The sequence below is a fragment of the Roseibium sp. R5 genome (genome assembly GCF_055755305.1).
This window is the reverse complement of the sequence record NZ_CM146910.1, coordinates 113,151-225,533: the sequence shown is the minus strand read 5'-3', so window position 1 is coordinate 225,533 and position 112,383 is coordinate 113,151. Positions and strand designations below refer to the sequence as shown.

The 112,383-nt window shown below is 56.4% G+C and carries 107 protein-coding genes and 1 riboswitch (2 of these 108 running past the window's edge); of the genes, 51 read left to right on the top strand and 56 right to left on the bottom strand.

Annotated features, from left to right (window positions below):
- Positions 1-1,852, bottom strand: partial view of a bifunctional acetate--CoA ligase family protein/GNAT family N-acetyltransferase gene (locus AC0J4F_RS01085; RefSeq protein ID WP_473025160.1) — the 5' portion only. 878 nt of this gene lie to the left of the window's left edge; the window shows 1,852 of its 2,730 coding nt (coding positions 1-1,852); the start codon lies at positions 1,850-1,852; the stop codon falls past the left edge of the window.
- 116 nt (positions 1,853-1,968) lie between these two features.
- Positions 1,969-2,802, bottom strand: a complete 834-nt coding sequence (locus AC0J4F_RS01080) for a universal stress protein (protein WP_473025159.1) — start codon at positions 2,800-2,802, stop codon at positions 1,969-1,971.
- Positions 2,803-2,950: 148 nt separating this feature from the next.
- On the opposite strand from AC0J4F_RS01080, the gene AC0J4F_RS01075 reads away from it, so the two are divergent.
- The 5 genes from AC0J4F_RS01075 to AC0J4F_RS01055 all read left to right on the top strand — a co-directional run bounded on the left by AC0J4F_RS01075 (position 2,951) and on the right by AC0J4F_RS01055 (position 9,480).
- Complete coding sequence (locus AC0J4F_RS01075; RefSeq protein ID WP_209002312.1) at positions 2,951-4,738, top strand: ATP-binding protein; 1,788 nt, start codon at positions 2,951-2,953, stop codon at positions 4,736-4,738.
- Positions 4,735-6,150 (top strand): sigma-54-dependent transcriptional regulator, encoded by a 1,416-nt coding sequence (locus AC0J4F_RS01070; RefSeq protein ID WP_473025158.1) that lies wholly within the window; start codon positions 4,735-4,737, stop codon positions 6,148-6,150. Before AC0J4F_RS01075 ends, AC0J4F_RS01070 begins: the two co-directional genes overlap by 4 nt.
- A 227-nt stretch (positions 6,151-6,377) precedes the next feature.
- Positions 6,378-7,394 carry a C4-dicarboxylate TRAP transporter substrate-binding protein gene (locus AC0J4F_RS01065; RefSeq protein WP_133948512.1) on the top strand — a complete coding sequence of 339 codons (1,017 nt, stop codon included), beginning with the start codon at positions 6,378-6,380 and terminating at the stop codon, positions 7,392-7,394.
- A 74-nt stretch (positions 7,395-7,468) separates the two neighbouring features.
- On the top strand, positions 7,469-8,113 hold the full coding sequence (locus AC0J4F_RS01060) for a TRAP transporter small permease subunit (RefSeq protein WP_473025156.1): 645 nt from the start codon (positions 7,469-7,471) through the stop codon (positions 8,111-8,113).
- Positions 8,110-9,480, top strand: coding sequence for a TRAP transporter large permease (locus AC0J4F_RS01055; protein ID WP_133948508.1), 1,371 nt, complete (start codon positions 8,110-8,112; stop codon positions 9,478-9,480). The genes AC0J4F_RS01060 and AC0J4F_RS01055 overlap by 4 nt, the downstream gene beginning before the upstream one ends.
- Positions 9,481-9,672: 192 nt before the next feature.
- On the opposite strand, the gene AC0J4F_RS01050 is transcribed toward AC0J4F_RS01055, so the two are convergent.
- From AC0J4F_RS01050 to ilvA, 4 genes are all read right to left on the bottom strand, one after another.
- Positions 9,673-9,864, bottom strand: a complete 192-nt coding sequence (locus AC0J4F_RS01050; protein ID WP_473025155.1) for a hypothetical protein — start codon at positions 9,862-9,864, stop codon at positions 9,673-9,675.
- Between the two features lie 387 nt (positions 9,865-10,251).
- The gene (locus tag AC0J4F_RS01045) at positions 10,252-10,782 is read right to left on the bottom strand and encodes a DUF805 domain-containing protein (protein WP_473025154.1); all 531 of its coding nucleotides are present in this window, start codon (positions 10,780-10,782) and stop codon (positions 10,252-10,254) included.
- 218 nt (positions 10,783-11,000) lie between these two features.
- Positions 11,001-12,569 (bottom strand): exodeoxyribonuclease VII large subunit, encoded by a 1,569-nt coding sequence (gene xseA / locus AC0J4F_RS01040; protein WP_473025153.1) that lies wholly within the window; start codon positions 12,567-12,569, stop codon positions 11,001-11,003.
- 69 nt (positions 12,570-12,638) lie between these two features.
- Positions 12,639-13,895 carry a threonine ammonia-lyase IlvA gene (ilvA, locus tag AC0J4F_RS01035; RefSeq protein ID WP_133948500.1) on the bottom strand — a complete coding sequence of 419 codons (1,257 nt, stop codon included), beginning with the start codon at positions 13,893-13,895 and terminating at the stop codon, positions 12,639-12,641.
- A 190-nt stretch (positions 13,896-14,085) separates the two neighbouring features.
- On the opposite strand from ilvA, the gene AC0J4F_RS01030 reads away from it, so the two are divergent.
- From AC0J4F_RS01030 to AC0J4F_RS01015, 4 genes are all read left to right on the top strand, one after another.
- Positions 14,086-14,844, top strand: a complete 759-nt coding sequence (locus AC0J4F_RS01030; protein WP_133949640.1) for a 16S rRNA (uracil(1498)-N(3))-methyltransferase — start codon at positions 14,086-14,088, stop codon at positions 14,842-14,844.
- A gap of 2 nt (positions 14,845-14,846) precedes the next feature.
- On the top strand, positions 14,847-16,604 hold the full coding sequence (locus tag AC0J4F_RS01025; RefSeq protein ID WP_473025152.1) for an adenylate/guanylate cyclase domain-containing protein: 1,758 nt from the start codon (positions 14,847-14,849) through the stop codon (positions 16,602-16,604).
- Between the two features lie 153 nt (positions 16,605-16,757).
- Complete coding sequence (locus AC0J4F_RS01020) at positions 16,758-18,131, top strand: glutamate--cysteine ligase (RefSeq protein ID WP_133948498.1); 1,374 nt, start codon at positions 16,758-16,760, stop codon at positions 18,129-18,131.
- 140 nt (positions 18,132-18,271) lie between these two features.
- Positions 18,272-19,030 carry a hypothetical protein gene (locus tag AC0J4F_RS01015; RefSeq protein WP_133948496.1) on the top strand — a complete coding sequence of 253 codons (759 nt, stop codon included), beginning with the start codon at positions 18,272-18,274 and terminating at the stop codon, positions 19,028-19,030.
- Between the two features lie 84 nt (positions 19,031-19,114).
- Here AC0J4F_RS01015 and AC0J4F_RS01010 read toward each other — a convergent pair whose 3' ends face one another.
- On the bottom strand, positions 19,115-19,441 hold the full coding sequence (locus AC0J4F_RS01010; RefSeq protein ID WP_473025151.1) for a DUF1127 domain-containing protein: 327 nt from the start codon (positions 19,439-19,441) through the stop codon (positions 19,115-19,117).
- A gap of 246 nt (positions 19,442-19,687) precedes the next feature.
- Between AC0J4F_RS01010 and AC0J4F_RS01005 the strand changes: the two genes are divergently transcribed.
- Both AC0J4F_RS01005 and AC0J4F_RS01000 read left to right on the top strand, forming a co-directional pair.
- Positions 19,688-20,563 (top strand): LysR substrate-binding domain-containing protein, encoded by an 876-nt coding sequence (locus tag AC0J4F_RS01005; RefSeq protein ID WP_133948492.1) that lies wholly within the window; start codon positions 19,688-19,690, stop codon positions 20,561-20,563.
- A gap of 101 nt (positions 20,564-20,664) precedes the next feature.
- On the top strand, positions 20,665-21,555 hold the full coding sequence (locus AC0J4F_RS01000) for a LysR substrate-binding domain-containing protein (protein WP_473025150.1): 891 nt from the start codon (positions 20,665-20,667) through the stop codon (positions 21,553-21,555).
- A 35-nt stretch (positions 21,556-21,590) separates the two neighbouring features.
- Here the strand turns inward: AC0J4F_RS01000 and AC0J4F_RS00995 are convergent, their stop codons facing one another.
- The 3 genes from AC0J4F_RS00995 to AC0J4F_RS00985 form a co-directional block, all read right to left on the bottom strand.
- Positions 21,591-22,502 (bottom strand): DMT family transporter, encoded by a 912-nt coding sequence (locus AC0J4F_RS00995; protein ID WP_166672683.1) that lies wholly within the window; start codon positions 22,500-22,502, stop codon positions 21,591-21,593.
- A gap of 182 nt (positions 22,503-22,684) precedes the next feature.
- On the bottom strand, positions 22,685-23,821 hold the full coding sequence (locus AC0J4F_RS00990; RefSeq protein ID WP_133948486.1) for an alpha-hydroxy acid oxidase: 1,137 nt from the start codon (positions 23,819-23,821) through the stop codon (positions 22,685-22,687).
- Positions 23,822-23,837: 16 nt separating this feature from the next.
- The gene (locus AC0J4F_RS00985) at positions 23,838-24,614 is read right to left on the bottom strand and encodes a FadR/GntR family transcriptional regulator (protein ID WP_133948484.1); all 777 of its coding nucleotides are present in this window, start codon (positions 24,612-24,614) and stop codon (positions 23,838-23,840) included.
- A gap of 212 nt (positions 24,615-24,826) precedes the next feature.
- Here AC0J4F_RS00985 and AC0J4F_RS00980 point away from each other — a divergent pair, with 212 nt between their 5' ends.
- Positions 24,827-26,140: a DUF3422 family protein gene (locus tag AC0J4F_RS00980; RefSeq protein WP_473025149.1), complete on the top strand. Its 1,314-nt coding sequence runs from the start codon at positions 24,827-24,829 to the stop codon at positions 26,138-26,140.
- A 60-nt stretch (positions 26,141-26,200) separates the two neighbouring features.
- Here the strand turns inward: AC0J4F_RS00980 and AC0J4F_RS00975 are convergent, their stop codons facing one another.
- The 5 genes from AC0J4F_RS00975 to AC0J4F_RS00955 form a co-directional block, all read right to left on the bottom strand.
- Positions 26,201-26,599, bottom strand: coding sequence for a c-type cytochrome (locus tag AC0J4F_RS00975; RefSeq protein ID WP_133948481.1), 399 nt, complete (start codon positions 26,597-26,599; stop codon positions 26,201-26,203).
- A gap of 136 nt (positions 26,600-26,735) precedes the next feature.
- Positions 26,736-27,680, bottom strand: coding sequence for a LysR family transcriptional regulator (locus tag AC0J4F_RS00970; RefSeq protein ID WP_133948479.1), 945 nt, complete (start codon positions 27,678-27,680; stop codon positions 26,736-26,738).
- Between the two features lie 216 nt (positions 27,681-27,896).
- A complete protein-coding gene (gene clcA, locus AC0J4F_RS00965; RefSeq protein WP_473025148.1) occupies positions 27,897-29,234 on the bottom strand; it encodes a H(+)/Cl(-) exchange transporter ClcA in 1,338 nt (445 codons plus the stop codon).
- A 178-nt stretch (positions 29,235-29,412) separates the two neighbouring features.
- Complete coding sequence (locus AC0J4F_RS00960; RefSeq protein WP_133948475.1) at positions 29,413-30,183, bottom strand: L,D-transpeptidase; 771 nt, start codon at positions 30,181-30,183, stop codon at positions 29,413-29,415.
- A gap of 248 nt (positions 30,184-30,431) precedes the next feature.
- Positions 30,432-31,169: a DUF2927 domain-containing protein gene (locus tag AC0J4F_RS00955; protein WP_209002310.1), complete on the bottom strand. Its 738-nt coding sequence runs from the start codon at positions 31,167-31,169 to the stop codon at positions 30,432-30,434.
- A gap of 256 nt (positions 31,170-31,425) precedes the next feature.
- Between AC0J4F_RS00955 and AC0J4F_RS00950 the strand changes: the two genes are divergently transcribed.
- Together AC0J4F_RS00950 and AC0J4F_RS00945 are read left to right on the top strand one after the other, a co-directional pair.
- The gene (locus tag AC0J4F_RS00950; RefSeq protein WP_133948473.1) at positions 31,426-32,181 is read left to right on the top strand and encodes a protein phosphatase CheZ; all 756 of its coding nucleotides are present in this window, start codon (positions 31,426-31,428) and stop codon (positions 32,179-32,181) included.
- 139 nt (positions 32,182-32,320) lie between these two features.
- Positions 32,321-32,989 (top strand): DNA-3-methyladenine glycosylase I, encoded by a 669-nt coding sequence (locus tag AC0J4F_RS00945; RefSeq protein ID WP_133948471.1) that lies wholly within the window; start codon positions 32,321-32,323, stop codon positions 32,987-32,989.
- A gap of 19 nt (positions 32,990-33,008) precedes the next feature.
- On the opposite strand, the gene hisG is transcribed toward AC0J4F_RS00945, so the two are convergent.
- The 3 genes from hisG to hisS are packed head-to-tail and all read right to left on the bottom strand — an operon-like array spanning position 33,009 to position 36,681.
- Positions 33,009-33,977 carry an ATP phosphoribosyltransferase gene (gene hisG, locus AC0J4F_RS00940; RefSeq protein WP_133948470.1) on the bottom strand — a complete coding sequence of 323 codons (969 nt, stop codon included), beginning with the start codon at positions 33,975-33,977 and terminating at the stop codon, positions 33,009-33,011.
- Positions 33,978-33,980: 3 nt separating this feature from the next.
- Positions 33,981-35,135, bottom strand: coding sequence for an ATP phosphoribosyltransferase regulatory subunit (locus AC0J4F_RS00935; protein WP_473025147.1), 1,155 nt, complete (start codon positions 35,133-35,135; stop codon positions 33,981-33,983).
- A gap of 1 nt (position 35,136) precedes the next feature.
- The gene (gene hisS / locus AC0J4F_RS00930; protein WP_473025146.1) at positions 35,137-36,681 is read right to left on the bottom strand and encodes a histidine--tRNA ligase; all 1,545 of its coding nucleotides are present in this window, start codon (positions 36,679-36,681) and stop codon (positions 35,137-35,139) included.
- A gap of 372 nt (positions 36,682-37,053) precedes the next feature.
- On the opposite strand from hisS, the gene AC0J4F_RS00925 reads away from it, so the two are divergent.
- The 4 genes from AC0J4F_RS00925 to AC0J4F_RS00910 all read left to right on the top strand — a co-directional run bounded on the left by AC0J4F_RS00925 (position 37,054) and on the right by AC0J4F_RS00910 (position 41,517).
- Positions 37,054-38,214 carry a glycosyltransferase gene (locus AC0J4F_RS00925; RefSeq protein ID WP_473025145.1) on the top strand — a complete coding sequence of 387 codons (1,161 nt, stop codon included), beginning with the start codon at positions 37,054-37,056 and terminating at the stop codon, positions 38,212-38,214.
- A gap of 7 nt (positions 38,215-38,221) precedes the next feature.
- Positions 38,222-39,721 carry an ArnT family glycosyltransferase gene (locus AC0J4F_RS00920; RefSeq protein WP_473025144.1) on the top strand — a complete coding sequence of 500 codons (1,500 nt, stop codon included), beginning with the start codon at positions 38,222-38,224 and terminating at the stop codon, positions 39,719-39,721.
- 102 nt (positions 39,722-39,823) lie between these two features.
- On the top strand, positions 39,824-40,621 hold the full coding sequence (locus tag AC0J4F_RS00915) for a ChbG/HpnK family deacetylase (protein ID WP_209179343.1): 798 nt from the start codon (positions 39,824-39,826) through the stop codon (positions 40,619-40,621).
- A gap of 206 nt (positions 40,622-40,827) precedes the next feature.
- Positions 40,828-41,517, top strand: a complete 690-nt coding sequence (locus AC0J4F_RS00910) for a Crp/Fnr family transcriptional regulator (RefSeq protein WP_008195708.1) — start codon at positions 40,828-40,830, stop codon at positions 41,515-41,517.
- A gap of 16 nt (positions 41,518-41,533) precedes the next feature.
- Here AC0J4F_RS00910 and AC0J4F_RS00905 read toward each other — a convergent pair whose 3' ends face one another.
- Positions 41,534-41,968, bottom strand: coding sequence for an RrF2 family transcriptional regulator (locus tag AC0J4F_RS00905; protein WP_209179344.1), 435 nt, complete (start codon positions 41,966-41,968; stop codon positions 41,534-41,536).
- 72 nt (positions 41,969-42,040) lie between these two features.
- Here AC0J4F_RS00905 and AC0J4F_RS00900 point away from each other — a divergent pair, with 72 nt between their 5' ends.
- The 3 genes from AC0J4F_RS00900 to AC0J4F_RS00890 all read left to right on the top strand — a co-directional run bounded on the left by AC0J4F_RS00900 (position 42,041) and on the right by AC0J4F_RS00890 (position 43,332).
- Positions 42,041-42,514, top strand: coding sequence for a group III truncated hemoglobin (locus AC0J4F_RS00900; RefSeq protein WP_473025143.1), 474 nt, complete (start codon positions 42,041-42,043; stop codon positions 42,512-42,514).
- A gap of 12 nt (positions 42,515-42,526) precedes the next feature.
- Complete coding sequence (locus AC0J4F_RS00895) at positions 42,527-42,745, top strand: hypothetical protein (protein ID WP_133948456.1); 219 nt, start codon at positions 42,527-42,529, stop codon at positions 42,743-42,745.
- 230 nt (positions 42,746-42,975) lie between these two features.
- Positions 42,976-43,332, top strand: a complete 357-nt coding sequence (locus AC0J4F_RS00890; protein ID WP_133949632.1) for an acyl-CoA thioesterase — start codon at positions 42,976-42,978, stop codon at positions 43,330-43,332.
- On the opposite strand, the gene AC0J4F_RS00885 is transcribed toward AC0J4F_RS00890, so the two are convergent.
- The 6 genes from AC0J4F_RS00885 to AC0J4F_RS00860 all read right to left on the bottom strand — a co-directional run bounded on the left by AC0J4F_RS00885 (position 43,333) and on the right by AC0J4F_RS00860 (position 48,358).
- Positions 43,333-43,629, bottom strand: a complete 297-nt coding sequence (locus AC0J4F_RS00885) for a hypothetical protein (RefSeq protein ID WP_209172628.1) — start codon at positions 43,627-43,629, stop codon at positions 43,333-43,335.
- A 41-nt stretch (positions 43,630-43,670) separates the two neighbouring features.
- Positions 43,671-43,793, bottom strand: a riboswitch (SAM-I-IV-variant riboswitch).
- A gap of 60 nt (positions 43,794-43,853) precedes the next feature.
- Complete coding sequence (locus tag AC0J4F_RS00880) at positions 43,854-44,567, bottom strand: ABC transporter ATP-binding protein (RefSeq protein WP_473025142.1); 714 nt, start codon at positions 44,565-44,567, stop codon at positions 43,854-43,856.
- Position 44,568: 1 nt separating this feature from the next.
- Complete coding sequence (locus tag AC0J4F_RS00875) at positions 44,569-45,807, bottom strand: ABC transporter permease (protein WP_133948451.1); 1,239 nt, start codon at positions 45,805-45,807, stop codon at positions 44,569-44,571.
- Positions 45,804-46,874, bottom strand: a complete 1,071-nt coding sequence (locus AC0J4F_RS00870; RefSeq protein ID WP_473025141.1) for an efflux RND transporter periplasmic adaptor subunit — start codon at positions 46,872-46,874, stop codon at positions 45,804-45,806. The genes AC0J4F_RS00875 and AC0J4F_RS00870 overlap by 4 nt, the downstream gene beginning before the upstream one ends.
- 111 nt (positions 46,875-46,985) lie before the next feature.
- Positions 46,986-47,987, bottom strand: a complete 1,002-nt coding sequence (locus AC0J4F_RS00865; RefSeq protein WP_133948447.1) for an MDR family NADP-dependent oxidoreductase — start codon at positions 47,985-47,987, stop codon at positions 46,986-46,988.
- 158 nt (positions 47,988-48,145) lie between these two features.
- Positions 48,146-48,358: a SlyX family protein gene (locus tag AC0J4F_RS00860; protein WP_133948445.1), complete on the bottom strand. Its 213-nt coding sequence runs from the start codon at positions 48,356-48,358 to the stop codon at positions 48,146-48,148.
- A 657-nt stretch (positions 48,359-49,015) separates the two neighbouring features.
- On the opposite strand from AC0J4F_RS00860, the gene AC0J4F_RS00855 reads away from it, so the two are divergent.
- Together AC0J4F_RS00855 and AC0J4F_RS00850 are read left to right on the top strand one after the other, a co-directional pair.
- On the top strand, positions 49,016-49,474 hold the full coding sequence (locus AC0J4F_RS00855; protein WP_133948443.1) for a cache domain-containing protein: 459 nt from the start codon (positions 49,016-49,018) through the stop codon (positions 49,472-49,474).
- Between the two features lie 91 nt (positions 49,475-49,565).
- Complete coding sequence (locus tag AC0J4F_RS00850; RefSeq protein ID WP_473025140.1) at positions 49,566-51,266, top strand: methyl-accepting chemotaxis protein; 1,701 nt, start codon at positions 49,566-49,568, stop codon at positions 51,264-51,266.
- An 84-nt stretch (positions 51,267-51,350) separates the two neighbouring features.
- Here AC0J4F_RS00850 and AC0J4F_RS00845 read toward each other — a convergent pair whose 3' ends face one another.
- From AC0J4F_RS00845 to AC0J4F_RS00815, 7 genes are all read right to left on the bottom strand, one after another.
- Positions 51,351-51,812 carry a hypothetical protein gene (locus AC0J4F_RS00845; RefSeq protein WP_473025139.1) on the bottom strand — a complete coding sequence of 154 codons (462 nt, stop codon included), beginning with the start codon at positions 51,810-51,812 and terminating at the stop codon, positions 51,351-51,353.
- Between the two features lie 25 nt (positions 51,813-51,837).
- Positions 51,838-52,353: a hypothetical protein gene (locus tag AC0J4F_RS00840; protein WP_473025138.1), complete on the bottom strand. Its 516-nt coding sequence runs from the start codon at positions 52,351-52,353 to the stop codon at positions 51,838-51,840.
- Between the two features lie 172 nt (positions 52,354-52,525).
- Entirely contained in the window at positions 52,526-54,169 is a 1,644-nt protein-coding gene (groL, locus tag AC0J4F_RS00835) for a chaperonin GroEL (RefSeq protein ID WP_133948437.1), read from the bottom strand.
- Positions 54,170-54,226: 57 nt separating this feature from the next.
- Positions 54,227-54,514, bottom strand: coding sequence for a co-chaperone GroES (groES, locus tag AC0J4F_RS00830; protein ID WP_008195263.1), 288 nt, complete (start codon positions 54,512-54,514; stop codon positions 54,227-54,229).
- 302 nt (positions 54,515-54,816) lie between these two features.
- On the bottom strand, positions 54,817-55,392 hold the full coding sequence (locus AC0J4F_RS00825) for a hypothetical protein (protein ID WP_473025137.1): 576 nt from the start codon (positions 55,390-55,392) through the stop codon (positions 54,817-54,819).
- A gap of 109 nt (positions 55,393-55,501) precedes the next feature.
- A complete protein-coding gene (locus AC0J4F_RS00820; RefSeq protein ID WP_473025136.1) occupies positions 55,502-56,992 on the bottom strand; it encodes a sigma-54 dependent transcriptional regulator in 1,491 nt (496 codons plus the stop codon).
- Positions 56,993-57,138: 146 nt separating this feature from the next.
- Positions 57,139-57,687, bottom strand: coding sequence for a hypothetical protein (locus AC0J4F_RS00815; protein ID WP_473025134.1), 549 nt, complete (start codon positions 57,685-57,687; stop codon positions 57,139-57,141).
- Positions 57,688-58,272: 585 nt separating this feature from the next.
- On the opposite strand from AC0J4F_RS00815, the gene AC0J4F_RS00810 reads away from it, so the two are divergent.
- Positions 58,273-59,781 (top strand): EAL domain-containing protein, encoded by a 1,509-nt coding sequence (locus AC0J4F_RS00810; RefSeq protein WP_473025133.1) that lies wholly within the window; start codon positions 58,273-58,275, stop codon positions 59,779-59,781.
- A 340-nt stretch (positions 59,782-60,121) separates the two neighbouring features.
- On the opposite strand, the gene AC0J4F_RS00805 is transcribed toward AC0J4F_RS00810, so the two are convergent.
- From AC0J4F_RS00805 to ileS, 5 genes are all read right to left on the bottom strand, one after another.
- Positions 60,122-61,459 (bottom strand): M16 family metallopeptidase, encoded by a 1,338-nt coding sequence (locus tag AC0J4F_RS00805; RefSeq protein ID WP_473025132.1) that lies wholly within the window; start codon positions 61,457-61,459, stop codon positions 60,122-60,124.
- 2 nt (positions 61,460-61,461) lie between these two features.
- Positions 61,462-62,922, bottom strand: a complete 1,461-nt coding sequence (locus tag AC0J4F_RS00800) for a M16 family metallopeptidase (RefSeq protein WP_473026392.1) — start codon at positions 62,920-62,922, stop codon at positions 61,462-61,464.
- 113 nt (positions 62,923-63,035) lie between these two features.
- A complete protein-coding gene (locus AC0J4F_RS00795) occupies positions 63,036-63,761 on the bottom strand; it encodes a hypothetical protein (protein ID WP_209172642.1) in 726 nt (241 codons plus the stop codon).
- Positions 63,762-63,847: 86 nt separating this feature from the next.
- Complete coding sequence (lspA, locus tag AC0J4F_RS00790; protein WP_133948424.1) at positions 63,848-64,372, bottom strand: signal peptidase II; 525 nt, start codon at positions 64,370-64,372, stop codon at positions 63,848-63,850.
- Between the two features lie 18 nt (positions 64,373-64,390).
- Complete coding sequence (gene ileS, locus AC0J4F_RS00785; RefSeq protein WP_133948423.1) at positions 64,391-67,351, bottom strand: isoleucine--tRNA ligase; 2,961 nt, start codon at positions 67,349-67,351, stop codon at positions 64,391-64,393.
- A gap of 373 nt (positions 67,352-67,724) precedes the next feature.
- Between ileS and AC0J4F_RS00780 the strand changes: the two genes are divergently transcribed.
- Positions 67,725-68,966, top strand: a complete 1,242-nt coding sequence (locus tag AC0J4F_RS00780; protein WP_133948421.1) for a glycosyltransferase family 87 protein — start codon at positions 67,725-67,727, stop codon at positions 68,964-68,966.
- Here the strand turns inward: AC0J4F_RS00780 and AC0J4F_RS00775 are convergent.
- Together AC0J4F_RS00775 and AC0J4F_RS00770 are read right to left on the bottom strand one after the other, a co-directional pair.
- Positions 68,926-69,849, bottom strand: coding sequence for a DMT family transporter (locus tag AC0J4F_RS00775; protein WP_209002309.1), 924 nt, complete (start codon positions 69,847-69,849; stop codon positions 68,926-68,928). The genes AC0J4F_RS00780 and AC0J4F_RS00775 overlap by 41 nt on opposite strands.
- Positions 69,846-70,844, bottom strand: coding sequence for a bifunctional riboflavin kinase/FAD synthetase (locus tag AC0J4F_RS00770; protein WP_133948419.1), 999 nt, complete (start codon positions 70,842-70,844; stop codon positions 69,846-69,848). Before AC0J4F_RS00770 ends, AC0J4F_RS00775 begins: the two co-directional genes overlap by 4 nt.
- Between AC0J4F_RS00770 and AC0J4F_RS00765 the strand changes: the two genes are divergently transcribed.
- Complete coding sequence (locus tag AC0J4F_RS00765; RefSeq protein WP_473025131.1) at positions 70,843-70,971, top strand: hypothetical protein; 129 nt, start codon at positions 70,843-70,845, stop codon at positions 70,969-70,971. The genes AC0J4F_RS00770 and AC0J4F_RS00765 overlap by 2 nt on opposite strands.
- A gap of 22 nt (positions 70,972-70,993) precedes the next feature.
- Here the strand turns inward: AC0J4F_RS00765 and AC0J4F_RS00760 are convergent, their stop codons facing one another.
- On the bottom strand, positions 70,994-71,440 hold the full coding sequence (locus AC0J4F_RS00760) for a MaoC family dehydratase (protein ID WP_286182821.1): 447 nt from the start codon (positions 71,438-71,440) through the stop codon (positions 70,994-70,996).
- 253 nt (positions 71,441-71,693) lie between these two features.
- Between AC0J4F_RS00760 and AC0J4F_RS00755 the strand changes: the two genes are divergently transcribed.
- Positions 71,694-72,077: a response regulator gene (locus tag AC0J4F_RS00755; protein ID WP_006935666.1), complete on the top strand. Its 384-nt coding sequence runs from the start codon at positions 71,694-71,696 to the stop codon at positions 72,075-72,077.
- Positions 72,078-72,255: 178 nt separating this feature from the next.
- On the top strand, positions 72,256-72,957 hold the full coding sequence (locus tag AC0J4F_RS00750; RefSeq protein WP_209002308.1) for a protein phosphatase CheZ: 702 nt from the start codon (positions 72,256-72,258) through the stop codon (positions 72,955-72,957).
- Between the two features lie 134 nt (positions 72,958-73,091).
- Here the strand turns inward: AC0J4F_RS00750 and AC0J4F_RS00745 are convergent, their stop codons facing one another.
- Positions 73,092-74,105: a zinc-binding alcohol dehydrogenase family protein gene (locus AC0J4F_RS00745; RefSeq protein WP_473025130.1), complete on the bottom strand. Its 1,014-nt coding sequence runs from the start codon at positions 74,103-74,105 to the stop codon at positions 73,092-73,094.
- Between the two features lie 23 nt (positions 74,106-74,128).
- Positions 74,129-74,419, bottom strand: coding sequence for a putative quinol monooxygenase (locus AC0J4F_RS00740; RefSeq protein WP_473025129.1), 291 nt, complete (start codon positions 74,417-74,419; stop codon positions 74,129-74,131).
- 98 nt (positions 74,420-74,517) lie between these two features.
- Here AC0J4F_RS00740 and AC0J4F_RS00735 point away from each other — a divergent pair, with 98 nt between their 5' ends.
- Positions 74,518-75,450, top strand: coding sequence for a LysR family transcriptional regulator (locus AC0J4F_RS00735; protein ID WP_473025128.1), 933 nt, complete (start codon positions 74,518-74,520; stop codon positions 75,448-75,450).
- 114 nt (positions 75,451-75,564) lie between these two features.
- Here AC0J4F_RS00735 and AC0J4F_RS00730 read toward each other — a convergent pair whose 3' ends face one another.
- A complete protein-coding gene (locus AC0J4F_RS00730; protein ID WP_473025127.1) occupies positions 75,565-76,440 on the bottom strand; it encodes a TIGR01459 family HAD-type hydrolase in 876 nt (291 codons plus the stop codon).
- 112 nt (positions 76,441-76,552) lie between these two features.
- Here AC0J4F_RS00730 and mutL point away from each other — a divergent pair, with 112 nt between their 5' ends.
- A complete protein-coding gene (gene mutL, locus AC0J4F_RS00725; protein ID WP_473025126.1) occupies positions 76,553-78,448 on the top strand; it encodes a DNA mismatch repair endonuclease MutL in 1,896 nt (631 codons plus the stop codon).
- Between the two features lie 56 nt (positions 78,449-78,504).
- Positions 78,505-79,389 (top strand): alpha/beta fold hydrolase, encoded by an 885-nt coding sequence (locus tag AC0J4F_RS00720; protein ID WP_133948405.1) that lies wholly within the window; start codon positions 78,505-78,507, stop codon positions 79,387-79,389.
- A 90-nt stretch (positions 79,390-79,479) separates the two neighbouring features.
- Here AC0J4F_RS00720 and AC0J4F_RS00715 read toward each other — a convergent pair whose 3' ends face one another.
- Entirely contained in the window at positions 79,480-80,643 is a 1,164-nt protein-coding gene (locus AC0J4F_RS00715; protein ID WP_473025125.1) for a porin, read from the bottom strand.
- A gap of 130 nt (positions 80,644-80,773) precedes the next feature.
- Positions 80,774-81,241: a nucleoside deaminase gene (locus tag AC0J4F_RS00710; protein ID WP_133948401.1), complete on the bottom strand. Its 468-nt coding sequence runs from the start codon at positions 81,239-81,241 to the stop codon at positions 80,774-80,776.
- A gap of 160 nt (positions 81,242-81,401) precedes the next feature.
- Between AC0J4F_RS00710 and AC0J4F_RS00705 the strand changes: the two genes are divergently transcribed.
- Both AC0J4F_RS00705 and rsmD read left to right on the top strand, forming a co-directional pair.
- Positions 81,402-82,880, top strand: a complete 1,479-nt coding sequence (locus AC0J4F_RS00705; RefSeq protein ID WP_133948399.1) for a pseudouridine synthase — start codon at positions 81,402-81,404, stop codon at positions 82,878-82,880.
- Positions 82,877-83,437: a 16S rRNA (guanine(966)-N(2))-methyltransferase RsmD gene (rsmD, locus tag AC0J4F_RS00700; protein WP_133948397.1), complete on the top strand. Its 561-nt coding sequence runs from the start codon at positions 82,877-82,879 to the stop codon at positions 83,435-83,437. The genes AC0J4F_RS00705 and rsmD overlap by 4 nt, the downstream gene beginning before the upstream one ends.
- Positions 83,438-83,449: 12 nt before the next feature.
- Here the strand turns inward: rsmD and AC0J4F_RS00695 are convergent, their stop codons facing one another.
- The 6 genes from AC0J4F_RS00695 to purD form a co-directional block, all read right to left on the bottom strand.
- Positions 83,450-84,310, bottom strand: a complete 861-nt coding sequence (locus AC0J4F_RS00695) for an MBL fold metallo-hydrolase (RefSeq protein WP_133948395.1) — start codon at positions 84,308-84,310, stop codon at positions 83,450-83,452.
- 192 nt (positions 84,311-84,502) lie between these two features.
- On the bottom strand, positions 84,503-84,844 hold the full coding sequence (locus tag AC0J4F_RS00690) for a hypothetical protein (protein WP_473025124.1): 342 nt from the start codon (positions 84,842-84,844) through the stop codon (positions 84,503-84,505).
- 110 nt (positions 84,845-84,954) lie between these two features.
- Positions 84,955-85,809: a patatin-like phospholipase family protein gene (locus AC0J4F_RS00685; protein WP_133948391.1), complete on the bottom strand. Its 855-nt coding sequence runs from the start codon at positions 85,807-85,809 to the stop codon at positions 84,955-84,957.
- A gap of 123 nt (positions 85,810-85,932) precedes the next feature.
- Entirely contained in the window at positions 85,933-89,046 is a 3,114-nt protein-coding gene (locus AC0J4F_RS00680; RefSeq protein ID WP_133948388.1) for an EAL domain-containing protein, read from the bottom strand.
- A gap of 289 nt (positions 89,047-89,335) precedes the next feature.
- Positions 89,336-90,241 carry an alpha/beta fold hydrolase gene (locus tag AC0J4F_RS00675; protein WP_133948386.1) on the bottom strand — a complete coding sequence of 302 codons (906 nt, stop codon included), beginning with the start codon at positions 90,239-90,241 and terminating at the stop codon, positions 89,336-89,338.
- A gap of 77 nt (positions 90,242-90,318) precedes the next feature.
- Complete coding sequence (purD, locus tag AC0J4F_RS00670; RefSeq protein ID WP_473025122.1) at positions 90,319-91,590, bottom strand: phosphoribosylamine--glycine ligase; 1,272 nt, start codon at positions 91,588-91,590, stop codon at positions 90,319-90,321.
- A gap of 165 nt (positions 91,591-91,755) precedes the next feature.
- Here purD and AC0J4F_RS00665 point away from each other — a divergent pair, with 165 nt between their 5' ends.
- The gene (locus AC0J4F_RS00665) at positions 91,756-92,217 is read left to right on the top strand and encodes a GNAT family N-acetyltransferase (RefSeq protein ID WP_473025121.1); all 462 of its coding nucleotides are present in this window, start codon (positions 91,756-91,758) and stop codon (positions 92,215-92,217) included.
- 191 nt (positions 92,218-92,408) lie between these two features.
- Positions 92,409-93,359: a 4-hydroxybenzoate octaprenyltransferase gene (ubiA, locus tag AC0J4F_RS00660; RefSeq protein WP_473025120.1), complete on the top strand. Its 951-nt coding sequence runs from the start codon at positions 92,409-92,411 to the stop codon at positions 93,357-93,359.
- A 22-nt stretch (positions 93,360-93,381) separates the two neighbouring features.
- On the opposite strand, the gene AC0J4F_RS00655 is transcribed toward ubiA, so the two are convergent.
- Positions 93,382-93,972, bottom strand: coding sequence for a DUF6101 family protein (locus AC0J4F_RS00655; protein ID WP_133948378.1), 591 nt, complete (start codon positions 93,970-93,972; stop codon positions 93,382-93,384).
- Positions 93,973-94,281: 309 nt separating this feature from the next.
- On the opposite strand from AC0J4F_RS00655, the gene AC0J4F_RS00650 reads away from it, so the two are divergent.
- Genes AC0J4F_RS00650 through lpxK form a run of 6 tightly spaced genes read left to right on the top strand, consistent with a single transcriptional unit; the run spans position 94,282 to position 99,734 of the window.
- Complete coding sequence (locus tag AC0J4F_RS00650) at positions 94,282-95,625, top strand: TldD/PmbA family protein (protein WP_473025119.1); 1,344 nt, start codon at positions 94,282-94,284, stop codon at positions 95,623-95,625.
- Entirely contained in the window at positions 95,612-96,412 is an 801-nt protein-coding gene (locus AC0J4F_RS00645) for a 3'(2'),5'-bisphosphate nucleotidase CysQ (protein WP_473025118.1), read from the top strand. Before AC0J4F_RS00650 ends, AC0J4F_RS00645 begins: the two co-directional genes overlap by 14 nt.
- A 33-nt stretch (positions 96,413-96,445) precedes the next feature.
- Positions 96,446-96,685, top strand: a complete 240-nt coding sequence (locus AC0J4F_RS00640) for a DUF4170 domain-containing protein (RefSeq protein WP_008191070.1) — start codon at positions 96,446-96,448, stop codon at positions 96,683-96,685.
- Positions 96,686-96,717: 32 nt separating this feature from the next.
- Positions 96,718-97,416 carry a lysophospholipid acyltransferase family protein gene (locus AC0J4F_RS00635; protein ID WP_209179380.1) on the top strand — a complete coding sequence of 233 codons (699 nt, stop codon included), beginning with the start codon at positions 96,718-96,720 and terminating at the stop codon, positions 97,414-97,416.
- Positions 97,409-98,728: a 3-deoxy-D-manno-octulosonic acid transferase gene (locus AC0J4F_RS00630; protein WP_473025117.1), complete on the top strand. Its 1,320-nt coding sequence runs from the start codon at positions 97,409-97,411 to the stop codon at positions 98,726-98,728. Before AC0J4F_RS00635 ends, AC0J4F_RS00630 begins: the two co-directional genes overlap by 8 nt.
- Positions 98,712-99,734, top strand: a complete 1,023-nt coding sequence (lpxK, locus tag AC0J4F_RS00625) for a tetraacyldisaccharide 4'-kinase (protein WP_473025115.1) — start codon at positions 98,712-98,714, stop codon at positions 99,732-99,734. The genes AC0J4F_RS00630 and lpxK overlap by 17 nt, the downstream gene beginning before the upstream one ends.
- A 13-nt stretch (positions 99,735-99,747) precedes the next feature.
- Here the strand turns inward: lpxK and AC0J4F_RS00620 are convergent, their stop codons facing one another.
- Both AC0J4F_RS00620 and AC0J4F_RS00615 read right to left on the bottom strand, forming a co-directional pair.
- Complete coding sequence (locus tag AC0J4F_RS00620) at positions 99,748-99,969, bottom strand: DUF2093 domain-containing protein (protein ID WP_040452894.1); 222 nt, start codon at positions 99,967-99,969, stop codon at positions 99,748-99,750.
- A gap of 106 nt (positions 99,970-100,075) precedes the next feature.
- Positions 100,076-100,303 (bottom strand): hypothetical protein, encoded by a 228-nt coding sequence (locus tag AC0J4F_RS00615; RefSeq protein WP_473025113.1) that lies wholly within the window; start codon positions 100,301-100,303, stop codon positions 100,076-100,078.
- Between the two features lie 505 nt (positions 100,304-100,808).
- Between AC0J4F_RS00615 and tldD the strand changes: the two genes are divergently transcribed.
- On the top strand, positions 100,809-102,233 hold the full coding sequence (gene tldD / locus AC0J4F_RS00610; RefSeq protein ID WP_473025112.1) for a metalloprotease TldD: 1,425 nt from the start codon (positions 100,809-100,811) through the stop codon (positions 102,231-102,233).
- Positions 102,234-102,343: 110 nt separating this feature from the next.
- Here tldD and AC0J4F_RS00605 read toward each other — a convergent pair whose 3' ends face one another.
- Positions 102,344-102,862 (bottom strand): hypothetical protein, encoded by a 519-nt coding sequence (locus tag AC0J4F_RS00605; protein WP_473025111.1) that lies wholly within the window; start codon positions 102,860-102,862, stop codon positions 102,344-102,346.
- 126 nt (positions 102,863-102,988) lie between these two features.
- On the opposite strand from AC0J4F_RS00605, the gene AC0J4F_RS00600 reads away from it, so the two are divergent.
- Positions 102,989-103,618, top strand: a complete 630-nt coding sequence (locus AC0J4F_RS00600) for a glutathione S-transferase family protein (protein ID WP_473025110.1) — start codon at positions 102,989-102,991, stop codon at positions 103,616-103,618.
- 186 nt (positions 103,619-103,804) lie between these two features.
- On the top strand, positions 103,805-105,595 hold the full coding sequence (locus tag AC0J4F_RS00595; RefSeq protein ID WP_473025109.1) for a monovalent cation:proton antiporter-2 (CPA2) family protein: 1,791 nt from the start codon (positions 103,805-103,807) through the stop codon (positions 105,593-105,595).
- Positions 105,596-105,643: 48 nt separating this feature from the next.
- Here the strand turns inward: AC0J4F_RS00595 and AC0J4F_RS00590 are convergent, their stop codons facing one another.
- The gene (locus tag AC0J4F_RS00590; RefSeq protein WP_473025108.1) at positions 105,644-106,195 is read right to left on the bottom strand and encodes an invasion associated locus B family protein; all 552 of its coding nucleotides are present in this window, start codon (positions 106,193-106,195) and stop codon (positions 105,644-105,646) included.
- A gap of 536 nt (positions 106,196-106,731) precedes the next feature.
- Here AC0J4F_RS00590 and coxB point away from each other — a divergent pair.
- The 7 genes from coxB to AC0J4F_RS00555 all read left to right on the top strand — a co-directional run.
- Positions 106,732-107,634: a cytochrome c oxidase subunit II gene (gene coxB / locus AC0J4F_RS00585; RefSeq protein ID WP_133949623.1), complete on the top strand. Its 903-nt coding sequence runs from the start codon at positions 106,732-106,734 to the stop codon at positions 107,632-107,634.
- A gap of 79 nt (positions 107,635-107,713) precedes the next feature.
- A complete protein-coding gene (gene ctaD / locus AC0J4F_RS00580) occupies positions 107,714-109,309 on the top strand; it encodes a cytochrome c oxidase subunit I (protein WP_133948357.1) in 1,596 nt (531 codons plus the stop codon).
- Positions 109,310-109,459: 150 nt separating this feature from the next.
- Positions 109,460-110,395 carry a heme o synthase gene (locus AC0J4F_RS00575; protein WP_133948355.1) on the top strand — a complete coding sequence of 312 codons (936 nt, stop codon included), beginning with the start codon at positions 109,460-109,462 and terminating at the stop codon, positions 110,393-110,395.
- 5 nt (positions 110,396-110,400) lie between these two features.
- On the top strand, positions 110,401-110,562 hold the full coding sequence (locus AC0J4F_RS00570) for a hypothetical protein (protein ID WP_166672681.1): 162 nt from the start codon (positions 110,401-110,403) through the stop codon (positions 110,560-110,562).
- A gap of 11 nt (positions 110,563-110,573) precedes the next feature.
- Complete coding sequence (locus AC0J4F_RS00565) at positions 110,574-111,179, top strand: cytochrome c oxidase assembly protein (protein ID WP_133948353.1); 606 nt, start codon at positions 110,574-110,576, stop codon at positions 111,177-111,179.
- A 48-nt stretch (positions 111,180-111,227) separates the two neighbouring features.
- Positions 111,228-112,088, top strand: coding sequence for a cytochrome c oxidase subunit 3 (locus AC0J4F_RS00560; protein ID WP_133948349.1), 861 nt, complete (start codon positions 111,228-111,230; stop codon positions 112,086-112,088).
- Positions 112,089-112,181: 93 nt separating this feature from the next.
- Positions 112,182-112,383, top strand: the 5' portion of a protein-coding gene (locus AC0J4F_RS00555; protein ID WP_133948347.1) for a DUF983 domain-containing protein. The gene runs 200 nt beyond the window's last position; 202 of the gene's 402 nt are visible here — the first part of the coding sequence; it begins with the start codon at positions 112,182-112,184; the stop codon falls past the right edge of the window.

The window sequence follows — 112,383 nt, the reverse complement described above, 5'->3', positions numbered from 1 at the left end:
GCACCGGGCCGAATTCAGGGGTTTCAGCAAGACCAAGATAAAGCTCGAGCCCGTGCCGGTCTTCAAGCATCGGATGCACGGAAACACCCGATATGCGCGCGTCTGGGTAGTCTGTCTGCGTCTTGGCAATCAGTTCGCGGGCGGCGTCTTCAACGGCCGCTGGGTTCTCAAGACCAAGCCGGACACCATCGATTTTTGATTTGAAGGGCAGATCAGGTGAAATGAGTTTGGCAACGCAGTGTTTGGCTGTTTTGAAAAACGGCTCCGAGAAAGCGCCGACATCCTCAGGCTTTTCTGCCATGTCGGTCGCCATGATGGGAATGTCATAGGCCGCCAAAATATCGCAAACTTCCTTCGGTGTGAGCCAAATGCGGTCTTCCGCGAGCGCCGCTTCGACGATTGCCCGGGCCTTTGCGCTATCCGGCGTAAAATTGGCCGGCAAACTCGGTGGGGCCGCCATCAGGAATTCGCGAGCCTGAGCATCATGCGCCAGATGCATCAGGCTTCGGGCGGCTTCCGCAGGGCTTGCGTAATTCGGAACCTTGGCTTCCGTCAGAACTTCGCGTGTTGCACTGTCGCCGCCGATCAGCCCGGCAACCAGAGCTTTCCGCCGTCCCGGCCGTTTCCGGTCCAAGGTCGCGGCTTCTGCAACGGCCGTTGCCAGGACGGGGAGGGGCTGGAACGCACTTGCAGCCTGCAGGACGACCGCACCATCGACATTCTTATCTTTCAAGACAGTCGTGATCGTTTCCGTAAGATCTTCGGCGGCTGTCGCTTCGCGTAAGATGACGGACGCTTGCGCGGCGGATGTGTCGTCCAGATCGTTTGAAGGGCCAAGGAACGGCTGCAGGTGTTCAAGCGTCTCCGGGCTCAGCGACGCAAATTGAGCACCGAGGGCGTCTAGCCGGTCATACGCTAGGTTTGCCAGGCTCCGGCCGTTCGCAATTACAGCAAGGTTCCGGCACTGAGGAACGCGGACATGAGACAGCGTTTCAAGGGCCTCGAACATCTCATCAAGGTCGTAAACCCGAAGCAGGCCGGCGCGGCGGAACGCGGTTTCATAGACAAGATCCGACTTTGCGAGACGACCGGCGTGCGTCCTGCCCGTCCCGCCTGTATCACGGCTGCGTCCGGAGCGAAGCACGATGACTGGTTTGCCGCGGGCTGCGGCCCGGGCGGCAGACATGAACTTATGCGGAACCGCGACGCCTTCCAAATGAAGGACAATGGCGCGGGTCCGGTAGTCTTGTGCGAAATAATCGATCAAATCGCTGACATCGACGTCGATGCGCGCGCCGAGTGAGACGATTGATGAAAACCCGGTGTTGTGGGTCTTTGCCCAGGACAGTGTTGCATTCAAAACAGCGCCGGACCGGGAGAAAAAAGCGATGTCGCCTTTGCCCGGCACTTCGGCACTCAACAACGCATTCAGCCCCTTTGCCGGAACGGAAATGCCAAGACTGCCGGGACCGATCAGCCGGAGCGTGGTCTTGCGGGCAGCCTCCCGGCAGGCCTGCATGATTGGCTCCGGCCAGTCTTCATACCCGGGCGAGGGGATTAGAACGGCGCGCGTTCCGCGGTCTCCGAGTTCTTCAATCACCTTGGGCAGATGTTCAGCCTTGGCGAGGTAGATCACCAGATCGGGCGTGTGGTCCAAATCGGCCAGAGATGGGACGCTGGTGCCGTTGAATGGCACCGAATAATCAATCCCGACCAAGGTAACCTTATGTTGGGTTTCGATGGCCTGAAGGCAGTCGATGAGTTTGTCTGTCAAAACGCCCGGATGGCGGCAAGGACCAAGGACAGCGATGGATGTTGGTGCAAAAAAACCATCGAGATTGCGGATGGTCACGTCGGGATCCTTTCCCGGTCAACAGCAGGCAAATCGAACAGTAGCGGAGATTTAAGACAAAAAAATACCCGCACCCAAAAAAGTTGGGTGCGGGATTGCGTCATATCGACAGGCCGTTAGTGGGCCATCAGAACTGGAACTGTCATGGCTTCAAGAATTTCGCGGGTTGCACCGCCGAACAGGAACTCACGCATCCGGCTATGCCCGTATCCACCCATCACGACCAGGTCGTTGTTGTTGTCTGTCACATAATTGAGGACCGTGTCCGCAACGCCTGTCTGAGGGTTGGAGACGACGTCGATCGTTACATTCATGTTGTGGCGGGCGAGATAGTTGGCAACTTCCGCACCGGGCTGACCAGCCTCAGAGTTTGCCTTCTTCTCGATGACCAGGACTGTGACCTTGTCGGCCTTTTCAAGCACCGGGATCGAAGCGTGAATGGCCCGTGTCGCCGTCGAGCTGCCATCCCAGCCGATCAGCACGTTGTTCGGCTCAAACGACTTGCTGCCGATATAAGGCACCAGCAGCACCGGAACGCCGCTTTCGAAAAGGATTGTTTCGATCAGAAGTTCCCGCATCGGCTCCGGTTTGTCCGGATTGCTCTGGCCAATCACCACAAGATCCGTTGGCCGACAATGCGCCAGAACATTATCGAGCGGTCCGCCTGTGAGGATCTCTGCCAAACGGCTTTCGTTTTTGACGCCGGCCAGCCGGGCAAATTCGTCGAATTGATCTTTGGCGTCTTTCGCTGCCGCGATGGCCTGATCATGGGCTGCTTGAAGATAGTCGACGGGCATCGGAGCTGCCGCAAATGCCGGAACAACCGGTTCAAACGAAACCGCGAGACCAGTTACATGTGCATCATGAACCCGGCCGAACTCCAAAGCATATTTTGCTGCCGGCTGATCGCCCGCCAAATCCAGGACCGTCAAAATATCTTTAATTGGCATAATACCCTCCTATGGCTGGCAGTCAGTTTTGCCCCAGCCTTGTGAAAAATCTATATGCCTCCGCAATTTGGCGTCTTTGACCCTTATCAATTCAAGTTTGGAATAGGCGTGTGCTGGCGGCCAGGAAAAAAATCGGTAATAAGAAGCCATGTCGACCCGTTGGCTCATACTCTTGCTGCCGCCTGTTTTCATGGTGGCAGCCGCGGCTGTGCTCGCTTACGTCTTCCAGGAACTGGATGATGATAACGTCGACCGCATAGCTGCAGAACGGTTGACGCTGTACCGGCAAACCATCATCGGGGAATACCAGAAATACCGCTACCTTCCTTACATGATTGCCCGGGATCCGCGCGCTACGGCAGCCATTGGTCTTGGCCAACCGGTGGAAAGCGCCAATCGTTTTCTGGAAGAAATGGCGGAAAATTCAGGTGCAGACCTTCTTTATGTCATGAACGCTGCCGGGACGACGCTGGCGGCCAGCAACTGGCAAAAACCGCTTTCCCTCGTCGGCCGGAACTATGGGTTCCGGCCATACTTTACGGCGGCGATGCGAGGTGAGGAGGGGCAGTTTTTCGCCATTGGTTTGACCACCGGCCGCCCCGGTTTGTTCCTGGCGCGGCCGACGCCGGTCGAAGGAGATCCGGTTGGGGTTGCCGTTGTTAAAGTGGATACCAGCGAGCTTGAAAACGCCTGGGCGGAAGGTGGGGAACTCGTCTTTGCCACCGATGCGGACGGTGTGATTTTTCTGTCCAGCCAGCCGGAGTGGCGCTATCGAACTTTGGCCGAGCTTCCAATGGCTACGCGGGATGCCATTGCCAGCAGTCAGAAATACGCAAATGAACCGCTGACCCCGATCAGTGACGCGCCAGTAACCGGGCCAAACCAGCTGACCATTGACGGGCAAGCCTATCGGCACAACTCGACCGATGTGGATCTGCTCGGCTGGAAACTGCATTTCCTCGTGCCGCAGGCAGAAGCGCACAAGAGCCTGCTGCCGATTTGGGTGATCACCCTGACGCTTTGCCTTCTTTATGCGGTGATTGTGCTTGGCTTGCGCGGGCAAAGGCTGCGCCGGGCGTCCGCCGCGCTCCGCCAGGAATCTGCAGATCTGAAGGAACTGAACCAGCGGCTGGTTGGCGAAATCAAGGAACGCCGGCGCGTGGAACACGCACTTCTGGAAGCGCAACGGGGCCTCGCGCGCTCCAGCCGTCTCGCAGCGGTTGGTGAAATGTCGGCTGCTGTCGTTCATGAGCTGAGCCAGCCCCTGGCGGCGCTCAGAATGTTTGTGGCAGGCACCCGCAAGTTCCTTGAAAAAGGGGATACCCACACGGCTGCAGAAAACCTGCAGGAGATTGAATCCCTTCAGATGCGCATGGCGAGCCTGACCCAAGAGCTCAAGAGGTTTGCGCGTCCGGGCGAGAGCCGGATCGAAACCGTCGACCTTCGAGACAGCATTTTGGCGGCGGAAAAAATTGTCCGTCCCAGGTTTGAAGAAACAGGTGTTACTCTTAAAATCGATATGCCGGACCAGCCCTTGATCGTTGAGACGGCCCCGTTGCGGATCGAGCAAATCCTGGTCAACTTGTTGCGCAACGGAGCCGATGCGGCCGCCGCAGAAGACAGTGGTGAAGTCCGGCTGCATATCGTTGAGACTGGGGACACTGTTGTCGTGCGGGTGCTCGATAACGGGCCAGGGATCCCCATGGATCTACGTGAACGTATTTTCGATCCGTTTTTCTCAACCAAAACAAGTGCGGAAGGGATGGGGCTGGGTCTGGCCATCTCCATGCGAATTGCAGAAGACCTCGGCGGTGATTTGGCGGTCTCCGCCAACGTGCCGCGCGGTGCTGCCTTTGAACTCACGGTGCCGGCTGTCAAATCGGCAGAAATGACGGATGCATCTTTTGTCCGTCTGGAAGCAGAAGTTGCTGAATGACAACGCTTAATTCAAAACCCTCTCAATCCGCGAACACCCCGGTTCTGATTGTTGACGACGATCCGTCCATGCGCGCAGCGCTTCGTCAATGGATCCGACTTGCCGAATTTGAGACGATCGAGGTGGCAACGGCTGACCAGGCCATGGCGGTTCTGAGCCCGGATTTTGGTGGCTGTATCGTCACAGACGTGATGCTGGATGGTGACGACGGCATGACCTTGCTGCGCAGGGTTGGAGAACTGGACGGTGATCTGCCGGTTATCCTCATCACCGGCCATGGCGACGTTCCAATGGCCGTGGAAGCAATGCGCGCCGGTGCATATGACTTTGTCGAAAAGCCTTTCGATCCAGACCTGATCGCGGAAGTGGTTCGCAGGGCGTGCAACCGCCGCGCTCTTGTTTTGGAGAACCGGGCGCTGAAGACCCAGATCGCGGACAGTTCCAGTCTTGAAAGCCGGCTGATCGGCAACAGCCCGGCCGTGCAAGCGCTGCGCCAACAGATCCTGCATTTTGCGCAAACGGATGCTGCGGTTCTGATCACCGGTGAAACCGGGACGGGAAAGGAAGTGATCGCTCAGGCGCTGCATGATTACAGCGCGCGCAAGGACGCTCCGTTCATGGCGATCAACGCGGCCGCGTTGCCGGAGACCATGGTTGAAGCCGAACTCTTTGGCCACGAAGCCGGGGCGTTTACAGGTGCAGACCGCCAACGGATCGGCCGGATCGAGGCCGCGAACACCGGTGTCTTGTTTCTGGATGAAATTGTATCCATGCCGCTGCCGCTCCAGGCAAAACTGCTTCGGGTGCTGCAAGAGCGGAAGGTCGACCGGATTGGTGGCCACCGGCCCGTTGACGTCGATATCCGGTTGGTGAGCGCGGCTAACGTTGATCCGCGGGAAGCGGTGGCTTCCGGCCGGTTGCGAGAAGATCTATTGTTCCGGTTGAATGCAATCGAACTCGTCATTCCGCCTTTGAGGGAACGCGGCCGGGACAGCATCTTGTTGTTTGATACGTTTCTCAACCGGTTTGCAGTTCAATACGGCATGGAGGCGCCAACACCGAGCGCGCTTGATGAAGCGTTTTTGCAAACCTACGGATGGCCGGGCAACGTCCGTGAACTGCGCAATGCGGCCGAGCGGTTCGTTTTAAACGCGCAGGTCAATCCGCAACCGCTGGAAACACTCGTCACTGGTCGGCGCGATGACGCTTCGCCGATGGGAGCAGGCGGATTGAAGGATCTCATGGACGCTTACGAACGGTCTTTGATCGAAGGAGCCTTGAGGCGTCATGGTGGCAAGGTTGCCGATGTTATGCGCGAGCTGAATGTGCCTCGCCGGACGCTGAACGAGAAGATGGCTCGCCTCGGATTGAGCCGGGATCAAGCGAGCGACCCGGAAATGGGAGCCGCCTGAAACTTGGCGATCGGCGAAAAATCGCCGACGCAATATGAGCATCGGCAAGATCTCGCCTAGGTGCACTGCGGTAGTTTTGTGTTGAGCCCGAAAAAGCCGCCAGCTTGCCCAGTTTTCGGTTGTCAATTGAAGCTGGCACGGGTCATGCTTATTAGGCTCTGACTTGGTCAGCCCCTTATTGCTGGCCGGGTGGTCAAGAGATTGAGCCAATAATCTGGGAGGATTTCATGCTCACGTCACTCAAAGCCGCGACCGCGGTATCCGCGGGCGCGCTTGCCCTAATTTTTGCAACTGAAACTTTCGCTGCCGATGTCACCTGGAACGTGTCCCTTTGGGGCAAGCGCCGGGCGTTCACCGAGCATGTCGAGAAGCTTGCTGAGCAGGTCGCTCAAAAGACCGACGGCAAGTTTGAAATCGTCCTGCACTATGGTGGCGCGCTGTCCAAGTCCCGTGAGAACCTCGATGGTATCTCCTTCGGGGCTTTCGAGATGGCTCAGTTCTGCGCATCTTACCACGCCGACAAAAACCCGACATTGACAGTTTTGGAACTGCCGTTCCTGGGCGTTTCTGATCTTGAGACCGAAGTAAAGGTTTCCAAGGCGCTTTATGAGCATCCGGCTGTCCAGCAGGATCTCGGCCGCTGGAACGCCAAGCTGCTGATGCCGTCTCCAATGCCGCAGTACAACTTTGCTGGTAAAGGGGATGCACCGGCTTCTGTTTCCGATTTCGACGGCATGCGTGTGCGCGCCCTCGGTGGTCTTGGCAAACTGATGGAAGCAGCTGGCGCTGTTCCGACATCCGTGACCGCATCTGAAACCTATCAGGCGATTGACTCCGGCACAGTGCAGGCCGCTGGCTTTGCACCACATGCGCACCTGTCTTTCCGGGTCGTTGAAGTTGCCGATTGGTGGACAAAGAACCTGAATCCGGGCACCGTTCATTGCCCGATCGTTGTTAACACCGACGCCTACGCAGCGCTTCCGGATGACTTCAAGGCCGCCCTCGACTCTTCAGTCGATCCGGCCCTCGACCATTACCTGGCTACCTACGCCAAGGTTTACGACAAGTGGTGGCCGGAGCTGGACAAGCTTGGCATTCAGCAGGTTGAATTCTCTGATGAGGAACTGTCGGCATTTGCCGAAAAGGCCGGTCCGATCCACGCTGCTTGGATTGAAGAGCAAACCGCTAACGGTTTGCCGGCTCAAGAGTTGCTCGACATGGTCAAAAAGACCATCGCTGAATAACGTCAGCCTCACTTGAACTCGAAGATGTCTCTCCGGCACCAACTGCCGGGGAGACTTTCCACAGGGCTGATTTCATGAACACTTCTCCTCAATCGGGCGGTTCAGACACCGACCGTCCCACAACATATATCCGGTTCGATGGATGGCTTGGTCACGTTGAAAACGGATTCAACATGATCGCTGCCTTCTCTATTTTGTCACTGATGTTTTTGGCTGTTGCCCAGGTCTTGGGCCGGTTGTTCTTCAACACGCCGATCCCGGGTTTTATCGACATCACCGAACAGGCCATGGCGATTTTTGCCTTTGCCGGTGTGGCATATTGCCAAAGAGTTGGCGGTCACATCCGGATGGAAATCGTACTCGGCAAACTGCGCGGCAGAGCACTATACATCTGCGAAATGATCGGTGTGATCGTGATCGCATTTACGGTCGCCCTGTTGATCTGGGGCTCTTGGTATCACTTCGACCGGTCCTGGTCGATTGGTGACAGCACCATGGATATCAGGTTGCCGACTTGGCCATCGAAACTCGTAATTCCCGTTGCGTTGAGCCTGCTGTTATTGCGCCTCCTCATGCAGATTTACGGATATGCCCGCCTGGTCCGCAATCCGGACCGCGAGCCGATTGCTGTCCCTGTCATCGAGGACGTTGAAAAGGTCGCCCAACATGAAATCGAAGAAGCCTTTGGCGACGACGCTGTTGCAGGAGACACCAAATGACACCGTTTGAAGTAGGTCTCCTGATGACCGGCGTCTTGCTGGTCCTGGTCATCATGGGTGTCCGGGTGGCTTTTGCCGCTGCCTTCGTAGGGCTGGTGGGCCTGATTCTACATTTCTCGCTGAAGATGGGATTTGAGCGCGGCTTCTTTGTTGCACTCAAGATGGCGGGAACAATCCCGCATTCCAAATCCGTCACCTATGCCCTTTCTGTTTTGCCGACCTTCATTTTGATTGGCTTTCTGGCCTTCTATGCAGGTTTCACGAAGCAGCTTTTTGAAGCCGCCAAGCGCTGGCTTGGCTGGATGCCGGGCGGCATGGCCGTTGGCACGGTTTTCTCAACCGCAGGCTTTGCAGCCGTATCCGGTGCATCTGTGGCGACGGCTGCAGTTTTTGCGCGCGTTGCGATTCCAGAGATGCTCAAAGAGGGATACTCGCCAAGACTGTCCGCCGCTGTTGTGGCAGCAGGCGGAACGCTTGCATCTCTGATCCCGCCATCTGCAATCCTGGTCATCTACGCGATCCTGGTCGAGCAGTCGGTCGGCAAACTCTTAATCGCAGGCTTTTTGCCAGGTGTGTTTTCCGCACTGATCTATGTGGCGATCATTGTTGGGGTGTCCGCCTGGCGCGGCGATGCTCCGGCAATCAAGGGGTTCACCTGGAAACAGCGGTTTGAGAGCATCCCGGGCACGCTGCCAATTGTGGCGGTCATCGGAATTATCTTCTGCTCGTTCTTCTTCGGGCTGGCCACGCCAACAGAGGCCGGTTCGCTCGGTGCTTTCGTGGTTCTGATGGTCGCATTTGCAAAGGGGATGAAATTCCAGCAACTCGGTCAGGCGCTTCATGAGACAGCCAAGCTGACGGTCATGATCTTCACCCTGATCTGGGGCGTTCTGGTTTATGTCCGCTTTCTGGGCTTTGCCGGCTTGCCGGAAGCGTTCCGGGATTTCATCGTCGCCCTGGAGTTCTCTCCGTGGCTGATCATGATCTGCATTCTGCTGGCCTATGCCGTGCTGGGCATGTTCATGGATGCGATCGGCATGCTGATCCTGACCCTGCCGGTGGTTTATCCGGCCGTGATGGCGCTGAATGGCGGCGAGGGCGTTTCGGCGGCCGACAGCACATTTGGGATGTCGGGCGAAGCGTGCGCGATCTGGTTCGGTATTCTGGTGGTGAAGATGGCGGAGCTCTGTTTGATCACGCCGCCTATTGGGCTGAACTGTTTCGTGGTGTCCGGCGTGCGCCCGGATATCCCGGTTCAGGAAGTCTTCCGCGGCTGTATCCCGTTCTTCATCGCAGACGTTCTGACGATTGCCGGCTTGCTGGCCTTCCCATCGATTATCACCTGGCTGCCATCGTTGATGGGGTAGGAAGAGCATTAGATCCAAGCAGTTTGGGCGCCAAGTGGCGCCCAAATACTTACTTTTTTCTTCTCCGATCTGGAGCTTGCGTTAAAGCGGATCCTGAAATGCTCTTTTGAGTCTTTGTTGATTTTGTACTTTTCAGAACTTTAGAAGCTTTTGAAGCGACAGACTTTGAAGTTTTTTCGTTCTTTGCCAAAACTACAACCCCATTTCTGGAGGTACTTCAGGAAATCTGTGTCCGTTGATGACCTCGGAGACGCGACCCTGATTAAGGCCGCCAAGTTCAGCAGCGATTTGAGCCTGATTTAAGTCTGTTGATCTCCAAAGTGCCTTGATTTTAGCGGCGACTTCGGCGGTTACCTTAGGAGAAGACTGTTTGCGTTTCGCCATAAAGATGTTTCCTCTTCCTGGCGTTGATGTTTCCCCAAACCGTCGATATTGTTCACTTGCTACGGTGTTGATCAGCAGCTGTGTTTGACACTTGTTGTGACAACACACTAAGGGGTGCCCGGCTCGTCCGGCGCCCCTTTACTTTGTTGGATTGTATGAGGAAAATCAAATCTTTAGACGCATCTTCGATGGTGTCTAAAGATCAATAGACACTAGGAAAAATAAAATCGAAAATCAATTGACAGCCTCTGATATTCCGATTGATTTGGAAATAAATAATTGAAATATCGAAACTAAATATCTGTGGATTGTGAGGTGGTGAGTCGCGTGCTGATTATGATGTCGAACGTGCAGGTAAGGTGCGGCGATTCGGCCAAAAAGACTCATTCATAAATCGTAGCGATTTGCGCCCTTGGTTCCCGGCATCAGGCTGTTGGCCAACAGCAAATAGATGTTCAGAAACGGAACGAGATAACCGAAGTACCAATACCCTGTCACACCACGGTCTTGAAACCGGCGCGCTTCGAGAGAGAAGCGCAGCATCATCATGACGAAACAGAACGTCAGGAACCGGAGCAAAAAACCGATGTCATGGCTGGCAGAGGCAATGTCTCCCCAATTGAAAGAGCCTGCGGCTTGGGCAAAGGCAATGTAGCCAATGATGGATGTGACCGTGTAGGCCGATCCGCTAATCCAGTAGTCGAGACGGGAGACCCGACCGCGGAAGCCGAACAAGGTTCCTCCTACGAAACACATTGCAGACCAAAGGCCAGACGTTTTGCCGGGTTTGGTTTCTCGTGTCGCGGCAGTGTAAGCAGGAGCCGTGAATGTTGTTGAGGCAACCTGCGGCAGCGACAGGCCTCGAGTCGTGTTTTGCTGTTCCAACTGCTTTTGCAAGTCGTTAGACGTTACGCGCATTGCCTAAAACCCGTCATTCACCCGTTGAGTTCGCTATATCCGTACGCCTCGGTGTGTATTCCACCAGAGCGGTCCGTCCATCGAGCTCCTTTCTTGAAGCGGCAGTCTAGGGGCGGCGAATTAAGTGTTCAGAAAAGGAATGGATAAAATAGTTTTCAAATTGAGCGGTTTCGCAATCTGCACGATCCGAGAGTTGCAGCGAGCCGCGCAACAAAGTCCTAAAACAGACTACCTTGGCCGGCGGCGGGCTTTTGTGAAGCTGCTTTTTTGGTTGCGGAGGTTTTGGATTTCTTCGGCGCTGATCCGCCGCTCATGGCAACAACGTCAACCGTGCCGTCAGCCAACTCAACGGAAAGCGCCGCACCGGACGCAACAGAGGAGGCGGAGCGGATCGGTTGGCCATCAGCATCGCGCACCACGGCATAGCCACGGGCGAGCACATCCTTGTAGGAAAGCGACTTTAGGAGTTTCTGCAGCCCGTCCAGCTTGGCCGCACTGTCCTTAAGCCGGGTCAGGTAAGCCCGATCAAGCCGGTCGCCGAGGCCAGTTACGCGTTCCTTGGAAAGGGCGGTTTGCTGAGACAGCCGGGAGGGTGTCAATCGGGCCACAACAGCGTCAAACGCCTGGCGTTTTTGCGCAATCCCGACAGACAACGCCCGTTGCTGCCGGTCGCCAGCAACTGAAAGATCTTGCCGTGCCTTGGTGCTGAGCCGGGTAAGCACGATGGGGGACAACCGGGCCGAAGCGTTCTGATAGTTGGACCGGTGATGCTTGGTGTTCACGATCAAGCCGCGTTCCAGGCTGTTGGCTGCCGTGTCGAACCGTTGCCTGGGCAAAGCCAGCAAATCTCGCGGTGCGGGGAGGGCAGCACTTGCGGCGCGCAGCTCCGTTCGCCGCGACCCGACAAACCTCTGCAAGCCGGTCGACAGTCGTCGCGCCCGGTCATCGACCATGGACATGAGCTCGGCCTTGACCGGAACCGCAATCTCGGCAGCCCCGGTCGGTGTCGGGGCTCTGAGATCTGCTGCAAGATCGATCAATGTCCAGTCGGTCTCGTGGCCAACGGCCGAAATCAGGGGGATCTGGCTTTCCGCCGCTGCCCTGACAACGGCTTCTTCATTAAAACCCCAAAGGTCTTCGATGCTGCCACCACCGCGGGCTACAATGACGAGGTCCGGGCGTGGAATCGCCCCGCCAGGCTGCAAGGCGTTAAAGCCCCGGATGCCGTTGGCAACTTCCGCGCCGCTTGTTTCGCCCTGAACCCGGACGGGCCACACAAGGACATGGACCGGAAACCGGTCGGAGATGCGGTGCAGGATATCGCGGATCACCGCCCCGGTGGGGGATGTCACAACGCCGATTACATTTGGTAATGATGGCAGTGGGCGTTTGCGTTCTTCGGCAAAGAGCCCCTCGGCGGTAAGCTTCTTCTTGCGCTCTTCAAGCAACGCCATCAGCGCGCCGGCGCCTGCCGGTTCCAGTGCGTCGATGACCATCTGGTATTTGGATTGGCCCGGGAATGTTGTGATCTTGCCCGTCGCGATCACCTCCAGACCTTGTTCTGGCTGGATTTTCAGTTTGGACGCAACGCCGCGCCAGATAACACCGGACAGAACTGCACGGTCATCTTTCAGATCCAGGTAAATGTGGCCCGATCCCGGCCGCGAAATCCGTCCCAATTCGCCGCGCACCCGCACATAGCCAAATGCGTCTTCCATCGTGCGTTTGATGGAAAACGAGATTTCCGAAACGGAAAACTCAGCGACGTTGGATGAAGTATCGGCCAATTGCGTGATTCCCTTTTGCCCCGTGAAATTGGCGGCTGGGATGACGCCGGTCAAGGGCAGGTCACTAGGTCAGATCACGAAGTTCGCGATTGCCTCATTGTCGGTGATGTCTTCCCAGCGAATGTCAGACCGGTCGAAGCTGTCGTGCAAGGTTTGGAAGTTTTCCGGCTGTTTTGTCTCAATGCCGATGAGCACCGAGCCAAAGTTGCGGGCAGATTTCTTCAGGTACTCAAACCGGGCAATGTCATCATCCGGGCCCAGCAGAGACAGGAAGTCTTTCAATGCCCCCGGACGCTGTGGCAACTGGATGACATAGTACTTTTTGAGGCCGGAGAACTTTAGCGCCCGCTCTTTCACCTCCGGCAGACGTTCGAAGTCGAAGTTGCCACCCGAAACCACACAGACGATCTTCTTCCCCTTCACCTGCGCCACGGGCAGCCGATTGAGCGCATCAATTGCAAGCGCTCCTGCGGGCTCCAGCACAATCCCTTCAATGTTGAGCATATCGATCATGGTCGCGCACACACCGTCGGTGGGGGCGAGGATTACGTCTTCTGGTGCGAAGGTGGAGAGCTGATTGAAGTTTTCTGCGCCGATTTGGGCAACCGCTGCGCCATCGACGAAGTTATCGACCCAGTCAAGCCGCACCCGCTGATTTGCTTGGAGGCTGTTGTAAAGACTGGGAGCGTTTTCCGGCTCGACCAAACTGAATTTCGCGGTGAGCCCTTTTTCGGAAAAATAGCGGCTCACGCCCGCAGACAGTCCGCCTCCGCCGACCGGAAGGATGAGCCGGTCCCAGTTGGTGCCTTCAGGTGTCTGTTCCACGATTTCCTTGCCGACGGTGGCTTGCCCCAGAATGATTGTTTCGTGATCAAACGGCGGCACCATCAAGCCGTTGTTCTGCGCACAGTATTCCAGAGCGGCCTTGTTCGCGGCGTCAAAGCCGTCACCGATGAGTTTGATGTCTACGAGCGGCGCGCCAAAAGATCGGGTCTTCTGGATTTTTTGTTGAGGTGTTGTGAGCGGCATGAAGACGATGCCCGGCTTGCCGAAATGCCGGCAGGCAAAGGCAAAGCCCTGCGCATGATTGCCTGCGGAAGAGCACACGAAAAGAGCGCAGTCTGGATCTTTGTCCAAGGCCTGATGGATAAAGGCATAGGCGCCGCGCACCTTGTAGCTGCGCACCGGGGTAAGGTCCTCCCGCTTGAGCCAGATGTCGGCCTGATGGAGGTCGGACAGATATTGGCTGTATTGGAGAGGTGTCGGTTCCAGAACTCCGGACAGGAGCTCATGGATCTTGGAGACATCGTCGGCAAACTGTCCCACGTGAATTGCTTTCCCGGTTATCGAAAATTGATGTCCTACTCATCTGAACGGGCCTCAAAAATCAAGGCCCGCAGTTTTCAAAACAGTCCCGAGGATTGAAAATCGCCTGGAAACAGGAATGCTGTGAAGCATCTGACGTTTTGAAAAATCCGCCTTGAATCGAGCACATTCCACCGCCTACCTAAAACGCATGGGGAAATACGAGTTTAATATGCAACGTCTTTTTCTGCGTCACATCCTGGCTGATGGCGCCCGTATCGAAGCGGATCGCGGGCAGGCGAACTACCTATTGAACGTCATGCGTTTAAAGGACGGGGACTACGTTCTGGTCTTTAACGGCAGCGACGGTGAGTGGCTGGCGAAGATCCAGAGCAGCGGCCGGCGTGCCTGTTCGTTGCAACTCATGGAACGGACGCGCGAACAATCCGCGCCAAATGACTTGATCTACATGTTTGCGCCGCTCAAGCACGCACGCCTGGACTACATGGTCCAAAAGGCGGTCGAGATGGGGGCAGGCAGTCTTATGCCGGTCATGACGCAGCACACACAGTCCAGCCGGGTAAATGTCGAGCGCATGGAGGCAAATGTCATTGAAGCGGCCGAGCAATGCGGCGTGCTTTCTGTCCCTAGTGTTTTGTCTCCGATGTCGCTCAAAGATGTTCTAACCGCATGGCCTGAGGCACATGCTGGACGGAAACTGCTTTTCTGCGATGAGGGCGAAGAGACCAACAATCCTCTTTTGACCCTTGTGCAGCTGAAAGAAAATGGACCACCGCCGTTGGCCATTCTCATCGGGCCGGAAGGCGGGTTTTCGGAAGACGAGCGCGCACTTTTGAAAGACCTGGATTTCGTGACCTCAATCCCGTTGGGCCCGAGGATCTTAAGGGCTGACACGGCAGCAGTCGCAGCCCTTGCTGTTGTCCAAGCAACCGTCGGAGACTGGAAGTAGCCATGGACGTGGAGAAGCGCCCAGCAAAAGATGTCTCTGCCACAGGCAACGCTTCTCCAGCCCCTTCCCAGCACGGCGCGCCGATGCATTCGCGACGAGATCGGAAACCTTTCAGAATTCCGGTTGGTGTGGCGCTCGGGTTGGTTTTCTCGCTGCTGCTAGTCGCAATTTGCGGATTGATAATTGCTTACATGGCAGCTGCGGACCGGCGGATTGCGGGCCGCTTGCTGGATCAGCAAGCGGCGGCAATCCTGAATGCCAATCAGGCTGTTTTGGACAAGTTTTTCTCTGAGCAGGATGTTCTGCTTCGCACGATTGCAGTTCATGCAGCGGCGATGCAGCGGCACCTGAACGGCGACGATCTTGAGGCATATAAAAAGCTGCTTCCGGAAAATGCTGAGTTTGAACTTGGCCGATCGGTCATGGACGATGCGCCGGCCGACGAATTGCCGGACGTCGCGTGGTCCGCATTTGAATGGCGCGAGGGGCAGGCGGAAGCCGTGAAAACCGCCGAATTGGACCTTGGAAACGGTCAGAGCTTGTTCGTTCATTATCCGCGTGCCGTGTTTCTTGATGTCGCCAAGGCCATGACCTGGGACAGCCGGCAGCAAGTGTTTTTGCTCTCAGGCCGCAACAACGTGATTGTTGTCCACGGCTTGGAGGGAGCGGATTACTTGGCATCGCCGGAGACGCCATTGCCATCGCTCACAGAAATGACGGAAACACCGTTACACCTGATCTGGGATGCAGGGCATCAGGCGCACATGACTGACGGGCAGATTAGTGGACGTTTGTTTCCAGCTTTTGGCGGCTTCTACACCGCGATTTATATGGAGCTCGACACAGGACCTGCCGACGGTTGGATCATCGGAACGCTTTATCGAGCCGACCAATTCGGAGAAGCATTGGATCAGACCCAGGTGGTACTCTACGCAGCATTGGCGGCGCTGCTCGCTGGAGCTGCCTTGTCTTTCATAGTTGGGCGCAAGTTGGGGCGTCCGCTGGGACGGTTGGCTGAAGCGGCCGCCGATCTCCGCAAGCTGGAATTTCATGAAGAACACCGGCTGTCGTCTTCGCCTTTGGCTGAACTCAACGATGTTAATCAGGCCTTCAACGGGTCGATCGGTGCACTCAATGCCTTTGCCAAATACGTGCCGCGTCAGCTCGTAACCCGGCTGATCGAAGAAGGCATGACCGACAGCCGGAACATTGAACTCCGGGAAATGACGATTGTGTTCACGGACCTTGCAGGCTTCACCAGCTTGGCATCAAATTTGAGCGCAGAAGAAACAGCGGCCTATCTGAACGGCTATTTCGAAACGGTCTCAAAAGTAATCGCCGACAGGGACGGGACCATCGACAAGTTTCTTGGAGACGGTGTCATGGCATTTTGGGGGGCTCCGTCCGACCAACCGGACCATGCCTCCAAGGCAATCGCGGCTGTCACGGCATTGGCCGAGCAGATTGAAAAGGACAGCGCGTTGACCATGCGCCTCAGGATTGGCATTCATACTGGCAAGGTCGTTGTTGGTGATATCGGCTCTGCCTCGCGAATGAATTATACGGTCATCGGTGATGCGGTGAACGTTGCAGCCCGCCTGCAAGAGTATGGCAAGCACGTTGACCCAGGTGCTAAGGTAATCGCGCTTGCAAGCGGAGACACCATGGCGCAATTGCCTGAAGGAGTGAAGGCAACCAGCCTGGGTCCTGTAAAACTCAGGGGCCGTGAGGAGGCTTTGACGGTCTTCAGGATTGCGTGAGGCGCACCTGCATGTCGCATCTGCGCTTGCATTCTACTTTCAAGACTCCTAAATCACCGGAACTCATAAACGCCGGAAAAGGCATCGGATCATCGCGGTTTAAGGGGGCTGGGCTCCTTATGATTTGCACCGCAAACACTGAAGGATGGTTGTATGGCCCGCGATACGGTCGATGCCACACCGATTGAAACGGTCGCTGATCTGGCGGCAACACTGGAAGCGGGTTGCAAACCGACAAGCGATTTCAGGATCGGGACCGAACACGAGAAGTTCGGCTTCAATATAAAAGACAATTCGCCGATCCCCTACGGCGGCGCGAACGGTGTCGAAGCTGTCCTGGAAGGCATGGAGCGCCTACTCGGTTGGGAGCGGATCGAAGACGCTGGAAAGATCATTGGCCTCGCCGATGATCAAGGCGGCGGTGCGATCTCCATCGAACCAGGTGGTCAGTTCGAATTGTCCGGCGCGCCGCTCGACAATCTCCACCAGACCTGCCGCGAAGCCAACCAGCACCTGGCCCATGTCCGTCAGGTGGCAGAGCCGCTGGGGGTCGGTTTCCTGGGTATTGGAATGGCGCCAACCTGGGCCCGGGCAGACATGCCGCGCATGCCGAAGTCGCGCTACGACATCATGACAAATTACATGCCGAAGGTCGGATCCCTTGGCCTCGACATGATGTACCGCACGTCGACGATCCAGGTGAACCTGGATTTTGAAACAGAAGCGGACATGGTCAAAAAGATGCGTGTCGGTCTGGCGCTCCAGCCAATCGCGACGGCAATCTTTGCCAATTCCCCGTTCACTGACGGCAAGCCGAACGGCTTCAAGTCGTTCCGCGCCCAGATCTGGACCGATACGGACATGGACCGCACGGGCGACATGCCCTTTGCCTTTGAGGACGGCTTCGGCTTTGAACGCTATGTCGAATGGGCGCTTGATGTTCCAATGTATTTCGTCAAGCGGGGCGCTGAATATCACGATGTCACCGGCACCACGTTCCGGGCCTTCATGAATGGGGCCCTTGAGGGAAAGATCCCGGATGCCCGTCCGAGCCTTGGTGACTGGAACAACCACCTGTCGACCTTGTTCCCGGATGTGCGGCTGAAGAAATACATCGAGATGCGAGGTGCCGATGGTGGCCCATGGCGCCGGATATGCGCTCTGCCGGCTCTGTGGGTCGGACTGCTCTACGACACCGGTGTTCTGGACCAGGCGTTTGAACTGGTGAAAGACTGGACAGCAGAGGAGCGGGCAGCGTTGCGGGCTGGTGTGCCGGAAACCGCATTGCAGACACCGTTCCGCACTGGAACCGTGCTGGATGTTGCCAAGGACGTCTTGGCGTTGTCTCAAGAAGGCCTCAAACGCCGCGCCCGCATGAGTGATGGCGACCTGGATGAACGGGTCCATCTGGCACCCGTTGAGGAAGGTCTTGCAGCAGGCATGTGCCCGGCCGACATTCTTCTTCAGCGGTACAACGGATCGTGGAACGGAGATCTCTCGCAGATCTTCAGGGATTACGCCTACTGATCCTCTTAAAAGCCTAAGTGGTTTTTCTTATCCCGGCAAAAGCTTTGCCGGGATCAATTGACGTTCTGCCGTGAAGCAGTCACTGTGAGCGAGATAGCCTTGTTTCTCAGGGCCTTGCGCAAGACAGTCGAGGCAGCGTGATGACAGCACATGACAAGGCGGCGCCGCCGTTCGATATCTTCTCCTTGAGCAAAGATATGCAAGAGCGCTTTGGCTGGTCCAATGACGACCTTAATCGTGTCATGGAACATCTGATGACTGCCGCGCTGTCCGGGTTTCAGCATTTCGGTACGCCGAGCAAAAGCATGCCAGACTGGTTTGCTCAGGCAGCGCAACTGTCAGCCGGTTCCAGCAATCCCTTTGCTGACTATGCAAAATTTTTCCAAGCTCCCACACAACAATCCCTGACGCCGTTCTTCGGTCCGGAAGCCGTTCAGCAGGCCGTTGCTGCGCAGATTTCCACGATGACGGGGGTTCAACGAGACGCTGTGCAGGAGTTGATGCCGGTTGCGGCAACACTTGCCTTTGGACAAGTGGCGAGGCCTTTCCTGCAAGGGGAGGCCCAAGTGCTGTTGGATGCCTACCTGCGCGGCTTTGCGCGTGGGCGGCCAAAACGGGCGCCAGCCCCAATCGATTACCTTCAAGGGTACACAGAAGCGATGAATGCCTTCTGGGGCTCGTTCCTGCAACCTGCCGCGGCGCGCCATGCCGAGGATGAAGCTGAGCTGGAGCCGGAGCTCGAAGACGATCTGGTCGATGATGAGGTCGAGGAAGACGAGGCGTCGGAGTTCGACGAAATGGTGTCCGGTTGGATGTCGGCGGGGCGGGACCTGCAGTCCAGCCAGTTCAAGGCGTTTGATGATTTCTTCGCGACAGCAACCAAAAACCTCGGCAAATAAGACGAACAAAAAAAGACCCGCCGAAAAGGCGGGTCAGTTGACGTCAGCAAGGCTTGCCGACAGGGGCTGCTAAACAATTTCCAATCAAGCTGCGATTTCCGGCCGGGGATGTGCCGGGATAACTGTCAGTCTCGGAGCTTTGGGACCCTCGTTGGCGGCACGGGGCATAGGCTGCACTGCGACGATGCTGTGTCCGTTGGCCATCTGCGTCAAAAAAGGTACCGGGTCGGTGTGAACCGGTAGCGCGATAGCTCGTCGAACATCGCTCCGGGTCAGTCCAATGTCCTTCAATGCTGCGTCGCTCAACTCCGAGAGCTTGCCCATTTGGCGGCGGTTCTTGAACACGCGCAGGGCACGGGCAACCAGCTGCCCGGAAAGAGCGAAAATGGGGTGGTGTGCGATATGTGACATGGCGTAATTCTCCTGTGAGCCGCCGGAGGAATTTCCGGCCGCTTGTTCCGCGCCCTTGGGGCAGTCCTTTGTTTGGAACACGCTCTAAATGCGATGGATTAATCCATTATTCCAACGAATGTTTTTGATATGAATAATCAGATATTGTGATATGAAGGCTGTGTCTTAGGAAGAACTCCCGGATTCGAGCCAATTTGGATGGTTTGGTTCCGATTTTTAATCTTCAGAAATTATCGGTGAAGCGGCATGTTAGACTTGGATCAGCTGCGGACATTTGTTGCTATTGCAGAAAGCGGAAGCTTTACTAAAGCTGCTGACAACGTGCACAAGACCCAGTCAGCGGTCTCCATGCAGATGCGCCGGCTTGAAGAGCGGATCGGAAAACCGCTGTTTGTTCGTGTCGGGCGGCAGTCCCGCCTGACCGAACACGGTGAACGGCTCCTGCACTATGCCAGACGGCTTGTGCAGTTGAACGATGAAACACTCGCGGCGTTTGACGATACGGAACTTGCCGGCCTCGTTCGTTTGGGCACACCGGATGACTACGCTGACCGGTTTCTACCGGAGATCCTCGCAAGGTTTTCAAGGTCCAATCCAAAGGCTGAAGTGAGTGTTGTATGTGCGCCGACGCCGAACCTTGCGGACATGATCGGCGAGGGTGAGCTGGATGTGGCGATCATCACGCACGTTCAGAAAAAAGGGCGCAAAAACGTGGAGATCCTGCGCCGGGAACCATTGCTCTGGGTCGCGTCTGCGCGTCATGCAACGGAAAACGAAGCGGTTCTACCAATGGCTTTGGGCCGGGCAACATGTGACTGGCGCAAGGCTGCATTGAGTGCGCTGGAGGACCAGCTGCGCGAGTACCGTCTTTTGTATTCCAGTTGGAACTCAACCGCTGTTGGGGCTGCAGTTTTGGCCGGCTTGGCAATTTCCGTTTTACCTGAATCTGCGTTGCGTTCAGGAATGCGGGTTCTGACAGAAGCGGATGGGTTTCCTCGGCTTCCGGACTGCGAGATTGGCATCATGCGATCCTGGCACAACAATTCCCGCGTAACAGATGCCTTGGTGGAACACATCATGTCGTCCCTCGACAATCTTTCGGTTCCGCAGGCGGCGGAATGATCACAAATTGAATTGCCATAAAATTTGATGTAAGCAAGATCAATCAATCATATTTTATGATGGTCTTGTGACTGCGTTATGTGTCCATTTAGGAGAGCTCCATGAGCCACGCGCTGGATATTGATCAGCTTCGGACCTTTCTTGCAATTGCCGAGCTCGGCAGTTTCACGAAGGCCGGAGAAGCGGTTCACAAGACCCAGTCCGCCGTTTCCATGCAAATGCGCCGCCTGGAAGAACGGGTTGGGCAGCCCATTTTCATCAAGGACGGACGGCAGTCGCGTTTGACTGAACAAGGGCTGCGTCTGGTGGAATACGCCCGTCGAATGATTCAGCTGAATGATGAAACCTTGCTGGCCTTCAACGGCAAAAAGGAGGTCGGTTTCGCCAAGCTTGGCGTCCCTGACGATTATGCCGATCGGCTGCTTCCGCAGGTGCTTGCCGCGTTTAATCGCCTCAACCCTTCTATTGAAGTTCAAGTTGAATGCACCAGCAGTGCAAAGTTGACAAAAGCGGTGCGCGACAATGAGCTCGATGTTGCGATCACGACATCCGGTGATACCAGTGAGTTACGCGGTGAAATCATCCGGCGTGAACCCCTCTACTGGGTTACATCTGAACAGCACAGCGCGCACACACAAGATGTTCTGCGGCTTGCCCTTGGCCCGTCCAGCTGCAGCTGGCGTCGGTTGTCCATGGATGCTTTGGACCGCGCCGGACGCCAGTACCGCGTGTCCTATACGAGCGCGAGCGGCTCGGCCCTGATCGGGGCTGTGCAAGCTGGACTGGCGCTAACCGTGTTTCCCGAAAGCGCTATCCGGGATGGCATGCGGATCCTGGACGAAAGAGACGGCTTCCCGGCCCTACCGCATTGTGACATCGCCATGCTGCGTTCAGATAACGCCCGCCTGCCGATGCATGACCGGCTGTGCAATCACATCATCGCGGCCATTGGCAATGTGGGGACAGTGTCTTCCCGTGAGGCGGCCGAGTAACTCTTCGGACCTCGGATCACTCGTTGAAATCTGACCTATCGAGCGCGCAACATCATTACGTTGCCGCCGATGACACAGGCGAGGCCGCCGATTGCGAGCGGCGTCCACTGGTAGCCTTCAAAGATCGTTGACAGCGCCAGCGCTACAATCGGGAACAGCACTGTGGCGTATCCCGCCCGCGCGGAACCGATCCGTCCAAGGAGCGTCAGATAGGACGCAAATGCAATGACCGAGGCAACCAAGGCCAGGTAGATCAGGCTGCCGATGTATGGCAGCGTCCAGTCAACCGCAAAGCTTTGCCCACGGATTGTAGAAAACAGTCCGAGGAATATCATCCCGTAGACCATTCCCCAGGCGGTTGCGGGCATGACCCCAATCCCGCGGCGCTGCGTATCAGCGGACAACATGTTGCCAAAGCAGAACGACAAGGTCCCACAGATACAAAATCCCAACCCGATCGCGACACTTGTATCGAACTGCGTTCCGGCCATCTCCGGCAAAAACATCAGCGCAATGCCTGCGACGCCGAGAAAGCCAGCAGCCAGAGTGAGTGCGCTCGGGCGTTGACGGAAGAGAACAAGTCCCAGAAAGACGTTAAAGACAGACGCCGTTGAAAACACCACGGCCAAAAGCCCGGAGGGTAGATAGGCAGCGCCATAGTAGAACAGGGTGAAGTTCGTTGAAAACAAAAGCGCGCCAAGTCCGGCGAAGCGAATGTGATCTTTCAGAGGAAAGGTCAGAGGATAACCTCGCATGCGAACCCAGGCCATCATCATCGCTGCGGCAACTACGAAGCGCCAAAAGACAGACACTTCCGGGGCGACACCAGAGATCTGTCCTTTCATCGCAATCCAGCTGAAGCCCCAGGCAAAAACCGTGGCGGCATAGAGACCAAGGTCAGTGGAGTCCATACCGGACCGGTTCAGCGTTGGCTGGGCAATGCTCATGGGAAATACTCGTTTGTGCAGGAACGAGCACAATTTGAGCTTTCGAATACTTCAGCGCAAATGATAGTTTTTGATGAGATGATCAGCTCTGTGAATGGGAACGGGTGTCCTGCGATGCGCCGCCTGACGACACGAACACTTCAGGCGGCACAGATTTTTCAATCAGGAAACGCCCGGATTTCCTAAAGCACGAGATTGTGCCTACCGACCTTCTTGATGTCCGTCTCGCCGCAGAGGCCCATGGTGACATCAAGTTCCTTGTGCATGATCTCAAGGACTTGGCGAACGCCAGGCTTGCCCATAGCGCCAAGACCGTAGATGAAAGCGCGTCCGATGTAGGTGCTGTGGGCCCCCATGGCGACAGCCTTGAAGACATCCTGGCCGGAGCGGATGCCTCCATCGACATGGACCTCGACCTTGTCACCAACGGTGTCGACGATATCCCGCAAGATGTCATAGGAGGCGAGGGCGCCATCCAGCTGCCGGCCGCCGTGGTTCGATACAACGATCGCATCTGCACCGAGATCCGCTGCAATCTTGGCATCTTCAACGTCGTTAATGCCTTTCAGGATCAGTTTCCGGTCCCAGTGTTTTTTGACCCACTCGACTGACGACCAGTCTAGCGTCGGGTCGAACTGGCTGGCCGTCCATTCGGCAAGCGAAGTCATATCTTCAACACCGGAAACATGACCTACGATGTTGCCGAACTCGCGCCGCTTGGTTTGCAGCATGTTCCAGCACCAGCGTGGCTTGAAGGCAAGATCAACGAGCACATGCGGCTTCGGTTTTGGCGGTGTACTGAGACCGTTCTTGATATCGCGGTGCCGTTGACCAAGAACCTGAAGATCCAGCGTCAGGACAAGAGCCGAACAGCCAGCCGTGTGAGCGCGTTTCATCAGGTTCTCAGAAAAGCCGCGATCACGCATGACATAGAGTTGGAACCAGAACGGGTTTTTCGTGTGTTCGGCAACATCCTCGATGGAGCAAACGCTCATTGTTGAAAGCGTAAACGGCACTCCGAATTCTTCGGCGGCTTGTGCGGCCAGGATTTCACCGTCTGCATGTTGCATCCCGGTCAATCCGACCGGTGCGAGTGCTACAGGCATGGCGACATCCTGCCCGATCATGGTTGTTTTGACCGATCGGTTGTCGATGTTGCGCGCAACGCGCTGGCGCAGCTTCTGCCGCTGAAATGCCGCCTCGTTGTCCCAATAGGTGCTTTGGGTCCAGGAGCCCGTGTCGGCATAGTCATAAAACATCTTCGGGACCCGCCGTTTGGCAAGAGCCTGCATATCGGCGACGTCGGTTACAATCGGCATATCGTTTTCCCCTGAGCTATTTTTTTACGGCTCGATCGGAAGCTTGTGTGCGGCGCAGATCGGCCAGTTTCTCGCGCTGATCCAGCTGTTCCTTGGCAGCGAGTGTGGCGCGGACATAATCAATGTGTTCTTCCGCGCAGCGCTGCGCGAGCTTCGGATCTCCAGCGGCAATCGCCTCAAACACCGCCTTGTGCTGTTTCAGCACTTCAGCCCGTGCCGATGTGTGATGGTAGAGACGGCCTCTGTTCAGAAAAACCCCGTTTTCGAAAAGCCGGTAGCAGGAGTGGAGCGTGTGCAGCAGCACCACGTTGTGTGCGGCTTCCCCGACAGCATGATGGAACTCCACATCCAGACGACTTTCAACAAGAGGGTCATCCGCTGCGTACGCGGTGTCCATCTGCTCAACGATGTCACTTAGCCTGCGGATATCCGAAGGAGCTGAGCGCATGGCCGCCATAGCTGAGGCCTGACCCTCAATGCCTCGGCGGAAATCAAAATAGTCGCTCACCGCAGATGGGTGCCGGGAGATCAATTGCACGATTGCCTCGGAAAAGATCGGCCCAATGAGATCACAGACGAATGTTCCACCGCCCTGGCGCGCTTCAATGAGGTCCCGGTCTTCCAGAGTTTTAAGCGCATCCCGCAACACGGGTCGGGATACATGAAGCTGATCTGCCAACACGCGTTCCGCCGGTAGCCGGTCGCCGGATTGAAGGACCCCTTTGAGGATCAGTTCTTCAATTTGATCGACGGCGGCGTCGGCCGTTTTATGAGTGTCTATCGGCTGAAACATCGGTATTTACGCTGTGATTACCGTGCGAAAATAGTCGAGCCGTTAAAATTGGTCAAATAATTTATCCAATTTTGGATTGCAGCTGATGCAAACAAGCCAAAAAGGCCGCACGTGCGCTTATGTCATCTTTCAAGAAATTCAAAATGCCTGTGGTCTTGAGCAATTGAAACCGCCATGCTGTACCGGCTGTTGAGCGCAAGGAGGGGCTGTCGTTGGAAAAAAACCTGGATACCGGTGGGGCACTGCCCACATTCCGCGCGTCGCCTCTAAGGCAAAGGGTTCTCGGTGAAGTTCACGCGCGGCCTTTCCGGCCACTTGCGACCCCGCGAACGGTTCTCCACTACGCATTCCTGACCAATAGTGATGAGGCGGCAGCTGACAAGGAATGGCTGAAAGAGTTCTGTACATCCAGAGGAGTGGCCGGACCGGCCGATGGAGCTCGGTATCACACTCTGGAGTTCGGTGAGGGGCACTTGAGCTGGGAGCAGCACGCCGAATTCACCACCTATACCTGGGATGGCTCAGCTGATCTTGACCACTTGTTTGGTGCGCCTCCGGCGGGCCACCCCTTTGGGGCAGCGTTCCGGGCACCGGGCGAGTTGCTCGTTGCTGTGCGTCTAGAGCTGAGGGAAGAAATTGATGAAAGCCGCTGGCGGCCCACCTTCGAAGAAGGCAGCCTGACGGTCTCATCGCTCGAGCGCGGACAAGCGACCGTCGCAACGGACTTTCGTCAGGATGGAGACGGATTGTCCCGGTTTCTTGTGTTGAACCACTCCATGAGCGACGTGCAGACCGGGGCGATTGTTCAACGGCTTCTGGAACTCGAGACCTATCGAACACTGGCAATGCTGGGCCTGTTCGAGGCGAACACCCTGTCGCCCGATATCCGGAAGTTTGAGATAGAGCTTGCCGCTTTGACCGAACAAATGAAAACAGCAACTGGCCTCGACAGCAATCGAAACCTGCTCAACAAGTTCACGGAATTAGCAGCTTCGCTGGAGGCCGGCGCAACAGCGAGCACCTTCCGGTTTGGTGCGAGCCGCGCCTATTATGAGATCGTGAAAATCCGATTGTCTGCCCTTCAAGAAGAGGCCATGCCGGGCGAGTTGACGATGTCGTCTTTTTTATCCCGCAGGTTGTCGCCTGCGATGCGCACCTGTCAGGCTATTGAAGATCGTCAGGCGATGCTGTCGCGCAAGTTAGCAAGAGCGACAAATTTGCTGCGCACGCGGGTTGATGTGGATCTGGAACAGCAAAACCGCTCACTTCTGGAATCCATGAACAGGCGGGCACGGCTGCAGTTGCGTCTGCAGCAGACGGTTGAAGGTCTGTCGGTCGCAGCTGTCAGCTATTATATCGTGGGTCTGTTTTCCTATTTGGCAAAAGGGGCGAGCGGATCCGGGCTTCCGTTACCGCAGCCTTCAGTCACAACGGCAATCGCCGTACCGGTTGTTGTCTTGTTCATTTGGTGGACGGTGCGCAGAATACGGGCACATCACGTCAAACAGGACAAAGACGACCTGTAATTCTCGCAAAATAAAAGGCCGGGTCTGAAACCCGGCCCTTCTTGAATTTGAGGAACGAATTTAGTTCGTTGTTCCGTCTTCGCTGTATTGTGCCAGATATGCGATCACATCGGCACGATCTTCGTCTTTGCGAAGACCGGCGAAAGCCATGCGACCTTTCGGGATGACGTCACGCGGCTTCAATAGGTATGCGTCAAGGGTCTCTACGTCCCACACGCGGCCTTCACCTGCGCCTTCCATTAGGCTGGGTGAATACTTGTAGCCTTCGATTGTGCCCCAAGCGCGCCCAACGACTCCATTGAGCTGCGGGCCAACTTTGTTTTTCGCGTCTTCGCCTACGGCATGGCAAGCCGCGCATTTTCTAAATACTTTTTCGCCATTGGCCGGGTCGCCCTCAGCGCTGGCTTGTGCCGTGAATGCAATTAGCGCAGTGCCGGCGATCATCAGCAGTCGCTTCATGTGTATCTCCCTCAAATTGGGCAATGACTGCCCCTTCACAAATCAACAGTATGTTGCGTGTCGATGCAAGCGACGCGCCGTCGCAGGCAACACCAAGACACAGTTGCACCAAATTCGACCCGCGAAAGCTTCTCCCTCAGCTCGCTTTCGCAGCTCTCGGCCGGTGCAGCCAATCCTCCAAACCGGCATCCCAATAAGGCGAAGAGCCGTAAAGGGCAGCAAGGAAGTCTATAAACACCCGAACTTTCGCAGGCAGGAACTGCCGACTTGGGTATACCGCATAAAGCCCCACATCTTTGGAGGCCCTATACTCAGGCAAAAGGATTTGCAGCTTTCCCTCGCGCAACTCCGGTCCGATGTCCCAAGTCGATCTCAACGCAATTCCAATGCCTGACAAAAGGCATTCACGGACCACTTCGCTGGAGTTCGTCTTAACCGGTGATTGTGTCCGCACGGTCTCAATGCCGTTTGGCCCCGCCAGCCGCCATGGATCCTGATTGGCAGCTGCCAAAGTCACGTGATTGGCAAGAAGGTCGTCGATGGACTGGGGAGTGCCGTATCTTTCCAGATACTCGGGACTCGCACACAAGATGCGATGAACCGGAGCAAGACGCCGCGCAACGAGGCTTGAATCACTGAGTTCTGCGATCCGAATTGCCAGGTCATAGCCTTCGCCAACGATGTCAACGAACTCGTCCGACAGGTCCAGATTGATGGAAAGATCAGGATTGTTGGTCAAAAACTTGCCGACGTGTGGAGCAATGTGCAGTCGTCCAAAGGAAGTGGGGACAGCAACTTTCAGGTGACCGCGTGCTTTTGCGGATCCGCGGGACACAAATGATTCAGCTTCTTCAACAGAAGCAAGGATCGCGATTACGCGTTCATAAAAGCCCTGGCCGGCTTCTGTCATTGCAATCTGGCGCGTGGTTCGTTGAAGCAGGCGACTGCCGAGTTTTTCTTCAAGTCGGCGGATGCGTTTGGAAACAACGGCCGGTGACAGGTTCATTTCGCGGCCCGCCGCCGACATGCTGCCCGCACTCACGACCCTTGCGAAAATCTCCATATCCGTCAGGTTGCTCATATTTAGACTCTCAGAACACAACAGTTGTGTGTTGGTATCGGTTTAGCCGCGCTCGAAATCGGCCGTATTCAAACTTTTTTGGCCGCTACATGTTGTTACGCGTTTTCAGCTCATCCAGATCAGATAGTGGCCGCAAACTGGAAGGAAACCTCTTAATGTCGGCTGTCCTGTCCCTTGTCCGGACTTCAAAAAGGCCTGCAGGTAGCTGAATAAGGCTTAGCTTTTTCGTGTGCCAAGTTGGACCGGGGTCTTGTCTGGCTCAGCATCGGGGGCCTGTCCGGCAAGTCTCAAGGTCCGTTCCAGCAACTGCTCATAGATAGGCCGTCCGCCCAGATGATGCGCGGTCAATGCTGCAACGGTGCAGGTTACAAGGACTGGCAGGATCAGCGCATATGCACCGGTGAGCTCCATGACCAGGACCACTCCGACCAGTGGCGCGCGAACGGAAGCTGCAAAAAAACCACCCATGGCCGCAATCGCACAGGCAGCTTTGAAGTCGGCATCGCCGACCGGAATGATGTCCGTCGTGATCACTCCGAAGGCCAGACCCGCGCAGGTCGCAATCGAGAGCATCGGTGCGAATATCCCGCCCGGCACGCCCGAGGCATAAGAAAAGAGCACGCCGCCGAACCGGAACAAGGTCAGCAGCAAAAGCGCGAGAATGCCGTAATCCTTGGTCACAAGATCCCGGACGAGATCCTCGCCGCCACCCGTTGCATCGGGAAACGCGACAAGCAGTATGCCGGTCGCAGCGCCAATCATCATGGCAGGGATCCAGCGCGCGCCCTTCGGAATGGCGTGGAAGAGGTCCATGACCTTAAAAAGCGCCCAATTGAAAAACACGCCCAGGAACCCGAGGCACACGCCCAAGAGCCCAAGAAGGGGAAAACTCCAGACCGGGATGTAAGTGACTTCAATGAGAAGTGGCGGGCCAATATGCGTCAATTGTTCGGTGATGGCCGCGCTGAGGATCGACGCGATGATGACGGCCATGTATGTCCGGTAGCCAAAGGGAAACTGCCGGCGGGTTTCTTCGACAATAAAGAGGATCGCCGCGAGCGGTGCATTGAACGCCGCCGCCAGCCCTGCCGCTGCACCTGCCGCGAGCAGCCCCTTGTGGTCTGCCGACTGCAATCCTTGTGATCTGGAAAGCGCTTCTGCGGTCATCGCGCCCATATGAATGGTTGGCCCTTCGCGGCCGAGAACCAAACCGGAGCCGAGCGCGAGCAGGCCGCCAAAAAATTTCACCACGAGAACCCGTGCCCAATGCAGCGGGCGTTTGTCTTCCATCGCCCCTTCAATTTCCTGGATGCCGCTGCCAGCGGCTTCTGGGGCAAAGCGGGCGACGAGAAAAAAGGCTCCGGTAACGCAAACTGCGGAGACGACCGCTGAGACGACGTAAGTCAGCATGCCCGAGCCGATGCTCGTACGCAGGTTGGCATAGGTCGAGATGAGAATTTCCACACCGGAGTGGAAACCTGTGGCCAGACCACCGACCAGAATCCCAACAAGAGCAGCCTTCAGAAAGTACGGAGTGTCTGAGGTTTTCAGCAAAGTTGGGGCTTTCAAGAGTGAGCGAGAGGCCGAAGTCTAATTGCGGCGGAGCGATGAGCATAGTTTCGCACCGATTCCGCTGTTGCAGCAAGAAGTCGATCGCAGGCCGTACCCGCTCAAACGCAAAAACGCGCAGCTGAAGCCGCGCGTTTTGGATGGCTGTTGCGGGTGGCCGTCTTTAGATGACGTGCACCGTTGTGCCAACGCCGACCCGCTCATAAAGATCAATGACATCTTCATTGCGCATGCGGATGCAGCCGGAGGAGACGGCGTGCCCGATCGTCCAAGGCTGGTTGGAGCCGTGGATCCGGTAAAGTGTGGAGCCAAGATAAAGGGCGCGTGCGCCAAGTGGGTTGTCCGGTCCGCCAGCCATGAAGACCGGCAATTCCGGGCGCCGTTTGCGCATGGCTGCCGGTGGGCGCCAATCCGGCCACTCGGCCTTGCGGGTGACCTTGTGCGACCCGGCCCATTCAAAGCCCGGCTTTCCAACACCAACACCATACCTGCGGGCGGTCCCATCGTTCTGGATGAGGTAGAGATACCGGGCATTTGTATCGATCACGATCGTGCCCGGCTTGTACTTGCTGTCATAGCTGACGATTGTCGGCAAAAACTGCGGAGCAACCTGGCGGGTCTGAGCACGCTGTTGTTGCTGCTGCCGAACGGGCTGTTGGCGCGGCGACCACCAATTGGCCCGCTGAACACGGGGCTGTTGGACCTGGCGTTGAACCCGAGGCTGCTGAACTTGCCGCCGCGTGGGGGCAGCGGTGCGCCGCTGCACACGCGGCTGGAGCTGCAGCATCCACGGTTCGGTGAGATTTGGGCTCAAGACGAGCGGCGGTGGTGACACCTGGCCAGCTGCGGCAGGACCGGACGCAAACCCGCTGGCCACAAAGGCGAGACCAACAGCAATCACCGCGACAGGCACGGATTTAGACAATGAGAACATGGCACAACTCGTTACTTATGGATAACCACGTTCAGCGGAACTTTCGCCCCGCCGGTTAACGGATTGGCAACGATGATAGGTGTGCGGGCTGTGCCAAAGATGAATCAACGGCATCTGGGGCCGACATTCGGCATTTATGGTTATTTCTTGGTTGAAGAACGAGATGAATCGAAACTTAAGATGAATGACGTACTGCTCAGAGCCAGTTTATGGCCATTGAGAACATGAAGGTTTTGATGAAAGGTTGGTTAACGCACGCGTCTGCGGGCATCGCGCGCGATTTGAAGCAGAATGTCTTGTGTTTGCTTCACGGACATGCCCGGCTTGATCCGCGGGTCGTAAAGCATGTTCAAAATGATCTGGTCGAAGACCGTAAAACGGTTGTGACGCGAGGAATCGTTAAAGACCGAATGCACCAGTTTGTGATTGTCATTCATGGGACCAAGCCCCTGCAGCACTTCTTCCACAAGGCAGCGCTGAAACAGGAATTCGCCTTCATCAGAAACGATCACCGCTGCTGATCGCTTTATGCCGTTCCGGCCTGAAATGACGCGGACTAGGCATCGACCGGGAACCTTTGCCTTCGGGTTCTTGTAAATATCGGTCCGCACCACCGGTTTGTATTGTTTGCGGTCAACAACATAGATCTCGAAATTTGCGTCTGCTGGCCGCCTGACGACCGTGGCAGACAAACCGCTCACCCGCCGGTCAATCTCCTTTACAAAGCGACGGACTGTGGCCGTTCGGTCCCGGCGTGCAAGGTTATGGATATAAAAGCGGACCGGTGTCGTGAATTTTTTGACCAGGTAAGGCCGCCATCCCCAACTGCGATGTTCAAGGCCGAAGACAGTCTGTTCAAATCCGAACATGATGTCTTCGGTCGTAAAGGCTTCACTCGACGCCCGGGCTGGCATGCTTGCCGACAAAGCCAACATTGCCATTAAAATCAGGATCTTGCGCATCATGTTCGCTGCAATGGACTTCACTCCGATCTATGCCGAATTCAGATCACGCCCCCGGCAACTTGTCCAGCCCAATACCGGGATGCGATCTTCAACCGGCACCAGCTTGTTTCTGTTCTAGGCAGTGTTGGCAGGGTGCGAGTGCGCCGCCTTGTAACCAATGCGGGAAACCATTGGCCGATGTTGTTAGTATCGAAAAAACAATTCCTTAAGCTTCCGTCGGTATAAGGGCCAAAGCGTTATGAGAACAAGCCTGCAGGGGCCAGGGACGGGAGTAGGTATGACCGCTGTGAAACGATCCTTCCGAGCGGAAACCTTAATACGTATGGAATCCGTATCGAACACGGACCCTGCGTTTGCCGAAGAGCGTCGGCATCAGGAAGTTTTAGCTGAACTCTCGACCTTAAAGGCGATGATCCAATCGGGCGAAGGTCAGCAGCAACAAGCTGCGCTCGACCCGGAAGCCATGAGCCAGAAGTTCATGTCCGAGTTCCGCAAGGAGCTTTCGGAAGCGGCAAAGCTCAAGGTGGAACTGGACGCGATCTATGAAGCGATCGCCCAGACCAAGAAGGAAATCGCAACCCTGCACCAGAAGACCGGTTCGGAAGGCGAGGATATGACTCGCGTAACGAATGAGCTTGATGCGGTCGTGGTCGGGACTGAAGGCGCGACAGAAAGCATTCTGTCAGCCGCCGAGTTCATTGATGAAACCGCGAACACTCTGTCCGCCCGTCTGAACGGGCAGGATTCAGAGCTTGCCGGTGACATCCAGGACCGCGTAATCAAGATCTTTGAGGCCTGTAACTTCCAGGATTTGACCGGTCAGCGGATTACAAAAGTGGTCGGTACACTGCGCTTCGTTGAAGATCGCATCATCCAGATGATGGACATCTGGGGCGGCATTGAGAGCTTCAAGGACATTGAAGTTGAAGAAGCCAAAGCCGCGGAAGGCGATGCTGCGCTGCTCAATGGCCCGGCACTGGAATCCGATATCGATGTTGCAACCCAGGACGACATCGACGCGCTCTTCGCGTAAATAATTTCCAGAAGATCTACAAGACCCGGCCACTGAGCCGGGTTTTTTGTTGATTGCACACCGGAGTCACAGATTGCGCCTCTCCGCTATCTCGTGTAGCAAATGACGTGGAACAAAACGTGAATAATTGAGAGGCGCAATGGTCGAGGCAGGACTAACCATCAAGGCAGAGCGGGATCCCGAGACCGGTCTGCTCCTTGGGGCCGATGGCAAGCAGCGCTGCTGGTGGCATGGCAATTTGCCAGACTATTTGCATTACCACGACACGGAGTGGGGCTGGCCGGTGGATGATGACCGGCGTCTTTTTGAAAAAATCTGCCTGGAAGGGTTTCAGTCTGGTTTGTCTTGGCTGACGATCCTTCGAAAACGGGAAGGGTTTCGGGCAGCCTTTGCCAACTTTGAATTTGAGGATGTTGCGAATTTCACGGAAGCGGATGTTGAACGGTGCTTAGGCGATGCAGGGATTGTCCGTCACCGCAAGAAAATCGAGTCCACGATCAACAATGCGAAACGTGCCATTGAGTTGAAAAAAGAGTTTGGATCTCTGGCGGCCTATTTCTGGTCCTATGAGCCGAAGTCTGAAAACCGTCCGTCAGAAATCACCTTCGCGGTCGCCAGAACACTTGGCAAAACAGAAGAAAGCACTGCGCTGTCGAAGGACCTCAAAAAACGGGGCTGGAGCTTCGTTGGTCCAACCACAGTATATGCCTTCATGCAATCCATGGGCATGGTCAACGATCACCTGGAAGGGTGCTGCTGCCGGGAACCCGTTGAAGAGGCACGCAGAACATTCAAGCGGCCACGGTGAAGCGGGTTTGGGTTGGCTGTTAACCGCCAACTTTCTCCTTCAGCGGTGCAAACAGTGGATTGTCTTTCGAAAAGACGTAATCGAGCGTCTCCACCGTCACGGTGTCTGCGCCCTCTGCGATCAGCAACTTGGCGCAGGCAGCGACAGCGTCCTTTGGGCACAACACGCTCAAATAACCGGTCGATCCCGATTCTGAGAACCGCTGCATCGCGCCGACATTGCTAACCGCCCGAAGCGCCTGCGTCCGGTCATCGACCACAGCCTTGACCAGTTTCACATTGCGCGCGGCTTCTTCAGCTGCGACCCGGTCGAGGATTTCCCGCGCCCCGCTGAGGGCCGTTTCCGACCAGTCAGCATTGAGGGAGGCCACCAGATTGGCCTGGCTCATCAGCATCACGCCATCAGACAAAACCTTCAGGTTATTGGCCTGAAGGGTTGAGCCGGTGGAGGTTATGTCGACGATCAGTTCTGCAGAGCCAGCCGCAGGAGCGCCTTCGGTGGCACCGGCGCTTTCCACGATCCGGTAATCGGCGATGCCATGTTTTGCAAAGAAAGCCCGGGTCAGGTTGACGTATTTGGTGGCGACACGCAGACGCCGGCCGTGGCGGTTTCGGAAGTCGGACGCAACATCGCCGAGATCCGCCATGCTTTCCACATCGATCCAGGATTTTGGGACGGCAATCACGACATCGGCGTGGCCGAACCCGAGCGGTGTCACGATGTGGACGGCACTTGCCGGATCGGCAATGTTTTCATCGACCAGATCCAGTCCGGTGATGCCGAAATGGACAGCCCCGTCGGCCAGTGCGCGGGCGATTTCTGAAGCGGACAGGAAGGCGATCTCCACCGACGGCAGGCCTTTGATGGCACCGCGATAATTCCTTGCCCCGCCCGGCTGCGTTACTTTCAAACCGGCACGGCCGAAGAAGGCATGTGTGTTTTCCTGAAGCCGTCCCTTGGATGGAACCGCGATCACAAGTTTGCTCATGGGTTAGCCTCCGATCCGAGCTGCAATCCGGTCCAGCCACATGGAAAATCCGATCGCCGGAACATCCGTTTTAGCTCCAAGCAGGGTGACCAGTTTGTCATAACGGCCACCACCGACGAGAGGGCCATCGTGAGATCCTGTACCGCCATGGATTTCGAAAACAAAACCTGAGTAGTAGTCGAGCCGCCGTCCGAAGTCGGCCGCGAACGCCAGCCGGGCCGGATCAATGCCCTTGTCCTTCAACGCTTCCAAACGCTGCTCAAACGCTGCAATCGGTTGGTTCAAGTCCAGGTCGTACTCTGCCGCAAAAGACTTGAGTGCCGACACCGCGTTGGCGCCATCCGACTTGATCGCGAGATAGCTCTTGAGAGCATCCGCTGCCTCCCCGTGTCCGGCGGTTCCCCGGGTCAAAGCGGCTTGCTCCAGAAAACGGTCGGCGATTTCGGCAGGCGTCCGCCCGCCAACGGCGGAAATTCCGGCAATCGACAAGAGATCCTCGACCACCGCATGTGCTGCTTTCGGATCAGCGCCTTCAAGCGCTGCGAGAAAGCCGAGCCGCACGTCGCGGGTCTCGTCGTCGCTTGTCGTACCACCGGCCATCCGCTCGACGGCTGCTGCCAGCTTGTCGGTTTCGCCAAAAAGGTCACGCAGGCGGCGCTGCCATACGGCTGGGAGACCGAGCCCCGTAAGTACAGCTGCAAAAATCGTCTCATCGCCAATCCGGATGGCGACATCCTGAAGACCGAAGGTGCTCAGGGCTTCAATCGCCAGGGCCAACAAGTCAGCGTCGGCTTCGGCAATATCAGTCCGACCGAGGCTTTCTGCGCCCATTTGCGGGATCTCGCCAAGTCCGTCCGGACGCTGGCGGAACACAGGGCCATGGTAGCAGTAGCCCGTCGGCAGGGCGTTGTCGCCATATGCAACGTGGTGACGGCAAACAGGGATTGTAAAATCTGGCCGCAGGCACAAATCCGCGCCGTCTGCCCCTTGAGTCAGGTAGAGGCGGCGGCGAATGTCCTCACCAATCAGATCAAGCAGAACATTTGCCGGCTGAAGCACGGGCGGCGACACTTGAGCGTGTCCGGCCGCCTGAAACAATTCCAGGACCGCATCAATTTTTGCTGGATCGAGAGCCGTTGTGTCGCCCGCGGTTGCCATATCAGTCCCCGTTTGCCTGTCTGCGGTCTTCGGCCTGCGCATCCAATATTCCACGAACGGTCTCGATTAGATCCGCCTCGTTGGCCGTGACCTGTGCCGGGCGGCTTTCCCGCCACGTGACATTGTCGACGTCTGTGGATTCAGAGGCCAGCCGGGCGCCTTCGATCAGGTCCTTGATCTGGATTTCGCCAGCCTCACGCTCGTCCGAGCCCTGAATGATGGCGATCGGACAACCACGCCGGTCAGCATATTTCAGCTGGTTGCCGAATTTTTTCCAGTTGCCCTGATACATCTCGGCCCGGATACCCGCCTGGCGCAGGTCCTGAACCATTTTCTGATAACGGCCGAGCGCTTCGGTGTCACCGTCCATGACAGTTACCAGCAGGGGTGCCACAACATCGGTAGTCTGCAGCTTGCCAAGGTTTTTCAGCGCGGTCATCAGGCGCGAGACGCCAATGGAAAAGCCGGTTGCAGGCACGTCGCGGCCAGTAAAGCGCTTGACCAGCCCGTCATAACGGCCACCACCGCCGACAGACCCAAACTGAACAACTTCACCTTTTTCGTTGGTGACGTCGAACAGGAGTTCGGCCTCATAGACCGGGCCGGTGTAGTACTCCAGGCCACGGACGACAGACGGATCGACCGAGATACGGTCGGATTGGTACCCGGCGGAAGTCACAAGATCCGAGATCAGTTTCAACTCGCGAAAGCCAGCCTCGAAACTCTCATTGATCGCAAATTTGGACAGCGCGGCGGTCTTGAAAGTCAGATCGTTTGTGTAATCGATCAGATCGTCGATCGCAGAAGCTTCCAGAATTTCGACAATGGCATCGATCGCCGGAGTGGAGAGCTTTGCACCATCGGTGTAGTCGCCGCTTTCGTCTTTGCGTCCGTCGCCCAAGAGGAGACGGACACCCTCGGTACCAAACTTGTCGAATTTGTCCATGGCCCGCAGGACAGTCAGACGGCGTTCCGCATCGTCCTCACCGCCGAGACCAACGGCTTCCAACACACCGTCCAGAACCTTGCGGTTGTTCACGCGGATGACGTACTGGCCGCGTGGAATGCCGAGGGCTTCCATGGCGTCCGCCATCATCATGCACATTTCAGCGTCGGCCTGGACCCCTGGTGCACCAACGGTGTCGGCGTCGAACTGCATGAATTGGCGGAATCGGCCCGGCCCAGGCTTTTCATTCCGGAACACCCAGCCATTGCGATAGGTGCGGTAGGGCAGCTGAATTTCGTTGATGTTTTCCGAGACATGCCGGGCGAGTGGCGCGGTCAGATCATACCGCAGGCTCATCCATTGCTCGTCATCATCCTGTACGGAGAAGACGCCTGCATTCGGCCGGTCTGTATCTGGCAAGAATTTGCCAAGGCAGTCGGTGTATTCGAAGGCCGGTGTTTCAACCGGGTCAAACCCGTAGCTTTCGTATACCTGACGGATCTTGGACAGCATCTCGTCTGTGGCACGAATATCGGCGGCAGAGCGGTCAACGAAGCCACGCGGCAAGCGCGCCTTCAGTTTGTTTGGTTTTTTAGCCATGAGATCTTTGTGTCCTGGCGGGTTTTCCGCGCATGCACCCTTTGGCGAACGCATCTGGAAAAGTCTTGTGATGTTGCCGGTTGTCCTAGACGAAAGCGGTTCTGAGAGCAAGCGCGGGAGCAGATCGCGCTGACAGGCAAAACACAGTCATTTTAACCGAGATGAAAAAAGTCCGCGCCATGCCTTGTTTGCATCACAGTCCGGGCTAAAAGGACGGCAACGGATTGCAGTCCCGATTGCCGCTGTTTGAGACAGGGCGATCGGTGCGTTCTTTCTTGTATTTAATCTGCGCCGGGCTATGGTCCGCGCGAGTGAGACCCGGCGCTCTGAAAGTAAGCGACTGGATCTGTCAGGCCTGGAATTGGAACAACTATGGACGGCGTCGTGAACCTGGTGGGTGATCAGGGCGGAGAGACCAGCGCACCGCGTTCTTTGAAACGCGAAGCGTTGCCCGCTGAGCTGAGCATCATTTTGCCAAGCTTCAACGAGGCCGAGAACATTCCAATCCTCATCGGCCTGTTGGACAAGGCGCTTGAAGGGGTTGCCTGGGAGGCGATCGTCGTTGACGACAATTCCCCGGATGGCACGACAGAAATTGCCCGGAAGCTGGCTCTAAGTGATCCGCGCGTGCGCGTGATCCGGCGTATTGGCCGGCGCGGACTGTCCGGGGCCTGTATTGAGGGGATCCTTGCCTCTTCCGCGCCGTATGTCGCTGTGATGGATGCCGACCTGCAGCATGACGAAACGTTGCTGCCCAAGATGCTTGCCGAAATCAGGACTGGTGATATCGACCTTGTGGTGGCAAGCCGGAAAGTGGAAGGCGGAACCGTCGGCGAAGGACTGTCCAAGGTCCGGGCCTGGGGGTCCAACATCGCCAACGGGCTTGCGCAGAAGCTTTTGAATGTAACACTCAGCGATCCTATGAGCGGGTTTTTCATGGTGCGCCGGGAAAAAGCCGAAGAGCTGGCCCCGAAATTGTCGCCGCAAGGCTTCAAGATCTTGCTTGATCTGGTGTCATCAGCTGCCGGTACGTTGAAGATCAAGGAGCTTCCATTCACGTTCCGCGAACGCCAGCACGGCGAAAGCAAGCTCGACACCCTGGTCACGCTGGATTACTTCGGCCTGCTGCTCGCCAAGTATTTCGGCGACATCGTCTCTGTCCGCTTCCTGATGTTCGGCCTTGTTGGTGCCAGCGGCCTTGTTGTTCACTTGGCAGCCTTGCGTGTGTTCCTGCTGTCTGACATGAGTTTCAACATGTCACAGACCTCGGCGTCCTTTGTTGCGATGACGTCGAACTTTTTCCTGAACAACCAGCTGACCTACCGGGACCGGCGTCTGCGCGGTCTTGGAGCGCTGATCGGTCTCTTGACCTTCTATGCGGTGTGTTCTGTTGGCGTTCTGGCAAATGTCGGTGTCGCCAACCTCATATATGCTGATCCGGCGTACTGGTGGTTTGCGGGCGCTGCAGGTGCGATCATGGGTGCTGTCTGGAATTATGCGGCAAGTTCTGCACTGACCTGGCGGAAAAGCTGAGGCATTCGTGGTAAACGCACACAGCTCTGAAGACTTGCCCTATTTTCTTCGGCCAGCTGGACTTGTGCTGGTTGTTGTCGCGCTGATGGCTCTCAAGGTTTTTGCCGCGAGCCACGCGCATTTTGTCGAGGATGAAGCCTATTACCGGATCTGGGGACTTTATCCAGCGCTCAGCTACTATGATCATCCACCGATGATCGGCTGGTGGATTGCAGCGGGACAGTCCGTTTTTGGAGACACCGTGTTTGCGGTACGGGCATTGGTTATCTTTTCCGGCCTGATCGGATCGCTGGCACTTTGGCGGACGGCCTCCATCCTGTTTGATGCCCGCGTCGCCGGTTGGGCCGTCCTGTTCTTGAACACCAGCTTGCTGGTCGGTATTGGCGGGATCCTTGCAACACCGGATGCCCCGTCGGTCCTGTTTTGGGGCTTGAGTTTTTGGGCGCTGGCCGAGCTTATCACTTCCAAAAACGCAAACTGGTGGCTGGTTATCGGATTGATGGCCGGGTGCGGGCTCTTGTCGAAATACTCGGTTTTGTTTCTCGGGGCGGGGATCGTGCTGTGGCTCTTGTGGGTTCCGGACGCTCGCCGTTGGCTGTTGACCTGGCAGCTCTGGGCCGGTGGATTGATTGCGGTCCTGACGTTTGCGCCGGTGCTCTACTGGAACCATCTGCACGACTGGGTCAGCTTCTACAAACAGTTCGGGCGCGCCGGCAGTGATGGGTATACCGCCAAGTACATCTTTGAATTTATCGGCGCTTTTGTCGGCCTGCTCAATCCGTTGATCGCTCTTTTGGCAGCGTTTGGCGCAGCCCGTTTGTTCGGCCGGTTTCTGAAACAGGATGCGGCCGCCTCCCTGATCATCCTGACCGTGCTGCCGTTCCTGATTTATCTTGCCTATCACTCGCTGCACTCGCGCGTGCAGGCCAACTGGCCAGCGCCGTTGTTTCCGGTGATTGCATTGATGGCAGCGGTCTTTGTAGGCGATCTTCAAGGCCGCTCGCGAAACTGGGTCAAGCTTGCCACAACCGGTGTCTGCCTTGGTCTTGTGATCGCGTTCGCCGTTCAGCTCCATGCTGTCTCGGCCTTTACAGGGCAGTTCGCGCGAAAAGACCCGACCCATCAGCTGCGCGGGTGGCAAGAGATCGGTTCAGCTCTCAAAGATGTGGTTGGTGACACGGATGCAGCCTTTGTTCTGACCTCCGGCTATGGCCTCAACGGTCAAATCGACTTCCTCATGAAAGACACGGTGCCTGTGCACCAGTATACCCAGCGGATCCGCTATATCATGGCGCCAGAGCCGCAAGGGGCTGAATTTGAGGGCGCTGGGCTTTACGTCGCTGAAAGCCGCCGTGATCAAGCGGATGTTCTAAAGGCCCGGTTTGAAACCGTACAGCAGGTCGCGGTTCTGGAGCGATTGGTGAAGGGTGTGCCTCTGGAAGAGCTGGTCGTCTATAGGCTCTCCGGCCGAAAAACGGATGCTCTTGATCCGCTAGAGACCAAGTAACGCCGACTCAATAAGCGACGGATGTCACGATAAGACTTGCAAAACTCTACGAAGTTTTGCAGGGAGGAGCGTGTCGTTTCTTATGTATCTTTACCGCGCTGCATGAAAAGAATTACGCTTGGAGCTTTGGACTACGGTCTTGCATTCGGGGTTGACCGCGCACTGCGTGATCTCGCCGAGCAAGGGCGTATCAGTGCGCTCGGCGCGCTCGTTGCGACGGACTTGTGGCCCCGAGAGTTCCGGCCGCTGATCGAAACCGTCAAGGCTTCAAGTTCACGCACACTCTTTGGGATTACGCTGGCCTTTACCGGCGACAGGGTATCGCCCGTCAGCAGCCGTATGCATCAGACCTATGGCGACCGGATGTTTTCCCGTTCGAAGATGAACCGCCTGGCGCTTTTGCGGCTTCTCCCCGATGAGCTGCTGTTGGAAGAAACGCTGGCGCAACTTGGCCGCTACACGGTCTTGATGAAGCGGCAGCCGGACTTCGTTGCCGTTCGAGACGGGATGCTGGCGCGCAGCAGTGTGGCCCGAACAGTTTTCAAGGCAATCGGACACGCCGGATTTGAGACGCCGCCGCATATCATTTCTCCGGTGCGGTCGGGCCTGAAAACACTCCGGCTTCAGCGCTTGGCGAAGCCATACGATTTGAAGTTCTTGCCCAAGGCAGATCCGCTGCCGGAGGTCAGTGACAGGGAAGAACTGCACCGTCTTCTGCACAATCATTTTGACGGGATGGCAGACATGAGCTTTGTGGCAGCCATCCCAGGCCGGGCCGACGATCGGTTACGCCGGGAGGAACCCAAAGCCAAGATCGCGATCCGAGAGTGCCAGTATGATGTTCTGGCGAGTGACCGTTTCTTTCACACGCTGGAAAAAAAGGATGTTTTCCTGAATTGAGGGCTTGGACAGCAAGCCAAACGAAAAAACGGCTCTGGGGGGAACAGAGCCGTTTTTCGTGGAGGTCCGGAAGAGGGGGAGGGGCAACCCCGCTTCCATGTTTTTCAATATAGGGGTAGTTTGGGCATGGGCACGTGATGCACATCACAACAATGCGCGTATTTCGAAATTGGCCGGTTTGACGGCAATGTCTGCAGGGGGCAGGTGTGGCAAAGATCGATGATTTTCTGAAAAATAGCTTTTCTTTACAAGGGCTTGATTCGGAATTGGCGCTTGGGCTGTCAAAACTCGCTCGCCCGATAAAAATGGCGGCCAATGCCACACTTTTCGAAAACGGGGACCCTGGAAACGGCTGTTATGCTGTTCTGGAGGGCTCTTTGAAGGTGTCGATCCTGTCAGTCGATGGGGATGAGCAGTTGCTTGCGGTTCTCGGACCAGGCGATCTGGTTGGTGAGCTTGCCTTGCTGGATGGCCGTCCCCGGTCTGCAACGGTGAGCGTTTTGAAAGAAGCGCAGCTGGCATTCATTGAAAAGTCCGCCTTTGAGCGGTTCGCCGATGAAAACCCCGCCGTCTACCGCCACATGCTGTCCATCGTCGGCAAACGTTTGCGCCATGCCAACGACGTCCTGGCAGCGCGTTCTTTCTTACCACTTCCAGGACGTGTCGCGCAGACATTGCTGCAGCTGGCCGAAACGTTCGGCAAGCCTCTCGATGATGGCCGCGTTCTGATCCACTACAAGCTCAGTCAGGCGGACATTGCCAACATGGCCGGAGCTGCCCGTGAGAATGTCAGTCGGGTCCTGAACGATTGGAAGCGCTCTGGAACGATCAGCCGGATCTCCGGCTACTATTGCCTGGAACAGGTAGACTTTCTCGAACAAGCTTCAACACTTTAGGCAAGGCGCCGAGCATTCATATCTTCTGCGTGCCGGCCAGGATCGAACCAAGCGTTTGTTCATTCAGGCTGTCGAGGAACGCCTCCGCCGCCCTCGCCATCGCGCCCTTGAGCGCGCAGCGCGGTAAAAACGGGCAGCTTGCCGGTTCATCCTTGAGGCACGCGACCACGCCAAGATCTGGTTCAATCAACCGCACCACATCGCCAATGCGGATGTCATCTGCCTCTTTGGCAATCCGGATCCCGCCGCCACGGCCCCGGGTCGTTTCCAGGTAGCCGGCCTTGGCAAGTTGAGCCACTATTTTCATGACATGGGATTTCGCCAGGCCAAGTTGCGCGGTCAACTTGTCCACTGTCTGCGGGGCATCTGATTGGCTGATTGCCATCAGGAGTCTCAAGGCGAAATCACTGGCTTGACTGAGGCGCATTTCCAGAACTTTCAAAACATTCATTTTATATGTTGATTTTAGCGTGCACTTCTGCCATTTAAAAGATTCATTTTATATGAATGTTATGAGGTTGCGATGCAAATCAAACAAACACCACAGGAAACAGGTAACGCGGTCGCCCGCTCCGACGGGGCCTGTGAGGTGCAATACGCCGAAGTCACTCCCGAGACGATCCGGATCCTTGTGCATTCATTCTATGGGACTTTACGCCAGCAACCCCATCTCGGTGAGATCTTTGAAAAGCGTCTCGGAGGGCGTTGGCCGGAGCACCTTGAGAAGATGGAACGGTTTTGGCAGTCCGTTCTCCTGAAAAACGGGACCTACAAAGGCAAGCCGGTTCCGGAACACCTGAAACTAAAGGAAGTGGTCAGCTCGGATTATGGCGATTGGCTCGACGTATTCCGGCCGGTAGCACGCGAGATTTTTGTTTCGGACGTTGCCGAAGAGATCATCGCCATTGCCGAACGGATTGCTCAGAGCCTGTGGCTCGCAACGTTCGGTTTTGCCGGCAGTACACCGCCGGGGGAACTCTTTACTGAACAAGCCTGATAGGAGGGGCTCATGTTACCGGCAATCGTCTTGGTGGCCGAAGGTCTGGTTGTTTTGTGGTTCGCGGTCTTCATCGGAATGATGGTGTCCATGTACCTGGATTCCAGATCCATGCCTTTGCCACGCCTCGATGTGGCGGGGCGAACGCTGATTGGCAGCGCCAAACTCGCCTTTGCGGTCGGAATGACCGCATTGGCGGCACTGACCTATTATGAAATCCCTATGTTCTGAATTTACAGGAGACACCAATGTTCAGTGCAAAATGGACACAACGTGGCTTACCCATCCTCTTGATCTGGATTGCAGCACCAATGCCGCTTTGGATCATGGCCATTCTGATGCTGATTATCTGATTGATAGCGTTGTGTTTTGAAGCGGTTGGGCTAGGCTCGGTAAAACACGAAACTGGAGCGACCGCTTTGAGTGAAGAAACACCGCAAGGGGAACTGACCCTCCGGACAATGGCAATGCCGGCCGACACCAATGCATCTGGTGATATCTTTGGCGGGTGGGTGCTGTCTCAGATGGATCTCGCCGGTGGGATTGCCGCGGGGCAAAGAGCGCAGGGCCGCGTTGTCACGATCGCAGTCGACAAGATGAAATTCATCCGCCCGGTCCATGTCGGAGATGTCTTGTGTGTTTACACAAGCGTCGGCCGCGTCGGGACAAGCTCCATGGAAATCAAACTGGAAGCCTGGGCTTTGCGCCACCGTTTCGGCGGCCGGGAAAAAGTCACCGAAGCGATTTTCACGATGGTCGCCGTTGATGACCAAGGCAAGCCACGTCCAGTCCCCAAGGACACTCCGGCTCCGCAGTAATCAGGCGCGCAAGGATCTGCGCGCCAGCAGGTCCGCAAACAGCTCTTCATCGACCGCGCAAATGCAGCCATTGGCCCAAAGGCGCAACAATGCCTGTAAGCGGTCGACCCGCTCATGCTGGGTCAACCGGCGTTTGTGGCGTGGCAGTCCGCCATACACCCGAATGGTCTTCATGCGGGCCAGCACACAATCTTCCGCGGTAGATTGCCAGATCTCGGCCGCTGTCTGATCGGCCTCTTCGGCGTCCTGGTATCTGATCAACTCGGCCGCTTGTCCGGCCAGCGCATCTTGAAACAAAAAATCCTCCATCGGTTGCCCGAGGAGGACTGGCGCAGGAAAACTACCGCTTCGTTGCCGCGCAGCCTCTTTTGAGTGTCTGGACGGCCGCATCCCTGTTGCGGAAACCACCTTGCCCGGTCGGCAGGTTGGCGAGGGCGCCAGCCCTTCTCTTGATGATGGCAGGCTTATGCCATGAGTTCCGTTTTTTGGCAAGTCATCCAAGAACCGAAGGACTCCAACGGTTATTGATTGCGGTCATAGTCGATTTTTCCATCGACCAGATGAATGCGACGCTGCATCCGGCCGGCAATATCCATGTCGTGCGTAACGGCTATCACTGTGGTTCTTTGTTGATCGACAATCGATTGAAGCGACATAAACACCTGCTCTGTCGCGACAGAATCGAGACTGCCGGTCGGCTCGTCTGCAAGGATCAGGTCCGGCGCATTGGCAAGCGCTCTTGCAACGGCGACGCGTTGACGCTGCCCGCCGGACAATTGGGCAGGTTGCCGGTGCAAAAAGTTCTCCAAGCCGAGATCTTCCAAGAGACCTGCCGCGCGGTCCTTTTGCTCAGCTGCAGCAAGAGCGCCAAGTTTTTGCATTGGAATCATCACGTTTTCCATAGCGGTGAATTCCGGCAAGAGAAAGTGGAACTGGAAGACAAAGCCGATCTTTTCCAGCCGCAAGTGAGCCATTTCGGTCTTCGATAAATCGTGCGTCTTGCGGCCGCCAATCAGGACTTCGCCCTCCGTCGGCCGGTCCAGAAGTCCAAGCAGATACAATAGAGATGATTTTCCAGAGCCCGATGGGCCGGTGATCGCGACGAACTCCGATGTGCCGATCGAAAACGAGATGTTCTCCACGAGAGTGACCGGAACTACAGCCGGAAGAATGCGGGTCAAGCCTCGCGTTTCCAAAAGTGGGGCAGGGGTGGTTGGGATCGGGGCAACGTTCATGTCAGGTCGCGCCCCGGATGATGTCGACAGGATTGAGCGCGGCAGCCTTTCTGGCAGGCACAAAACCGGCAATGCCCGCAGACAGAAGCGCCAGACCACTGGCGATCATGTAATGCACATGAGAAAAGTATATCGGCAGACGGGTCATTTCGATGTCGGTGGTGACCTCGAATTTGATTGTTGCAAGATAACTCGACAATCCAAATCCAAGTGCAGACCCGACAAGTGCTCCGAGCACACCGATCACCAAACCCTCCAGGACGAAAATCTGCTGTATGTCGGGTTCCGGAAACCCCAGCGATTTCAGGATGGCAATGTCCCGGGCCTTTTCATGCACGATCGTTGAAATGATGTTGTAGATCCCGAAACCGGCGACCAGAAGAATACCGCCGACAGCAGTAAACATGATCACGTTGCGGACAAAGAAAGCCTCCATCAGCCCTTCATTGGCCTCTTCCCAGGAGATCGACTTGTAGCCCAATTGCCGCTCGGCCCTTGCAGCAACTGCGACGGCTTCATCGATGTTTCTCAGCCGGATCGTGATGGCATTGATGATGTCAGGTTTTTCCAGAAGGATCTGGACGGCTTTGAGAGGCGCATAGGCGAGGCTTTCGTCGCTGGTGGTGATCCCGGTATGGAACAGGCCGACAATCTTGAACCGTTTCGCGACCCCGTTTGCTGAGGTCAACGTGACTGTGTCTCCAAGGTCAGCGCCAAGCCGTTCGGCTGCCTTGTCGCCTAAAACCAATCCGTTGGAGGTTGTGCCGAGGTCCTCAAAGGCCCCCTCCCGGATGTCCTCGCCAATGTTGGACACGAGAAGTTCCTGCTTTGGGCGGACACCAATCAGCGTCATGCCAATGTCCTGGCCGCTGTAGCGCAGCACAGCCTGACCCGTCAGGCGTTGTGCGATGTCGCCGTCAACCCAATCTCGCAGCGAAGCTAAAGCTTCCGTTGGATTGCGGATCCCACGCAAGTCCTCCAACGGCCGCAAACCGCGAAAGGCAACAGCATCATAAACGGAGCTGGCCGGTTGGGCTGTTGGCGTCCGCTTATCATCCTTGATCTCCACATGCGGAATGGCGTCGATTAAGGTTGCCATGAAGTCACGTTGAGAGCCCTCCATGAGGGCGGCCATGGCAATGGAAAACCCAACACCGAGTGCAACACCAAGCGTGGAGACCACCGTTTGCCGGAGCCTGTTGCGCACATGGGTCGCAGCGATGCGGAGCTGAAGGATCATTCTGGCGTGCCCTCGGCCACCGGCTCAACCTTCTGGCCATCAGAGAGATCGTCGCGAAACGGCAGGAGAACAGCATCTCCGTCAGCAATACCATCGAGAATTTCGACAGCTCGGATCCCGGTTATCCCGGTTTCGACGACGATGGTCTCAACGGTGTTGCTGCTGGAAACAGTCTGAAGCCGCTGACCATCGAGAGCGGCCACCGGTACGAGCACCGTTTCCGGCTTTTCAAGGGTGACTATGTTGATTTCGGTGGTCATGCCGATGTGAAGCGGCGTGTCCTTTGGAAGGTCCAGGTAGACGCGATAGTTCTTCAAAACCGGATCCCCTTTAGGGGTGATCCGGGCAACGGTCGCGGTAAGGTCCTGCCCCGGAAAGGCGTCCGCCCGAACCAGCGCTGTTTGGCCCGCGGCGACTTTTGGAATGTCCTCCTCATTGACTTCTGCGACAAGTTGCAAGGGTTTGGGCTGGCCGATCCAAAACAGGATGTCTCCGGGTTCGGCGACCTCGCCGACAGACCCGTCCTGCCGCAAAACGACGCCATCCATTGGCGCGACGATCTTGTAGTCCCGCAGACGTTCTGTTTGCGCGGCTATGACGGCATTTACCTGAATAAGCTCGCTCTGCGCGCGGTCATAAAGATGTTGGCTGATGACCCGGCGCTCCAGCAGCTGCAGCGCCCGCTCACTCTCAGATTTCGCTAGGGATTGGCGGGCTTCCAGTTCCGCAAGTGCCGCCCGCGCATCGCCGCTGTCGAGCTCGGCCAGCTGATCGCCCTTTTGTACGACCATGCCCTCGCAGCCACACAAGGACACGATGCGTTCTCGCAAAATCGACGTGACCTTCGCCCAGTTGACCGGTTCGACCACGGCTGTTGCGTAGACGACATCGGCAGCCGATCCGATAAACGCCTCGGTGACGGTGACCTTCGGAGGTCTGGCAGACCACCAGTTCCATGCTGAAAAAGCCGCACCGAGAGCGGCCAAAATGAGCAAATAGCGGAAGTATCGCATGGCACTACCTGTTTCGTATCCGGCCAAACTAGTCCGTTTGACGTGGTCCGCCATGCGGTGGATCAATCGACAGATTTCACGAGGAATCTAAACTCTCAATTCTGCTCAGAAAAAGAAAAGCCGGCTGACTGCTCCACCGGCGATATTCTCAAAAGGAAAGGATGATCAGAGGTCCGAGACCTTGACTACCAGCTTGCCTGTATTGCTGCCATCGAACAGCTTGTTGAAGACGATTGGTGCGTTTTCCAGCCCCTCTTCAACATGAAGCCGGTACTTGAGTTTGCCTTGCATCATGAGTTTACCGAGTTCGGAGAACAGCATTGGGTAAGATGCATAATGGTCCGGCATGGTGAAGCCCTTGAGCATCAGACGTCGCCGGATGATGGTCGTCATATCGAGCGGATCCGGATCGATATCGCCGTTGTAAGCGGAAATGAAGCCGCAGAAGATCATGCGGCCATGCGCGGCCATATTGCGGAAGGCTGCCTTGAAGGGCGCACCACCGACATTCTCGAAATGCAGGTTGATGCCGTCCGGAGCGAACTCGGCAAGCCCTTTGCTCAGATCGTCGGTCTTGTAGTTGAGGGCTGCGTCAAAGCCGAGGTCCTTGGTCAGCCAGTCACACTTTTCCTGTGTCCCCGCAATACCGATCACGCGTAGGCCGAGCGCCTTGCCGATCTGGCCGACCAGAGAGCCAACCGACCCGGCGGCTCCGGTTACACAGAGCGTTTCGCCTTCCTTCGGTTGACCCTCAATGACCAGGCCCTGATAGGCGGTCACCCCTGGCAGGCCAAGAACGCCCATATAGTGCTCAATTCGGTCCATTTGCGGGACAACGCTGATCTCGCCGGGAGCCACGTCGACATATTTCGTCCAGCCTGGTGTGCCGGAGACCCAATCACCGACCTTGTAGGCATCAGACTTGCTCTCCTCAACAACGCCAACACCCAACGAGCGCATCGTCTCACCCAATTGAACTGGCGGAATATAGCTCTTTGTGTCCGGCGAGACCCAACCGCGCATCGCCGGGTCCAGGGAGACATAAACGACACGAATGCGCGCCTTGCCATCTGCCAGAGGTCCCATGTCTTCTTCGACACGGTCGAAGTGCTCCGGTCCGAGTTTTCCTTCGGGACGGGATTTCAGGGTCAAGTGCAGGTTCTGCATCTCAGTGTCCTTGGTTTAACGCAAAATGTGTATACGCACCGCATTATACGTAAGCGAACTATCGCATTGAGCGCAAGTGGCAAGATGGGCTCTCAAACGGTTATCGATAACCCGTGTTGTTCTGTCGGTTCGTCAACACGCGGCCACCCAGTCGGGGCTCAATAGTGTGGCGGCTTCTCGATCTGATGACCAGGCAACACGTTTTCAATCAACTCTTCGACCTGATCGGTCATGTTGAGGAGCTTTCGGGTCAGCCGGTCAATCTGTTTCCCTTGCTCAACGACAACGCCATTCAGCTCATCGATTGTGTGCGTGGCGTGCGCAAGATCGATCTCAAGTTTTTCGAGCCTACTGTTCAGTTCGGCACTCATAGCGGTCTCTTCGCATCAAACAATCTTCGGTCACTGTCTAGTGCCATTCCCGATTTACGGCAAACGAATCTGTTGGATGGTGGAATCAGGTTGCAACATGGTACGTGGCACTGATTTTTTTGAGAAAAACAAAAAAATATAGGCCTGGACCTGGATATTTTGTGTGCGTCCATTGGCGGATTTTGAGCGTTAGTTTGCCGCGAACTTGGCGAGCCATATCAGCGGACCGAGTCGTGATTGAATCTTCGATTTTGGTTGTATCGCGTGGTGGGTGCCTGCAAGGGATGCCCTTGAAATAAATGGGATTTGAAAGTGTCGTAAGGTGATTTTGAGGGGTTTTTCGTACAGAGAATCAATGGCAATTGAAAGAAAATACACTTCGCCGAAAAGAGCGGGAACAGGTCAGAATAACGATGCGTTTACATTCAGAGGTTGTATATTGGTAGTTTTATGTATAGAGGTGGCGGGAATAAGAATTATATTGTGCGGTGCAAAATACGCCTCTCAATTTAGATTGTACATATATTTCGATTAAATCAAAAATAGAAATTGGTTACTTGCTCGGTATCAACTCCAATTAATTCCATTATCCGAATATTAGGTTTTCTCTCTTCTGTTGAGAGCATCTTTGATGACGTCTCAGGAGGAGATTAGGGAATGATCAAATCAAAAATTGCGGTACTCCTGATTACCGGACTTTCGATGGCTGGGTCCGCCACTGCATTTGCAGCAGATCGCGGCACGGCAGATGAAGCAACGGCAATGCTCGACAAAGCCGTGGCGCATTATCAGTCGGCTGGGGCGGATACGGCACTCGCAGACTTCTCCGCCACCGATAAGGGTTGGCAAGATCGGGATCTCTACGTTTTCTGCTTCGATGATGCTGGTGTAACGGTTGCTCACGGGGCGAACGCGAAGCTTATTGGTCGTGACCTGTCGGGTCTCAAGGACGCCGATGGCAAAGAGTTCGTGATGGAACTTGTGAGCACGGGCCAATCTGGTGGCGGCTGGGTTGACTACCGTTGGCCGAACCCGGTTTCGAAGAAAATCGAGCAAAAGTCGTCCGTCGTTATGTCCGCTGGCGATCACATCTGCGGCGTTGGCATCTACAAGTAAGGCTCGCCACCGCTCGCCTTAGCCAACCAAATGATACCGATGGCCGTTTCGGCCATCGGCCTTCAATTAGAATATAATATTGGATGGAAAAATGAACTGGTTCGCCAACCTTGCCTTAGCAAAAAAGATGTTCGTCACACCGGTCATCCTGTTGGTGGGATTGGGAGTTGTTTCTGTCATTTCCTTCATGGCGATCGATCAGCAACGCGCTGCCGTTGAAAATCTGAGCCATGTTCAAATCAAAGCCTTTGCGGACATGAACCGCGTAAAGGAAAACCTTTCGAGCGCTCAGCTGTCCCTCTATGATTTGATGACAACTGCGCAAAATGAATCGGACATGGAGAAAATCAATTCCAAGTTCGAACAGTCAACGGCACAACTCAAGGCGATTGTTGCAGACTTTGAAGCTTTGGACTTGTCCAAGCTGGACAACGCCGATCTGGCAGAGCTCCAAGAAGGTGCGATCAAGCACGCCAAAGAGTACTCAGAATCCGCTCTCGGGACGGCCGATATGGCAACCCTGGATGTCGCAACTGCAAGCATCTTCATGAATGATGCGACGCAACTTCACGCCAAACTCGTTGGTGATGTTGATAAGTTGAAGACCGTTGTTGACGGTCTGAGGGTTGAGGCAACTGACGCGACCCTTAATGGCGCGCAAGAAGCTATGAAATTGTTTCTACTGACCGTGGCCCTGGTGGCTCTGGTCGGGTTGATTGCGAACTGGCTGATTTCACGCATGATTTCGCGCCCAATTGTCCAGATCATCGGGTCTATGACCGCACTTGCAGGTGGGAACTCTGACGTGGATGTGCCGGCCACTGACCGCCGCGACGAAATCGGACAGATGTCGCGAGCGCTTGCCGTCTTCCGCGAAAATGCTCTTGAAGTCGAACAACTCGAGCTAGAAAAAGTCGAACGAGAGCGCCTGGCAGCGGAAGAGAAGCGGGCGGCGATGAATGCACTTGCTGATCAGTTCGAAACTGCTCTAATGGGAATTGTCGATACCGTGACGGATTCCTCGTCCCGCATGCAATCGACGGCGCAATCCATGTCGTCCGTTGCTGAACAGACCCAGCAACAGGCAAACACCGTTGCTTCTTCGGCGGAAAACGCATCGCAGAATGTACAAACAGCCGCCTCGGCCGCTGAAGAAATGTCGGCTTCCATCGGGGAGATCAACAGGCAGGTCGCAGAATCGGCGGAAATCTCCAACCAGGCCAATGCGGAAGCGGAGCGCTCCAACGACTCGGTCCGTGGATTGGCAGATGCAGCGAGCAAGATCGGAGAGGTCATCGAACTGATCAGCGGCATCGCAGAACAAACGAACCTTCTGGCACTGAACGCAACCATTGAGGCGGCGCGTGCTGGCGAGGCTGGGAAAGGGTTTGCAGTTGTGGCTTCTGAGGTGAAAAACCTCGCAACTCAAACAGCCAAAGCAACCGAAGAAATCGGTTCGCAGATCTCGGGTATGCAGTCAGCGACTGGGGAGGCTGTTGAAGCGATCCAGTCGATCAGTCAAACGATTGGCCGGATCAAGGATATCTCTGACACGATATCTGGTGCTGTGAGTGAACAAGGCATCGCGACACGTGAAATCGCCGCCAGTACGCAGCAGGCGGCCTCTGGCACTGCTGAGGTCGGTCACACCATCAATGATGTTGCACAAGCGGCTTCCGACACGGGCAATGCAGCCAAGGAAGTTCTTGAAGTTGCCGTCGACCTTTCGGATCACGCTAGGAACTTGCGGTCCCAGGTTGAAGACTTCCTTGGTCAGGTCCGGGCTGCCTAACACGAGCTCTTTCAATGACCTCGTAATTGAAAAGAAAGTGCGGAAAACATTTGGCAGCACCCGCGGCTTCGATCAGTAGACACTCTAATTATCTACAAAATTAGCGATAAGTTCTGTCACAAGCTGTTTCTGCCGATTTAAGTCTCCAGCTTCCTTCAAAGACAGATAGTTGGTGCCCGATTGTATGTGTTGGGCACCAAACGGCCTGGTGTTGGCCGAATATCCGAGACTTTGAGCATAGGCGCCCAATCGAAGCATGCGTGTCCACAAGTCGGCACCGGTTATGACATTCTCCAAGCCGACTTGCATGTTTGGATCTTTGTAATAGGTCTCAATGGCGTCGATCGTCATCAGGGAGTGCCCGAAATGGACACGGTTATCTGCCGGTACAACTTTCAAGGCCTCTGGAAGATCGCTCCCACGTGCGGCTGCCTCCGGGAAAGCTGTGTCCGGGATAGGGTAATCGATAATCTCAAAAGGGAACAACCGGTTGGTGTTTTGACCTGATCCCGAATTCCAGCCACCTTGTTTCGATGCCCAGAACATCCCCTGTAGAGCTCCCTCCTTGATGTTAATAGGTAGCCGTTTTGTCTCCGCCTTTATCATCGCGGTTCATGGTGACCAGCGCATCGGTCGAAAGGGGAGTTGCTTGTTTCTGCATCATCCGGATGGATGCCTCCACACCGGTTTTGTCGACGCCAATTGGGGCATAGACGAAATACCGGCTTTCATAAAATGCCGGTATCGAGGCTTTTGTGTCCGGAAGCGACGGATTGATCGGCGCGAAATCTGTCGACAATGCGCTTCTAAGGTTTCCGATCGTGTTCCAATATCCTGCAAGAACCCAATACATACGCATTTCACTGGAGGTTGCGATAAAGCCTTGGGAGTGAAACGGCCTGTAGCGGGTTGAGGTGTTTTCAAACAACGCCGAGCTGAAGAAATAGGTGCTTGGTATCTGGCCGACCTTGAGTGTCAAATTGCTTTTGTAGTCGCTGTCGACGGCTTGTGTCGTGAGGCCGATGGTTCCGAAAAGTCGGTTCTTGGCGGTGATCAGTTTTAAAGTGTTGTCGTCTTGAACTGTCATACCTAATGCCCTGCACACCATTGTCGTTATCCCGCCAAATGCGGGTTCTAGGACAAGGACGTCTCAGCCATCGGTATGTGAGCAGAAGTATGTTGCGCAGAATACAGCCGGGAAAAAAGCAAAAAGGGCGGCCCGAGGGCCGCCCTTTCCATAAGACTTGTGAGTGGCTGGTTTAGAAGCCCATGCCGCCCATACCGCCCATGTCGCCGCCCGGCATTGCCGGTGCTGCGTCTTTCTTCGGCAGCTCAGCAACCATGGCTTCGGTGGTGATCAGGAGACCGGCAACAGATGCTGCGTCCTGCAGAGCAGTACGGACAACTTTGGTCGGGTCAATAATACCAGCTTCGATCATGTTGACGAATTCTTCGGTCTGTGCGTTGAAGCCGAAAGTGGTGTCGTCGTTTTCCTGGATCTTGCCGACAACGATGGAGCCTTCGACACCAGCGTTTTCAGCGATCTGACGGATCGGAGCTTCCAGAGCGCGCAGGACGATCTTGATGCCAGCTGCGATGTCAGCGTTGTCGTTGGCCAGGCCTTCGACAGCTTTCTTCGCACGCAGCAGAGCTGTACCACCACCCGGGACGATGCCTTCTTCAACAGCAGCGCGGGTTGCGTTCAGAGCATCATCAACGCGATCTTTTTTCTCTTTCACTTCGATTTCGGTCGCACCGCCAACGCGGATCACAGCAACACCGCCAGCGAGTTTCGCCAGACGCTCTTGCAGCTTTTCACGGTCGTAATCGGAAGTGGTTTCTTCGATCTGAGCTTTGATCTGACCAACGCGGCCGTTGATGTCGTCCTTGGAACCTGCACCATCAACGATGGTGGTGGTTTCTTTGGTGATCGCAACTTTCTCAGCAGTGCCGAGCATGTCGAGGGTCACGTTTTCCAGCTTGATGCCGAGATCTTCGGAGATCACGGTGCCGCCGGTCAGGATCGCGATGTCTTCCAGCATGGCCTTGCGGCGGTCGCCGAAGCCCGGTGCCTTGACTGCTGCGATTTTCAGACCGCCGCGGAGCTTGTTGACAACGAGAGTTGCCAGCGCTTCGCCTTCAACATCTTCTGCAATGATGAGCAGCGGACGGGAAGACTGAACAACAGCTTCCAGGATCGGCAGCATGGCCTGCAGGTTGGAGAGCTTTTTCTCGTGCAGCAGGATGAACGGCTTTTCAAGGTCAGCCAGCATCTTGTCAGCGTTGGTTACGAAGTACGGAGACAGGTAACCACGGTCGAACTGCATGCCTTCAACGACTTCCAGCTCGGTTTCCAGAGACTTGGCTTCCTCGACGGTGATTACACCTTCGTTGCCAACTTTCTGCATGGCTTCAGCAATATCTTTGCCGACCTGCTCGTCGCCGTTTGCGGAGATTGTGCCAACCTGAGCAACTTCTTCAGACGTGGTGATGTCTTTGGAAGCAGCCATCAGAGCTTTAACAGCTTCTGCAGCAGCCAGATCTACACCGCGCTTCAGGTCCATCGGGTTCATGCCGGCAGCAACAGCCTTGGCGCCTTCTTTGACGATGGCCTGTGCAAGAACGGTTGCAGTGGTTGTGCCGTCACCAGCGATGTCGTTGGTTTTGGAAGCAACTTCACGCACCATTTGTGCGCCCATGTTTTCGAACTTGTCTTCGAGTTCGATTTCCTTGGCAACGGAAACACCGTCTTTGGTGATGCGCGGTGCGCCGAAGGCTTTGTCGAGAACGACGTTACGGCCTTTCGGGCCAAGTGTAACTTTAACGGCGTTTGCGAGGGTGTCGACGCCACGGAGCATTTTCTCACGTGCGTCAGACGAGAATTTTACTTCTTTAGCAGACATGTAGTCGTCTCACTTATTCTGGAATTTGCGATTGAGATCAAAAAGCGGTTCGCTGAATTAAGCGATCACGCCCATGATGTCGGATTCCTTCATGATCAGGAGGTCTTCACCGTCGATTTTGACTTCAGTGCCGGACCATTTGCCGAACAGAACGCGGTCGCCTGCTTTGACATCGAGAGCAACAACGTTGCCGCTGTCGTCACGCGCACCGTTGCCAACTGCAACGATTTCGCCTTCCTGCGGCTTTTCCTTAGCGGTATCCGGGATGATGATGCCACCAGCGGTCTTCTCTTCGGAGTCGACGCGGCGAACTACGACACGGTCGTGAAGTGGACGAAATGCCATAAGACTGTTTCCTCTCATGAGCGCGCCCCACGCAATAGGCAGCGCGCGAGACATGATTATTGGGTTACTGAGAACAGGAGAAATTACCCCTCCCATCCGCGATTAGCACTCCCTAGTGGCGAGTGCTAACAGCGCCCAAGGATTTATGTATCGCGGAGGGGCTTGTCAATGGCGGAAGGAAGATTTTCTGGCCGGATCCGGCACATTGGTACGACACTGTTAACGCTTGGATTTCCCTGCGTCTAGCCGCGGGCTGAGCGTGGTCGATACTCGAGCCCTGTGAGTCGTGAATTAGATGCGGATCAGTTGGCGGCCTGAATTGTAAATGGAAGCTTGAAGCCGGCTGTTTGATTACCGATTTGATCGGCGAAAGTGGCTTCGAGTGCATAGTCGCCTTCGGGCAAGCCATCGAACTGAAATGACAAGCTGGCCGACAGTTGGCGTTGCTTGGATCGGGTCGTGCCGGTGAACTCTGCAAAATCAGATTGTTCGCTCAAGACCTGACCTGATGTGTTTATCAGGCGATAGCTGGCGGCTAGTTTATATGTGTAACCGTCTTGCGACTGATCGAATGCATATCCGACAGGCTCAGCATAAAGCGCAATCGTCTCACCGGCTGAAAACACATTGTTTTCTGTGGCAGTGTACTTCCCATATCCACTGCCGGGACCGTTTGTGAATGTCACAGATGAAAAAGCAAGGCCGTCTGCAGCCCATGCGGCATCGAAAGCTGCCAACGCTTCCGTGAATGCCGGGGAGGGAGACTTGTAGTCAGGAGATTGAGCAACAGCGGAGCCCGCCGCCGCGAATATCCCGAACACCAATGCAAGAGAAGTGGAATTCCGCCCAAGCTTAAACCGGCTTGCCTGCTTCGTCATATAAATCCCCGCCGCCCTTAGATCTTGTCTTTTCTTAGCGATTTTGCCGATATAGACCGAGCGTCGCCAAGAAACAAGGAAATGTGTGCGTTGCGGTAAATATAGCCGGTTAAAGGCTGCGGGCGGACCAGGATTGTTTTTTGCGATAAATTGTCGACGGGCTGATCTCCAGTGCCGCAGCGGCCATGGCTATGTTCCCATCAAACGCATCGAGTGCATCTTCGATAATGCGGCGCTCTTGAGCCCAGAGAGGTTCAATCGCACCGAATGGCCGACTGGCCGGAGCTGCGCGAGATCGTTCGCGCGACAGGTCGATGATGCCGTTCGGGCGCGATTGCGCATCGCGAATGACCAGAGGAAGCATCTCGTGGGTAACGGCAGCGCCATCATTCATCACGACAATCTGACGGATCGTGTTCTCAAGCTGGCGGACATTTCCAGGCCAGCCGTAAGAAACGATCCGCGCTTCTGCATCTGCGTCAAAACCGCGGAAGTTGCGGCGTTCCTCACCTGAATACCGTTTCAAGAAAGCTTCGGCCAACGGCAGAATGTCCTCCCGCCGTTCCCGCAAGGCGGGAAGATGCACTGGCAGAACATGTAAGCGATAGTAAAGGTCTTCGCGGAAGCGGCCGGCCGTGATTTCAGTCAATGGGTCCCGATTGGTCGCGCATATGATCCGGGCATCCACCTTCCGGCTTGCCGTGTCGCCAAGCCTTTGGAACGTGCCGGTTTGCAAAAAACGTAAAAGCTTGCTTTGCAACAGCAGATCCATCTCCCCGATTTCATCAAGGAACAGCGTGCCACCGTCAGCTTGTTCTGCCGCGCCGGCACGATTGTCGGCAGCACCAGTGAAAGCACCTCGGACATAGCCGAAGATTTCACTCTCAATCAGATCCCGGGGAATAGCCGCGCAATTCAAGGTCACAAATCGACCGGAATTCCGATCTGAGAGTTCATGCACTGCAGCCGCACATAGTTCCTTTCCGGTTCCAGATTCACCGGTAATGAAAACAGGGGCCTGCGATGGTGCCATGCGTCGGACTTGATCGTGAATGTCCAGCATTGCGGGGGAAGTGCCGATCAGTCTGTTGAGCCCCAAAGCCTGTTTGGGTTCAGGAAGACTGCGCGGTGCTGGCAAGTTATCTTGATTTACTGCCTCGATCTGGATCGTACGATCTGCCGTCTGTTGGCAGGGCTTTGTAACAGGCCGGCGCTGTTGCAGTTGGAAGCTGATTTTCGATGCCAGCGCATCCAGAGAGAATGGTTTTGTCAGAAAATCATGAGCCCCGGCGCGCATTGCACTGACCGCGCGGGAAACAGACCCCATCGAGGAGACCGCGAGAATAACGGCCTTGGGGCAGCGGACCGCGTAAGCCTCAAGTGCTTCGTCGCCGCCAATCGTCTCCAGATCAATGATGAGAATGTCTGTGGTCTTATCAGCAAGGTCCTGCAGACAGGGAGCAGTATCGGTATAGAGGATTGGCTCAGAACACTCGGCCGATAGTCTCGCACAGACTGCCGATGTGCGGGCTGCTTCAGACGCCGATGCGTCCAAAACGCGTACAATCACAGGCAAGGTCTTGCCCTCTTTACTCCCCATCGCAGGGTAACTCCCATCGCTTTGGTCATAATCCTTCGGGGCTCGAAAGATTGACTAATGGGATAATTCGCCAAACAGGGTAAACAAAGCGTTGTCACAAAGCGCAAAATGCAGTTTTTGCCCGGAAAGGCATTGAAACGCGGAAGTTATTCACTGCCTGCCCAGTAACCGGCCGCCAAGCAAACGGCATTTGTGACAAGCAGCCAGCCAACGGGAATCCGCGGACGAGAAATTGCGTTCTTGAGCAGTGCACGTGCACTGTTTGAACCTAAGTGAGTAGTTTTTGGCAGGTCGCGTCGTCCTGGCGGTTCTTCTATTTCTGAATGAGACGAAGAGGCATTGCTGGTGTCAACGGTTGTGGGGGCTGCTGAAAGGTTTTCCGCCAGCGGATCGTCATGTCTTGGGGTAGCTGATGCAGGGACGCCGGATGTGCCCTTCATGTTCGCAAATTCAAAAGCCGGCGCATAACCGCCCTTCGGGATGGAGATCCTCACTGGATTCGACGCCCCTGATCCCTCATAGTATTTGGATAACCGTGATCTCAGCCGAGCCGCCTCGACCCTGACGATTGGATCTTTGTCCGGATCGAAGTTTGCATCGCGCCCAAGAGCCTCAACTGCGATTGTGATCCCTTTCAGTTTCTCAGTCTGGTCATTTAGGGCTGCATCGACCACGAAATGCAGGAAGGCCTGCAACTGAGGCGCTGACTTGAACTCTGGGCTGTTGAGGATGTGTTTCAAAGATCCAAGGACAGCATCTGCTCGGGGTCCGAGTTCATTTTGTCCAGGCTTGGATCGTGAAGCTTTTGCCGGGCTTGTTCTGCCCTGACCGCCCGACAAAAGTGGACCCTGGATTGAGGGGGATATGTCGGTTGTGGTTGAACCTTCTTCGAATGGTTCCGACCGCAATGATCGCCCCGGCATGGGCATTTTGAACGCCTTTCTGCTCCTGTGAGACGGCTGAAGAACAAAAGCTTACGTAAGGTAATCTTACGACATGTGTGTTTGATTTCAATCCCTAATTGCCGGAGAACGGGCAAAGCGGTACCTTCTAACGCGGCTAGCGCGGGAGAAACCGGGGCACTGATTTGGTGTGCGGGTCATTTTGGAGCCGCATTGCGCGCATAGTCGGGGACAAGTCGCCAAAAACAGGTTTTACAGGAGCTTACGGATTCGGAGGCTGCGCTGTCTTAAGGCATGATTAACCAGTCTTTTTTGATTCGCATCGGGTAGATTCAGTACCAAATGGGCCGAACTGCGACCATATTTGTAGCGATATGCATGGTGATCATTGCACTGTCTTCAGCGGCAGTGATGGTTTTCCAATTTGGCCGTCCATTTGGCGAAGCCGTGTCTCTGTCCCTAGCGCTGATGTGCACGATGATCCTCGTTCATTTGCTGATCGGACGGTCGCGGGACCGCAGTGCAGTGAGCGACGCCGTAGAGCGCCTCGAAGAACGCATGACGGATCTCGACGAGGATGTCGGCAATCTGGAAGGTCGTCTCACCGGCATGGAACATACGATGCCGCGCCGGACCCGGGCAGAAATCGATCCATTGTTTGCAGAGGTCGAAGTGCTCGGCACTCTGGTCAAGCAGATGGCGGAAGCCATGTCCGACCTGGAGACCAAGGTGGAGGATCAGCAGGCCATCGCACCTCCGCCACCCATGCAGAGTTTGCCGCAATATCAGCAGCCTCAGCAGCCAAACCAAGGATATCCGCAGACCAACGGCCAAGGTCAGGCTCATCCGGGTCAGTATCCGCAGCAAGCGCCAGTCCCGCACCATGCTCCTTACGCGCCACCGCAAGCGCCGCAGCCTGGCCCTTACAATGACGGCGTCGTTCCGACCCATCGTGATATGTCTGAGCTGGACCGTCGCTATGGTGTGCACGTGCCACGCGATGGCCGTGCGCCTGATAGTAGTGCCGGTGCGCGCGACATCGATGAAGGTTTTGCCGATCTTCCGGCTGAACCATCTGCGGAGCGCCTGACCAATCCAGGCCCCAACCCGGCCATGAATGAGCTCATCACTTCGGCGCTGAATGCAAACCGCGTTGAGCTCTTTCTGCAACCGATTGTGAGTTTGCCTCAGCGTCAGGTGAAGCACTACGAAGCGTTTACCCGCCTGCGGAACGCCAACGGCGATTCCATTGAGGCGCAAGCCTTCATGCCCGAAGCCGTTCGCTCCGGACACATCGCCCGCATCGACAACTTGCTTCTGTTCCGGTCGGTTCAGGTTATCCGCAGGCTGATGTCGCGCAATCGCAACGCTGTCCTGTTCTGCAACATCTCTTCATTGTCGTTGTCGGACAAAACTTTCTTTCCCGGCTTCCTGGAATTTGTCCGGTCCAACCGTGAGTTCTCAGACGCCCTGATTTTTGAGTTCTCGCAATCCGATATCGCTCAGATGGGTGCGGTTGAGCTGGAAAGCCTTGCAGCGCTTTATGAATCCGGTTTCCGTTTCTCTGTTGATCAGATTGACGACATGAGAATGGACTTCAACAGCTTGGCTGGCCGTGGCTTCAAGTATGGCAAGTTGAATGCGGATTATCTGATCGGCCGACGGGAAACCAATCACGGTCATATTCACCCGTCCGATTTTGGGGATCTGCTGCACCGCTACGGTATGGAACTGATCACTGATCACGTTGAAACCGAGTCCCAGGTGCTTGAGCTTCTCGACTTCGACGTAAAACTGGCCCAGGGCAACCTCTTCTCACCGCCGCGGCCTGTGCGGGCGGAAGTCTTGCAAGGCACACCGGCACCACGCAAAAAAGCGGCAGGCTAAACCAGCTCCGGTATCAAGCCGTCTGTGATCACGCTAGCCGCGTAACGCAGGCGGTCTTGCAGAGCCATGAGCTTAGCGTCACGGATATGTTTCTTCGCGATGAGCCCCAAACAAAAAGCGGCGGGAAAGTCCCGCCGCTTGAGCGTGATGACAAACCTCATACCTCTCAATAGTCACCCTCGGCCTTGTGCCGAGGGTCCATATTTTTCAATATGTTATGGATGTTCGGAACAAGTCCGAACATGACGCCGGAGGAATTCACGAACTTTGTCAGGAGTCTGAAGCGGCGGGAAAGTACCGCCGCTTATTTTGTTTTGAAGTCTCAATCCTGGCCCTCAGGTCAGTCGGTTGCAGGCGGGTTGTTAGGGCCGACCTGGATAATTGTCGGGTCAACACCCGCTACGAGGCGCTGGGCGACCCGGTTGACATCGTCCAGAGTGACAGCCTCGATTTCGCTGTTGCGTCGGTCGAAGTAATCAATGCCCAGACCGGCATTCTGAAGTGCAACCAGTTGCCGGGCGATTTTTCCGGAACTGTCGAACCGGAGTGCATAGGAGCCGGTCAGAAACCGTTTGGCACTTGCAAGTTCAGCTTCTGTCGGTCCTTCCTCGGCCATCCGTTTTAGCTGAGCCAGCATGACGTCGACGGTCTCGGATGAACGCTCGGCTTTTGTTGAGGCAGAACCAATGAGAACGCCTGTGTGCTTGTAAGGCGAAAGGGACGTGCCTGTGCCATAAGAGAGGCCGCGCTTCTCGCGTACTTCCTGATACATCCAGGAGGTGAAGGTTCCACCGCCCAGAATGTGGTTCATGACAAACGCTGCTTGATAGTCCGGATCGTCCCGCTTCAAACCTGGCAGCGATAATAGGATCGTTGTCTGCGGTACATCGAGGAACTCTTCGACATTGTCTCCGGTTCGCGGGGTGAGCTCTTCGATTGGCTTCAGGTCGGCTTTCTCGGGCAAACCTGCAAAGACTGTATCCAAGACTGACTTCAGGGTTTCAGCGTCAATTGCGCCAACAACACCGATTTTGAGCCCGTCCTTTGCGATGAGGTTGGGCTTGTGCGCTTTCAAGTCATCCGGTTGAAGGCCCTCCAGTGTCTCAGGTGTACCAAGCGTCGGTTGCGCATAAGGATGATCGCCGAACACAGCTTTCGACAGTGCAAGGCCCGCAATGGCATCCTGGTTGGTCTCATTCCGCTTTGCGCGGGTGATCAGCTGAGTCTTCATGCGCTCAACTGGCTCAACATCGAACCGCGGTGCGTTCAGTGCGAGTGCGAGCATCTCCGTCGCTTCGGGAAGCGTTTGGGTCAGAGTGCGCATGCTGCCGAAGAACCTGTCCTTGCCGGTGCTGAAGTTGACGCTCACGGCCAGCTCCTCAAGCCGTGCCTGATAATCTTCAGAGGTCAGGTCACCTGCGCCCTCATCCATTGTTGCGGCCAGAAGGCGTGTCAGACCGGCTTTGTCTGCCGGATCTTGAGCCGAGCCGCCTTCAAAAGAGAAGTTTAGGGCAATGATCGGCACCGTGTGGTCTTCAACCAGCCATGCTTCGATGCCCTTCGGACTGATGACTCGTTCCACTTCCACAGCAAAAGATGGACGCACTGCGAGCGCTACAACGGCAAACACGAATGCGAACAAGGCCGGGGTGGTGGGGAATACGTGTTGCAATCTCATGATCAGGACTCCTTGCCGGACTTATCGGCGGTGTCGGCGTTTGATTGCGGGCTTCTGAGTTCCCCGGTCACAGGTGTTGCGGTCAGAAATTCTCGTGCAACCGCTTCAACGTCTTCGGGTGTGACGGCTTGGATTTGGCTTGGCCAAGTCTGGACGTCTTCGACTTCCATGCCGGTTGTGAGGGCCGCACCGAACAGCCTTGCAAGGCCGGTCTGGCTGTCTTGAGCGTAAATCGAACTCGCGATCATGCTGCGTTTTGCCCGATCGACTTCTTCTGCGGTTACACCCTCTTCCAGCAACTTGCTCAGTTCTTGCGCTGCAGCCGCTTCGACGTCTTCCAGCGTATGGCCGGGCCGCGGTGAAGCGTAGACAACAAAACGTCCGCTGTTCAGGGCTGTGCTCTGGTAATAGGCGCCAGCACTTGTGGCGAGGCCAGCATCCAGCACAAGGGCCTTATAGAGACGGCTGGATGGGCCCTGACCCAAGACGTAGGACAGAATATCCAGCGCTTCCGGTGTCCGGCCTTCGCCGGTTGTCTGGCTCGGCACGATCCATGTGTGGGAGATCGCCTCTTGCCTGACCCGCGGATCTGTGACCGCGATCCGCCGTTCTCCGGCCAGCGGCGGTTCCGTTGGACGAAGACGCTCGCCCGGCTCTGCCCGGCGCGGGACCTTGCCATATGTATCTTGGGCGAGATCCAGAACGGTAGCTGGCTCTACGTCACCTGCGACGACAAGCACGGCGTTATTCGGGGTGTAGAAACGGTCATAGAACGCGATTGCTGCATCCTTGTTGAGAGCTTCGATCTCATTCTGCCAACCGATAATCGGGGATCCGTAGGGATGATTGACGAACGTGATAGCGTTCATCGCTTCCCGCAAGCGTGACCCGGGATCGCTCTCAACCCGGTCTCGGCGTTCTTCCAATACAACGTCCCGTTCGGGCGCGACCACCGCGTCGCTGAGAACGAGGTTTTCCATCCGGTCCGCCTCCATTTCCATCATCAGCGGCAAGTGTTCTTTTGCAACACGCTGGAAATAGGCGGTGTAATCGTAGCTGGTGAAGGCGTTTTCCTGGCCGCCGCGGTCAGCAATGATTTTTGAAAACTCACCGTCCGGATGGTCCTCGGTTCCCTTGAACATCAGGTGTTCCAGGAAGTGAGCGACACCGGATTGACCTTCGGGCTCATCGGCCGATCCGACCTTGTACCAAAGCATGTGCGTGACCACGGGAGCCCGGCGATCAGGGATCACAACCACTTCCAGTCCATTGTCGAGGACGAACCGCTCCAGATTCGGCGCGATGACAATTTCGTTTTGCGTGACTTCCAAAGCGTTTGCCTTGGACAGGGTTACGCCGGATAGCGGAACGGCAAACAGCGTGGCGGAGAAAAGGCTTGCCAAAAGTCTGCTGCGCAAAGCGCGGTCAAAACTGAGTATCGGTATTGGTTGGCGCAATCCAATCACGGGGAAGCTCCTGTTGTATGCCCAAACGAAAAGGCCTCCGGCCCAAACACCCCATATAGGGTCGAATGGATCGGAGGCCTCATTAAATGTCTGTAATTTGGCGTGAAGAGTTAGTTACAGTATTTGGACTCGCCCGCCATACATCTTGGATCGAGGCGGTTCGTTTCGTGGTCCCGCTGTACCTTCACGTATTCTTTTTTCACTTCGATTTCTGTCGACGGCATCGGAGCGTCGGCAGACGGCGTGCTGTACGCTGCAGGCGGCTCGATCAGGTATTGCCGCTGAAGTGCAGCGCCAGCCGTCTGTGTGCCGGCTTGTTGCTGTTTCAGCGCATTAAACCGCTCTGACTCGATTTTCATTTGTTCCGGTGACAGACGTTTGCCCGGGCCAAGCGCAGTATCCGGATCGGATGCTGCCCGCAGTTCCGGTGTCGACGCAGGACGTTCAACACCGACGATTTCAATTCCTGCCATCTGTTCTGGTGTCAACCGCTTCAGGTCACCGCGGTGGTCCGTGGCAACTTTGTAACGATCCCGCAGGGCGTTCATCTCATCTTCGTTGCGCTGCTCGGGCCAATTCTGCGACCCTGCTCCAGCAACTTCGGTGGACGGCGATGGCAACGTTGTGTTGTCGGCCGGCATGGCAAGCGGAGCGCGTGGTTTGTACTCGATCTCTTTTTTGTTCGGATCGACAGCACCAAGGCCCGACATGATGTTGTTCACCAAAGCCGTGTCGGGAGCAACGGTCGTTCCGTCGGCTGCCTGACAAGCTGCGAGGCCTGTCACTGCTGCGAGCAGGAGGCCTTTGGAGATAAAATCGCCGAGCGTGCGCACCACAACGTATCCTTCAAGAAATCGGACACTGTCTGACCACCGCCAAACAGAAAATAATAGACCCAACCTATAAACCGCTAATTTGCGGCTTAATTTGGACCGTTTGCGAAACTGTCATACAGGAGACCGATGACACCTGCAACGATCCACACGTCGGCTAGGTTAAACACGTACCAGGAGAACGTGCCGACGTGGAAGTGGACGAAGTCGACCACAGCTCCGTAAACCACCCGGTCTACACCGTTACCGATTGCGCCGCCGATGATTAGGGCCAGTGCAAGAGCCGGAAGCTTCAAATCGACGCGGGTCGACCAAATCCACAGTGCGATCGTCGCTGCAATGGTGAAACCGGCAAGCAACCAGCGGCCCAAATCACTGTCTTGCTGGAAAAGGCCGTAAGAGATGCCGCGGTTCCATACGAGAACAAAATCCAGAACCGGTAAGACCCTTACCGGGCCATTTGCGGCAAGATCAAAGCCATGGACGAACCAGATCTTGGTTGCTTGATCCAGAAGGAGGCAAATGGCAGCGACGGTCAGAACGAGCCAGCTTAAGCCGCCCCAGACATAGGTCGGTTTTGCGGGGTGATTTGAATTATCACTGCCATTTGTCATCAAGGTCTCATTGATCCGTTATGCGGCAACGTTGGCTGCGTCCCATTCACGCAGCGCGTCGGCGTCCCTTGGTGTCACATCTGGATAATCCGGGTCTGTGCCGACTTCTGGCAGGATCTTCCAGGACCGGGCGCATTTGGTGCCCTCCGCAAGTGCGGGTACGACCGCAACGCCCTTTGTATCGTCCAGCGAAAACGCGCCTTCCGGGGCTGGATCCGAACTCAAAGTGAGTTGGCTGGTGATGGCAATGTCAGCCATATCCCGGCCTTCCAGCGCAGCCATGAGGTCTGGATCGGTCACGTGAACAATGGGATGTGCTTCTAATGAGGAGCCGATCCGCTTCTCGCGGCGTTCGATCTCAAGAGCACCGGTGATCACACGGCGAACCGTTTTGATCTTGGCCCACTTCTCCGCGAGCGCATCGTCTTTCCAGTCTGCCGGAACCGCCGGGAATTGCTGCAGATGTACAGATGTTTCCTCGCCGTAGCGGGAGACCCAGGTTTCGTCCATTGTGAACGGCAGCATCGGCGCCATCCATGTGACCAGGCTGTTGAACAGCTTGTCGATGACATAGAGAGATGCCTTGCGGCGATTGGAAGACCCGGCGTCGCAATAAAGCGCGTCCTTGCGGATGTCGAAATAGAACGCCGACAGTTCCACCGTCATGAATGTGAACAGCTGGTGGAAGATTTTCTTGTAGTCGTAATCGGCGTAGGCCTGGCGAACCATGGCATCAAGCTCTGCAAGCCGGTGCAGCATCAGGCGCTCCAGCTCCGGCATGTCACTGAGGGCAACTTCTTCGCCGGTCGCATGCGCCAGGGAGCCCAGCATCCAGCGCAGTGTGTTCCGCAGCTTGCGGTAACTGTCGACGCTGGTTTTGATGATTTCCGGACCGATCCGCTGATCTTCCGAATAGTCGCACGACGCTGCCCAAAGACGCAGGATGTCCGCGCCGTATTGCTTGATGATGTCCTGAGGGAACACCTGGTTGCCGAGCGACTTGGACATTTTGCGTCCATCTTCGGCCATTGTGAAGCCGTGCGTTAGGACCGCGTCATACGGTGCATGACCCCGGGTGCCACAGCTTTCCAGGAGCGAGGAATGGAACCAGCCGCGGTGCTGGTCCGAGCCTTCCAGGTAAAGTACGTAATCCTTGCCGCCAGCAGTCTTGCGCTGTGGGTTGAGATCGTCACGCTTTTCCAGGCAGAACGCATGGGTGGACCCGGAATCGAACCAGACATCTAGGATGTCCATGACCATGTCCCACTCATCAGCCTTGTGATCGTTGCCGAGGAAGCGTTCCTTTGCGCCCTCTGCGAACCAGGCATCCGCTCCTTCTTGAACAAACGCCTCATAGATCCGCGCATTGACCGCTTCATCCTTGAGAACTTCAGATGTGTCCTTGTTGATGAAGACCGTGATCGGCACGCCCCAAGCGCGCTGGCGAGAGAGAACCCAATCCGGGCGGTTTTCGATCATTGAACGCAAGCGGTTTTGACCGGAAACCGGCACGAACCGTGTTTCGTCAATTGCGTTGAGGGCCCGGGTCCGCAACGTGTCGCCTTCGCTGGACAAGGTCTTGTCCATATAGACAAACCATTGCGGCGTATTGCGGAAAATGATCGGTTTCTTGGAGCGCCATGAATGCGGATACTGGTGCTTCATGCGGCCGAGCCCGATCAGAGCGCCTGCCTGCTTCAGATACTCGATGTTGGCTTTGTTTGCCTTACCCTTTTCACCCTTGTGCGTGATGACCTGATTGCCCTCCAGGCCTGGCGCATCCTTGGTGTAGAAGCCGTCGTCGGCGACCGTGAAGGGGATTGCGGTGTCGATGCCGCGATCATCAAGGTCCTTGGCGTTTGCCATCCAGATTTCAAAGTCGTCCGCACCGTGACCTGGAGCCGTGTGTACGAAACCGGTACCGGCGTCATCTGTGACATGGTCGCCGTCAAGCAGCGGCACATCGAACTGATAGCCGCCGAGATCCATGTCCCGGTAAGGGTGGGCGAGCGTGAGCGCGGCCATCTCATCCGGAGACACCGCGCGGACCAGTTTGAAGTCTTCGATCCGGGCGTTTTTGAAGACGTCGCCAGCAAGGGCGTCTGCGAGGATCAGAAGATCACCTTTTTGCACCCAGTTGTCATCCGGCAGGCCGTCCTGGGTCACTTCATAAAGACCGTAATTGATCCGGGATGAGAAGCACACAGCGCGGTTGCCAGGGATGGTCCACGGGGTGGTGGTCCAGATAACAACCGAAGCGTCGAGCAGCTGCTCCGCCGCTGCTTCATCGGTGCCCCCGGCCTCAACGATCGGGAATTTCACCCAGATCTGATCGGACTGGTAGTCGTGGTATTCGATTTCGGCTTCTGCCAGCGCTGTCTTTTCGACAACAGACCACATCACCGGCTTGGAGCCACGATAAAGCTGGCCGGACATGGCGAACTTCATCAGTTCCTGGGCAATGACCGCTTCGCTCTCAAAGCGCATGGTGAGATACGGATTATCCCAGTCACCTTCGATGCCAAGGCGTTTGAACTCTTCGCGCTGTACGCCGATCCAGTGATCAGCAAAGTCCCGGCATTCCTTGCGGAACTCGTTGATCGGCACTTCGTCCTTGTTCTTGCCTTTGGCGCGGTATTGCTCCTCGATCTTCCATTCGATCGGGAGACCATGGCAGTCCCACCCCGGAACATAGTTGCTGTCATAGCCCATCATTTGCATCGACCGGGTGACGATGTCTTTCAGGGTCTTGTTCAGCGCATGTCCGATATGGATGTTGCCGTTCGCGTAAGGAGGGCCGTCATGCAGGATGAATTTGTCGCGTCCTGCGGATTGATCCCGCAGCGTCTTGTAGATGTTCAGCTTTTCCCAGCGCGCCAGAATTTCCGGCTCTTTTTTGGGAAGGCCTGCCCGCATCGGGAATTCGGTTTTCGGCAGATTCAGCGTTTCAGAATAGTCGCGTTTTGGTGCGTCGGTCATCGGTGGTCGATCCGGTCAGCGGGACGAGGCCCGCAGTCAATTTTCATGAAATGTCTGCCGGCGCGATGACGGCAGTCGAACGAGGCTTATCCCGGTCCCTGGCGCCGCAATTGCGTCAGCCGAGGGCCGGGCCGGTAATTCGCTTAATGTACGCCACCTTCATCCAGAGGCGGAAGACAACCTGTTTTTGCATGGCATGGGACATAGCAGCAGTTCGGCAAGGAATAAAGAGGGGCAGGGGATTTGATCAGAGGCACGGCTGTTTCCGCATCCAAGGATCCAACCCATGCATGTCAAAATTAGCGGTTCTGCAAGAATTGATGGGCATATCTGTGCGAAGTGGAACTGAAGCTCAAACGGTACGGCAGCCCGCATGGAGAAATTGAAGCACCTTGAGACGATCCTGACATCAGATCGGATCGATGTGTTCTTGAGGCTCGCACCTGTTGCGTATCTCGTTGGCATGGCGAGTTTTCACATCCAACAGGCTCATATCTGGGATGCAAAGCACGGTTTGCTGCTGATGGGAGATTACATCTGCTATTGGCTTGCGGCGGTGACTGTGTTGGCAGGGGCCCCGTTTGACGTCTATGACAACGATGCGTTCCGATTGGTCGCTGAGAACTTTGTTGCTGAATACGGTTATCTACCGTTCATGTATCCGCCGACCTACCTTCTTGCGATGGTGCCGTTCGGGCTTCTCCCAAACTGGCTATCGCATATTCTGTTCTTCTCCCTGACTTTGGGCGCTCTGGCACTCGTAGGTCGAATTATTTGGGGTGGCTGGAAGGGAGCGTTGATTGCCTGTGCTTTCCCAGGTGTTCTGGGTGTTCTGATCCATGGCCAAAACAGTTTTCTGACAGCTGCGTTGTTCGGTGGGGCACTCGCTGCGCTTGGTGGGAAGCGCTACATTTTGGCTGGGGTCTTGATTGGCTGCATGACCTACAAGCCGCAGATCGGTGTTCTCATACCATTTGCTCTTTTGGCAGGGCGTTTTTGGACAACATTCATTACTGCCGGTGTGACCACAGTGGTATTGGCTGCGCTACCAGCCGTGGCGTTCGGGCCAGAGATTTGGTTGGCGTTCTTAGAGCAGAGCAAATTTGCTGCGACGCTCCTCGATCAGGAGCTCGTCGGGCATTGGAAGTATTTGTCGATCTATACTGGTCTGAGGATAATCGGGTTGCCGGATCAACCCGCGATGCTGGCTCAGCTTTTGTTCGCAGCAGGTTGCCTTGTTTGGGTCGTGCGTCTTTGGTGGAGTGATGCGCCATTCGAATTAAAAGCGGCAAGCCTTGTCACTACGAGCCTTTTGGCGTCTCCTTACATGCTCACTTATGAGTACATCATTCTGGTTGTCGCGATTCTGTTTCTCGCGCGTCATGCGGTTGATGGCAATCTGATGCCCTTTGACACATCTTTGTATGTTTTGATCGTGCTACTGACACTAATAGCCCGCGCAATTGCGGAACACACGGGGATCCCGCTGGGCAGTGCTCCGGTTCTATTGACCATGTTCCTGACGCATCGCTACTACAAGCAATGGGAGAATAGACGGGCAAACGTTGCGGGTTCTATCCGGCCGTCTGTTTCCTCACCCGCTCACGGTGCGTGATGTAAAGACCGCTGCCAACAATCAGGCTGATACCAACCCATGTGAGCAAATCCGGGAAATCGGCGAATACAAGAAACCCGAACAAGGTCGCGCTTACGATTTCCAGGTACTGGAGAGGTGCGAGCAGGCTTGCGTTGCCACGTTGGAACGCGGCCACCACCAGTCCATGGGCACAGAAGGAGATAAGGCCAATCAAAGCCAACAGCCCTGCTTGCCAAGCATTCGGCCACACGAAGACGACATCGCCCACGTCAAATGTGGTGGCCACGATGAGTATGGCGCCCAGATAAAGGCTTCCGGCCAGCCCTGCACTCAGTTGGATCGTCAGCAAATCATCCCGAACGGGATAGAGCCGGTTGAGCAGCAGATAAAACGAAAACAGCACGGCCGTTGCGACCGGCAACAGGCTCACAAGGCCGATCTCGGCAAGGTTTGGCCGCAAGATAATGAGCGCGCCAGCGAGACCGACGGCAATCGCACCGATCCGCCGGGGACCAACGGGTTCTTTCAAGATAAGGGCTGCAAGGATCGTCAGGATCATCGGCTCGACAAAAAAGATCGAGATGGCTGTGGCGACGGACATGTACTTCACAGCGATGAAGAAACACAACGACGCTGAAGCCAGCAAAATCCCGCGCAGAAAATTCACGAAGGGTTGCTGTCCGCCAGGGCGTGGCAAACGCAACAAGATAAGCGCAAACACCAGGCTGACCAGAAACTGAAAGACAAACCGGCCAAAGGTGACTTCTAGCGGATGGATGGAGGACGAAAGGTATTTTGCGATGATGTCCATTACAGGCACGATCAGCATCGCGCTGGACATCAAAAGGATTGCCTGTAACGGATTTTCGCTGACGTCGATCGCAGGCGACCGTTGTCTCACGATGCGAAGTCCAGGAGTTTTAGATCTATCTCAGACAGAGGCTGCAATGATGCCAGGGCCGCGCGTGCTTCTTCACTGTCCCGGTCCATCTGGGTGACCAGCGCATCCGCGCTGTCAAACTTCGCTTCTCCTCGAAGATAAGAGACCACATGCACCCGCAAGGTCTTGCCGTAAAGGTCACCCTTGAAGTCAAACAGGTAAACTTCAAACAAGGCAGCCCCGTTGTCGAACGTCGGCCGTCTTCCATAACTGGCAACGCCGCCATACCAGTCGTCCCCGACCCTCACCTTGACCGCATAGATGCCTTGCAGCAGCGGGCAATCTTCCGGCATCCGAAGATTTGCGGTCGGGTAGCCGAGATCCCGGCCCCGTTTGTCGCCATGCTGGACTTGCGATTCGAAAAACCACCGGTAACCAAGGAGGGCATTCGCTTCGGCCATGTCGCCGGTCGCAAGGTTGTCCCGGATCCGCGAGGACGAAATCACGTCAGCATTCTCGTCTTCTTCGCGCTGGACGATTGTCACGCCAAAGCCGTGCTCAGCCCCGGCAGCGCGCAAGTAATCCGGGGTGCCTTGGCGGGCGCGGCCGAAGTGGAAGTCGTAGCCGGTAACGGCGTGGGAAATGCCGAGCGTGTCGATCAGAATATCTTGAACGAACGCGTTGGCTTCAACAGCTGCAAAGTCTTTGGTGAAAGGGAGGATCAAAGCGCCGTCTAACCCACAGACGCGCAACATTTCGGTCTTGTGCGGCGGTGGGGTCAGCCGGAACACGGGCTTTGCCGGATTGAACACGGTGCGCGGATGCGGTTCGAAACTCATTGCGAAGACCGGGTGATGCGTTCCGCGGCCAAGTCCGAGAGCAGCGTCAAGAACCGCCCGGTGACCACGGTGCACGCCGTCAAAATTGCCAATCGCAACCACACCACCTTTGAGACTGGAAGGAAAACTCTCCAGCGATTCGGCGATTTGAAACTCAGAGGATGGGGTGCGGTTCATGCAGCTGACCTATTCGCAAGGTGGCGTTCGTTTTGGCATTCCGCAGCAGACGAATAAGACCCGCCCGGTTGAAGCCGCGTGGAACGTGCCGCCAACACCAAAAAAGGTCAAGCTGCTCTCATCATGAAATTGAACTGGGTTTGATCAGATCAAAGCCGGGAGCGGTCTTCGGTCTTGCTCGGAACCTTGACCAAAGCTTCGCCTTCAAGCACCACGGTGTCTTCAACACTACAAATGCAGGACAGCCGGGCCCTGTTGCCGCGCTCCATCAGTTCTTCGACGCGCACGGTCACGGTGACATCATCGCCGATCTTTACCGGTGCCTTGAAATTCAAGGTCTGCGACAAGTAGATCGCGCCAGGCCCGGGCAGGCGGGTGCCAAGAACAGCGGAAATCAGGCTTGCGGTATAAAGGCCGTGCGCGATCCGCGTTTTGAACGGCGTTCTGGCTGCGAAGTGCTCAGATAGGTGGATCGGGTTTCTGTCGCCCGACACTTCGGCAAAGCCCACCACGTCGGAGGAACTGACATGTTTTACGAGTTCTTCCGTCATGCCGACGGTGAGATCTTCGAAACAGAGTTTTTGCAATTCCAGCATGATGTTTTCGGCCCTGTATATCCCGTTTTTTTGTGCGTTGGACGCTAAGCGCGCCCGGGAATTCTGACAATTATGCTTTCGGTGAAGAAAAAAAGTGTCTGTTATTAACGGTCTTTTCAGTTGCTGCCGTTAGTTTGCGTTGAGTGTGGGGAGGTGAGGACACAAATGAATGTGTCGCTCTCCTTCGAAGTCATAACGCGTTTCCAACGGCCCACGGCCAGGGGCCGCGCACCTTGACAGTATGGAGTAGACAATGGCCCTTGATCTTCAGATGCCGGTCCTCGTGGTCGATGACTACAAGACGATGATTCGCATCATTCGCAACCTTCTGAAACAGCTCGGTTTCGAAGACATTGACGACGCTGCGGACGGCACCGAAGCCTTGGAAAAAATGAAGCAGCGCCGCTATGGTCTTGTGATCTCGGACTGGAACATGGAGCCTATGACCGGTTACGAACTGCTGAAGCAGGTTCGCGCCGATGGTTCCCTCAGCAAAACACCGTTCATCATGGTGACAGCTGAATCCAAGACCGAAAACGTGATTGCAGCAAAAAAAGCCGGTGTAAACAACTACATCGTGAAGCCGTTCAATGCGCAGACATTGAAAGGGAAAATTGAGGCTGTCTTCTCCGACTAAAACACTTTGGCTTGGCGGGGACCGGTGTGCGTCTCCTTCTCCGCCGTTGCCGGCATTCTTTTTCAAGTTAAGCAGTCGGGCTGGGCAGGCAGGCTGCAGCCGGACAATTGCGCCAAAAATGTTTTATTGCCGGTTTTCAAGAGATCGGCATCTGCTGTTTGGAGGCGGCGGTTAAGCAATGGACACCATTGAAAGGCTGGATCTCATGGCCAAAATAAAACAAGAAAATGTCGCGCAAATCATCGATTTCCTGGAACAAAACAAGACCCGGGATGGGGAAGTTTCCCTAAACGATGTCATGCATCTTGCCGAAGTCATGTCGGGGTCCATGCACGACTTTTTGTCGACGGTTCAGCCGGCTGTTACGGAAGAGCTGACGGCGATTGCAAAAGAAATCACGCGCATGAAGCAGGAGATTTCCGCGCTTCGTGCCAATGATATGACCGGCAACAAGATCCCGGATGCGGGCCGCGAACTCGATGCCATCGTTGAGGCAACCGAGAACGCGACCAACACCATCATGGAAGCCGCCGAAGAAATCATGGCTGCGGATCCCAGTGATTCCGAGGCCTACCAGGATCTTGTCAGCAACAAGATGATCGGCATCTTCGAGGCCTGTACCTTCCAGGACATCACCGGTCAGCGGATCTCAAAGGTGGTTGAAACCCTGCGCTTCATTGATGAGCGGGTGACCTCCTTCATTGAACAGCTGCGCATCCCGGCGAGTTTTGAAGCCGAGATCGAGGAAACCGATGAAGAGCGCCGCAAGCGGGAGTTGATCCTTCATGGGCCGCAGCACTCCGGCGAAGGCGTTTCCCAAAATGACATCGACGCGCTCTTGGGCGACAGCCAGGCAGACATCGACAAACTGTTCGACTGATCATCGCCGGACACAGAATTGAAAAAAGGCGGCTCCCTCGGGCGGCTTTTTTGTTGTTCCATCAGAAACTTGCCAGGGTGAAAATGAGTCCGCTGCTTGGATGAGAGTGTCGAGCGAAATGCCAGTTAGGCCTCTCAGAATCCTTCCAGCACGATCTTGCCCTTAGACTTGCCGCTTTCAAGCAAAGCGTGGGCCTTCGTAAGGTTTGCCGCGTTGATCTTGCCAAAGCTTTCGGTGACCGTCGATTTGATTGCGCCTGCATCAATCAAGGACGCAACTTCATTCAGGATGTCTCCCTGGCGTTGCATGTCAGCTGTTCCAAACATCGGGCGTGTGAACATGAACTCCCAATGAACCGAGATCGCTTTGGACTTGAAGGGCATAATGTCGAAGGTGTCGGGATCGTCAATCAGCCCGTACCGGCCCTGTGGTGTCATGATCTCTGAAACTTCTGCGGAATAAAGATGGGAATGGGTTGTCGAGTACACGAAATCGACGGTAGCGACGCGCAGAGCATCGATCTGCGGCCCGAGGGCCTCGGCGTGACTGATAACGTGATGCGCCCCCAACTCTTCTACCCATGCCTTCGTTTCCGGTCTCGAAGCGGTCGCGATGATTGTCATATCTGAAAGAGCACGAGCCAGCTGGATGGTAATGGACCCCACACCACCCGCTCCGCCGATGACCAAAAGCGTGTTGTTGCCGCCGGGGCTCGCTTCATTTATCCGCAATCTGTCGAACAGCATTTCGTAGGCGGTAAGGCTCGTCAGCGGCATGGCGGCGGCTGCATAGGTAGGTATTGAGCTTGGCGCTTTGCCAACGATCCTTGCGTCCACCAAGTGGAACTCGGAGTTTGTGCCCGGCCGGTTCACCGCACCCGCATAGAATACACGATCACCTATCGAGAAATTTGTGACAGCGTCACCTAAACCAACAACTTCACCGGCGGCATCCCAGCCCAAGATACCGGGTTTCCCGTTCGTGGGTGCACGCCGCTGGCGGATTTTAGTATCGACTGGATTAACGGAGATCGCATCGACCTTCACCAAGAGGTCATGACCCGACGCTGTTGGCGTTTCAGTTTTGAAGTCAATCAATGCGTCGGGCCGGTCAATCGGCCCAGTTTCAAGATATCCAATTGCTTTCATGGCGTGCTCCTTTGATCTGGCGCTTAGCCGATGATGGTCATCTCGTTCAGCGTGAATTCTGCGACAGCACCATCCGTGGCCTCCATGTATGCCGCCAGGTGTGGCGCACCCATGTGGGTCTGCCACAACTCACGACTTTCCCAGTTCTCATAAAACATGAAGTGCGCTGGATCGTCGTTGTCCTGGTGTAAGTCGTAGTTGATGCACCCTTGTTCGGCGCGGGTGACGTCGATGAGCTTGAGAAGCTCAGCCTTCACCAGGCCGATCTTGTCCGGGTAGGCTTTAATTTTGGCGACAATTGTCAGCTTAGTCATTTGAAACATCCTTTTTTCTTCCTCAACCGCAATTTACGAGGCCGCTTATCCGGGATAAACAGGCGTATTCCGAAAACATAATCCGGAAATATCGGCTAATGCTTCTCGATAATCTTCGATTGTTCATGATCATCGCGGAGAAGGGCAGTCTCGCGGCAGCTGCCCGCGAAACCGGAATATCGACCACCACTGTCTCCGAACGCTTGGCTGCACTCGAAGCTCATTACGGCGTGGTGTTGTTCAATCGCACAACACGGTCCATCAGCTTAACGGAGGAGGGCCGCACGCTTGTCAACGGTGCACGTGCGGTTCTGATTGAAGTTGCGGATCTCGACACACGCATTCGTCATGGGGCCGAGACCCTCTCCGGGGTAATCCGGATCTCAGCGCCTGTCGATCTAGGCCGCAGCATCGTCTCGCGGGCGATATCGGCATTCACCGAAGAAAACCCTGCAGTTTCTATCGAACTATCCTTGTCGGACGGATACGTTGATCTCGTCGGTCAAGGATTTGACATGGCAGTTCGTTTTGGCAATGTGACAGATTCCACCCTAAGGTTGCGGAGCCTTGGGTCTTTTCAACGCCTTATCTGTGCTGCACCGGAATATCTGAAGAGGCATGGCACCCCGAAAACCCCTGAAGATCTGATGAACCATAATTGTCTTGTCATGCGCTTTGGAGAGACCTTGGACAATGTTTGGGAATTCGGCAAAAAATCAAAAAAGAAACGGGTAACAGTTCGTGGGAGCCGGGTGGTGAACGATGGCTGGCTCATCCGGTCCTGGGCCTTGGCAGGACACGGCATTGTTTTAAAGTCCGAGTTGGATGTCGCCGAAGACATTCGATCCGGAGCCTTGGTATCTTTGCTTTCTGAGCATTTGCCGCCGCCGAACCCGCTCCAAATGATGTTCCCGCCAGGAAGAGCACAGCCGCGACGTGTTACGGCTTTCGCTGACCACCTTCGCAGGACAGTTCCGATTTCCCGCTTTGATGTGTCGAGTGTTCGCTCGAATACTGAGACCTATAGCTAAGGCAAATACGAGCTAAGTTTCCGCTCGAGCGGAATTCGGCAACCGCGGTATGTCCGCAGGGCGGTCATTCATTCATAACGTAACACGAGCCGGAATTTCGCCCAGTTCACCCCCTCACCATGATAGCCGCGGGATGGCGGCGCGGGCGCGGAGGCCCTCTTCGATGAGACGCTTGCGGATCAGGTGCTCTTCCGGGGCTTCGCTTGGTCCAAAATCCGAAGCGTGAATGCCGGCGGTGATGAACAGAACGTCGATGTCCTGGGACACGGCGCCGCGAATGTCTGTTGGCAGGCCATCGCCGATCGCCAGAACCTCTTCCTTTGCGATTGTTGTCCCGGCGTGCTCGGCCAAACGCCGCAGACCCGCCTCATAGATCGGCGCGTGCGGTTTGCCGAGAATGGCAACTTCGCCGCCGAGGTCTTCGTAGAGGCGGGCGAGCGCCCCGGCGCACCAGACCAAGCGGTCGCCCCGCTCCACAACGATGTCCGGATTGGCGCAGATCATCAACAGATTGCGCGCCGCCAGTTTCTCCAGGCGCTCCCGGTAATCGTCCGGTGTTTCCGTCTCATCATCCCGGAACCCCGTACAGCTGATCGCGTCTGCATCCTCGTCGACGCTGGTGAAGTTTGCTGCTAGATTGTGATAGAGCGGCTGGTCCCGGTCCGGTCCGATGTGCAGCAGCGTCTTGGAACCTTGCGCTTCCAAGACTTCGCGGGTGACATCGCCCGAGCTGACGATGCTGTCATAGGCCTCTTCCGGTATACCCAAGTTGGCCAGCATTTCGGCGACATTTTTTGCCGGCCGCGGGGCATTGGTGATCAGAACGACATGGCCGCCGGTTTCTTCCCGGAAGCGCCGCAATGCGATATGTGCCTCCTCAAAAGCGGACACGCCGTTGTGCAGCACGCCCCAGACGTCGCACAAGATGCCCTTGTATTGCGGGGCAAGGGCATGGAGCCCGTCAACAAGAAGCGGTGCAGAAACGGTCATGGCGGCTCACTCGGATGAGAAATTATCTGATAGGATTGCACGGAATCGAAGTAAATCCGGCGCGGACCATATCCGAAGCGCGCGTCAAACGGAACCAATCAAAGGGCAATTCATGCAGGTCAGGCAACTTGGCGAACAGGTGATCAACCAGATTGCCGCCGGTGAGGTCATTGAAAGGCCTGCCAGCGTGATCAAGGAGCTGGTTGAAAACGCCGTTGATGCCGGGGCGTCGCAAATCGACATCGTCACCGCTGCAGGCGGCAAAACGCTGATGCGGGTCGCCGATGACGGGGCCGGCATGCGTCAAGACGATCTGAAACTGGCCATCCGCCGTCACTGCACCTCCAAGATTTCCGATGATGACCTGTTTGATATCCGCACGCTCGGGTTTCGCGGCGAAGCGTTGCCGTCGATTGGCTCCGTGGCCCGTCTTGTCATTCAGACCCGCCACGGCGAAGAAGACCACGCCTGGGCGATCGCCGTGGAAGGCGGCAAGGAACAGCCGATTGTGCCTGCCGCCCGCTCAAAAGGCACCCAGGTTGAAGTCCGTGATTTGTTCTTCGCAACACCGGCCCGTCTGAAATTCTTGAAGTCCGACCGTGCGGAAGCCGCCGCCATCACCGAGATCGTCAAGCGGATTGCGCTTGCCTATCCGCATATCGGGTTTTCACTGTCGGGTGCCGACCGTCAACCACAATCCTGGCCGGCAGCGCGCGGAGACGAGCCGCATCTGGCCCGGATCGCCCAGATTTTGGGGCCCGATTTCGTCGACAACGCCATGGAGATCGATGCGGCGCGGGAAGGGGTCCGGCTCACCGGGTATGCTGGTTTGCCCACCCATCACAGGGGCAATGCCCAGCATCAGTTCTTTTTCGTCAATGGCCGACCCGTGAAGGACAAGCTGCTCTTGTCCGGATTGCGCGGGGCTTATGCAGACGTTCTTGCGCGTGATCGTCATCCGGTGGTGGTTCTCTTCATCGATCTGGATCCGGCGCTGGTGGACGTGAACGTCCATCCGGCCAAATCCGATGTGCGGTTTCGCGATGCGCAGTTGGTCCGCGGCCTGCTTGTCGGGGCGATCAAACATGCGCTGGTCCAAGCGGGGCACCGGTCGTCGACGTCCAACGCAGCCGTCGCCTTGGACGCGCTTCGAAAACAATCTCCACAGCCGAGATGGCCATCCGGTGCCACTTCTCCCGCTTACGGTTCTGCAGCGAGCGGATCGGCAAGTGCGCACGGGTTCGGTGCAACGGCAACCGCGGAGCGCTGGGCACCGGAGGCTTTTCGGCCATTGGAGACGGCACAAAATCCTGTGCTGGGATTTGCTGAAGACCGGGTTTCAGAGGTCCATAACGGCTTTTCTGCTCTGGCCACACCGTCAGCCGATGCAAGGGCACATGATGTTCCGCTGGCCTCGGAGAAAACCGAGCTGCCGCTTGGCGCCGCGCGGGCACAGGTCCATGAAACCTACATCATCGCGCAAACAGGAGATGGCGTTGTCATCGTCGATCAGCATGCTGCGCACGAACGGCTTGTTTATGAGCGTCTGAAAGAGGCCTTGGCCAAGAAAGACGTTGCCCGGCAGATCCTTTTGATCCCGGAGGTTGTCGACCTGCCGGAAGAAGATGCCGCCCGGCTGGCGGAACGCGCGGAGGATCTGGAAAAGGTCGGCTTGTCGCTTGAGGCGTTTGGGCCGGGTGCCATCGCGGTTCGCGAAACACCAGCAATCCTTGGCGACATGGACATTCAGGGCATGGTGCGCATGCTCGCCGATGAACTGGCCGAGTGGGAGACCGCCGACAGTCTCCGGGAGAAACTTGACCACGTTGCCGCCACGATGGCCTGTCATGGCTCGGTCCGGGCCGGACGCCGCATGCGGCCGGAAGAAATGGACGCCCTCTTGCGCGACATGGAAGCAACACCACTTTCTGGGCAGTGCAACCATGGGCGCCCGACCTGGGTTGAACTGAAACTCAGCGATATCGAAAAGCTTTTCGGCCGCAAGTAACAGCCAATGGGAAATCCGTCCCGTACGGCGAGATCGGCAGCCGTACGGAGACCGCAATGACCGCAGAAGACAGCAACAACAACACACCACCTGCGCGGCACAGCACGGGAACCTTGCGGAAGGTTGGCAGGACTGTCAGAAAAGTCCTGGTCGCTGGCGCGATCGCCTATGGCATTGTCGCCGGCTACATGTATCTCAATCAGCGGAATTTCGTTTTTGTGCCAACCGGTGAACTTGAATCCCCGGCGGCAAAGGGGCTAGAGAACGTCACCGTCGAAACGGTCTCAATGCAAGACGGCACCAACGTGACCGTCTGGATGTCTGAGGGGCGTGAAAACACGCCAGTCGTTCTTTATTTCCACGGCAATTCCAGCAATTTGTCGACGCGCCACAAGCGCTTTGCGCAGGTTCTGGACAGTGGCTTCGGGCTCTATGCGCCAAGTTATCGCGGCTATCCGGGAAGTGAAGGCGCCCCGTCCGAGGCAGCGTTCATTCAGGATGCGCTGGAGCATTTTGACAAGGCGTCGGCGGCTGGCCGACCTGTCATTGTGCACGGTGAGAGCCTGGGTACAGGTGTTGCCACTGCCGTCGCAGAACAGCGCCCGGACGCTGAGTTGCTCGTCCTGGAAGCGCCCTATACGGCTCTCGTTGACATTGCGTCCGAGCAATATCCCTGGTTGCCCGTGTCCGTGCTCATGAAGGATCCAATGCCGACGCGGGAGCGGATTCAGAACATTCAAAGCCCGGTTCTAATCGTACATGGAACGGATGACCGGGTGATCCCGGTGGCGCACGGAGAACGCTTGTACGAGCTGGCGCCTGAGCCGAAAACGCTCAAGATCGTTGAAGGCGTCAGCCACAGCGGTCTTTGGGGAAACGGTCTCTGGGACGCGGTCCAAGACGCTTACTGCACCTCGAAGGTTGAAACGCGCGCCTGTTGAGTTTGGGCGAAAACCAAAACCGAACCGTAATCAGGACTACCCGTGCGCGTCACGTGACTGCGCGGTACTGCCAATGGTATCCCGCGAGCCTTAAAACGTTCTTTGAACCCTGAGCGTTGTGTAAATTTCATCCGTATCGGAAAGCCCGGACGCTCTATCGAAATCGACGTTGCGGTATTGCATTTCAGCGCCGATATCCACGCCGGAAATTGGCGACCAGACAACGTTGCCAGTCACTGTCCATTGATTGAAATCGTAACTGTCCAAGGCGGCATCGACCGTGTGGTAACCACCTTCCAGATTGGCCGTGACCGTGTCGGTTACGGCGTGACGCCAGCCTCCGGCAACGTTCCACGTCTTTGTTGTTTTGGTGGACCCGCCAACATTGATGGCGTCGGTGATCCGGCCATTCCAACTGTCGAGTGGGAAACGGCTTGCGCCATCGGAATAGCCCACTTGGAGAACAACTTTGTCCCGGTCACCAAGGAAAGGAACCTTGATCTCCGCGCCGGCACCGACAGCCCAGCCCAGAGCAGCTTCTGATGCCGTGTCGACGAAATAGACCTGGTGTAATGCGCCCATGATTTGCGCGGAACCCCAGGCCTGATCGATCCGGATGTTGGCGACAGCGTCTGGGATCTTAAAGCCGCCATACCCGTCGGCGTTCGGAGAAATTAGTTCCACCCGTCGGGATACCGGACTTTCAATTGAAAGGCTGGCGGACACTCCGTTGCCGAATGCACGAGTGTAGGCGGCAACGTTTGATTTGGTATCGGAGTAGGAGGTGACCCGGGCACCGAAAGAATAACCTGTCCAGAAGTCCCAGAACGATTGAGCCCGGCCAAAGGTGAACCCGCCGAATTGGATGAAGCTGTACTCCAGCTCCAAGGAATTGGAGCTGCTGTCGTTGTCGTTTGTCACGAAGACGGAGTTATAGGTTCGCAGCAACCCGTATTCCGTTGCGGTGCGCGAGTCCAGATAGCTGTAGCCACGAGCCCGGAACGTTGTCCCTGTCGCCGCCTTGTCTGACCAATTGTTCGGTCCGCTGCCATAATTGTTCAGCCGATATTCGATACGAACGCGGCCTCCGACACGCAGGCAGGTTTCCGTGCCCGGCAGGTAAAAGAACCTGTTGCCGTAGGCATCACAAATCCGCAGGTAGTCTATCGGTTCCGGTGCGATTGGAAGATCGGCAGAAAATGCGGGACCGGCGAGCATCACCATGCTCGCTCCAAGGATGGCAGATCTGATCATGACACGATGTCTCGACAGTTTAATGGTTCGCGAGCCGTTACCATAGCGTGTCTTGCATGACAGTTTTCAGCGTAGTCAGGGTGTTCGTGAATTCACCTGTGCGTCGTTGCAATTGCGCAACAGAGTGTGGTCAGCGCCGGCCTTGGAAAAATCCCTTTAAGAGAGCTGCCGATTGGCGTTCTCCTATACCGGCATATGTCTCAGGGGCATGGTGGCAAATAGGCTGGCAGAAAAAGCGGGTTCCGTGGTCGACAGCGCCGCCCTTTTCGTCTCCGGCACCATAATAAAGCCGGCGGATCCGGGCAAAGGAAATGGCGCCGGCGCACATGGCGCATGGCTCCAGCGTCACATAGAGATCGCACTCCGGAAGCCGCTGGGAATGTAGCGCTGCACAGGCCGCGCGGATAACCAGGACTTCGGCATGTGCGGTCGGATCGCTCAGTTCCAGGGTCCGGTTGCCGTCCCGGGCCAAGATCTCCCCGTTGCGCACCAGAACGGCACCCACGGGGACTTCACCGCGTTCCGCGGCCGCCGCAGCTTCCTCCAGGGCGATATCCATGAAGGTCTTTTCGGCAAAGTTGTTGTCTTGAGAGGTCATGCCGTCTTTTCCATATCCGCCGTTTTAAGGCGGTACGGGGCATCCGTCAGCTGCAAAAGTAGGAGAATTTGGGTTCCGGATACCGTCTTCGGGTACGATTACTTTGAAATGGTGAAAACAAGCGATTCCCGAACGCGTTCTGCTCTGCTATGACGCGCCTATGACGACAAAGAAATTCCCTCCGAAACGGTCTGGCCCGGACAACGGCCGGAACCGACCCAAACGCGCAGCAGACAACCGCGGTCCGCGCAAGCCGGCGCCGCGCAAATCTGCTCCCAAAGCTGGCGAGGCGGGCGACGCACCGCGCGTGACCATTCCTGACACCGACAGCGGTGAACGTATCGCCAAGGTCATGGCCCGTGCCGGCTTGTGCTCCCGCCGGGAGGCTGAGACCTGGGTCATGAACGGCCGGGTCGAGGTCAATGGAAAGGTATTGACCACGCCAGCAGTCACCGTCACCGGCAAGGACAAGGTTCTGGTGGACGGCGAACCTCTGCCGATGCGCGAACGGACACGGCTGTGGCTCTACCACAAGCCGCGCGGCCTGGTGACGACCAACAAAGATCCGGAAGGCCGGCCGACCGTGTTCGACCGCCTGCCGGATGATCTTCCGCGGGTCTTGACCGTTGGGCGTCTCGACATCAATACCGAAGGCTTGTTGCTGCTGACCAATGATGGTGGTCTTGCCCGGGTCCTGGAATTGCCTGCAACCGGTTGGCTGCGCCGCTACCGCGTGCGCGCCTTTGGCAAGATTACACAGGCTGAACTCGATACCTTGAATGACGGTGTGGCGATTGACGGTGTGCTCTATGGCGCCATCGAGGCGACACTGGACAAGGAACAGGGCGGCAATGTCTGGATGACCGTTGGCCTGCGAGAGGGCAAGAACCGCGAAGTCAAACGCGTCCTTGAACATCTAGGGATGTCGGTCAACCGGCTGATCCGCCTGTCCTATGGTCCATTCCAGCTCATGGATCTGGCCGAAGGCGATGTACGGGAAATTCGCGGCCGTGTTCTTCGTGACCAGTTGGGCGATGCCTTGGCGGAAGAGGCAGGCGCCGACTTCGATGCGCCGATCTTCCATATGCCGAAGCACGAAGAGGAAAAGAAAAGGTCCGGTCCGCGCGGTGGTGGCCGGGATGGCTCCTCAGAAAAGGGCCAGGGCAAGTGGCTGACGGCCCGTGAGGGCAAGTCGGCGACGGATCGAAAGAAAGCCTCACGGAGCGACGACGGTGGCCCAAAACAGGGCAAGCGGAGAAACGAAGGGCCGCGCCGGGAGAAAGTCTCACCGCGGTCAAAGTTCCGCATGACGTCCGAACCCCGGTTTCGCAAGGATTACAACGAGGAGCGTCCGACCCTGCCGCAACGCCGGATTTGGGGAGATGAAGGCCTCGTTGAGGACAAACAGCAGGAGCGTCGCACAAACCGCGACAAAGGTGATCGGAAGGGCGGACCTCGCGAAGACCGTCCGTTCCGCGGCGACCGGCCAGAGCGCGGCAACCGCTCAGATCAAGTCGGACGGTCAGAAGGGCGGGATCGCGTAGGCGGTGGTGACCGCCCGGATCGGGGCGACCGGTCAGGCCGCAGTGGCCGCCCAGATCGCGGTGGCCGTCCGCCGCGCCGCGGAGACCGTTCGTGAGAATAGTTGCCGGACGTTTCAAGGGCGCTGCACTGGCAGCGCCCAAGTCAAATGCCACGCGGCCGACCAGCGACCGGTTACGCGAAACTGTCTTCAATATCCTTGCGCATGGGCTTGAGTTCGAGATTGATGGATGCCGGGTCCTCGACCTTTTTGCCGGCACCGGAGCACTCGGTTTTGAGGCCATCAGCCGCGGTGCGCGGCACTGTACGTTTATCGAAGAAGCCGCTGAACCGCGTGGTGTCATCCGCCGGAACATGGAAAGCCTCGGGCTCAATGGCGCTGCCAAGATATTCCGGCGGGATGCGACAAAGCTCGGCGAGCCGGGAACGATTGAACCCTTCGATTTGGTTTTCGCCGACCCGCCTTACGACAAGGGGCTGGGAGAGAGGGCACTCGTTTCTGCTGCGACAGGCGGATGGCTGAAGCCAGGCGCGATCTGCATTCTGGAAGAGCGGGGCTCTGCGGATGTTGAAGTCCCGGAAGGGTACACCGAACTCGACCGGCGCAAGGCCGGTGACAGTCAGGTTCTGTTTCTGCGGTTTGATCAGGAGTAATCGCGTCCTGATCTATGCTCCGCCGGGCATCATGATGTAGACCGTTTTTTCCGCTGGCAGGGTGCTACGGCTCACGGTCACACTTGAAGTCTCCGCACGGACGATCCGGTAGCCCTGTTCCGTTGCCCGGCCCATGAATGCCGGAAGGGCCCCTGCGAAATGAAAATGCATCGGAATTATCATCGATGGACTGATGGCAGCCAGCACGTCCATGAGGCTGTCGAGCCTAAGCGTCGATGAGTTGTCAATGGCGGCGAACACGACATCAATCTGGCCGAGGCGCAGCAAATCGTTTTCCGTCAGCCGGTGATGTAAATGCCCCAAGTGGGCGAGGCACAAATCCGCGGCTTCAAAGATAAAGATTGAGTTGCCGAGCCGGCGGCTTTCCCCATCCCAGCCTCGAATGTTGGTCTGAATATTTCGAACGCGAACATCGCCAACAAAGATATCATGATCCATCGGGCCGCCGTTCCGGTTCCAGCCATACAGAAGATGTTCGATGTTCGGGTCAGGGTTCAGCGAATAGTGGGTGCTGTGGGCTCCGTTCATCGTGGCGATCGTCGGCGGAAGAAACGGACGGTAGATGTCATTGTAATCGGTTGCGATGCGGATCCCCTGAGGGGTTTCCAGCTCGAAGGTAGAATGCCCGATGTAGCGAACGCTAACTTGATCTGGCTCCAGATTGGCGTTCCACACCCGGACTTCGCCCGGCCGCAACGGCTTGTACGGAGCATCAGCGACGACCTGGCAGATCGCCAGAGCAGGGCCAGCAAAGAGAATTGCTGTAATGAAAGTGAGAAGGAACGCCGCATTGCTTTCAAAGCGTCGACGAAACCAGGTAGCCGGTCGGATGCAATGGATGGACTGCCACATGCTGAACGATCCCCACTCGCGAGTGTCACCCAAATAATACTAGGCTTTCAGGCAAGACCGGCAAGGAATTATGGGTGATCGCGAGGAATTTGATCGGTTGGACAATCATTTGCCCAAAGAAAAGGCAACCGGCCTGTTGGACGGTTGCCAGGTGGGGGCAGGTGGGAGGAAGGACCCGCCCCGGGAACTCAATCAAACGATGTGAAGGCTGACCGGCGGTCTCGTGCCGCGGGTGCGGGTCTTCAGATCGTCGGTGGCCGCACCGGCAGTTTTGGACTGCAGATAGATCATTTCGCCGGCTGTTCCGGCTTCGCGGACGAGGTCGGATTGTTCGCATTGGGCGGCAAGTTGAAGGCCCAGCCTGCGCAAATGGGCCCGCCGGTAGCAGTAAACTGCCATTGCTGCGCGTTGTGCAGCTGGCCATTGGCCAGTGATCTCAGCCGTCGCGTTCAGGGCAGAATCCAAAAGTTTCTTCAGGATGTCATCCGTGACGGGGCATGTCTCTAAATCTGCGGATCCCTTTGCCATCGGCATTGCTCTACTCCTCGGTTCATAGAGAAGGATCGCGAAATTCAGTTAATTGAGTCTTAAGTATCCACAGTCGGTAAATTAAGCGAGGGAAATTGCTTGAATAGTATTTGAGACTATTTGACGGAATCGCTTGTTGTATTTAGCAGTTCTGTTAGTTTGGCCCGTGTCACACCACGTAAGTTTTCGGACTTTTCCAGAATTGCTCCTGCTTTCAGAAAATCGAGCACGCGGGTATTGTCATGCTGCGGGCGGATCAGGATATCCGGTTGATCCAGTTTGAGTTTTTGTGCTGTGATCGTCTGCATCAAGATTTGCGAAGATCCGAAAATCGAGTCCAGCATGCTGATATCAGCCGGATTTGAACGCGGAACCGGGGCGCCGACAACGTCAACCGCAACCACAAAATCGCACTCTTCCCGCAAGCCGTCGAAGGGCAACGGGTTTACAACACCTCCGTCGATCAGAAATCTTCCCTGATGCCGGACAGGACGGAAAACGGCTGGAATTGAAATGGAGGCGGCAATTGCCGGTAAAAGCGGCCCCGTTTCGAAATCCACCTCGGTGCAGCCGAAATAATCGGTTGCCAAGATTCGTAAGGGGATATCGAGATCTTCAAACCGGGGCGGCAGATACTCGGCGACAAAGGCGTCCAGCACACCGACAGGATCGAATTGAACCGGCCCGGCACGGAAGAGATCTCGGATGCGTTTGGGGCCAAGCTTCCAGAAGCGCGAGAGGACTTTATTGCTGTCGGCAAACAAGTCCAGCGCGATCGCGCGCAGGTCCTCACCGCTGTGCCCGGCAGCGTAGCCTGCCCCAAAGATCGCACCGATAGATGTTCCGGCGATTTTGTGGGGTCTGATCCCCAAATCGTCAAACGCCTGAAGAACGGGAATGTGGGCAAGGCCTCTTGCTCCTCCGCCGCCAAGGGCCAGGCCGATCTTGGGATGCGACGCATTTTTCAGCATGTGGCCCGATGCCTCTGTTGATTATTCGGCGGGCGTGGGGGACGTCGTGTGTCGCCGATTGGCCCTTTGGCCACTCGTTGCCTGATCATAACGTCAGCAGTGTGACGGTGTGATGGGCAGGTCCTAAAACACGAAATAGAGGTCTTCTGCGGTTTCCGACATCCAGTTGGTGGCGTCTTCAAAACGCAGGGGCTTGGCAATGAGGAAGCCCTGGACTGCAAAGTCACCCATCATGCGCAGGCGGTCATATTGCTCTTCCGTCTCGACACCTTCGCAAACAACCGAAATATTGAGCGAGCGGGCCAGATGGATCAGCTGGTTGATCAGGATTTCTTTGCGGTCATCTTCCAGCAACTGCTGGGTAAACGAGCGGTCGATTTTCAAACCGTTGATGGGAAGATCAACCACATGGGTAAGTGAGGCATATCCGGTGCCGAAATCGTCCAGCTCCACATGCACGCCCATTTCATAAAGATCCTTGAGTGTCGACAGGTGACCTGATTTGTGATCGTCCAGGAACACCGACTCCAAGACTTCGGCTGTGATCCGTTCTGGTGCCAGATCATGCCGTTCCATAGCGGTTTTGAATTGATCGAACAGCATGCCAGAGGACAGGTGCGCCGGAGAAACGTTTACCGAAATCCGGCCGAAATCCAATCCTGCATCCTGCCAGGATTTGGCTGCCGCGAACGCCTTGTCGAGAACAATTTCTCCAAGAACAGCGGCAAAGCCTGTCTTTTCAACGACGGGTAGGAACTCGCCTGGCGAAACGACGCCACGTTCCGGATGTTGCCAGCGGACAAGGGCTTCCACCCCGACGACCTTGTGCGTGCGCATGTTGACCTGTGGCTGGAAGACCAGGAAGAACTCGTCGCGTTGAGCTGCCATGTGCAACTCGCGTTCAAGTTCCGCTTCCTTGTCGTTCACGGACTGCAGGTCGGATGAATAGAATGTGAACCGGTCCTTGCCGCTGTGTTTGGACCGGTAAAGCGCAAGGTCCGCATTCACCAGAAGTGTTTCAAAGTTCGTGCCATGGTCCGGACACAGGGCAATCCCCATGCTGACGGTCGGCCAGAAGGTTGTGCCGTTGAACTCCATCGGCGCCCGCATCAGCCGGCGTGCGCGCTCACACAATTCGTTCGGATCGGAGTCTGAGGAATTGGCCAGAATAACAAACTCATCGCCGCCCCAACGGTAGGGCGTCCCGAGCCCACGGCTGACTTCGCGCAGGCGGCGTCCTGTTTCCGCGAGGCAATAATCACCCGCCAGGTGCCCAAGCGTGTCATTGACCCGTTTGAAATTGTCCATATCAACATGGATGAGGAATGCCGGCTTTTTGGTTTTGGCGAACCGCTTTCCGGCATCGCGCTGACAACCGGCGCGGTTCGAGAGTTTCGTCAGAGGATCAAAATAGGCAAGGCGCTCAGCGCGTTCCTTCGCGTCCCGGGTTTCAGATTCGCGCTGTACCCGCTCCGAAATGTCGTTCGCCATGGCGACGATGCGATTACGGCCCTGGTCGCGCACCATCTGGATCTGGAAGTCGACCGGATAATCCGTTCCATCTTTCCGGCGCTGTTGGGCCTCGCCCGTGATATTGGCTTCGGTGCCCTCAGCCAAAGGCACGAGTTTTTCAGCAATGGTAGAGCGGCTGAACTCCTGATTGATGTCCCAGAGCGTTAGATTTTGCAGCTCGGTCAGTGTGAAGCCGAGGTTCGTAATCGCGCAGGCGTTTGCGTATTCAACTTGGTAGGTATCGGCGTTGAGGACATAGATCTCGTTAAGCGACGTCTCGAGGATCTTTGCCATCAGCGTGTTCTGGCGTTCCGTGTTGGACCGTTCCGTAATGTCGTGGACAGTCCCGATACCCCGGACGCTCCGGCCATTTTCGCCTTTGAAGACACGCCCTTTGGTGTGGATCCGTGCAAGCGAGCCATCAGCTCTCAAGATCGAATGCTCCAGATCAAAAGGCTGACATTGCGCGAGAGCATGATGAATGACTGACTTGACCCGGGGCAAATCTGTTGCTGGCACGCGCTCGATCAATTGCTCCAGCAGGTTGCCTGACGCTGTCGTAGGCGAAATCCCGGTAATCCGGAAAAACTCTTCCGAGGCAGAGATCTCTTTCGTGCTGAGATCGCACTCCCAGCTGCCGATTGAGGCAATCGCTTGCGCCTCAAGAAGCTGGGCACGGCTGCGTTCAAGTTCCTTTGTGTTGGAACTGACGGCTTCTTCCAGGCTGGACCATGTCCGGCCAATTCTGCGTTGAAGCCGGGCCAGGAGACGCTGCATGACAACCCAGGCAAGGATCGCGAAGCCCAAGCTGACAAGCAGCACGACAAGGGTGGTTTTGAAAAAGGCGTTCGCTGCAGCTGTAACGTCCCGCTGCAGCATGATTTTCGAGCCCGGCGCGGCATTTGCCAATGGAAGAGTCAGGCCCTCGGTCATGAGAACCTTGTCATCTTCCTTGAACAGCAATGGAACAGCGGCTGATGCTGCTTGCGCGTTCTGCTGGTTGGAACCGGCGGTGGACGCAGCGGTTACTGGCCCGCCGGTTTTGAGGATCTTGCCGTTAACGGCAGAACTCAAATGCATCAGATGGGTTTCGATACTGGAACTTAAATCCAGATAGCCGAGCAGCCGGCCCTCATGCACCAAAGGTTCCGTGCTGCGAACCACAATGGTTCCAGCCTGATCGTATTCGAGGCTGTTGGAGACAGCCGGCGCACTTGCATGATCGTCGTCTCCGGTCATGTCAGACGAGGTCGTCAAAGCGGCTGCCGTAGGACCTTTTCGGTACAGAACCGAATGATCAGGTCCATAAACTGCCAACCGGTAAGGCCCCTCTTTGCCGTTGAAGGTCTCAAAAGCACGCTCTGCATAAAGTGCAACAGATGCGGTATCATTCTTGACCATCGCCGAAGTCAGATTTTCATCGGACGTCAAACGGTCTGTGAGCGTTGCAAGAGCCTTGGCATTGCGCTGCTGTTCCTGATGGACCAGCTTTTTGGAAGCTGACTGCACTCGATCGAATGGAACTTGCAGCCGCGCGACTTCAGTGACGATGTTCTGGAGCGTTAGAATGCAAACGATGAGCGCCAGAAAACCAATAAAGACAGCTTTAAGCGGGCGTTCAATCCGAGCGCCATCGTCGCTCCATTGAGCGGCGATGTGATCCAACCGGGATTCCACAGTATCGAGAAAATGATATCCGGACCGTTTCACTTCGGTGTCCCGCATACTCCGCTCAACCACGCCAAACCTTCAACCGTTGCGTACGGTTGCCCCCCGCACCTCGTCAGGCACTATCCTTAAATTCCGGCAGCCCAGATGGCGCCAATCAGATAGGAAGAGTCCCTGCCATAATTATCGATAGCGGGTATTCGTTAAATTGCATTGAATAAGAGTGTTAAGAAAATTAAGGACTTTCACTGAAAAGCACTGCATTTTAACAGCTTAACACCATGCGCATTTAAACTCAGCAAGTTTGGTTGAAGCTGGAATTTGATTTTTTATACTTTGGTATTTTCTACAAGGAAAAGAATTCGAGTATCTCCTGCGCGATTTCTTTTGGTGACTCTTCCGGCAGGAAATGTCCGCCCTTAATTGCCTTACCTTTGGCATGAGGACACCATGTCTGCCAGGTCGCCAGCGGATCTTCGATACTCGCCGCAATCCCCTGTTCGCCCCACAACGCAAGATACGGTAGGGAGATGGTTTTATCTGTCCGCCGGTCCTCAGCATCATGATCGTAATCGATATGTGCCCCGGCCCGGTAATCCTCGCAGCTCGCCGCGATGCGCGCCGGATCTGAAAACCAAGCGCGTGTGTGCTGAAGCGCACCCTCAGAGAAGGGCGACAGGTCCTTTGCCGCGCTCCAGCTTGCGAGCTTGTGCTCCAGAAACGGGATTGGGTCGGCGGCAATCATATTTTCAGGAAAGGGCGCCGGTTGAGCCAAAAACGCCCAATGATAGATCTTCAGTGCGAAGGTGCGGTCAAGATGGTTCCAGTAGTCAAAGGTCGGCAGGATATCGAGAACCGCAGCGCCAGAAAGCCGATCGGGCATGTCCAGCGCCATACGATACACCACACGCCCACCCCGATCATGCCCAACCGCCCCAAACTGGTCGTGGCCAAGATGTGCCATAACCTCGGCCATAGTCTGCGCCATCGTCCGCTTGGAGTAGGCGGCATGATCGTCACTCAAGGGCGGGATGACGGACTGCCCGTATCCTGGAAGATCCGGCATCACGAGCGTGAAGAACTTGGCAAGGTCCGTAGCGATTTTGTGCCAGATGACATGTGACTGCGGATAGCCATGCACCAGCAAAAGTGCCGGGCCGTTGCCGCCCGTCCGGCAGAAAATCGGCCCTTGCGCAGTTTCGACGAAATGACTTTCGAAACCCGGAAACAAGTCTGGCAGTGTGTCGCCCACAGTATCCTCCCAACATAAGTCGTCGGGAGGAGCCTATTTATCTGAGACGTTTATGGCTATCGGTCTATTGGGTTAACTCAGTTCTCACGCGCAACAGCGCGCCAGCCGATATCGGACCGGCAAAAACCTTCTGGCCAATCGATTTTTGACGCGGCCTTGTAGGCAGCTTCCTGTGCGTCCTTCACCGATTTACCGAGCGCCGTAACGTTCAAAACCCGGCCGCCATTTGCAAGAATATTGTCGCCATCGGACTTTGTTCCGGCGTGAAAGACTTCGGCTTCATCAGCCGAGATAGCATTCAGGCCTTTGATCTCCGTGCCCTTTTCATAAGCGCCCGGATACCCCTTGGCAGCCATAACAACGGTCAATGCAACATCATCGTGCCAGTCGGCTTGGGATTGATCGAGTGTACCGTCCGCGCTCGCGATCATCAGGTCTAGAAGATCGCTTTTCAGGCGCATCATCAGCACCTGGCACTCCGGATCGCCAAAGCGCGTGTTGTATTCGATCAGTTTGGGTCCGTCCGATGTGATCATCAGGCCCGCGTAGAGAACGCCCTTGAACGGCGTTCCACGCTTGGAAAGCGTCGCGATTGTCGGCTCGATGATGGAACGCATCACCTCTGCAACCAGAGCATCGGTGAGAACCGGAGCCGGAGAGTAGGCACCCATGCCGCCCGTGTTAGGGCCTTCGTCGCCATCAAAGGCGCGTTTATGATCCTGCGCCGTTGCCAGAGGCAGAGCGTTAATGCCGTCAGACAGGACAAAGAAGCTCGCTTCTTCGCCTTCCAGGAACTCTTCGATCACGACTTCCGAGCCCGCCGCACCGAACGAGCCTTCAAAACAATCTGTGACGGCTGCTTCCGCATCCGCAAGTGTCATGGCGACCACGACACCTTTGCCGGCAGCCAGACCGTCCGCCTTGATGACGATGGGCGCGCCTTTTGTGCGCACGTGATCCAGGGCATCCGCAGCATTGTCGAACCGGCCATATCCTGCCGTCGGGATGTTCGCTTCGTCGCAAACAGCCTTTGTAAAGGCCTTGGAGCCCTCGAGCTGCGCAGCGGCCTTGCTTGGACCGAAAGCCTTAATGCCCGCCGCGTTCAGATCATCCACCAACCCGGCGACGAGCGGCGCCTCCGGGCCGACGACAACAAACTCGATCTGCTTGTCGCGGCAAAAGGTGATCACGGCTGCATGGTCTGAAACGTCCAGATCGGAGAGCTCTGCATGTGCGGCAATACCGGCATTCCCGGGAGCAGCATAAAGCTTTGTGAGCTTCTGGGATTTCGCCAAGGCCCAGGCAAGGGAGTGCTCGCGGCCACCGGATCCGATCAGGAGAACTTTCATGAAATGCCAATCTCACATGCATCAACAAGAAGGGGAGCGGATGTTGGGGCCGGCAGGGCCGCTTCCGCAAGTGAGGCGCGGTCTAACATGCCGGGGCCGGAGCCGCAATTGGGCCGGAGGTGTGCCGTTGACCGAGAAAATGACCATCAGCTTACAGGAGCGGACATGAGCCGCGCATGGCAGGTCGTGTTGGGGTCTCCGGCCAACCGGCGGGAGATACTCGGCATCGTCCGGAAATGCCGGGAAGAGACGGGCCGCACTTTCAACAAGCAGTATGAAAGTGCCATCAGCCGGTTTCTTGTCGATGCATCGGCCGGCCGGATCTACCTGATTGATGTGCGTGGTGTCCCCGCGGGATATGCCAGCGTGTCGTTTCAGCAATCTGTTTCGTGGGGAGGTCAGCTTGCGGTACTGGAGGAGCTCCAGTTGCTGAAAGCCTATGAAGGGCAGGGGCTTGCCCAGCGGGTTCTCCGGGCAATCATTGGCGACTTGGAAAACTTCGGTCCGGACGTGGTGGTCGCCTATGCAAAGGAAGATGATCCGCTCGCAGCCGTGTACGAAATCGAAGGGTTTTCCCGAACCGCTCTCATTCGGTATTCCGATCAGGAAAGTGACGAAACCTGCTGAAGGTCGCTCCAAATTGGTCTTGCGGGGCGGACTGCGTCAGTTATGCCTCTCGCGAATGGATCTCCAGAGCTTTACTGTGTGAATTGCCGCTTGGGGGTGATTTTCATTTGCGCAGCCGGTAAAGCTGCGGGAAATCAAATGCGGACTCGGCGGGATTTTTAACGCGCGAAACGTCAATCAGGGACCACGCCATGTTCTTTTCCACCCGGGATACCGGCCCGGTTGCAGATGCGGTCAAGCAGCATTGGGTCGATACCCGCCTGCCTGCAGGTTTGCGCCCTTACGCCCGTCTGGCCCGCTGGGAAAGACCGATCGGCTGGTGGCTGTTGCTTTGGCCTTGCTGGTGGTCCGCAGCGCTTGCGGCAATCGCGGCGGGCAACAGCTGGCCGAATCCCTGGCATATGCTCTTGTTCCTGATCGGTGCCGTTGCAATGCGCGGTGCTGGATGCACCTACAATGACATTGTGGACGTTGATATCGATGCCCAGGTGGAGCGGACGCGCTCCCGGCCGATCCCTGCCGGGCAGGTGAGCAAACGTCAGGCAAAGATATTTCTAGTGGTCCAGGCGCTGGTCGGTCTGATGGTCCTGCTGCAATTCAACAGCTTCTCGATTGTGCTGGGCATCGCATCGCTGATCCCGGTCGCGATTTATCCGTTCATGAAACGGATAACCAACTGGCCGCAGCTGTTCCTGGGTTTCGCGTTTTCCTGGGGTGCGTTGATGGGGTGGGCTGCGGTTTTTGGAGAGCTGTCCTTGGCGCCAATCCTGCTCTACATCGGCGGGATATGCTGGACCATCGGCTACGACACGATCTATGCCCATCAGGACAAGGAAGATGATGCCTTGGTTGGTGTGAAGTCGACGGCTCGTCTGTTTGGCGATCGCACCCGGCTTGCACTGATCGTGCTTTATGCTTTGGCGTCCCTACTGTTTGCCCTTGCTGCAGCCTTGGCCGATGCCGGACCGGCTGCTTTCCTTGGCATTCTTCTGGGCGCTATCCATCTTGGCTGGCAGATCGTCATCATCGATATTGATGACGGGGATCAGTGTCTCCAGCTGTTCCGATCCAACAAGATCTACGGCTGGATCCTGTTTATCGGCTTCACAGCAGATGCTTTGATTTCAGGGATGTTCGCCTGACGGGAAATCGAAAGGCGTAGAGTCAGTCCCGCGCGATGATCTCGCGTTCGTGAGCGTAACTCGCAGACACTTTGCCAAGTGATCCTGTTTGCCGGCGGTTCAGGAAGCGCGGGCGCCGGCCGGTCAGGAGACGCAGTTTCCGGCGTGGTGCTGGGGCAGCAGCCGGGTTGGCCTGAAAAGCTTCAATCGGTTTGACGGCACCACCGAGATCACACACCAGCATGGGCAACGACAAGACTTGCGCCCAGCGGCTCCAATGCGTAGCCAGCTCGTCGGATGAATGTGTTTCCACCAGTGTGATCGACAGCGCACCGTCAGGATGCTTCAGGATCAAACTGGCGAGGATCTCTCCAGGCGTATTGCCTGGAACAATGCGCACCATCACGCCGTCAAAACCATGCATCGGAACAACGATTGTGACTGGCAGACCGCCAACACGGCGCTTGATGATTGCTTTTTCGCGATCAAGAAAGATATCGGCCGGAAGGGAGGTTGTTCCTGGCCGGGCTTCCAGGCGTTGCTGGAACTGGATTGGGAGGCAACCGGGATGCAGCACCTGCTCGGTGCCGATCCCGGCCGCTTGTGTCATCTGTTGTTCTGTTTGACGCTTCACTGTGACTTCTCCACCGGGCCTTTTGGCCTCTTGATGAAGTTACTCTACACACCGAAGAGTCGTGATCTGCTTAAGAGACACGGTTAAAAAACTGTGATTTTAAAGAGGGTTACTGGAGTGTAACGAGCCCGCTAACACTCTGTTGAGCATAATGGCTTGGCAAGAGCGGCATGCAGCCCCAATTTCCATGGAAATCGGTTTTCGTTCCGCCGCACACCATTAGTTATCCTCCAACGGTTGCGGCTCTATCGTCCGGAGCGTAAACAACAGCCCAACATAAGGCGGTATGCCAACACTAAGGCGGTATGAATGTCCGAATTGATTGATCAAGCTGAACTCCAATCCCGAGCCGAACGTTTGGTTGCTGCAGCCCGCAATGCAGGCGCAGACGCTTGCGACGCCATTGCGGTCACTGGTGTCTCTCTGGGCGTTGAAGTCCGGGACGGCAAGGTCGAAGAGACCGAACGTGCCGAGGGGGATGACGTCACGCTGCGGGTTTTTGTTGGAAAACGCAGTGCAGCTGTGTCGGCCAATCAGTTGGACAATCCGTCAGATCTTGCGGAACGCGCAGTCGCAATGGCCAAGGTGGCGCCGGAAGACCCGTTTGCGGGCCTTGCTGATCCGGATTTGCTGGTCAAGCAGTTGCCGGAGCTGGAGCTCTTGGACAGCAAACAACTGTCGGCCGACGAACTCACCAACATAGCGCTCAAAGCGGAAGCTGCGGGCCTCAGCGTGGAGGGGGTCAGCAAATCCGGTGGTGCATCGGCATCCTGGCGCCTTGCCGGTGTGGTGATGGCAACCAGCCATGGATTTCAGGGGTCATATCTTTCTTCTCGTTTCGGCATGTCCATGACGGCGGTGGCCGGTGATGGCACCGCGATGGAGCGGGACTACGATTTCGACAGCCGCACGTTCTTTGAAGACCTTGATGCACCTGCTGATATCGGCCGCCGGGCCGGGGAGCGGGCTGTGCGCAGGCTCAACCCGGACAAGCTTTCCACGCGCACCACCAACGTGGTTTATGAAGCGCGGGCTGCCCGCAGCATCCTTGGACACCTGGTCGGCGCGATAAATGGAGCGTCGGTTGCGCGGAAGACCAGCTTTCTGATGGATCAGATGGGAGAGGCGGTTTTGGCGCCCGGCCTGACGGTTGTTGACGACCCGTTCAAGCGCCGCGGCGCGGCGACCCGCCCGTTCGACGGTGAGGGAACCGAGGCGAGCGTTCTGAATATGGTTGAAGATGGTGTCTTGCAACACTGGTATTTGGATGGGGCTTCGGCACGCGAGCTGGGGTTGGCTCCGAACGGCCGCGCCCGGCGCGCTGGCAGTGGCACGTCTCCGGGCTCCACAAACGTGACCTTGATGCCGGGAGAAAAGTCTCTGGAAGAGTTGATGGCGGACGCGGGCGACGGCCTTCTTGTGACGGATCTGATCGGTCACGGAGTAAACGGCCTCACCGGAGATTATTCACGCGGAGCTGCCGGTTTCTGGTTCGAAAACGGCAAGATCGTTAGACCCGTCAGCGAAATCACGATCGCAGGCAATTTGAAGGACATGTTCAAGCGTATGGTGCCCGGCAGCGATCTGGACAACCGCTATGCAGCTGCGGCCCCTTCAATCATGATTGAAGGAATGGCCCTTGCCGGGAATTGATGCTGCTGCCTTTGAAGCCGATCTGAAGCTTTTGGAAGATGCGGCGCTGGAAGCCGGTGAGCTGGCGCTGACCTTTTTCGGCCGCGATCCGGAAACCTGGTTCAAGGGCAACAAGTCTCCGGTCTCGGAGGCTGACATCGCCGTCGACCGTTTTCTCGGTGAAACCTTGCGCGCGGCCCGGCCGGACTACGGCTGGCTGTCGGAAGAAACCGCTGACGATCCGATCCGGCTGCAGCATGACCGCGTGTTCATCGTGGATCCGATTGATGGAACCCGCGCTTTCCTGGCTGGCGGTGATGAGTGGACTGTATCCGTCGCAGTTGTCGACAAGGGGCGGCCTGTTGCAGGCGCGGTCTATTGTCCAAGACGGAAGGAAATGTTCCTTGCGGCAAAAGGCGGTGGGGCGTCCTTGAACAAGGATGAGATAGCGGTCTCGAACAGAACCGAAACGGCAGGAGCCCTGTTAACCGGGCCCTATTCGATTGCCGCCAACGAAGACGTTCAAGCGGCCGGGTTTGAGGCAACGGATGTGTTGCGGTCTCTGGCTTACCGGCTCGCCATGGTGGCCTGTGGCCGGGTGGATGTCGGAGCGGCACGGGGTGGGCCAAGCGATTGGGATCTTGCAGCCGCCGATCTTTTGGTGCAGGAAGCTGGCGGAACTCTGACCGATCTGTCGGGTGAGCAACTGCTTTACAACCGCGCGAAGACGCGCCATCCCGCACTTGTTGCAGCCCCTGTGCAACTGAGCGGGCCGGTTCGCAACGTTCTGGGAAAGCTGATTGCTTAAAGCCTCGAGGATCCAGGCAAACAAGGACTGTTCATGAGCGATACAGAAGCACCGAAACAACTCCTGCATTTGGTCTTCGGCGGCGAACTGGAAAGTCCCGACGGTCTGACATTCCGCGATCTGGATGAACTGGACATTGTCGGGATCTATCCGAACTATGCGGAAGCTTACACGGCTTGGAAAGCCAAGGCGCAGGCAACCGTCGATAATGCGCACATGCGCTACTTCATTGTACACATGCACCGCTTGCTGGACCCCGATACGGCCAGCTGACGGCGCCGCTCCATACTTGGGCAAAAAGAAAAATGCTAAAACGCATCGGCCGACATCCGCTTGTTCTTTCGGCAATCGGCTCCCTGCTCGCTGGATATTTGAAGCTGGTTTATTATACGAACCGCTTTACGATCGAACCTGTGACCATCCATGAAGACACGGACAAGGACCTGCCCGTGATCGTGGCCATGTGGCACGGACAGCACTTCATGGTGCCGTTCGCCAAACCATCGCATTGGCCGGCCAAGGTGATGATCTCCAAATCCGCGGACGGCGAGATCAATGCAATTGCCGCGCGGAAGCTGGGCATGGGATTGATCCGGGCCTCTGGCGGGCGGACTGCGCACCAAATCAAGAAACGCGGCGGCATGCGTGGGTTTATCGAGGCGGTAAGGGCCTTGAAGGACGGATACTCCATTGCAATGACAGCCGACGTTCCCAAAGGGCCCGCACGGCACTCCGGTGCCGGGATTGTCCAGCTCGCCAAACATTCCGGCCGGCCGATTTTGCCGGTCGCAGTGGCCACGAGCCGCAGCATCGAGCTGAACAGCTGGGACAAGGCGAGTGTCAATTTGCCCTTTGGCCGCGGCGGTATCGTTGGCGGTGACCTGATCTGGGTCCCTTCCGATACGGATGATGAAGGTTTGGAAGCCTACCGCCAGAAAGTGGAAGACGGCCTGAACACCGCGACCCGCCGGGTCTACGAGCTTGTCGGAAGGCCGAATGGCTGAGCGGCGCCCCATCGCCCTGACGTTTTACCGGGCCCTTGGACGAGCATTGACGCCACTTCTGCATCTTTTGTTCCGCCGCCGCGCTGCAAACGGCAAGGAAATCGAAAGCCGCAAGGGGGAGCGCTTCGGTATTCCTGGAGTGCCGCGGCCAAAGGGATCACTTGTTTGGATCCACGCTGCCAGCGTCGGTGAAACGATGTCTGTCTTGCCGCTGATCGAACAGCTCGCACGCGACGGCCACTCGGTGCTTTTGACCAGTGTTACGGTCACGGCTGCTGAAGTCGCCGAAAAGCGGTTGCCGGAAACCGGAATTCATCAGTTCACGCCCTATGACACGCCGGGATGCGTTTCGAACTTTTTGGATCATTGGCGGCCCGATCTGGCCATGGTGGTGGAATCCGAGATTTGGCCCTGCATGTTCGATGAGGTGCATCAACGCGGTATCCCGTTTGCACTTCTGAATGGACGGATGTCGGAGAGCTCGTCGCGCAACTGGATGAAAGCCCCGAAAACTTCTGGCTACATCTTCAAGTGTCTCGATTTGGTTTTGGCGCAAAGCGAAGCAGACAAGGAGCGGTTCTTGAGGCTCGGATGCCGGCACGTCGAAATGCCGGGCAATTTAAAGTTCGATGCGGCAGAGCCAGCTGCTGATGAAGAAGACCGCCGCCGGCTTGCCGATCAAATCGGCGATCGCCCGGTCTGGATGGCGGCCCTCACGCATCCGGGCGAAGATGAAATAGCGCTGAAGGCGCATGCGCGTCTTCTTGAAGAACATCCGGACCTGCTTTTGCTACTTGTTCCCCGCCACCCGGCCCGCGCCGATGATGTGGCAGCACTTGTCAGTGAAAGTGGCCACGTGATTGCCCGGCGGAGTTGTGGCGATCCGGTGACCGCTGAAACCGGGGTCTATTTAGGTGACACGCTCGGCGAAATGGGGTTGTTCTACCGCTTGGCCCCGGTGACTTTTCTCGGAGGGTCGTTCAACGACGCCGGTGGACACAATCCCGTCGAGGCCGTGCTTTTGGGGTCGGCTCTGGTTACAGGGCCGAAAGTCGCCAATGCCAGAGCCGTTTACAAGGACCTCTGGGAACAAGGCGCAGCTCTTAAGGTTGAGGAGCCCGCTCAGCTTGCCTCGGAAATTGCTGGCCTCATGGACCACCCTGATAACCGCAAGGAGCAGGTCGACCAGGCGATGAACCTGGTCATCAAGGGACGCGGCGCCTTGAACCGAACCGCTGACTTGCTGAAGCCCATGCTGTCAGAAACAACTCGGGCCGACACCATGGAGAGGGGCGATGGGCAAGGCGCCTGATTTCTGGTGGACACCCAATCGAAGCGCGGCTGCGCTCGCGCTTGCCCCTTTTGGCTGGATCTACGGCCTCATCGCTGGCCGCCGGATGGTGCAGCATTCAGAGGCAAGAAGCGTGTTGCCCGTCGTCTGCATCGGCAATTTTGTGACCGGCGGAACCGGCAAGACCCCTTTCGCACTCCGCCTGTCAGACCGATTGCTCAAGGAAGGGCATGCGCCCGGCTTTTTGTTGCGCGGCTATGGCGGACGTCTCAAAGGACCGGTGCTTGTTGACCCGGCACAACACACTGCGGCGGACGTTGGCGACGAAGCGCTGCTCTTGGCTCAAGCCGGACCAACGGTGATTTCTGCAGACCGTCCGGCCGGAGCGGAACTGCTGGAAAAACAGCCGGTCGACATGATCCTGATGGACGATGGTTTCCAGAACCCGTCTTTGCACAAGGATCTCAGCTTGGTCCTGGTGGACTGCGCGACCGGCTTTGGCAATGGTCTGTGTTTTCCAGCCGGACCGTTACGTGCGCCAGCGGAAAAACAGATCGTTAAGGCCGACTGCTTGATTCTTGTCGGAGAGGGGGAGCGGGCTTCGGACGCTGTCCATTTGGCGGGCCGGCGCGGATTGCCTTTCCTGCATGCTTATATCGTTCCGGAAGAAAACGACGCTCTCTCAGGCCAAGATCTCCTGGCCTTTGCCGGCATCGGCCGGCCCCAGAAATTCTTTAAGACCCTCACCGATCTCGGTCACAAGGTGGCAAAGACCCGGGAGTTTGCCGATCACCATGATTTCAGCGAAGCAGATGCCCGAGAACTGTTGACGGAGTCCGATCGGGACGGGCTGCAACTCGTTACCACGGCCAAGGACATGGCGCGCATCACCACACAGCGCGGCGAAATCTTCCATTGGCTCGCTGCCAAGGCGGAAGTTCTTGATGTGCAAATGGAGGTCCCGGAGGAAGACCGGCTGGTGTCCCTGATCAAGGACTGCCTGAGAAACCGCGCTTTCAAGTCCTAACCGAAAAAACGGTTTAGTTCTTACCCTGCGTTTCCAGGTAGCGTTTCATGGACGCGTGGGCATCGACATAGGGCTCTTGCAGTTCGACCGACCAGTATTTCAGCTCATCTAGCGGGATCGCGGTGCCCGTCACGGCGCAGCGCACGAAGGTCCCCGGCGTCTCAACCTGATAATCTCCATCGAGATACCGGATGCGGGCTTCGCTCGGGATGCGCGGATTTTCGTAGCGGTTCATTGTGGCCTGATGCTTTTTGTCCGGACGTTTAGCGTCAACATGGGCCTCTTTATGGCACATTGGGCAGGTTCGGCAAGTCCGATCCGGTTTGCAAAGGCGAAGTCACCTAGATAATTGGCGCTGTGCGGGCATCCGGCGCGATCGTGAAACGGCATCTGGACATGACAACGGTCTCGTCAGGAAGGTTGTCCCGGGCCCGGTCCATTTCGGGTTCACGGGCAACCTGACAGGCGTCCATATCCTCCCAATACTCTCGGGAGGCGGACAGATCCTCGCAGATCAGAAGATTTGGCTGACATGCGACCAGATGAAGAGCGATCAAAACGCCGTTCATGAACTTTCAGATCCCGTTTTCTGATCAGGCGCTCCAATTCTTGAAAAACACACGCGCACCACGTTATCGGCAGTTTCAAATGGAAGAGGCTGACCAGAGACAGACCCTGTCTTGGCCAAGGCCTCGGCAAGCCGCGGATGTAAGCCATCTCCTCGGGCTGCGGCAAAGAAGTTAAATGCAATTAAGCTGGACGGCAGCCGCCGTTCGGTCTGATCAGTCACGGCGCAAGCCTCTTTGCTGCGGGAAGGCCGCAGTCGGTTTTTCAGGATTTTTGGAGGTCTGGCTTGGGTCTTCGGAAGATACCCAGCTGGATACGCAGGAGTTTCAACTGCATTTAAACTTGATAGTTATATTCATATTAAAATTTTGCCAAGTGGATTTCTGCGCTTTTGGGGTGATTTGCCCCGTGAAATGCCTATGTTGATGTCAAGAAGGCATATGTGCCGTCTGGCGTGCAGCTCAGTCTGATGTTCGGCAGCGGCACTGGTTCAACAAGGAAGTTCTAATGGCTTTGTCCGGTTCTGATCTGATCGAAACATCCGGCCTGGGTTTGGAAACAGCCAGACGCATCACCAAGCAAGCACTCGCAAACGCCGATGATGGCGAGCTGTTTGTGGAATACCGCCAGACCGAGGGCCTTGTCTTCGACAATGGCCGGCTGAAAGGCGCCAACTACGACACGGCTCAAGGCTTCGGGCTGCGCGCCGTGGCCGGAGAAGCCGCAGGATACGCGCATGCCGGCGATATCTCCGAGGCGGCCTTGAGGCGGGCGGCCGATGCGGTCAGCGCGGTGTCGAAGGGCTATTCCGGGACGTATGCCGCTGCACCGGCCCGGACGAATGTGTCTCTTTATACGGATGCAAATCCTCTGGGTGGCCCGAGCTTTGAAGACAAGGTCAAGCTGCTCCAGGAAATCGATGCCTATGCGCGGGCGAAGGACCCGCGTGTGCGTCAGGTTTCCGCGTCGCTCGCCGGATCCTGGCAGGTGGTGGAGATCATGCGTGCCGATGGTCACCTCGTGCGGGATATCCGCCCGATGGTGCGGCTCAGCATTTCCGTGGTCGCGGGCAATGATGACCGGCAGGAAAGCGGCTCTTACGGGTGTGGCGGGCGCGAAGGCTTCGAGCGGTTCATCACGACAGAGAATTGGCAGGGCGGTGTCGACGAAGCGCTGCGTCAGGCGCTGGTCAATCTGGACGCCATTCCGGCACCGGCGGGTGAGATGGATGTCGTCCTTGGGCCAGGCTGGCCGGGCATTTTGCTGCACGAAGCCGTCGGTCACGGCTTGGAAGGCGACTTCAACCGCAAGAGAACCTCGGCCTTTGCGGGCCTGATGGGTGAGCGGGTGGCGTCACCTGGTGTGACGATTGTCGATGACGGCACCATTCCGGACCGCCGCGGCTCCTTGTCGGTTGACGATGAAGGCACACCGGCGGCCCGGACCGTGCTGATCGAGGATGGTATTTTGACCGGTTACATGCAGGACCGCCAGAATGCCAGATTGATGGGGATGGAGCCGACCGGCAATGGCCGCCGGCAGTCCTACGCCCATATCCCGATGCCGCGGATGACCAATACGGTCATGATGAACGGAGACAAGGATCCGGAAGAAATTCTCGCTTCCGTAAAGGATGGAATTTACGCGGTCGCCTTTGGCGGCGGTCAGGTCGACATCACGTCCGGTAAATTCGTCTTCTCCTGCACCGAGGCCTACAAGGTCGAAAACGGCAAGGTTGGCGCGCCGGTCAAGGGTGCCATGCTGATCGGCAACGGTCCGGATGCCCTTACCCGCGTTGAGATGATCGGCAACGACATGGAGCTTGATCCGGGCATGGGTACATGCGGCAAGCAGGGGCAGGGCGTTCCGGTCGGCGTCGGCCAGCCCTCCATGCGCATCAATGCGATGACGGTGGGTGGCACTGCGGTTTAAGCAACTTAGTTATTCGAATTGGGGCTGTCTGATGTGGCTTTTCAGCTGGTCAGACGGCTTCTTGATAACATCGCGATGCTTCTTAGCGGAGTTGGTCATTTGAGCGGCTATCAATCCATGAACACATGCACAAAGAGCCTTTGTTCGGGAAGCAAATAGTAATTCGGTCCTCGACCGCTTGATACAAACCCACTTCCGCTCTTGATGCCCGCGGTTATCTCATGAAACGGGATGTTGAGACTGCCGGCGCACGACATAACGCTCATAACGAAACTATCACCTATCGATTGAGAGGGGGTGATAGTCCTCCACGGCTCGTAAAAAACAGTTTGTGTGTCTGGGCGGGAACTCCACCTGCTACGCGTTGCTTCCTTCAGGAAGGTAAGGCCTCCGTTTTTCAGTCGCTCGGCGGTGGCGTCAGTAATCCGAATTACATTGATCCCACAATAGTCTGGTATGAGGCCGTTGAGCATGCCGGTCCGCGTTTCTCGCATCAAAAGCCCTTCTGTTTCTATTTGGGATGGCAAGCTCGCGATGAAGCGGTCGGTCTTGCCCATCGTATCGAGCAAAACAAGGAAACGAACAATGATGATGGAAGCCAAAAGTAGTGTAAAAACAGGTGCTTTCATTCGTGGCTGGTTGATTATTTCCGGGTGCCTATTGTTTATGAACATTCTTTTTCAAAAACGCCTATCATTGGAATACGTGAGTTGTCCGGGATAGTTGTTCGACAAATCTAGGAAATTATCCTTCGAATGATCGGCCAAATTAAGGTCTGGGGGCGGATCAACTCGTCCAATGTGCGCAAGGTTCTGTGGTGTCTGGAAGAGCTCGGACTAAACTACGAGCAGATCGATGCCGGTGGGGCCTTTGGCGTTGTCGATACGCCCGACTATCGCGCGCTGAATCCGAATGGCCGTATTCCCTGCCTGCAAGACGGGGACTTCACCATCTTTGAATCCAACGCGATCTGCCGCTATCTGGCCAAAACTCATGGCACCGCGCCGTTCCTTTCAGAAGATCCGAGGGAATGGGCGCTGGCGGATCAGTGGATGGATTGGACCACGTTTTCGTTCGGGATGCCGTTCAGAAACCTGTTCTGGAATCTGGTCCGAACGGCTCCGGAAGACAGGGACCAAGCAGCCATCACGCATGGTATCGAGCATTGTTCCGCTCAGTTCGCCGTTGTCGATACACTGTTGAAAGACCAGCCTTATTTGTCCGGTCACGCGTGCGGGGTCGGCGATATCCCGCTTGGAAGCCTTGCCTATGCCTGGTTCAATATGGACTTTGAGCGCCCCGATCAGCCGTATCTTGCGGCCTGGTACAAACGACTGACCGAACGTCCGGCCTACCTGAAGGGTGTCATGAGCCCGCTCACCTGACCGCTAGTCTGAGAGCAGGAAATGGTCGGGTGATTTCTTGGCGGCACGGTATTGCCGTAGACGCTGTCTGCCTTGGCCTATCTCAATGTTTCTTTCAGACAAATCGCTAACATGTTTAGGAATCTTTCGAGATTTCCGCCGTTTAATTGGGTAAGATGAAACACCAGGCTGGGGGCCGGAGAGAGCATGGCTGCAGAAAGTGCGCCTCCCTTATTTGCTGAAGCGATAATCTTTCTGTCGGCGACCGTAGTGGCGGTGCCGATCGCGAAGCGTCTCGGCCTGGGCTCTGTGGTGGGCTATCTGGCGGCCGGCGCTGCAATCGGGCCGCACGGTCTTCAGCTTTTGGGCTCTGGCGAGGACGTGCTGCACGTTGCCGAGCTCGGCGTGGTCCTGCTGTTGTTTGTCATTGGCCTTGAACTGGATCCCCAAAAACTCTGGCGCATGAAGCGTGACATTTTCGGCCTTGGCACGGCGCAGGTGATGTTGACGGGGTTCTGCCTCTTTGGCTTTGCGCAACTCGCCGGCATGGGCCAATCAGCGGCCCTCGTCGCGGGCTTTGGCTTGGCGCTGTCCTCAACGGCCTTTGCTCTGCAGATCTTGCAGGAGCGCGGGCAGCTTTCATCAGAATATGGCCAGCGAGCTTTCGGTATCTTGCTGTTGCAGGACATTGCCATCGTCCCGCTCTTGGCCATGGTTGCTATTTTGGCACCCGGAGAGGGCCCGTCAACGACCGCGGAAATTGTGCAGGAAGTGCTGCTCGTTTTGTCTGCGGTGGCAGCGGTGATTCTGACCGGGCGATACCTGATTTCACCGGTCTTCTTGCTGCTCGCCGCCACGCGGGCCCGCGAGGTCATGCTGTCCGCGGCCCTGTTGGTAGCGCTCGGCAGCGCCGGGATCATGCACACGGTCGGCCTGTCGATGGCGCTGGGCGCGTTTTTGGCCGGCGTGCTTCTTGCTGAATCGAGTTTCCGTCACACACTGGAAGCCGATATCGAACCCTTCCGATCGCTCCTTATGGGCCTTTTCTTCGTGGCCGTCGGTATGTCGCTCGACTTTTCACTCGTCATGGCGAATTGGGCTTACATTGCCGGCGGAGTGTTTGTGGTCATGGTGGTTAAGGGTCTTTTCTTGTGGGGTTTGTCGCGGGGGACCGGATCCAGCAACTCCGATGCCATGCGGATCGCCGTGACCCTGCCTCAGGGCGGTGAATTTGCGTTTGTCCTGTTCACCGCGGCCGTGGTGAATTCGATCTTCGACTATGAAACCGCCAACCTGTTGAATGCGATTGTCATTCTGACAATGCTTTTAACCCCAGTGGCCTGTCTGGGGTTGGATGTGCTGGCCACGCGGGCCAAAGCGCGGGGTGTTGAGAATCCGTCCATTGAAACATTCGATGAGGCAACGCCAACGGTACTTGTCGTCGGTTTCGGCCGGTTCGGCATGGTCGTTGCGCAAATCCTTACCTCCGAAGGCCTTGAGATCACCGCGATCGACAACCGGCCGGACCGGATCGCCTATGCCCGGAAGCTAGGCTACAGGGTCTATTATGGCGATGCCACGCGCGCAGATGTCCTGGAGGCAGCAGGCGCTGGCGATGCGGCGCTTGTCGCCATGTGCATTGAAAACGACAAGGTAATGGCGCAGTCGATCGAGATGATCCGCGAGGATTTCCCCAAAGCGCTCATCTTCTGCCGCGCGACTGACCGGGCGCATGCCATGGACCTCACCAAACAGGGCGTCGACTTCCAGATTCGTGAAACGTTCGAATCGAGTGTGGTGTTTGGTAGGGCTGCACTGGAGGCTCTGGGAACGCCGCTCGATCGGATTGATCAGATTGAGGAAGATGTGCGGTATCGCGATGAACAGCGCCTGGCTGAGCAATTGTCCGGTGGCATGTATGCCGGTTCGGACAAACTGCACCGGGTGACCCCGCGCAAGGCGGCCGAGGCGACCAACCCGGACGCTGCAGCAGAATAAAAAAGGCGCCTGATGAGGGCGCCTTTTCGATCTCAGATCAGGTGTATATCAGGGCAGGGCGTCAAAGCCTGCAGAGAACCCGTTCAACGAGATCGGAATACCGATCCCTTCTTCGGGTGTCTGGAAAATAATGAAAGTCGCTTGGGAACCGGACTTCAGTTGGTTCAGCAGCTCGTCTTCCAGAATCACTTCCGCAATACAGCCGTTCGGCAAGCAGCGGACGAAACCCGCCCGTCCGATGTCGTTGCCGTCAACCTTCAGGCCGAGGCCGGAGGGGAGCAACACGCCGAGCGGTGCCAAAACCCGCAATATGCGGGCCTGCTTGTCGGCCGTCCGCAAAATGATGACCGACAATCCAACGTTCTCACGGTCGGCAGCCGTCACGTTCTGGATCAGCGCACATTGCTCGCTGGCGGCGCCTGGGGGCGTGTCGCAGCGCATTTGCCAATCGCCATGATGGGCGCGGATTTCGCCTTGGGCGCTGGCCGGTTGCAGGCTGTGCGCAAATGCGGTCAAGCCGATCGCGGCGGCGGCCGCCAGTTTCGGCAGGGCGGAGAGAAGCGAGCGGCTACGGCGCTGCTGCGGCAACTGGGTCGACAAGAATTCCTCCAGTCGTTCGTGGTCAGATCCGCACAGCGCACGTTTTAAAATGTGCTGACCGCAGCGAATCAGGAGTGTTTTCCGGCCAGACATTGCCGCATGAATGCGGACGATTCCAGTCACCGCCGGTGCAAAGCTCTTGGATAGTCGGTTTTTTTGTCGAAAATCCGCCTGTCCTTGATCTCTCTCAATTGGAAAAAAATCCGAGCTACTTGTGAAATCGCGCAAATTTCGTTGCAGCGCACGGCGTCTTGTGGTTTTTGTGCGGCCAAAAGGGGCCGATGAAAAGATGCGGCAGATCGCCGCCCTAGCCGATTGGTAGCATCGCTCTTTAACCGTGGATGTGGTTATATCCGGCAATCCTTTAGAAGGACGACCGGGTCTGGAACCGGCAGTTTAAGCTTGCGGAGTTCCGGCAAGCCTATTACTGCGGCACTTAGGTATTCGACCGGGCAGGGTCCGGAATTTAGCATGCGCCGCCATGTGGGCGGCTGAGGGAAGGGAGCGCGGACGTGAAGGCAGTCTTCAAGCGTCTCATGAATTTGGTCACGATGGCGACCGCATTCGCCGGTGTTTCGACAGCGGCATTGGCAGCAGAGCCTGGGTTCAACAACTGGCAGCTCGGGTTTCAGGCCTCAACCAGCGATGTGATGGATGACATCACCTGGTTCAACAACTTCACTCTCATCATCATCACGGTCATTACGGTCTTTGTTTTGGCGCTGTTGATATATTGCGCCGTGAAGTTCAGCGCCAAAAACAATCCGGTGCCGTCCCGCACGTCGCACAACACGACGATCGAGATCGTTTGGACCGTTGTGCCGATCCTGATCCTGGTTATCATCGCAATCCCGTCTTTCCGCCTGCTGTACAAGCAGCTGGAAATCCCGGAATACGATATGACGGTCAAGGCGATCGGCTATCAGTGGTACTGGGGATACGAGTACACCGACGAAAACATGGGCGAGCTCTATTTCGACTCGATCATGGTTCAGGACGCAGATCGTCAGGCCGTCGCGGATGCGCGCGGTGTGTCCATCGACGAAGTGCCGCGCCTGCTAGCAGTCGACTACGACCTGGTTATCCCTGTCGACACGACAGTGCGCCTTCAGGTCACCTCTGAAGATGTCATTCACGCATTCGCAATGCCGACATGGGGCGTCAAAATCGACGCGATCCCGGGCCGCTTGAACGAGACCTGGTTCCACGCCCGCGAAGAAGGCGTCTACTACGGTCAGTGTTCCGAGCTTTGCGGCAAGGACCATGCCTTCATGCCGATCGCAGTCCGTGTGGTCTCTGCGGATCAGTTCCAGCAGTGGGCTTCTGCAGCGCAAGACGACCTGGACGTTGCCAACGAGCAGCTGATGGCCTCCATCGCGGAAGCCAAGAAACTCGCCGCACAGGGCGACCTGGACGAAATCTCCGTCGCCGCGAAGTAACGCGGCGGCGAGCCAATTTGGCGATTGCGCGCGATTTGACACGCAGCGCCGCTGAAAACGACTAAAGAGGGAGCCCAAAATGGCTGCGACCGAAGCACATGCGGCACATGACCATCCTTACGGATGGCGCCGCTGGGTCTATTCGACCAACCACAAAGACATCGGCCTGATGTATTTGTACTTTGCGATTTTCGCTGGGATTATCGGCGGCGCTCTGTCCGTCGGTATCCGGATGGAATTGCAAGAGCCGGGCATGCAGATCTTTGCTAATGCTCACACCTTCAACGTGTTCACCACGTCCCACGGTCTGATCATGATCTTCTTCATGGTCATGCCGGCAATGATCGGTGGGTATGCCAACTACTTTGTGCCGATCATGATCGGTGCACCTGATATGGCGTTCCCGCGGATGAACAACATCTCCTTCTGGCTGCTTCCGCCGGCGTTCCTTCTGCTGATCCTCTCGCTCTTCGTTGAGGGTCCTCCGGGAGCCAACGGTGTTGGTGGTGGCTGGACGATCTATCCGCCGCTGTCCACATCCGGTCAGCCGGGCCCGGCAATGGATCTCGCGATCCTATCCCTGCACATTGCAGGTGCCTCCTCGATCCTGGGTGCGATCAACTTCATCACGACCATCTTCAACATGCGCGCGCCGGGCATGACCCTGCACAAGATGCCGCTGTTTGCCTGGTCCGTTTTGATCACAGCCTTCTTGCTGTTGCTGTCCCTGCCGGTTCTGGCGGGTGCCATCACCATGCTTCTGACCGACCGTAACTTCGGCACTACGTTCTTCGATGCTGCAGGCGGTGGTGACCCGGTTCTGTTCCAGCACTTGTTCTGGTTCTTCGGCCACCCGGAAGTGTACATCCTGATCTTGCCGGGCTTCGGCATCATCAGCCACATCATTTCCACGTTCTCCCGTAAGCCGATTTTCGGTTACTTGGGCATGGCCTACGCCATGGTTGCGATCGGTGTTGTCGGCTTCATCGTGTGGGCCCACCACATGTACACCGTCGGCATGTCCGTTGAGACGCAGGCTTACTTCGTGGCAGCGACCATGGTGATTGCGGTCCCGACCGGGGTTAAGATCTTCTCCTGGATCGCGACCATGTGGGGCGGTTCCATTGAGTTCAAAACCCCGATGGTCTGGGCAATCGGCTTCATCTTCCTGTTCACCGTCGGTGGTGTGACAGGCGTGCAGCTGGCGAACGCTGGTCTCGACCGTGCGTTCCACGACACCTACTACGTTGTGGCTCACTTCCACTACGTTCTGTCGCTGGGCGCCGTGTTCGCGATCTTCGCGGCCTGGTACTACTGGTTCCCGAAGATGTTCGGTTACATGTACAACGAGACGATCGGGAAGGCTCACTTCTGGATCACTTTCATTGGCGTGAACCTGATCTTCTTCCCGCAGCACTTCCTGGGCTTGAACGGCATGCCGCGCCGCTATGCCGACTACCCTGATGCGCTGGCTGGCTGGAACTTCGTATCCTCCATCGGATCGTATATCTCGGCCTTTGCTGTCCTGGTATTCATCTACGGTATCGTGGAAGCCTTCTCCAAGAAGCGCGTTGCCGGCAACAGCCCGTGGGGTGAAGGTGCAACGACCCTGGAGTGGACCCTGTCTTCTCCGCCACCGTTCCACCAGTTTGAGACCCTGCCGCGGATCAAGTAATTCCGCGGCCGGAAGGTCTGCCCTTCCGCTTTGAACTTACGCACCGCGCCGGACACCGGCGCGGTGCGCTCTTGAAAACAACCTGTCCGGAACCGAGCCCTGAGTTGGGCACCAAATCCGGCAGAAGATAAAGAATTAAGGGACGCGCCCATGTCGCTCGCAGAGCGCCAGGATTTGATGGATCAAAGCAGCACCGTTTGGAACGGTGGCGAAGGGTCAGTGAGCGACTATGTGGCGCTCCTGAAACCGCGCGTGATGTCTTTGGTGATCTTCACCGCTTTTGTCGGCATGATGCTGGCACCAGGCTCCATTCATCCTGTCCTCGGCGCCGTGGCGATCCTCTGCATTGCAATTGGCGCAGGCGCATCCGGTGCCCTGAACATGTGGTATGACGCGGACATCGACGAAGTGATGTCGCGCACCGCAAAACGGCCGATCCCGGCAGGAAAGATTACACCAGAAGAAGCGTTCGCATTCGGCATTACATTGTCGATCGGCTCTGTCCTGACGCTCGGACTGCTGGTGAATTGGTTTGCCGGCGCATTCCTGGCATTCACGATCGCATTCTACGTTGTCATCTACACGATGTGGCTGAAGCGCTCGACACCGCAGAACATTGTTATCGGCGGTGCGGCTGGTGCATTCCCTCCGATGGTCGGTTGGGCATCCGTGACAGGTGGCGTCAGCTTGGAAAGCTTCGTTCTCTTCCTGATCATCTTCATGTGGACCCCGCCGCACTTTTGGGCTTTGGCGCTGTTCAAAAAAGGTGACTACGAAACGGCCGGCGTTCCGATGCTGCCGGTGGTCGCCGGTGAAACCAACACCCGCCACCAGATTCTGATCTACTCCATCTTGCTCGCGCCGATTGGCGTGGCACCATACTTCATGGGTTATGCCAGCCTGTTCTACGGTGTTGCATCCGGTCTTCTTGGACTGGCCTTCGTTGCGATGGCTGCTGACATCTGGCGCAAGCGGGAAGGCGACGTTGCGCGCAAAGCCTGCCTGCGTCTCTTCAAGTTCTCGATCTTTTATCTGTTCATGCTGTTTGCACTTCTTCTCGGCGAAAGCCTGGTAGCGGGGATCTGACGGATATGGACAACAACGAACAGGGTATTGTTCTCACCGACGAACAGAAAAAGAAGCGCCGCTCCCGATCGATCGCGATCGCGGTAGTGCTGGCTGCTCTTGTCTTGCTGTTCTACCTGGTGACGATTGTTAAGCTGGGGCCTGACATCATGAACCGTCCGTTGTAACGAGAGGTAAGATGACCGAAGTCAACGATCAGAACAACTTGTCCCGCAGCAATCGCAAGGTCGCGTTTGCTTGCCTGGGTATGTTCAGTTTTATGATCGCTGCTGCCTACGCAGCCGTCCCGCTTTATGATCTTTTCTGCCGGGTCACCGGTTTTGGCGGCACGACACAGGTTGCGGAACAGGAAAGCGAAATGGTGATCGATCGCGTGATCACTGTCCGGTTTGACGGCAACGTCAATCACGCGCTTCCATGGGACTTCAAACCTGCTCAACGCTCTGTCACGTTGAAAATGGGTGAAACCGCGCAGTTGCCGTACATTGCGGCAAATGTCAGCGATGGGCGGACCGTTGGCACGTCGACGTTCAACGTCACACCGACGTCAGCAGGCGTCTACTTCAACAAACTGGACTGTTTCTGCTTCACCGAGCAGGCGCTGGAACCTGGCGAGTCAGTCGAAATGCCGGTCGTCTTTTTTGTCGATCCGGAGATGGACAAGGATCCCATGCTTGAGCATGTGAAGGAAATCACTTTGTCCTACACCTTCTTCCCGGTAGAACAACCGGAACAACCTGTTGCGGCGCGGGCAGATTCGCCTGCGGCTGAAACGAACTTGTAAGAAACTGGCGCTTTGCGCCCGTATAGAATGTGTTTGGGGAGCTTGCCAATGGCTGGTGCACATACCAAGAACCACGATTACCACCTGGTCGAACCCAGTCCGTGGCCGTTTATGGCGTCCGTTGGCGCTTTCATTCTCGCACTCGGCTCGATTGCCTGGATGCGCTACGCCTCCGGCAACTCTTTCGAACTCTTTGGCCTGGAGTTGTCCGCTGCAAAGTGGATGCTGTTCGCAGTTGGCCTGCTGATTGTTCTTTACGTGATGTTCGCCTGGTGGCGTGACACCATCAAGGAAGCGCATGAAGGTCACCATACGCGTGTTGTGTCTCTGCACTTGCGTTACGGCATGATCCTGTTCATCGCCTCCGAAGTGATGTTCTTTGTTGCCTGGTTCTGGGCCTACTTTGATGCAGCCCTGTTTGCTGGCGAGGCAATCAACTTTGCCCGCGCTGAAGCAACGGGTGGCGTCTGGCCACCGGAAGGCATCGAAACCTTTGATCCGTGGCACCTGCCGCTGCTCAACACACTGATCCTGCTAGCGTCGGGTACCACCGTTACCTGGGCGCACCACGCACTTCTGCACGATGACCGCGAAGGTTTGAAGTGGGGTTTGACGCTGACTGTTCTGCTCGGTGTTCTCTTCACCATCTGCCAGATCTACGAGTACACCCACGCAGCCTTTGGCTTCAGCGGCAACATCTACGGCGCAACCTTCTACATGGCGACAGGCTTCCACGGCTTCCACGTCGTCGTCGGAACGATCTTCCTCGCGGTTTGCCTGTTCCGTGCCCTTGCTGGCCACTTCACAAAAGAGCAGCACTTCGGTTTCGAAGCAGCGGCCTGGTACTGGCACTTCGTTGACGTTGTCTGGCTGTTCCTGTTTGTCGCGATCTACATCTGGGGCGAATAAGCCGAAAGACGTTCTCAACGAACACTGGAAAAACAAGCGCCCGGCGGATCATCCGACCGGGCGTTTTTCAAATCCGGCCCCCGGAGCCAAAAGATGGAAGACAAGGCACATTTCCCACCGGTAAACCCGGTCACCGCCGGACTATCAGGTGCATGCCCGCGTTGCGGCCAGGGAAAATTGTTCGACGGGTTCTTGAGCGTGAAAGGGTCGTGCTCCACTTGCGGGCTCGATTACAGTTTTGCCGACAGCGGGGACGGGCCAGCCGTCTTTGTCATCATGATTGTCGGGTTCATCG

What these genes read in the sequence shown, in the direction of transcription:
- AC0J4F_RS01080 (WP_473025159.1), bottom strand. Translation starts at nt 2,802, where the DNA reads ATGCCAATTAAAGATATTTTGACGGTCCTGGATTTGGCGGGCGATCAG.
- AC0J4F_RS01075 (WP_209002312.1), top strand. Translation starts at nt 2,951, where the DNA reads ATGTCGACCCGTTGGCTCATACTCTTGCTGCCGCCTGTTTTCATGGTG.
- AC0J4F_RS01070 (WP_473025158.1), top strand. Translation starts at nt 4,735, where the DNA reads ATGACAACGCTTAATTCAAAACCCTCTCAATCCGCGAACACCCCGGTT.
- AC0J4F_RS01065 (WP_133948512.1), top strand. Translation starts at nt 6,378, where the DNA reads ATGCTCACGTCACTCAAAGCCGCGACCGCGGTATCCGCGGGCGCGCTT.
- AC0J4F_RS01060 (WP_473025156.1), top strand. Translation starts at nt 7,469, where the DNA reads ATGAACACTTCTCCTCAATCGGGCGGTTCAGACACCGACCGTCCCACA.
- AC0J4F_RS01055 (WP_133948508.1), top strand. Translation starts at nt 8,110, where the DNA reads ATGACACCGTTTGAAGTAGGTCTCCTGATGACCGGCGTCTTGCTGGTC.
- AC0J4F_RS01050 (WP_473025155.1), bottom strand. Translation starts at nt 9,864, where the DNA reads ATGGCGAAACGCAAACAGTCTTCTCCTAAGGTAACCGCCGAAGTCGCC.
- AC0J4F_RS01045 (WP_473025154.1), bottom strand. Translation starts at nt 10,782, where the DNA reads ATGCGCGTAACGTCTAACGACTTGCAAAAGCAGTTGGAACAGCAAAAC.
- AC0J4F_RS01030 (WP_133949640.1), top strand. Translation starts at nt 14,086, where the DNA reads ATGGGGAAATACGAGTTTAATATGCAACGTCTTTTTCTGCGTCACATC.
- AC0J4F_RS01025 (WP_473025152.1), top strand. Translation starts at nt 14,847, where the DNA reads ATGGACGTGGAGAAGCGCCCAGCAAAAGATGTCTCTGCCACAGGCAAC.
- AC0J4F_RS01020 (WP_133948498.1), top strand. Translation starts at nt 16,758, where the DNA reads ATGGCCCGCGATACGGTCGATGCCACACCGATTGAAACGGTCGCTGAT.
- AC0J4F_RS01015 (WP_133948496.1), top strand. Translation starts at nt 18,272, where the DNA reads ATGACAGCACATGACAAGGCGGCGCCGCCGTTCGATATCTTCTCCTTG.
- AC0J4F_RS01010 (WP_473025151.1), bottom strand. Translation starts at nt 19,441, where the DNA reads ATGTCACATATCGCACACCACCCCATTTTCGCTCTTTCCGGGCAGCTG.
- AC0J4F_RS01005 (WP_133948492.1), top strand. Translation starts at nt 19,688, where the DNA reads ATGTTAGACTTGGATCAGCTGCGGACATTTGTTGCTATTGCAGAAAGC.
- AC0J4F_RS01000 (WP_473025150.1), top strand. Translation starts at nt 20,665, where the DNA reads ATGAGCCACGCGCTGGATATTGATCAGCTTCGGACCTTTCTTGCAATT.
- AC0J4F_RS00995 (WP_166672683.1), bottom strand. Translation starts at nt 22,502, where the DNA reads ATGAGCATTGCCCAGCCAACGCTGAACCGGTCCGGTATGGACTCCACT.
- AC0J4F_RS00990 (WP_133948486.1), bottom strand. Translation starts at nt 23,821, where the DNA reads ATGCCGATTGTAACCGACGTCGCCGATATGCAGGCTCTTGCCAAACGG.
- AC0J4F_RS00985 (WP_133948484.1), bottom strand. Translation starts at nt 24,614, where the DNA reads ATGTTTCAGCCGATAGACACTCATAAAACGGCCGACGCCGCCGTCGAT.
- AC0J4F_RS00975 (WP_133948481.1), bottom strand. Translation starts at nt 26,599, where the DNA reads ATGAAGCGACTGCTGATGATCGCCGGCACTGCGCTAATTGCATTCACG.
- AC0J4F_RS00970 (WP_133948479.1), bottom strand. Translation starts at nt 27,680, where the DNA reads ATGAGCAACCTGACGGATATGGAGATTTTCGCAAGGGTCGTGAGTGCG.
- AC0J4F_RS00960 (WP_133948475.1), bottom strand. Translation starts at nt 30,183, where the DNA reads ATGTTCTCATTGTCTAAATCCGTGCCTGTCGCGGTGATTGCTGTTGGT.
- AC0J4F_RS00950 (WP_133948473.1), top strand. Translation starts at nt 31,426, where the DNA reads ATGACCGCTGTGAAACGATCCTTCCGAGCGGAAACCTTAATACGTATG.
- AC0J4F_RS00945 (WP_133948471.1), top strand. Translation starts at nt 32,321, where the DNA reads ATGGTCGAGGCAGGACTAACCATCAAGGCAGAGCGGGATCCCGAGACC.
- hisG (WP_133948470.1), bottom strand. Translation starts at nt 33,977, where the DNA reads ATGAGCAAACTTGTGATCGCGGTTCCATCCAAGGGACGGCTTCAGGAA.
- AC0J4F_RS00935 (WP_473025147.1), bottom strand. Translation starts at nt 35,135, where the DNA reads ATGGCAACCGCGGGCGACACAACGGCTCTCGATCCAGCAAAAATTGAT.
- hisS (WP_473025146.1), bottom strand. Translation starts at nt 36,681, where the DNA reads ATGGCTAAAAAACCAAACAAACTGAAGGCGCGCTTGCCGCGTGGCTTC.
- AC0J4F_RS00925 (WP_473025145.1), top strand. Translation starts at nt 37,054, where the DNA reads ATGGACGGCGTCGTGAACCTGGTGGGTGATCAGGGCGGAGAGACCAGC.
- AC0J4F_RS00915 (WP_209179343.1), top strand. Translation starts at nt 39,824, where the DNA reads ATGAAAAGAATTACGCTTGGAGCTTTGGACTACGGTCTTGCATTCGGG.
- AC0J4F_RS00905 (WP_209179344.1), bottom strand. Translation starts at nt 41,968, where the DNA reads ATGAATGTTTTGAAAGTTCTGGAAATGCGCCTCAGTCAAGCCAGTGAT.
- AC0J4F_RS00900 (WP_473025143.1), top strand. Translation starts at nt 42,041, where the DNA reads ATGCAAATCAAACAAACACCACAGGAAACAGGTAACGCGGTCGCCCGC.
- AC0J4F_RS00895 (WP_133948456.1), top strand. Translation starts at nt 42,527, where the DNA reads ATGTTACCGGCAATCGTCTTGGTGGCCGAAGGTCTGGTTGTTTTGTGG.
- AC0J4F_RS00890 (WP_133949632.1), top strand. Translation starts at nt 42,976, where the DNA reads ATGGCAATGCCGGCCGACACCAATGCATCTGGTGATATCTTTGGCGGG.
- AC0J4F_RS00880 (WP_473025142.1), bottom strand. Translation starts at nt 44,567, where the DNA reads ATGAACGTTGCCCCGATCCCAACCACCCCTGCCCCACTTTTGGAAACG.
- AC0J4F_RS00875 (WP_133948451.1), bottom strand. Translation starts at nt 45,807, where the DNA reads ATGATCCTTCAGCTCCGCATCGCTGCGACCCATGTGCGCAACAGGCTC.
- AC0J4F_RS00870 (WP_473025141.1), bottom strand. Translation starts at nt 46,874, where the DNA reads ATGGCGGACCACGTCAAACGGACTAGTTTGGCCGGATACGAAACAGGT.
- AC0J4F_RS00865 (WP_133948447.1), bottom strand. Translation starts at nt 47,987, where the DNA reads ATGCAGAACCTGCACTTGACCCTGAAATCCCGTCCCGAAGGAAAACTC.
- AC0J4F_RS00860 (WP_133948445.1), bottom strand. Translation starts at nt 48,358, where the DNA reads ATGAGTGCCGAACTGAACAGTAGGCTCGAAAAACTTGAGATCGATCTT.
- AC0J4F_RS00855 (WP_133948443.1), top strand. Translation starts at nt 49,016, where the DNA reads ATGATCAAATCAAAAATTGCGGTACTCCTGATTACCGGACTTTCGATG.
- AC0J4F_RS00850 (WP_473025140.1), top strand. Translation starts at nt 49,566, where the DNA reads ATGAACTGGTTCGCCAACCTTGCCTTAGCAAAAAAGATGTTCGTCACA.
- AC0J4F_RS00845 (WP_473025139.1), bottom strand. Translation starts at nt 51,812, where the DNA reads ATGTTCTGGGCATCGAAACAAGGTGGCTGGAATTCGGGATCAGGTCAA.
- AC0J4F_RS00840 (WP_473025138.1), bottom strand. Translation starts at nt 52,353, where the DNA reads ATGACAGTTCAAGACGACAACACTTTAAAACTGATCACCGCCAAGAAC.
- groL (WP_133948437.1), bottom strand. Translation starts at nt 54,169, where the DNA reads ATGTCTGCTAAAGAAGTAAAATTCTCGTCTGACGCACGTGAGAAAATG.
- groES (WP_008195263.1), bottom strand. Translation starts at nt 54,514, where the DNA reads ATGGCATTTCGTCCACTTCACGACCGTGTCGTAGTTCGCCGCGTCGAC.
- AC0J4F_RS00825 (WP_473025137.1), bottom strand. Translation starts at nt 55,392, where the DNA reads ATGACGAAGCAGGCAAGCCGGTTTAAGCTTGGGCGGAATTCCACTTCT.
- AC0J4F_RS00820 (WP_473025136.1), bottom strand. Translation starts at nt 56,992, where the DNA reads ATGGGGAGTAAAGAGGGCAAGACCTTGCCTGTGATTGTACGCGTTTTG.
- AC0J4F_RS00810 (WP_473025133.1), top strand. Translation starts at nt 58,273, where the DNA reads ATGGTGATCATTGCACTGTCTTCAGCGGCAGTGATGGTTTTCCAATTT.
- AC0J4F_RS00805 (WP_473025132.1), bottom strand. Translation starts at nt 61,459, where the DNA reads ATGAGATTGCAACACGTATTCCCCACCACCCCGGCCTTGTTCGCATTC.
- lspA (WP_133948424.1), bottom strand. Translation starts at nt 64,372, where the DNA reads ATGACAAATGGCAGTGATAATTCAAATCACCCCGCAAAACCGACCTAT.
- ileS (WP_133948423.1), bottom strand. Translation starts at nt 67,351, where the DNA reads ATGACCGACGCACCAAAACGCGACTATTCTGAAACGCTGAATCTGCCG.
- AC0J4F_RS00780 (WP_133948421.1), top strand. Translation starts at nt 67,725, where the DNA reads ATGGAGAAATTGAAGCACCTTGAGACGATCCTGACATCAGATCGGATC.
- AC0J4F_RS00765 (WP_473025131.1), top strand. Translation starts at nt 70,843, where the DNA reads ATGCAGCTGACCTATTCGCAAGGTGGCGTTCGTTTTGGCATTCCGCAG.
- AC0J4F_RS00770 (WP_133948419.1), bottom strand. Translation starts at nt 70,844, where the DNA reads ATGAACCGCACCCCATCCTCTGAGTTTCAAATCGCCGAATCGCTGGAG.
- AC0J4F_RS00760 (WP_286182821.1), bottom strand. Translation starts at nt 71,440, where the DNA reads ATGCTGGAATTGCAAAAACTCTGTTTCGAAGATCTCACCGTCGGCATG.
- AC0J4F_RS00755 (WP_006935666.1), top strand. Translation starts at nt 71,694, where the DNA reads ATGGCCCTTGATCTTCAGATGCCGGTCCTCGTGGTCGATGACTACAAG.
- AC0J4F_RS00750 (WP_209002308.1), top strand. Translation starts at nt 72,256, where the DNA reads ATGGACACCATTGAAAGGCTGGATCTCATGGCCAAAATAAAACAAGAA.
- AC0J4F_RS00745 (WP_473025130.1), bottom strand. Translation starts at nt 74,105, where the DNA reads ATGAAAGCAATTGGATATCTTGAAACTGGGCCGATTGACCGGCCCGAC.
- AC0J4F_RS00740 (WP_473025129.1), bottom strand. Translation starts at nt 74,419, where the DNA reads ATGACTAAGCTGACAATTGTCGCCAAAATTAAAGCCTACCCGGACAAG.
- AC0J4F_RS00735 (WP_473025128.1), top strand. Translation starts at nt 74,518, where the DNA reads ATGCTTCTCGATAATCTTCGATTGTTCATGATCATCGCGGAGAAGGGC.
- AC0J4F_RS00730 (WP_473025127.1), bottom strand. Translation starts at nt 76,440, where the DNA reads ATGACCGTTTCTGCACCGCTTCTTGTTGACGGGCTCCATGCCCTTGCC.
- mutL (WP_473025126.1), top strand. Translation starts at nt 76,553, where the DNA reads ATGCAGGTCAGGCAACTTGGCGAACAGGTGATCAACCAGATTGCCGCC.
- AC0J4F_RS00720 (WP_133948405.1), top strand. Translation starts at nt 78,505, where the DNA reads ATGACCGCAGAAGACAGCAACAACAACACACCACCTGCGCGGCACAGC.
- AC0J4F_RS00715 (WP_473025125.1), bottom strand. Translation starts at nt 80,643, where the DNA reads ATGATCAGATCTGCCATCCTTGGAGCGAGCATGGTGATGCTCGCCGGT.
- AC0J4F_RS00710 (WP_133948401.1), bottom strand. Translation starts at nt 81,241, where the DNA reads ATGACCTCTCAAGACAACAACTTTGCCGAAAAGACCTTCATGGATATC.
- AC0J4F_RS00705 (WP_133948399.1), top strand. Translation starts at nt 81,402, where the DNA reads ATGACGACAAAGAAATTCCCTCCGAAACGGTCTGGCCCGGACAACGGC.
- AC0J4F_RS00695 (WP_133948395.1), bottom strand. Translation starts at nt 84,310, where the DNA reads ATGTGGCAGTCCATCCATTGCATCCGACCGGCTACCTGGTTTCGTCGA.
- AC0J4F_RS00690 (WP_473025124.1), bottom strand. Translation starts at nt 84,844, where the DNA reads ATGCCGATGGCAAAGGGATCCGCAGATTTAGAGACATGCCCCGTCACG.
- AC0J4F_RS00685 (WP_133948391.1), bottom strand. Translation starts at nt 85,809, where the DNA reads ATGCTGAAAAATGCGTCGCATCCCAAGATCGGCCTGGCCCTTGGCGGC.
- AC0J4F_RS00680 (WP_133948388.1), bottom strand. Translation starts at nt 89,046, where the DNA reads ATGCGGGACACCGAAGTGAAACGGTCCGGATATCATTTTCTCGATACT.
- purD (WP_473025122.1), bottom strand. Translation starts at nt 91,590, where the DNA reads ATGAAAGTTCTCCTGATCGGATCCGGTGGCCGCGAGCACTCCCTTGCC.
- AC0J4F_RS00665 (WP_473025121.1), top strand. Translation starts at nt 91,756, where the DNA reads ATGAGCCGCGCATGGCAGGTCGTGTTGGGGTCTCCGGCCAACCGGCGG.
- ubiA (WP_473025120.1), top strand. Translation starts at nt 92,409, where the DNA reads ATGTTCTTTTCCACCCGGGATACCGGCCCGGTTGCAGATGCGGTCAAG.
- AC0J4F_RS00650 (WP_473025119.1), top strand. Translation starts at nt 94,282, where the DNA reads ATGTCCGAATTGATTGATCAAGCTGAACTCCAATCCCGAGCCGAACGT.
- AC0J4F_RS00640 (WP_008191070.1), top strand. Translation starts at nt 96,446, where the DNA reads ATGAGCGATACAGAAGCACCGAAACAACTCCTGCATTTGGTCTTCGGC.
- AC0J4F_RS00635 (WP_209179380.1), top strand. Translation starts at nt 96,718, where the DNA reads ATGCTAAAACGCATCGGCCGACATCCGCTTGTTCTTTCGGCAATCGGC.
- AC0J4F_RS00630 (WP_473025117.1), top strand. Translation starts at nt 97,409, where the DNA reads ATGGCTGAGCGGCGCCCCATCGCCCTGACGTTTTACCGGGCCCTTGGA.
- lpxK (WP_473025115.1), top strand. Translation starts at nt 98,712, where the DNA reads ATGGGCAAGGCGCCTGATTTCTGGTGGACACCCAATCGAAGCGCGGCT.
- AC0J4F_RS00620 (WP_040452894.1), bottom strand. Translation starts at nt 99,969, where the DNA reads ATGAACCGCTACGAAAATCCGCGCATCCCGAGCGAAGCCCGCATCCGG.
- AC0J4F_RS00615 (WP_473025113.1), bottom strand. Translation starts at nt 100,303, where the DNA reads ATGAACGGCGTTTTGATCGCTCTTCATCTGGTCGCATGTCAGCCAAAT.
- tldD (WP_473025112.1), top strand. Translation starts at nt 100,809, where the DNA reads ATGGCTTTGTCCGGTTCTGATCTGATCGAAACATCCGGCCTGGGTTTG.
- AC0J4F_RS00605 (WP_473025111.1), bottom strand. Translation starts at nt 102,862, where the DNA reads ATGAAAGCACCTGTTTTTACACTACTTTTGGCTTCCATCATCATTGTT.
- AC0J4F_RS00600 (WP_473025110.1), top strand. Translation starts at nt 102,989, where the DNA reads ATGATCGGCCAAATTAAGGTCTGGGGGCGGATCAACTCGTCCAATGTG.
- AC0J4F_RS00595 (WP_473025109.1), top strand. Translation starts at nt 103,805, where the DNA reads ATGGCTGCAGAAAGTGCGCCTCCCTTATTTGCTGAAGCGATAATCTTT.
- coxB (WP_133949623.1), top strand. Translation starts at nt 106,732, where the DNA reads ATGAATTTGGTCACGATGGCGACCGCATTCGCCGGTGTTTCGACAGCG.
- ctaD (WP_133948357.1), top strand. Translation starts at nt 107,714, where the DNA reads ATGGCTGCGACCGAAGCACATGCGGCACATGACCATCCTTACGGATGG.
- AC0J4F_RS00575 (WP_133948355.1), top strand. Translation starts at nt 109,460, where the DNA reads ATGTCGCTCGCAGAGCGCCAGGATTTGATGGATCAAAGCAGCACCGTT.
- AC0J4F_RS00570 (WP_166672681.1), top strand. Translation starts at nt 110,401, where the DNA reads ATGGACAACAACGAACAGGGTATTGTTCTCACCGACGAACAGAAAAAG.
- AC0J4F_RS00565 (WP_133948353.1), top strand. Translation starts at nt 110,574, where the DNA reads ATGACCGAAGTCAACGATCAGAACAACTTGTCCCGCAGCAATCGCAAG.
- AC0J4F_RS00560 (WP_133948349.1), top strand. Translation starts at nt 111,228, where the DNA reads ATGGCTGGTGCACATACCAAGAACCACGATTACCACCTGGTCGAACCC.